We start from the raw sequence: 115,343 nt of genomic DNA on the forward strand, positions 1-115,343 counted from the left end.
ATGACTAGTAAGTACAAATACTACTTTTTTCATATTATTTCTATTTTTAAGTTACCCCAAAATTAGAATATGAAAATTGTAAAAAAATTGATGTATGGTAATAAAGAGGCTTATAATGTATCTTTTCGTATTCTACTTAAACTTTCGGTTGTTATTCCTAAATAAGATGCTAAATGATAGTTTTTAATTTGTTGCTCTATGTTTGGATAGGTTTGTAAAAACAAATGATACCTTTCTTTAGCTGATAATACTAAGTTATTTAAAATTCTCTTCTGAAATCGTACCGTTGAGCGTTCTAACTTTTTTCTAAAAAAATGTTCTATTTTGGGTACTTTTTCATAGATACTATCCAAATCGCTCTTGGCTACTTTTAACACAGTAGCATCTGTAATACACTCAATAGAAAGTACAGATTCTGATTCGGAAAAATAACCTATATAATCACTAATCCACCAATCATTAATAGCAAATTGTATCGTGTGCTCTTTTCCTTTAGCATCCATAAAAAATGTTCGTAAACACCCTTTTACCACATAGTATTGATAGTATACTTTTTCGTTAGTATGTAAAATGGTATCCCCTTTTTTATAGGTTACTTCCGAAAAAATACTCTCAACTACTTTTAATTCTTCATTTTCTAATTGAAGATCTTTAAATACATTACTAACAGATGTACACATTATAAAAACATTATAGTAGTAATCCCTCTAAATAGTGTTGCTCTATTTGATAAGTTTCTTTTAAATCTGAAATTTTAGCTTCAATACGTTTTTTATCTACTTTTTTAGATGATTTAGCACCTATCAACATTACATTTTTACGTGTATGTTCGTTGCTTATAAATTCAAAAACTTTCGTAGTATAATTATTCTTCTCTAAAATTAAAGCGCGTATGGTGTCAGTAACCATTTCAAACTGACGTTCTTTAAAAATTCCATATTTTAATAAGGGACTCTCCTGTTCTTTTCCTTTTACTTGTTTACGAATTTGTTTATGACAACACGGAGCACAAACAATCAATTCTGCTTTTGAAACCAAACCTTTGTATATAGCATCATCTGTAGCTGTATCACAAGCATGTAAAGCTATTAAAATATCTATTTTATTGTTATCGTACTCCTGAATTGGTTGTGCTACAAACAATAAGCCCTTAAAATCACACTTTTTGGCAATATCGTTACAGTAATTCACCAAACTTTCTCGTAGCTCAATACCTGTAACGCTTGCTGTATACCCTTTCTGATTCACCAAATAATCATACAAAGCAAAAGTTAAATAGCCTTTTCCTGAACCCATATCAACAATATTGATATGATTAGGTAACTTAACCGATTGTATCTGCGCTTCGATAATTTCTAAATACTTGTTAATTTGACGGTATTTATCCGCCATTTTAGGAATTACCCTTCCTTCTTTATCTGTTACACCTAAGTGATACAAATACGCACTATTTTCTGCTCTCTTTTCTTTAGGTTTATCGTGTGTTTCAGGTAATTTATTTTTAAAACTTGGTTTTGTGGTTTTAAAGCTCACCTTTTTCTTTTTTGATATAAAGACCAACAAATCGTTCGATAGTGTAAATAAAGTTGCAGCTCTAAATTTTTCAGAAAGTAAATTTGTTAATTCTTCTACACTTTCTTCAAAATCATAGTTTTTAACTTGGTCATTTGTAGTATATCTATATAAAAACTGAAAATGTTTTTCTCCTTTTAATTCAATTTGTCGAACATACACATTTGACAATTCGTCACTTTTACGAATAGGTTTACTTACCGTTAGTTTTACAAAATCATTTTTTTGAATACTATTTTGAAATTCAGTAAACAGTTGATGTAAGGCTTCTTTCATGTTGCAAAAATACTATCTTTATTTTACTCTACTTTGTAAAACTTCTTCAATATCAGTAATTGTAAAACCTTTAGCTTTTAGTAAGATTAAATAGTGATATAATAAATCGGCAGCCTCGTTTTTAAATAATTCATCATTATTGTCTTTCGCTTCAATAACTACTTCTACAGCCTCCTCTCCTACTTTTTGAGCTACTTTATTAATGCCTTTTTTAAAAAGTTTATTTGTGTAAGACGTTTCAACATCATTATCTATTCTGTCAGAAATAGTACTTTCTAGCGAATATAAAAAACCTTTAGAGGTTTCTTCTCCAAAACAAGAAGTTGTTCCTTTATGACAGGTTGGTCCTTCTGGAGTTACTTTAATCAATAAAGTATCATTATCACAATCTATTTGAATATCTTTTACCCATAAAAAATTTCCTGATTCTTCACCTTTTGTCCAAAGTCTATTTTTACTTCGGCTATAAAAAGTAACTTTTCCTTCTTTTTGTGTTTTGGTAAAGGCTTCATTATTCATATGACCTAGCATTAACACCTGCAAAGTAGTATTGTTTTGAATAACAACAGGAACTAACCCATTTCCTTTTGTAAAATCTATATTCATCGTATAGGAATATTTTGTGTTTTTAATTCGTTTTTTAATGTTGGTATAGGGATTTCACTAAAGTGAAAAATGCTAGCAGCTAATCCCGCACTAGCTTCGGTTTTGGTAAATACTTCTGTAAAGTGCTCTGCTTTTCCTGCTCCCCCTGAAGCTATTACAGGAATATTTACCGTTTTACTAACTACATTGGTTACTTCAATGTCAAATCCTTTTTTGGTACCATCACTATTCATGGAGGTTAATAGAATTTCACCAGCTCCTAATTTTTCTACCTCTTTTGCCCAACTCACAGTTTCTAATTCGGTTTCAACAGTACCTCCTTTAGTGAACACTTTCCAATTACCATTTACATTTTTAGTATCAATCGCAACCACAACAAACTGACTTCCGAATCGGTTTTTTAAATCAGTAATTAATTGCGGATTTTTAACTGCAGAAGAGTTGATACTCACTTTATCTGCACCTGCTTGGATTAAAGCCACTGCATCCTCTACAGCACTAATTCCTCCACCAACAGTAAATGGAATATTAATTTCTTGTGCTATCGTTTTTACTAATTCTACTAAAGTTTTTCTATTTTCTAACGTAGCCGTAATGTCCAGAAAAACCAACTCATCAGCTCCTTGTTTCACGTACTGTTTAGCCAATTCAACTGGATCTCCAGCATCTTTAATATCTATAAAATTAACTCCTTTTACAGTTCGTCCGTTTTTTATATCCAAACACGGGATAATTCTTTTCTTTAACATGTTTTAGCTTATAAATTCTTGTAATTCTTTTAAACTTATATTTCCTTCATAAATGGCTTTTCCTACAATGGCTCCTTCACAACCAATTTCTTTTAATCGATGTAAGTCATTGATATTGGCTACTCCTCCACTGGCTATTAAGTTGACTGAGGTTTTACTCATAATTTCAAGATATAAATCTAAAGAAGCGCCTTGTAACATTCCATCTTTAGCTACATCGGTACAAATAGTATTCGCAATACCTATTTCTTGATATTCACTTATAAACTCAACAACATCAACTTCTGAGGTTTCTAACCAACCATTAGTTGCTATTTTCCTGTCTTTACAATCGGCTCCTAAAATTATTTTATCCTTTCCATATTTAGTCAACCATCCAATAAATGTATCCGGATTCTTTACAGCTATACTACCTCCTGTTATTTGATTAGCGCCACTTTCAAATGCAATTCGAGCATCTTCATCTGACTTTAAACCTCCTCCAAAATCAATTTTTAAATTGGTTTTTGTTGCTATTTGTTCTACTATTTTATAGTTTATAATTTTACTCGATTTTGCCCCGTCTAAATCAACAACATGTAAGTATTCTATTCCGTTTGTCTCAAACTCTTTCGCTACTTCTAACGGGTTCTCGTTATATATTTTTTTGGTATTGTAGTCGCCTTTAGTCAAACGAACACATTTACCTTCTATGATATCTATTGCGGGTATAATTCTCATTTTAATTTCTTTTTATAACTCTAAAAAATTCTTCAATAATTGCTCTCCTACATCAGCTGATTTTTCAGGGTGAAACTGCATCGCATAAAAATTATCTTTCTGTATAATGGTACTAAACGGAGTAATATAATCACAGGTTGCTAGTGTGTTTTCACATACTTCTGCATAATACCCATGAACGTAATACACATCATCATTTAGAGTTATATTTTTTAGTAATTCAGCTGACTTTAATTCCGAAAAATTATTCCACCCTATGTGCGAGACTTTTTCTTTTGGAGGAAACTGTTTCGTACGTGCATCAAAAATGCCCAAACATTTGGTATTTCCTTCCTCTGAATATGTACACATTAGTTGTAGTCCTAAACAAATTCCTAATACCGGTTGTTTTAATGAGGCTATTAATTCATCAAGATTTCTTTCTTTCAAGTATTGCATTGCTGAACCAGCTTCTCCAACTCCTGGAAATATTACTTTATCTGCCAATTGTATTTCTGCTGGATTATCTGTGATAATACTTTCGTACCCCAAGCGAGTTAGCGAATTTTGTACAGATCGTATATTTCCTGCATTATATTTTATAATAGCTATCATATTTTTCAATTATCATTTATCAATCATCAGTTACCTATTATTCTCTTTAACCATTGTCTACCGATAATTGATTATTGTTCATTGTTATAAAACTCCTTTTGTTGATGGTAAAATCATCTTTTCTACATCTCTTTTTACAGCAACTTTTATAGCTTTTGCAAAAGCTTTGAAAATGGCTTCTATTTTATGGTGCTCGTTAATACCTTCTGCTTTAATATTCAAATTACATTTAGCACCATCTGTAAACGACTTAAAGAAGTGATAAAACATTTCCGTAGGCATTTTACCTATCATTTCTCGTTTAAAATCTGCTTCCCATACCAACCAGTTTCTACCACCAAAATCGATGGCTACTTGAGCTAAGCAATCGTCCATAGGTAAACAGAACCCGTAACGTTCAATCCCTAATTTGTTACCAAGAACTTTATTAAAAACTTCTCCCAAGGCAATCGCTGTATCTTCAATAGTGTGGTGCTCGTCTACTTCTAAATCACCTTTTACTTGTATATTTAGATCCATTTGACCATGACGTGCTATTTGATCTAACATATGATCGAAAAAAGCAATACCTGTATCAATCGTACTTTTCCCTGTTCCGTCTAAATTTACTTCTATTTTTATTTGAGTTTCATTAGTGTTTCTTTCAATAGAGGCAGAACGTTCTTCTAATTTTAAAAACTCATAAATAGTGTTCCAATCGTTACTCTCTAAAGCTATAAAATCATCTAGTTCCTCTCTTTTTACAGTAATTTCATCAGTTCCTAAATTCGTTTCATCATTTATGTAAATTCCTTGAGCACCTAAATTTTTAGCGAGTTCTACATCGGTTAAACGGTCACCAATCACAAAAGAGTTTTTCAAATCATATTCTTTAGAGAAATATTTTGTTAATAAGCCTGTGTTTGGTTTTCTTGTAGGTTGGTTGTCTTTAGCAAAGGTTCTGTCAATGATTTCTTCTGCGAACTCAATACCTTCTTCTTTTAAGGTATTCATCACAAAGTTGTGTACTGGCCAAAACGTGTTTTCTGGATATACCTCTGTTCCTAATCCATCTTGATTAGTAACTAACACTAATTCAAAGTCAAGTTCTTTGGCTATTTTACTCAATCCTTGAAAAACCTTTGGATAGAATTGTAATTTCTCAAATGAATCTGTTTGTTCATCTGATGGTTCTTTGATTAACGTACCATCTCTATCTATAAATAATATTTTTTTCATCGTCTTTTTAAATTTAAAGTGAATTTTCAACTTTATCAGATGTAACACTCAACTCCATTAATGCTGTCATTAATTTTTTGTTTTCTTTCTCACTTCCTACTGTAATTCGTATGCAATTATTTACCAAGCTATTCCTGTTTCTCGTTATAATTTTTTGAGCTACTAATTGAGTATATAACTCATTCGCATTTGTAACCTCTATTAGTATAAAATTAGCATCTGAAGGATATACTTTTTTAACCAGCTCAATTTCTTGCAGCTGCTTTTCTAATTTTTCCTTTTCATTGAGAATGATATTTTTCTCAATCTCAAACTGTGCTAAGTTATCTAACTTATTAAGTACAGCTTCTTGATTTAAAGCACTGATATTATAAGGTGACTTCACCTTGTTGTATATATCAATGATTTCTTTACTAGCATAGGCTAATCCTACTCTAACACCTGCCAATCCCCATGCTTTACTAAAGGTTTGACTTATAATTAAATTAGGGTAATTTTTTAATTGATTTATAAAAGATTCTTTAGAACTAAAATCAATATAAGCTTCATCAATAATTACAATTCCTTTAATTTTACTAAGAATAAACTCAATTGTTTCATCTTCAAAACAGTTACCTGTTGGGTTATTTGGTGAACAAATGAATATTATTTTTAAATTTTCATCTTCTAAATAACATTCTAAAACATCTGTATTTATCTGAAAATCTTGATTTAAAGCTAATTCAATCAATTCAACATCATTAATAGCTGCGGAAACATTATACATTCCATAAGAGGGTGTAAAAGTTAGTGCTTTATCTTTCCCTGGATTACAAAATATTCTAAATGCTAAATCGATTACTTCATCACTTCCATTTCCTATAAAGATTTGATTTTCGTTTACACCTTTAATTTCAGACAATCGTTTTTTAATAGCTGCTTGTTGTGGGTCTGGATAACGATTCAAGGTACCAAACGGATTCTCATTAGCGTCTAAATACACTTCAGCAACGCCTTTGAATTCATCTCTAGCAGAAGAATAGGCTTTTAGCTGTTGAATATTAGGTCGTACTATTTTTTCTAAATTAAACATTATTAAGCTCTTTTAATCTAACTGTTATTGCATTTTTGTGTGCTTGTAAACCTTCGGCTTCCGCCATCAATTCTATAGCCTCGCCTAGGTTATCTATACCTTCTTTAGTTACTTCTTGAAAGGTTATTTTCTTTACAAAACTGTCTAATGAAACACCACTATAGTTTTTTGCATAACCGTTAGTTGGCAAGGTGTGATTGGTACCACTAGCATAATCACCTGCACTTTCACAACTGTAATTTCCTAAGAATACTGAACCAGCATTTACAATTCCTTCGATATATTCAGAAGCTTTTTCTGATGCTATAATTAAGTGTTCTGGTGCATACTCGTTACTAAAGTCTATACATTCTTCTTTAGAATTAAAAACCACTGTAAAGCTATTTCCTATTGCTTTTTTAGCAATCTCTTTCCTTGGTAAATCTTTTAACTGTTTCTTTAATTCTACTTCCACATTTTTAGCAACTTCTTCGTTAGTAGTTACCAATACTGATTGACTATCTGCTCCGTGTTCTGCTTGTGATAATAAATCGGAAGCTACAAAAACAGGGTTTGATGTTTCATCTGCAATTACCAATACTTCACTAGGGCCTGCTGGCATATCAATAGCTACCCCTTGTTGTTGTACTAACTCTTTTGCCTTGGTTACAAATTGATTTCCTGGTCCTAAAATTTTATATACTTGAGGAATTGTTTCTGTTCCGTATGCCATGGCTCCAATTGCCTGTGCTCCGCCTACTTTAAAAATTTTAGTTACTCCTACCATAGAAGCAGTGTATAGAATAGCTGGGTTAATCTTACCTTCTTTATTCGTTGGAGTACACAATACTATTTCTTTACAACCCGCTATTTTTGCTGGAACTCCTAACATTAAAATAGTAGAAAATAAAGGGGCTGATCCTCCAGGAATATACAAGCCTACTTTTTCTACTGCTACACTTTTTCTCCAACAAGTTACTCCTTTTGTTGTTGTTACTTTTTTAGTTTCTTCTTTTTGAGAAGTGTGAAATTTTTCAATATTAGATTTTGCTAATTGTATAGCTGATTTTAACTCGTCTGAAACTAATTTTTCTGCTTCTTCCAACTCTTTTTCAGATACTTTTAAAGAGTTTAAAGAGACTCCATCAAATAACTGTGTATATTTTTTTAAGGCTTTATCTTTATTAAGCTTTACATCATTTAATATTGTTTGTACTGTTTCCTGTAAACTGTTTTCACTTAAAGTAACTCTTTTACACAGTAACTCCAAAGTTTTTTTTCCTGGATTTTTTATAATTTTCATCTGTTTATTTTTATTGTTTTTAGCTATAATTATTGGCTACTTTTATGTTATTAAACAACCATCTTTTCTATTGGGCATACCAAAATTCCTTCAGCTCCATTGTTCTTTAACTCATCTATAATTTCCCAAAACTGATTTTTATTTAATACTGAGTGTACAGAACTCCACCCTTCTTCTGCCAAAGGAAGTACTGTTGGACTACGCATTCCTGGTAAAATATCAATGATTTTGTCTAGCTTTTCATTTGGAGCATTTAGTAACACATATCTTGATTGTCTTGCTTTTAATACTGATTGAAGTCTAAATTGTAATTTGTTAAGTATTTTTTGTTGTTTCTCTTGAATCTTAGGTGAAACTGCCAATACAGCTTCCGATTTTAACAAAACTTCTACTTCTTTTAAGTTATTTTTAAATAAAGTTGAACCGCTAGATACAATATCACAAATTCCGTCTGCTAATCCAATATTTGGAGCTATTTCAACAGAACCATTAATGATGTGTAATTGTGTTTTTATATTTTTTTCTTCTAAAAACTTTAAAACGGTGTTTGGGTATGACGTTGCTATTTTTTTATTCTGAAAGTAGTTTATTCCTGTATATTCCTCATTTTTAGGAATTGCTAAGGACACTTTACATTTTGAAAAACCTAATTTTTCTATAAACTGAATTCCATTGCCTTTTTCAATCAATAAATTTTCTCCGATAATGGCTATGTCAACTACTCCATCTTTTAAATATTGAGGAATATCTCCGTTTCTTAAATAAAAGATTTCCAAAGGAAAATTGTTTGCAGAAGCTTTTAGTTGGTCTTTTCCATTATCTATAGAAATACCGCAGTCTTTCAGTATTTGTAAGGAATCTTCGTTAAGTCTTCCTGATTTTTGTATGGCTATTTTTAATTTACTCATTTTAATTTTGAATAGGTTTGAGTAAATCTTTTGAGAAGTATTTTCGTGGCGCCTTGTTGAAAATAAAAAACCCGTTTGATTTACTCAAACGGGTTTAAAATATATCTTGATTTTATTCAATACATTTTCAGCTCGCCTGAGTGCAAGTATGAAAATGATGATGATGTAATTGAATAAAATTCATTTCTTTGTTTTTGTTGGTACAAATATCTTTAATAAAAATTGAATTATGCAAATTATTTTTAATAAAAATTAAAAACCACCTGAATTACAGATGGTTTCTATGTTTATACCTAAAGTAGGTTAAATTATTTTACAAAATTAATTTTACGCATACGTAAACTCTCTGGAGTAACTTCTAAATACTCATCTGGTCTAATATACTCCATACATTCTTCTAAAGAAAAATCAATTTTTGGAGCAATTTTAACGCCGTCATCAGAACCTGAAGCACGTACGTTAGTTAACTTCTTTCCTTTAATTAAGTTTACAGCCATATCATCTGCTTTCGCATTTTCACCTACCACTTGACCTTTGTATATCTCTTGGTTTGGATCAATAAAGAAACGTCCTCTATCTTGTAAACGGTCAATTGCATAAGCAGTTGCTTTTCCTGTTTCAGAAGAAACAATAGCTCCTTTTAATTCTTCTGCAAACTCTCCTTTATAAGGTCCATATTCGCTGAATCGGTGGTTTATAATTGCTTGACCAGCTGTTGCTGTTAATATTTTATTACGTAAACCAATTAACCCTCTTGATGGAATGGTAAATTCTAAGTGTTGTAAATCTCCTTTTGGCTCCATTACTAATAAGTCTCCTTTACGTAAAGAAACTAAGTTAATTGCTTTAGAAGCTACATCTTCAGGAACATCAATTGATAATGTTTCGTATGGTTCACACTTAACTCCGTCAATCTCTTTTAAAATTACTTGAGGACGACCTACTTGTAACTCATATCCTTCACGACGCATCGTTTCAATTAATACTGATAAGTGCAATACTCCACGTCCGAAAACGTTAAACTTATCCTCTGTATCAGTTTCATCAACACGTAACGCTAAGTTTTTCTCCATCTCTTTAAATAAGCGATCACGTAAGTGACGAGAAGTTACAAACTTACCTTCTTTACCAAAGAATGGAGAGTTATTAATAGTAAATAACATACTCATAGTAGGTTGATCTACTTCAATTCTTGGTAATGCTTCTGGGTTATCTACATCTGCAATAGTATCACCAATTTCAAAATCATCTAAACCTGTTACTGCACAAATATCTCCACTACGAACTTTATCTGCTTCAGCTTTACCCATTCCTTCAAAAACGTGTAATTCTTTAATGCGGACTTTTTTAGTAGTTCCATCTGCTTTACAAAGCATGTAGTCTTTATTCTTTTCTAAATCTCCACGATATACACGTCCAATAGCAATTCTTCCTTTAAATGAAGAATAATCTAACGATGTAATTTGCATTTGAGGAGATCCTTCACGATATGGTGCTTCTGGAATTGTTTCTAAAACAGCATCTAACAAAGGAACGATATCTTCAGTTGGTTTTTGCCAATCTGTACTCATCCAACCATTTTTAGCTGAACCGTAAATAGTTGTAAAGTCTAATTGATCTTCATTTGCTTCTAAAGCAAACATTAAATCAAATACTTTTTCGTGTACTAACTCTGGTGTACAGTTTTCTTTATCTACTTTGTTTACTACTACAATAGGAGTTAACCCTAATTCAATAGCTTTTCCTAATACGAAACGTGTTTGAGGCATTGGTCCTTCAAAAGCATCAACCAATAATAAAACTCCATCTGCCATTTTTAGTACACGTTCTACTTCTCCACCAAAATCGGCGTGACCAGGAGTATCAATTACATTAATCTTCACCCCTTTGTAGTTTACGGATACATTTTTAGATAAAATGGTAATACCACGTTCACGTTCTAAGTCGTTATTATCTAATAATAAATCAGTACGCTCTTTACGTTCATCTAAAATTTTAGCTTGATCTATAATTTTGTCTACCAAGGTTGTCTTACCGTGGTCAACGTGTGCTATAATAGCAATGTTTCTTATTGATTGCATTCGTGCTTATTTTGAAGCTGCAAAAGTAGTGTTTTATTGTTTACGATTAACGAAATTTTATTTATGAATTCGTAATATTTTATTTAAAGCTTTACAAAAAGTACTTTTTTTATAACATCTTTATACACTTTCTCTTTGCTTATTAAGGGATGCTGTAGTTTTAATTGATTGATTTCCCTTAATAATTTGGAAGAAATAAATACTCAATTTTTAGTTATTTAGAAATACATTACTCTGGTTTTGTATCTTCTAACTCTTCATCATCTGCTCTAAAAGCACTAGGAAGTATGTCGGGTATTAATTTGATTAGTAAAGGCAAAAGTATGGCTCCTCCAGGAAGCATAAACACAGTAAAAGCAGGAATTGCTTTACAAATATCAAGTGTTTGTTCTTTTACTTTTGCCTTTTCTTCGTCTGTTAATGAAGTTGTTAGTGATTTTCTAACAAGAAATAGAAGCTCCCTGCTTTCTTGAAGTTCTTTTGCTAATCTTTTTTTATTTTTATAGATAGCCTCTTTTATTTCATCAACTGTATTCATTACAGCTTACGACGGGCTTTTTCAGTTTTGAGTAAATTCAATTCTCTTGAAGTTTGTCCTGCTACAGAAGTATTTTCTTCTGCTCTACGAATTAAGTAAGGCATTACATCACGAACAGGACCAAAAGGAACATATTTCGCTACATTATATCCTTCTTTAGCTAAATTAAAACTAATGTGATCACTCATACCATATAATTGACCAAACCACATACGTTTATCATCTACAGCAATATTGTGTTCTTTAGCTAAATCCATCAACAAATATGAGCTTTCTTCATTGTGAGTTCCTGCAAAGATCGCCATATTTTTATGATCCATCATATAACGAACTGCTTCGTTATAATTGTCATCAGTAGCTTGTTTATCAACACAGATAGGAGATTCATAACCGTTTTCTTTGGCTCTTTCACGTTCTTTCTCCATATAAGCTCCACGAACCACTTTCATTCCAATATGATATCCTTTTTGGTGAGCTCTTTGATGTAAGTTTCGTAAATACTCCATACGGTCGTGACGATACATTTGTAGCGTATTGAAAACAATAGCCTTTTCTTTATTGTAGATTTCCATTAACTCTTCAATTAAATCATCAGCAGCATCTTGCATCCAACTTTCTTCTGCATCTATCAATAACGGAACATCTTTTGCTTTTGCAGCCTTACATACAGTATGAAAACGTTCTAAAACTCTATCCCACTCTACTTTTTCTTCTGAAGTTAATTCTTTTCCTTCAGTTAACTTTTGATATAAAACGAAACGTCCGAAACCTGTTGGTTTAAAAACAGCATAAGGTATAGATTGTTTTTCTTCAGCAAAATCAATCGTTTTCAACGTCATTTTTAAAGCATCATCAAACTGAGCTTCATCTTCCTTTCCTTCTACTGAATAATCTAAAACACTGTGTACATTACCTTGTTCGTACATTTTTTCGATATTAGGTAAGCAATCATCTTCACTTACTCCTCCACAAAAATGATCAAAAACTGTTGAACGGATTAATCCTTCAACTGGTAAATGAGCTTTCAAAGCAAAATTAGTTACCGCAGTACCAATACGAACCATTGGTTGGCTTTGAATCATTTTAAATAAAAAATAGGCACGCTCTAGCTCTGAATCAGATTTTAATTTAAAAGCAGTTTCGGTGTTGTCAAAAAGTCTCATTGTCGAGGTGTATTAATGTCTTATATTTAAAGACAAATATAAATTAGTAGAGTGATATATTTTAATTTTTTCTGTTTAATTTCGCTGTATATTTTTAATAACAATGACTACAATTAACGCAGCAACATATCCTATTCATTTTGATGAAAAAGCTTATAACGAATTAACTTCTTTAGTTTCTAAAAAAAATTACTCCTCTGTATTTATTTTAGTTGATGATAATACTTTAGAACACTGTTATCCTCGATTTATGCAATTATTTGCTACAGATAAACCTATTGAAGTCATTCAAATTGATGCTGGTGAAGTTCATAAAAACATAGAAACTTGTATGGGTGTATGGAACGTGATGACTGAATTGGGCGCCGATAGAAAAAGTTTACTTATTACTTTAGGAGGCGGTGTTATTACAGATTTAGGTGGTTTTGTTGCTTCAACGTTTAAAAGAGGGATTGATTTTGTGAACATCCCTACCACTTTATTGAGCATGGTAGATGCTTCTGTTGGGGGAAAAACAGGTGTTGACTTAGGTGTATTAAAAAACCAGATTGGTGTATTTGCTAATCCTGAGTTAATTATTATTGACCCTGAATACTTACACACCTTAACTCCCAGAGAAATTCGTTCTGGTACTGCGGAAATTATTAAGTATGGAATGACCCACGACATCAAGTTATTTAATGAAATTAAAGATAATGATAAACTTAATATTGTTGATTTGATTCATCGTTCGATAGAAATTAAGAATGAAGTTGTTTTAGAAGACCCTAAAGAACAAGGTGTTCGTAAGGTTTTAAACTGGGGACATACTATTGGGCATGGTGTAGAGTCTTATTTTTTAGAGAACCCGAAAAAGGAAGCTCTAACACATGGTGAAGCTATTGCCATAGGAATGGTTTGTGAGGCTTATCTGTCTTCTGAAATTTTAGGTTTTTCAAAGGAAAAAGTATCAGAAATAAAAGAAGCCATTATTAAGGTTTACGGAAAAGTAACGATCGATAAAGACGATTTTCAGTCTATTATTGAGTTGATGAAGCATGATAAAAAGAATGTGGCTGGTGAAATAAACTTTGTTTTATTAAATGATTATGAAGATTTTAAAATCAACTGCAAAGCTTCCGAAGAACTGATTAAAGAAAGTTTAGCTTTTTATAACGCATAAAAAAAGAGCAACTTTAAAGTTGCTCTTTTTTTATTTTATTTGGTAACGGTAATTGGAATACTATCTTGAGAACCGTATAACTTGATCTCAGTAATATCGGCTGGCATATTTAATCCGTTTTTAATAATTACGTTTTTTACACTTTTAATAACATCACTTTTTATTTCTAAAGTACCACGTTTGTATTCTTTAGTTTTTGTCCAAAAAATTACCTTTAAATTAACGGTACTAACACCTAAACTATCAACCGTAACAAAACATTGATGTTCATCGGTATTTATTACTCCTTTTGTGCTAATTACTGCATCAATAATTACTTTTTTTGCAGTATCAATATCGTCATCATAATCAATACCAACAACAAAATCTGAACGATAAAATCCGTCTTCAGTATAGTTATAAACTGGTTTTTTTACAATGTCACTATTCGGAATATATACATCTCTTCCATCGAAGGTTTTTAGTTTACTAAATCGAAACTCCATCATCTTTACTTTTCCAAAAATATCTCCGATTTTAACTGTATCATTTACATTGAAAGGTCTGTTAAAAGATAAAATAACACCTGAAATAAAATTTTCTCCAACATCTTTAAAAGCAAAACCTAAAATAACAGCTGATGCACCTGCTGCTGTTAATAAACCGGTTGCTATACTACCTAATCCTGCTATTTTTAACCCCAACATTAAAACCAGAGTAATTAACCCTATTTTAATAGTTTTACTTAAAAAATTTGTCATTAAAGGATCATGAGTTTTTTTAGATATCGTTTTTCTAAAAAGCGATGAAATAAAATTTGCTAACAAAATACCTAAAGCAATTATAATTATTGCGATTATAATACCGGGTATTTGAGACACAAACTCATTCCAATACTCTTCAGTTGCTGTTTTGATTTTATTTATAGTGTTATTAAAGTTCATTTATTGTTTTTAATGTTATTACTTAGTATTGCTAGAAATTAGATTTACATAAATTACATTACCAAGTCTTCTTTTAACTGTTCTACGGTACTTTTGCTCCAAGCGTTCAACATCCAACTTGTTTTTTCTAAAGAAGCAATATATCCTCCCATTAAATCTATCGTTCCCTCATCTTCTGCTTCTTCCGCTTTTTTTATCACATTTGCCATTTGCTTTAATAATGTTTTATGATCATCTAATAAAATATAAATCATATCACTATCTGTTTGAAAAGGACTTTCTTCTGATATATTTGCTATCTTTAAATACTTACTATATCTACTAATTGGATGATACTGTAAAGTTAAAATACGTTCTGCGATCTCATCTATTTTAACTCTAGCATCACTATACATTTCTTCAAATTTTTCATGTAGTTCAAAAAAGTTTTTCCCCACAATATTCCAATGAAAATTTCTTAACTTTTGATAGTATATGTGATATTCAGCCAATAATTGGTTTAATTCTTTTGCTACTGGTAATACTTTTTCTGTTTGTATGTTTAAATAATTCATTATTTTATATGTTTTTTAGGTTAATAATAAGTTTATTACAAAATTAATTTATATATACAGTGTTGTTTTGCTCTATCAATTTTGATGTTTGCTCATTTCAAAAAATTAAAAAGAATTGTATAAAAAAAGAGATGAATTAATTCACCTCTTTTTGTTTATCGATTTCTTAAATATTACATTTTAACTGTTTCGAAAATTGCATATTCAAGCTTGTTAGTTTCTTTATTTCTATACTCAATAATAAAATCACCGTATTTATTAAAGTATCCTACTCCGTTAAACTCATCACCTTGTACTACATAAAAATCGTTATTAATCGATCTATAAGCTCTGGCTGAAGTAACGTCTTCGTTATTAACTTTGCGGGTAATTAATAAATCTTTTTGATCAATTAAAAAACCATATTGTTTACCTTTATATTTAAAGTAATTTACTTTAGTTTTTGAATCGTAAAATGGATCTTTATCGTTATCAACCATAATTGTTTTTTCAACTGCAACAGGTGTTTCGATTACACCTTGATTCAACTGGTGTTTTTGTTTAGAGTCAAACTTTACTTTTTTCTCTTTTGTGGTTACAACTTTTACTTTGGTATCGTAAGTTTCACCTTTTTCGTTAACTTTTTTAGCTTTTTTAACCTCTGTGGTTTTGATTACTTCTGTTTGTGCGTTTACCGTCATAATACCTGCGATAAACAATAAACCTACTATTAAATTTTTCATTTTTACTATGTTTAAATTAAAATTATAAGTAGCTTGTTTTTAAGATGTCTACTTTTTAACATCTGATATATTTTAAATCTCTATTCTTTTTTATGACTTTGAACTTAGGTTATTTGTCTTGTACAAAATTAGCTGAGATATATTAAGTTATTTAGCTCATTTAATTTTTGTTTTTTGTTCATTTCATAATATAGAGGGTATTTTTCGTGTTTTAAATCAATTTTATGCAAACATATATGAGATACATTTAAAATATGTAAATAAAATTCGTGCTTGCATAATTTTGAGTTTGCTTAGCTGTTAAGGTTTGATTATACTCTTTTTTTACCTGTAAGTAATGATATTACAAATAGTATTAAGAAAATAAAGAATGCGATTTTAGCAAATCCTGTAGCTGCTCCTGCAATTCCACCAAAACCTAAGATTCCAGCAATAATTGCGATAATAATAAATGTGATTGTCCAACGTAACATAATTTTAGTTTTTAGGTTAATAATTTGAAGTACATCTTTTGTACACTACAAAATTATAACCGATTAAGAGTCTTCTTTTACTCATTTGATAAGAATGTTAACTCATTTGAAAACAAGGAAATGAGCTAAAGTTTATTTCTTTTGAACAAACTTTACCTGGGTTCTTCATGTAAATTTGTAGTGGATTAATTGAGTAGTTACCAACTACTTGCAATGATTTTTTTATGAATGTAAATAAATAAGTATACGATGAGTTATAAGCTATCTAACATAGCAAGTAAAGAAAGAATTAAAGATTTTACTAAACTTAATTTTAAGTATCCGCATTTACATAAACCGAGGCGTAAGATTAATGGATTGAAAGAGCAGACAGTAAACATAATCACTATGGATAATCCATTAGAAATCACCCAAGGAATATGGGGAATGCTACCTCAGAATTACGCTGATAATTGGAATAAGTTTCAGCAAATAAAGCGTACGTTACACGTTAGAAGGGAAGAGATTAAGAAGAGTATTTTATTTAAAGAAGCATTGCTTTTTAGACGATGTTTGTTAATTGTTACTGGGTTTTACGCCCATAAAGTAATTGATGGCAGTATTGAAAATTATTTAGTAGAAAAAGATAAACGAGAGCCTTTTTATTTAGCTGGGGTTTATAATACCACAGAAGACGGTTTTGTTACTTGCTCAGTAATCAATACAAATACAACAGAAGAATTAAATTCATTTAATAATCTGTATGAAATAATGCCACTTCAAATACCAAGAACCTTTAAAAAGATGTGGTTAGATCGTTCTACCGATATGAGTGATGTAGAGTATTTAATTAACAATCCGTACGACGCTAAATACAATATTCAGAAGATAATAACTTGAAAACAAAGAGAACTAACTATCTTATAAAGCTAGTTCTTACTTATTTTGCAAATTTATCTTCGATGTATTTTTTAGCTGTTTCGTAAATAGCGTCTACCTCTTTAATATTGAATCCGCTAAACTCTCCTAACGGATAACAAATAGTTGCATAGGTGCTAAAAAACTTGTATTCTTCGGATGATAACATCAACAATTTAGAGGTATGTGCCAATACTTTAATTGTTGTGTTTAACTCTTTATTTTCTTTTGCTGAAGGAAAAACTACATAGCTTCCAATAACTGGGTACTCTGAGTTTTCAAAAGGTGTAGTAGGAAAATTATCAATAATACCTCCATCAGAATATAACATGTCATCTATTTTTATAGGGTTGAACAGTCCAGGTACTGCACATGAAGCCAATACAGGTTTTAACAGTTCTCCTTCATAAAAATATTGTGTAGCACATTTATTCAAATTGGTGGTCGATACCGTTAAAGGAATTTCTAATTCTTCAAAAGTTGACTTTATTTTATCTTGAATTAGCCTAGCATAATTATACGAATTGAAGATTCCGGGTTTAGCAATTGTAATCCACGAATATTGAAAAATTTCAGTAGTCCTAAAAAAATTTAATATTTCTTGAGGTTTGATACCCGATGCATACATAGATCCTACTAACGAACCAGAACTGCAGGCAGATATAGCGTTGATTTTAATATGTAATTCTTCTAACTTTTCTAGTAATGCTACGTGAGCTACTCCTTTTTCTGCACCTCCGCTAAGCACTAAATTTATAGGGGTTTTAGGGTCTAAATCTTTTAATTTTTCAATAGAACACCCATACTTTTCTTTTATCATTTTTTGCTTTCTTCTTTGTTAAGCTATTTTAACTGCACTAGTTTCTTGCTTGTTTTTTAAAAATTCACTGGGGCTAATTCCGTATTTACGTTTAAATATTTTAGAAAAATAACTTCTGCTTGAAAATCCTATCGAATATACAATTTGTGAGATGTTATAATCTGTTGAGTTCATTAAATCTCGAGCTTCCTCTAAGCGTACGTGTCTAATATATTCTATCACAGTTCTAGAAAACAACAATTTAAAACCTTCTTGCAATTTAGCCTGCGTTAGTCCAATTTCATTAGCTAATTCTTCTACATTATATTCTTCTGCAACATTATTAAGAATTTTTTGACCTGTTTTTCTAATCAAACTAATTTCTTTTTTTGTTAAGGTAGTTTCTGGTTTTCTTTTTCTTTTAACATCTTTATTGTGTTGCAACATGTGCTCTGATAAAATTTGGTATACAATACCTTCTTTTATCAAAATACGAATCATTCCCTTTTGTTTAATCTTATTATATTGCTTTATAAGATTTGCTAATTTTAAATTATAGGTTCCAAAATAAGCAAAAACATTTTCATGCTGTTGATCGTGAAAAACTTCATAAAGTCTCTTATTCAATAAAGAAGCATTGTTTAAACGCTTCTTTAAAAACTTTACCCTATTTATTTGTATCTGATGGATTTTAAGTTTTATATTTTTTTGTAAATACATATAATTATATCCACCATCTTTACTAGTAATAATAACAGATTGATATTGCTCTAACTTTCTTTTTTTATTTTCTAATTCAAACCTATGAAAACAATATCCTTCAGTAGTATAAGTAAAATGGATAGGATTATATTCTGAGGCAGTCATAATAAGTGTGATGTTATCTAAGAAAGTTATATCGTATTGTAAAATACTACCACCCCATTCAAAATTTAAGAACTTAATCTTACCTTTTGCTAATTTGCTATCAACGTCTAAAACGTATTCTCCCCATCTTTCTGTAATTGTTCCTCCAATTACACCTTGAATTTGCTTAACGGTACCCTGGGTATCTTTAGCAGTAATATTAATTGTAGTCATGCTATAGCTGTATGCTATAAAATTAATGCTTTTTGTTTAATAATTAAATAAAAAAAATAAACATTTTATTGTAAATGAGCAAAGATTAAAAAGATATGAGCAAATGCAAACTCTTATCTTTATATAATTTTGTGGTATAATATTATAACACATAAAAATGAAATTATTAAAGACAGCAATAGCAGGAGCATTATTATTCTTTACAATTGGAGCATCAGCTCAACAGATATCTAAAAATGCATTAGGTATTAGATTAGGTGATAATGACGGATTTGGAGGTGAAATCTCATATCAACATTATTTAAAAGAAAATAATCGATTAGAATTTGATTTAGGATTTAGAAACTCTAACAATGTAGATGCATTTAAATTAGTTGGTTTATACCAATGGGTGAATAAATTAGACGGAAGATTTAATTGGTTCATTGGTGCGGGTGCAGGTGTTGGATCGTATGAAACACCTAATAACGATGGGATTTTTGCTTTAGTTGCTGGTGATGTTGGTATTGAATATAATTTTGATGCCCCTTGGGTAATCTCACTTGATGTTAGACCTGAGTTAGGTTTAACCAATGATTATAGTGATGATTTAGATTTAGATATCGCATTAGGTATTAGATACCAATTTTAATAATAATTAATAAAAACAAAAAAAATGAACAAGACTATAAAATTAATTCTAATAGTAATAGGTGTAGCATTGACACTATATGGAGTATTTAAAATTGTATCTCCAGAGGCATCTGTTGATATAGGAATCGCAGAATTTACAGAACAAAACAACAAAGATGCTTATATAACACTTGGTTTAGGTATAGTTGTTTTACTAGTATCTTTTTTTACATCAAAAAAATAGAATGAATAGCATTGATGCAAAATGAGTAAGCATCAAAAAAGAACATACTCTTAACATTAAAATATCTTAAATTATGTATAGTTACACACAAGAAGTTGCCGAAAAATTAAATAACCTTTTAGAAAAGAATTATGATGCAGTTAAAGGTTATGAAACAGCTGCAAATAATGTTAAAAGTGAATCTTTAACAAACTTTTTTAATCGAAGAGCTAATGAACGTAAAGATTTTGGAAAAGAACTTAAAGCAGAAATAACATCTTTTAACCAAAAACCTGATAAAGGCGGAAGTATTACTAGTAAAGCCCACAGAATGTGGATGGACACCAAAGCTTTCTTTTCTAATGAAGACGAAGAAGCTATGCTAGAAGAAGCTTTAAGAGGAGAAAAAGCAGCTCTAGAAGAGTATAACGAAGTTATTAACTCGGGGTTACATTTACCAGAATCTACTTTAAACTTAATCAAATCTCAACGAGATATGATTTTAAATGATGCCATATTCGTTAAAAAGTTAGAAGAAGTGGAATAATAAATAGTAGATAGTTTTTAAAAAGCAGGTTAAACACCTGCTTTTCTTATGTCTACCGCTTTTTTAGAGCAACTTTTATAAATGTCTTCATACACAGGTAAAATATTTTCTAATGAAAAGGATTTAATATGTTCTTTCGCATTTTCTTTAAATTGATTTAAAACAGCTTCATCTTTTAAAATGCTAATAGCATTATTTGCCATTTCATCAATATCACCCAAATCACTTAAAAAACCTGTTTCTCCTTGAATATTTACTTCTGGTAACCCGCCTGTATTGGTAGAAATTACTGGCGTGCTTGCCGCCATAGCTTCTAAAGCTGCCAATCCGAAACTTTCTGTTTCCGAAGGCAATAAAAACACATCGGTATAACATAAAATTTTAGCTACTTCAGTACTATTTCCCATAAATAGTACTTTATCTTCTATTTTTAGTTTTTTCGCTAAGTTTTCAGCTTTTAAACGTTCTGGTCCGTCACCAACCATTAATAATTTTGAAGGTATTTCTTTTTGAACTTTATTAAAAATTCGAATAACATCATCGGTACGTTTTACAGGACGAAAATTACTAATATGTGTTAAAATTCGTTCATGTGGTTTCGCTAGTGCTTCTCTTTTACACTCTCCTTCATGCGCTTTATCATACTTTTCACCATCAATAAAATTATAGACAACTTTAATATCTTTTTCAATATTAAATAAACGAAGGGTATCTTCTTTTAAACTGTTAGAAACTGCCGTAACTTCATCAGATTTATTGATGCTAAATTCTACCGCTGTCTTATACGTTGGATGACTTCCTACTAAAGTAATATCAGTACCATGCAACGTCGTTACAACCTTTACATTAATACCTTTATCTTCTAACATTTTTTTTGCCATATAAGCCGCATAGGCATGTGGAATAGCATAATGTACATGTAAAACTTCAAGTTCATATTTTACTACTACTTCTACCATTTTACTTGATAAAGCCAATTCGTAAGGTTGGTATTGAAATAGTGGATATTCCTCTAAAACAACTTCATGAAAGTGTAAACGGTGTGAAAAGAAATCTAATCGAACAGGTTGATTGTAAGTTATAAAATGTACTTCGTGACCTTTATCAGCAAGAGCCATTCCTAATTCAGTTGCTACAACTCCACTTCCACCAAAGGTTGGATAACATACAATTCCTATTTTCATGTTTACTGTTTGATTATTTTTAAGTTTAGAATATAGTTAATGACGTAAATTTACGGTATTACTTACGTTTATATGTAAAGAATTTCATAAAATAAAAACGCCATTACATAGTTTGTAATGGCGTTTTTAATCTATAAATTATCTGTAATTTAATAATCTCCTAATGTTTCAGGGTTTTGAGCTAAAGCAGATGCTAATTGTTCATCATTTGGTGCTTTACCATGCCACGCGTGAGTGTGCATCATAAAATCTACACCATTACCCATTTCAGTATATAACAAGACACAAACTGGTTTTCCTTTTCCTGTGCGAGATTTTGCATCAGCCATTCCGTTTAAAATAGCTTCAACATTGTTTCCTTCTTTGATTTCTACAACATCCCATCCAAAAGCTTCAAACTTAGCTTTTAAACTTCCCATAGGTAAAACTTCATCAGTAGAACCATCGATTTGTTTTTCGTTTAAATCAACTGTAGAAATTAAGTTATCAATCTTTTTAGCAGAAGCATACATAGCAGCTTCCCAAATTTGACCTTCTTGTAACTCTCCATCACCATGTAATGAATATACAATTTTACCGTCTCCATTTAACTTTTTTGCTTCAGCAGCACCGATAGCAACACTCATTCCTTGTCCTAACGATCCTGAGGCAATACGAATACCTGGTAAGGCTTCGTGCGTAGTTGGGTGACCTTGTAAACGAGAGTCTAACTTTCTAAAAGTTGCCAACTCAGCTACAGGGAAAAATCCGCTATGAGCTAGTACACTATAATATACAGGTGAAATATGTCCGTTTGACAAGAAAAATAAATCTTCATTTGTACCGTCCATGGTAAAATCGGTAGAATAATCCATAATTTTCTGATACAAACAGGTTAAAAATTCAGCACACCCTAAAGAACCTCCTGGATGACCTGAATTTACAGCATGTACCATTCGTACAATATCTCTACGAACTTGTTGTGTAAAATCTTGTAATTGTTGTGTTGTTGGCATTATTGTTTTGTTTTATGCCCACAAATGTACAAAATCAACTTAGAGATTTGAAAAAAACTTGAAGTTTATAAAGTATTGTTAATTTGGTTTTTATTAACAAAAACACATTTTCAAAATTATACTATTGTTTTAATTAACAACGAAACATTTTACTATGAAAAAATTATTACTCCTTTTACTCTTGCATTTTATAAATGTAAATGCTCAAAACACCACTAAAACAGAAGATTACCAATACGTATCAACTATTACGATAGATGAAAAGAATAAAGAAATTATACCCTTTGTAAATATTTCTAATGTTAAAAGACAGATTTACAGAATTTCTAATGAAAATGGTGAAATAGAATTTCCGTATCTAACCAGTCACTTAAATGATACAATTGTTTTTAGTGGAATTGGTATTGAAACAAAGAAAATTGTTTTAAAGAATATTGCCCCTAAAGTTTTGTTAGAAAACTCTTTTGATATTTTAAATGAAATTATTATAACAACTAAAAGATCGCCCGAATCTATACTGAAAGAAGTAATTTCAAAACTAGAAGAAAACCACCCTACGCATCCACATAATTATAAACGTTACAGCAAAATACTTTCTAATAAAAATGATATTAATATTTTTGAGTTAGAACTTGTAGCCAAAGAGTTTAGTTTTGGGTATAGACAAGAATACATAACTACTTTAGGGTTAGAACGTGTTAATTGGATAACAAAAGACACAACCAATACCTTAAAATATACTTCTCAACTTTTTGCCTATAGAGAAAATCCAATACAATATGCCAACATTTTACATAAAAGAAAGCATAAAAAATTTACTTTAAATTTTGCTACAACCAACAAAAAAGAAGAGGAACAATATTATATTATTTCATTTAAAACCGAAAAAGATGACTGGAATTTCACTAATAAATCTTATCCTACAGCCTATTTTGGATCAATTTATATAAGAAAAAATGATTTTTCGATAGCCAAAATTATTGAAAAATGGGAAGGTATTCTTAAAAATGATGATTTAGATTATTATCTTAATAAGACTAAACATAGGAACATTATTGATATAAAATTAAAAGAACAAAGCATAGCTGTTTTCAATAAAAAAATTGAGAATAAGTACTATGTTAGTAATTTTGATTATAAAAATTATAGTGAAGTCACTTTTAACAGTAAAAAAACAATAAATTCTAGCTTTAATTCTAAAAGTTATTTATTTGATTTTGAATTAAATGATGTGAAAGAAATTTCTTACGAGAATTATGAAAATGAAAAAATAAACACTGTTTTAAATGATACCGAAATAAATACTAATTTTTGGAAAAATTTCACATTATCTGAAATGTAATCTAAGTATTGATATTTACTAAAGATTCTACCTAATTTAGAATTTCATCTCTAAATAATACTTACGTTTTTTGCTTTTTCTTTTTAGCTGCAGGAAACAGTACATTATTCAATATTAAACGATATCCTGGTGAGGTTGGATGTAAATCTAATTCTGTTTTAGGATCTCCTACTCTATGCTGATAATCTTCAGGATCGTGGCCTCCGTAAAAGGTAAACATTCCTTTTCCTTTGGTTCCGTGAATATAGCGTCCTTCTCCATTGGTTTTATTTCCTCCTAAAACAATAACTGTAGATTTTATAGCATTAGGATCAAACGATGTTGTTTGTCCCATAAAACCTTTCACTAACATGGTATGATTTTGGGTTAACATGGTCGGTACTTGATCCCATTTTGCAGAAAACTCTTTTAAAACAAAGTAATCTACTTCTTTTCTTATTCTTCGTTTTCGAGTCATATCTATTGAAGAAAACTCATAAGTAGTAGGATTTCGAATCAATTCAAAATCTTTAAAAGCAAAGGTTTTATTAAAATCTATTTTAGATTGATAACTAGGCTCTGAGGCATCTCCATCAAACATTGCTTCACAAATATCTACTCCATCAGCTGCTAAGGCAATATCAAAACTATCGGTTGCTGAGCACATGGCAAACATGAATCCACCACCAACTACGTAATCACGTATTTTTTTAGCTACAGCACCTTTTTCTTCTGACACTTTATTGTATCCTAGTTTCTTGGCTAAGGCTTCTGCATCTTTCTTTTGTTGGATATACCAAGGTGCGGTTCTAAAAGCACCATAAAATCGTCCATATTGTCCTGTAAAATCCTCATGATGCAAGTGTAGCCATTCATACAATAACAGTTTATCATTTAATACTTCTTCATCGTATACTACATCAAAAGGAATTTCTGCATAGGTCAATACCATGGTTACTGCATCATCCCAAGGCATTTTATCTTTAGGAGAATACACCGCTATTTTCGGAGCTTTTTCTAAAGTAACTGCTTCTTGATTTTTTGAAGGTGAAGAAATTTCTTCTAAAATTAATGCTGATTTAGCATCTGGAATGATTTGGTAGGAAACACCTCGGATTTTACACTCATTTTCAACCGCTTCGTTGTTTTCAATTAAAAAAGCGCCACCATCATAATTTAACAACCATTTTGCTTTTAATCCATTTTGAAGTGCATAATACACAATTCCATACGCCTTTAAATGATTCTTCTGATTTTCATTACTCATTGGTACATAAATAAAGGAAGCCCAAATCGTGTTTGAGAATAGAAAAAAGATAAGTATGTATCTAAATTGCTTCATTTTAAAAACTAAAATACACAATTACTTTTTAGCAATTGTGTATTCTATCATATTTTAAGTTTTATTTAAAATCTAAAACGGAACATCATCGTCACTCGGACCGAATGCGTCTTCTGGTGAAGCGAAGTTACTAGATGCTACTTCATCGTTAAATCCAGAGTTCATACTCGATTGGAATTCACTACTAAACCCTTCTTCTAAATCTGAGAATTTTGCCAAGTGTCCTGTAAACTTCAAACGGATATTATCCAATCCACCGTTACGGTGCTTTGCTACAATAAACTCTCCTTGACCTTCACATGGTGAGTGATCATCATCGTCCCATTCTGTCATTCCATAATATTCAGGACGATAGATAAACGATACAATATCGGCATCCTGCTCAATCGCTCCCGATTCACGAAGATCGGATAGTAACGGACGTTTACTTCCTCCACGGGTTTCAACCGCACGTGATAACTGAGAAAGTGCAATTACAGGTACATTCAATTCTTTACCTAGTGCTTTTAAGTTACGCGAAATCGTCGAAATTTCTTGTTCACGGTTACCTCCTGCTCCTCCAGCTGTCATTAACTGTAAGTAGTCAATAATTAATATTTTAACTCCGTGTTGCGATACCAAACGACGCGCCTTAGCACGTAAATCGAAAATGGACAAGGCTGGTGTATCATCAATAAAAATAGGCGCTTCTGAAAGGTTTTTAACTTTAACATTTAATTGCTCCCATTCGTGTGGTTCTAAATTTCCTTTACGTAATTTTTCAGAAGTTAACCCTGTTTCCGAAGAAATCATACGCGTAATTAACTGTACCGATGACATCTCTAACGAAAATAAAGCTACAGGATGTCCGAAATCTATCGCCATATTTTTCGCCATGGAAATTACAAATGCCGTTTTACCCATACCAGGACGTGCTGCAATAATAATTAAATCGGTAGGCTGCCAACCAGAAGTAAGTGCGTCTAATTTGGTAAAACCAGTTGCCAAACCACTCATTCCTTCTTTGGTAGAAATCTCCTGGATTTTATTAATGGATTGCTGAACTAAAGAGTCAGCTCTTTCTGCTCCTTTTTTTAAGTTTCCTTGTGTAACCTCAAATAATTTTCCTTCGGCATCATCTAATAAATCAAAAACATCCATGGTTTCGTCATAGGCATTTTCAATAATTTCTGAAGAAATACTTATCAATCTTCTTTGAATGTATTTTTCAAGAATAATTCTTGAATGAAACTCTATGTGGGCAGAAGAGGCTACTTTTTGTGTTAATCCAATTAGGTAAAAATCTCCTCCTGCTAAATCTAGTTTTCCATTTTTCTTTAATTGATTAGATACAGAAAGTAAATCAATTGGTTCTGAATTTTGAAATAACGCATAAATTGCATCATAAATTTCTTGATGTCTTTTATCATAGAAAGCCTCAGGATGCAAAATATCAATTACTTCATCAATTCCCTTTTTATCAATCATCATAGCTCCTAAAACAGCTTCTTCTAATTCTAAGGCTTGTGGTGGTAATTTTCCTTTTTCTAAGCTAATTATTTTAGCTTTATCTATTTTTGTTCCTTTAAGAGATTGGGTTCTTTCCATGACAGCAAATGTATATTTTTAAGATGATATTTATAGGTGAGTTCTTTAAATTTCTTTTTGCACAATTTTGCAAACAAAAGTGTTATTAACTTGTTGATAACGTACCAACTTTCTTATTTTTGGGCTTATGAAGCTTCCAAAAAAACATCTTTATATAGCGTTAACACTCCCTATTCAAATTCTTTTAGTACAATTTTTAAGTCAAAAATCGCTGTGGATTGAGCAATATTATAGTAATGGTGTTTACCCATACCTTTCTGTTTTTTTTCGTTTTATTTTGGGATGGATTCCTTTTTCTTTTGGTGATGCATTAGGTTTATTTTTAATTGTTATTTTCAGTAAGTCTTTATACGGTTTGATAAAAAACCGATTTAAAAATTCGCTTTCTAAATTACTAAATTTTATCATTACTTTATCTATAATTTATTTTTGTTTTTATGCTTTTTGGGGTTTGAATTATTTTAGAGAGCCTTTAGCTAAGAACTTAGGCTTACAACAATCTAACTATACTACTGAAGAATTAGTTTCTACAACAAAACATATTATCAAAGAATTAAACGCTGTTCACCTAAAAATTACTTCTAATGATTCTTTAATAGTGGTAATTCCTTATTCTCAAAAAGAAATATATAAGTTGGCTCCTAATGGTTTTAAATCCTTATCTACCATTTATCCACAGTTGAACTATCAAACTTCATCAATAAAAAGTTCTTTGGTAAGTTTATTTCAATCGTACAATGGGACTTCAGGATATATTAACCCCATAACTGGAGAGGCTCAAGTAAATGATATGATTCCTAAAACAGGTTATCCAGCTACCACCTGTCATGAAATAGCACACCAAATTGGTTGGGCTGCAGAAAATGATGCTAACTTTGTAGGTTTTTTAGCTTCTGTAGCAAATGATGACCTCTACTTTAAATACTCTGGTTATCGTATGGCATACAACTATTGTATAGGTCAAGTATATAAAAGAGATAAAGAGTTAGGAAAAAAACTAGCTAAAACGGTAAATAAAGGTGTTTATAAAGATTATAAAGCTAGTTACGTATATTGGCAGCAATTTAAAAACCCGATTGAACCTTACTTAAAAAAAGGATACAATTCATATTTAAAAGCCAACAACCAATCAAAAGGAATACAATCGTATAGCTATGTTGTCGACTTATTGATCGCTTATTTTAAAAAATGAATATTAACATAAATTCATCTTATTTCACTTCTCTAAATACATTTGAAATAGCTATTTTTGAAGCTTTAAAAATACTACGATGAACAAACAACATATAATCGACCGATTTATTAAGTATGTAACTATTGATACTGAAAGTGATCCTAACAATCCTGCTTTTCCTAGTACTGAAAAACAATGGGACTTAGCCAAAGTTCTTGAAAAAGAACTAAAGGAAATAGGAATGGAAGATGTTGAATTAGATGAAAATTGTTATTTAATGGCAACGTTACCTAGTAATTTAGATTACGAAGTGCCAACTATTGGTTTTGTTGCTCATATTGATACAAGTCCAGATTTTACAGGAGCTAATGTTAAGCCTCAAATTCATGAGAATTACGATGGTAAAGATATCTTATTAAACAAGGAAGAGAACATCGTTTTATCTCCTGATTATTTCGAGGATTTATTACAATACAAAGGTCAAACAATCATTACTACTGACGGTACTACTTTGTTAGGTGCTGATGATAAAGCTGGGGTTACTGAAATCGTTTCAGCTATGGAATACTTAATCCAACACCCAGAAATTAAGCACGGTAAAATCCGTATTTGCTTTACTCCTGATGAAGAAGTTGGTAAAGGAGCTCATATGTTTGATGTTGAAAAATTTGGAGCAGAATGGGCTTACACAATGGACGGAAGTCAGATTGGAGAATTAGAGTACGAAAACTTTAATGCTGCTGGAGCAACAGTTACTATTAATGGTAAAATTGTACATCCAGGATACGCGAAAGGAAAAATGATCAATTCTATGTTAATTGCAAGTGAGTTCATTAATGCTTTACCTGAAGATGAAGTACCAGAAAAAACTACGGGTTACGAAGGTTTCTTCCATTTACACCACATGCAAGGTGAAGTTGAAAAAACAACTTTACACTATATTATTAGAGATCACGACATGGATCAATTCAATAACCGTAAACAAGCTATGTTAGATTTAGCTGAAGTGTTGAATGCCAAACGTGGACAAAAGCTAATTTCAGTTGAAATTAAAGATCAATATTTCAATATGAAAGAAAAAGTAACTCCTGTAATGCATATTGTTGATATTGCTGAAGAGGTAATGAAAGACATGGGAATCACTCCGTTAATCAAACCTATTCGTGGTGGTACTGATGGTTCTCAACTATCATACAAAGGATTGCCTTGTCCGAACATTTTTGCTGGTGGTCATAATTTCCACGGACGTTATGAATATGTTCCTGTAGAAAGTATTGTAAAAGCTAGTGAGGTTATTGTTGGTATTGCTCAAAAAGTAGCAGTAAAATTCCAATAATCTATTACTACGTTATAAAATTAAAAACTCTAGCTGCAGCTAGAGTTTTTTTAATGATATCATCTACCCCTTAAAGAAAATATCATAGTTTTTGAAATAAATCCCCTTAACTTTATTTCACCACAAATATGAATCTTTTTAAAAAGCTTAGAAACAGGAAAATTCCCTTTTACCTAACTTAAAAACCCCTTATTTCACAAAAAAACACAAATTTGTATATTTCTTTTATTTAATTTTTTGCCTAGTACCTCCTATCTATTTTTGCGGCAAATAATTATCAAATGAATAGACGAGACCTTTTAAAGTTGACAGATAAGTATCAGTCTCCTTTGTATGTATACGACACTGAAAAAATCATTTCTCAATACAAGAAGATTACCTCTGCATTTTCAAAAGTGAAAAATGTAAAAATTAATTATGCAGTAAAAGCGTTATCTAACATTAATATATTAAAGGTGTTTAATAAACTTAATAGCGGATTAGATACAGTTTCTATTCAAGAAGTTAAATTAGGTTTATTAGCTGGGTTTGAACCTCATGAAATTATCTACACTCCTAACGGTGTTTCTCTTCAAGAAATAGAAGATGTTGCTAAATTAGGCGTGCAAATTAATATTGATAACTTATCTATTTTAGAGTTATTCGGACAAAAACACCCAAAAATTCCTGTTTGTATTCGTATTAATCCGCATGTTATGGCAGGTGGAAATAGTAAAATATCAGTAGGTCATATCGATTCTAAATTTGGAATTTCAATTCACCAAGTACCTCATATAAAAAGAGTAGTTGAAAATACAGGAATGCATATTAATGGAATACATATGCATACGGGTTCTGATATTTTAGATATTGATACTTTTTTACGTGCTTCTGAAATTTTATTTAATGTGGCTAAACAATTCGAAAACATTGACTTTGTAGATTTTGGTAGTGGATTTAAAGTTCCTTATAAAAAAGATGATATCTCTACTAATATAGAAGAGTTAGGAGAAAAACTATCGACTAGATTTAATCAATTTTGTAAAGATTATGGTAAAGATATTACCCTAATGTTTGAACCTGGGAAGTTTTTAGTTAGTGAAGCTGGTTATTTCTTAGCAAAAGTAAATGTGATTAAACAGACAACTTCTACTGTATTTGCTGGTATCGATAGTGGTTTAAATCATTTAATTCGACCAATGTTTTATAATTCATACCATCAAATAGAAAACATTTCTAACCCAAAAGGAAGAGAGCGTTTTTATAGTGTAGTAGGTTATATTTGTGAAACAGATACTTTTGGCTCTAACCGAAGAATTAATGAAATTTCTGAAGGAGATATATTGTGTTTCCATAATGCAGGAGCTTATTGTTTTACTATGGCATCTAACTATAACTCTAGATACAGACCCGCTGAAGTAATGGTTTATAAAGGAAAAGATTACTTAATTAGAAAAAGGGAAACTATAGAAGATATTCTTAGAAACCAAGAAAACATTACATTATAAGAAAAGTTAAAAGCTCTGACTTTTTTGAGTCAGAGCTTTTTTAAAATATAATCAACCCCTCAAAGACTATATTTTAAAACTTTGTAATTAAAGTCCCCTATCTTTATTTACATTACAAATATCATTTAAATATTTTATAATTTTCATAGGAAAATCCCCTTTTTTATAAAGATAACCCCCTAAAATAACAAAACAGCCTTTAATTTTAAAAGCTGTTTCATGGTTAATTTAAAATATTTAAAAAGTTTGTGTTTAGAAAATATATCGTAAACCTAACTGCATTTGCCAACGAGAAAGTAAGCTAGAATCAAAACCAAACGTTTTGTTTGAGTTAGGTGTAAATAAATATATTGAAGCTTGTTAATAATCAGGCATATAACTAGTAGGGGCAACATCTGGAAATCTAATATCTCTAATTTAAGAAATAAAAAAATCCACTCGACTGAGCGGATTTATACTTTATTAATAGGTATTTAACAATTTAGTTACTATTCAGCAACTACTTCAAATACGATGTCAGCTACAACAGTTCTGTGTAAACGTACAGCAGCGTTGTATTTTCCTAATCTTTTTACGTTACCTCCAGTAACTTTGATAAATTTCTTATCTACTTCAGTACCAGCCTTAGCTAAAGCTGCAGCAACATCAATGTTGTTTACTGAACCAAATAATTTATCTCCTGAACCTACTTTAGAAGCTATTTTGATTTCATAACCTTTAATAGTTTCTGCTACTTTGTTAGCATCTTCTATTAATTTAGCTTCTTTAAAAGCACGTTGCTTTAAGTTTTCTGCTAATACTTTTTTAGCTGAAGAAGTAGCTAAAATTGCATATCCTTGAGGTATTAGGTAGTTACGTCCGTAACCATTCTTAACGGTTACAACATCGTCTTTAAAACCTAAGTTTTCTACGTCTTGTTTTAATATCAATTCCATGTTTCTACTTCTTTATTATTTTAACATATCTCCAACGTAAGGCATTAAAGCTAAGTGACGAGCTCTTTTAATAGCTTGTGCCACTTTACGTTGATATTTTAATGATGTTCCTGTTAAACGTCTTGGTAAAATTTTACCCTGTTCGTTTACTAAATACATTAAGAAGTCTGCATCTTTGTAATCGATGTACTTAATACCGTTTTTCTTGAAACGACAGTATTTAGCTTCTTTTTTAGTTTCGATATCAAGCGGAGTTAAGTAACGTACTTCTCCTTGCTTATTTCCTTTTGCTTGTTGTTCTATAGATGCCATTTCTTACTTTTTTGCAGATTTAACACGGTTTCTTCTCTTTTCGGCCCAAGCTGCAGCATGCTTATCTAACTTTACAGTTAAATAACGCATAACGCTATCGTCACGTCTAAACTCTAATTCAAACGGAGCAATTGCATCACCTGCTACTTTGTACTCAAATAAGTGGTAAAATCCACTTTTTTTCTTTTCGATTGGATAAGCTAATTTTTTTAAGCCCCAATCTTCTTTAGAAATCATTTCTGCACCTTTAGAAAGTAAATAGTCCTCAAACTTCTTTACTGCTTCCTTTATCTGAGTTTCAGATAAAACGGGATTCAAAATGAAAACAGTTTCGTAATGATTCATAATTAAATTATTTAAAATTTATTTTTAAGCCTGCAAATATACTGCTTTTTAATCCATAAACAAACTCTACGACTTAAATAATTTAATGATTTTGTGTAAGTTTGTAACTAAACACTCTTTTTTATGCAAATCCCTGAAATTCCTAATTTAGTTCATTATGCTATTCCTTTTTTTATTTTAACTATTATTATTGAAGTAATATTAACCGTTAAAGTAAAATTAGAAGATTATGAGTTTAGAGATGCTGCTACATCCATAACTATGGGGTTAGGGAATGTTTTCATAGGGTTATTTACCAAAGGATTAATATTCGGAGTATTTTTATTTCTATATCAATATCACCTGTTTACCATTCCGTTTACTTGGTGGGCTTGGTTGATTTTGTTATTTGCTGAAGATTTTGCCTATTACTGGAATCATAGGATTGCACATGAAAGCAGATTGTTTTGGGCTAGCCATGTGGTGCATCATTCTTCTACAAAATACAATTTAAGTACTGCTTTACGTCAAACTTGGTCAGGAAGCTTTTATACATTTATATTTTGGGCACCGTTAGCAATTATAGGTTTTCATCCACTAATGATCGTGACCCAAATGAGTATTAGTTTGTTGTATCAATACTGGATTCATACCGAACTTATTGACAAAATGCCTAAGTGGTTTGAGACAGTTTTTAATACACCTAGCCATCATAGAGTTCATCATGCAACCAATCCTCAATATCTAGATAGAAACCATGCTGGTATTTTCATTATTTGGGATAAGCTTTTTGGTACTTTTGAACCTGAAGTTGAGAAACCAGTATATGGTTTGGTTACCAATATAAACACTTATAATCCTATTAAAGTAGCTTTTATTGAATGGTATAATATGTTTACCGATGTTTTTACCAGTAAAACTACGCTAGGTAAAAGGCTTTTATATTTTATAAAACCTCCTGGATGGAAACATGACGGAACAGGAAAACTTTCTACAGATTTACGCAGGGAAAGGGAAAACAAACAAGAAAATAAAACTTAAAAAGAAAAAAACCTCCAGCTTTTTTTAAATGCTGGAGGTTCGAATATCATCTTTAAATGATATTTCAGGGGGACTTATACTGTAAAGTCAGCTCCTCCGAATTATATCGCAAATTTATACCTTATCTATAAATATTCTTACAGGAAAAAACCTAGATGTTACTAATTTTAAGATTATTTTAATATATTGTTAAGTGTTTTAACAGCTTACATCTACTTCAACAACTACTGAATTAGAAAAACCTCTTATTAAATTGTATCCGTTGAAAAATCAATAATTTTAAAAAACAAACAATAACAACACCTAGTTTAGTACATTATTTTTAGTTCTTTCTCTATAATTATTTTCTGCTTCTAGTAGTTATTATCGTTTATAAAAGCAAAAAACTAACTGTAAACATTTACTCTTAAAACTTGCTCAATATAATTCTTTGTACTACTTTTATTTTAGATCATAATAAAACAAACAAGAGCTTTTAGTGTATGAGTTATAATGTAACGATAGAAGAAGAGAACAAAGAGATAGCTAGCAGGTATAAAAAATTATTAAAAGGTACGTATCAAACTTTATCTGAAGATGATAAAAAACTGATTCGTAAAGCTTTTGACATTGCTGTAGAAGCACATTCTAAACAGCGAAGAAAAACAGGAGAGCCCTATATTTATCATCCTATTGCCGTTGCTAAGATTGTTGCTGACGAAATAGGCTTGGGAGCTACTTCTATTGCTGCAGCTTTACTTCACGATGTTGTTGAAGATACACCTTACACTATTGATGATATGGAGCGTTTGTTTGGAGAAAACATTGCCCGCATTGTTAGTGGTTTAACTAAAATATCTAACTTAAAACAAGAACAAGACTACTCTATACAAGCAGAGAATTTTAGAAAAATGTTACTCACATTACATGATGATGTTCGAGTAATACTTATCAAAATAGCTGATAGGTTGCACAATATGCAAACTATGGATTCGATGCCTCCTCACAAACAGGTAAAAATAGCATCTGAAACCTTGTACATTTATGCTCCTCTTGCACATCGTTTAGGTTTATACAACATTAAAACCGAGTTAGAAGATTTAGGACTAAAATATACTGAACCAGATGTGTATCAAGATATTTTAACTAAAATTAAAGAAAGTAAAGAGGATCAACAAAAATATATCGACAGCTTTACGGGGATTTTAAAAGAGGCCTTAGATAATGAAGAGTTTAATTATGATATAAAAGGACGTTTTAAATCTATTTTTTCTATCCGAAGAAAAATGCGAAAACAAAATGTAACTTTTGATGAAGTATATGACAAGTTTGCTATTCGAATTGTTTATGAGCCTTCTTCGGGCGATGAAAAGTTTGATGCTTGGAAAATATACTCAATCGTTACAGACTTTTTTAAACCTAACCCTGCCCGTTTACGCGATTGGATTTCTCAACCAAAATCTACAGGGTATGAAGCACTACATATTACGGTCATTGGTCCTCAAGCAAAATGGGTAGAAGTACAAATTCGCTCAGACAGAATGGATGAAATAGCCGAAAAAGGTTATGCTGCTCATTTTAAATACAAACAAGGGTCTGTTAAAGAAAATGGCCTAGAAGAATGGTTAAATCGTTTAAAAGAAAGTTTAGAAAACCAGAGTTTAGACGCTGTAGATTTTGTTGAAGATTTTAAACTAAACCTTTATGCCAAAGAAATTTATGTCTTTACTCCTAAAGGAGATTTAAAATCACTTCCTAAAGGTGCATCTGCATTAGATTTTGCCTTTTCTGTACATACCGATGTTGGATTAAAATGTCGTGGGGCAAAAGTAAACGGAAAGCTAGTGCCGTTAAGTCACGAATTAAAAAGTGGAGATCAAGTTGAAGTTCTTACTGCGGCTAACAATAAACCTAATGTACGTTGGCTAGATTTTGTACTAACCGCAAGAGCTAGAGCTAAAATTAAATCGGCTTTAAAGGCTGAGGAAAAGAAAATAGCAGAAGAAGGAAAAGCTATTTTACAACGAAAGCTGCGTCATTTAAAAATCAATTCTAGTGAAAAGGTTATTCATGAATTAGCAAGTTATTTTGGACTAAAAACTAGCTTCGACTTATTTTATCGAGTTGGTAATGGTGCTATAGACAACACACAGCTTAAAGAGTTTGTTGCTCAAAGAAGTAATCGTCTTATGGGATTTATCAAAAATACCTTTAGACGTTCTCCATCAAAAGAAATATCAGAAAAAGAAGAAGTTACAAACAAATATGATGCTTTAGTTTTTGGTAAAGAAGAGCAAACGTTAGATTATACTTTAGCTAAATGTTGTTCTCCTATTCCAGGTGATAAAGTTTTCGGGTTTGTTACTATTAATGAGGGAATAAAGGTACATAAAAATGATTGCCCTAATGCTATTTCGTTACAATCAAACTACGCTTATAGAATTATGCCTGCTAAATGGATTGATTCTACCAAGCAAGAGTTTACAGCTATTTTGCACCTTTCTGGTATGGATAATAAAGGAATCGTAAATAACATTACTAGAATAATTTCAAATAGTATGGATGTATTTATTCATAGCATTAATATTTCTGGAGACAATGGTGTGTTTGATGGAAAACTATCGTTAAGTGTAAAAAACAAGACTCAACTAGATAAATTAATTAATAACATGAAACAAGTGGAAGGCGTTCAAAAAGTTGAGCGTGTTAATACTTTGTAAATTTCATTTTTAACATCCTTGTATTTTATCAAGAAATAAACGTAAATTTGTCCTTTCGTAAAATTTAAAAATAAATGAGTAATTCAGCCGAAAATCAAGAAATTGTAAAAAAAGTATTCACTTCTTTTTTAGAAGAGAATAAGCACCGTAAAACACCAGAACGTTACGCTATTTTACAAGAGATTTACGATGCTGATGAGCATTTTGATATCGAATCTTTATACATTAAGATGAAAAACAAAAACTATCGTGTAAGTAGAGCTACGCTTTATAATACGATGGATTTATTGTTAGACTGTGGTTTGGTTCGTAAACATCAGTTTGAAGGTCAATCAATGGCGCGTTACGAAAAAAGTTACTTCGACAAAAATCACGACCATGTAATACTTACTGATAGTGGTGAAGTAAAAGAGTTTTGCGACCCAAGAATTCAGATTATCAAAAAAACAATTGAGGATGTTTTTGATATAGACATTCACAACCATTCACTTTATTTCTACGGAACAAAAAGAAACAACAAATAAAAACACACTTAACAACACACTAAATGGCAGTAGATTTATTACTCGGACTACAATGGGGAGACGAGGGAAAAGGTAAGATTGTAGACGTTTTAACAAAAAACTACGATATAATCGCGCGTTTTCAAGGAGGTCCAAATGCTGGTCACACACTAATTTTTGATGGAAACAAACATGTATTACATACCATTCCTTCAGGTATTTTTCATAAAACAGCTTTAAACGTAGTAGGTAACGGAGTGGTTATTGACCCTGTTATCTTTCAAAAAGAATTAGAAAACTTAGATAAGCATAATATTGATTATACTTCTAAATTATTAATTTCTCGTAAAGCACACTTAATTTTACCAACGCACCGATTATTAGACGCAGCTTCTGAAACTTCAAAAGGAAAAGCAAAAATCGGTTCTACTTTAAAAGGAATTGGACCTACTTATATGGACAAAACTGGTAGAAACGGAATGCGTGTTGGTGATTTAGAGTTAGACAACTGGAAAGAAAAATATAGAGCTTTAACTGAAAAGCATTTAAGTATGTTAGCATACTTTGATGTTCAAATCGATTACGATTTAGACGAGTTAGAAGCTGAGTTTTCTAGAGGAATTGAAAAATTAAAAACATTACAGTTTATTGATTCTGAAGAGTTTTTAAACAACGCTATTAAAGAAGGTAAAACTATTTTAGCTGAAGGAGCTCAAGGATCGTTATTAGACATCGATTTTGGAACGTATCCGTTTGTAACTTCATCTAACACTACTGCAGCTGGTGCTTGTACTGGTTTAGGAGTTGCTCCTAACAGAATTGGTGAAGTTTTCGGTATTTTTAAAGCATACACTACTCGTGTAGGTTCTGGACCTTTCCCTACTGAATTATTTGACGAAGACGGAGCTACTATGGCGAAAGTTGGTCATGAATTTGGAGCTACAACTGGACGTGCTCGTCGTTGTGGATGGTTAGATTTAGTTGCTTTAAAGTATGCTGTTGATGTAAACGGTGTTACGCAATTAATGATGATGAAAGGTGATGTCTTATCTGGTTTTGACACTTTAAAAGTTTGTACTTCTTACAACTATAAAGGAGAAGAAATTTCTCACTTACCTTATAATATTGAGCCAGAAAATGTAAGTGTAAACTATACAGAATTCAAAGGTTGGGAAGATGATTTAACAAAAATGACTTCTGCTGATGATTTGCCTCAAAACTTATTAGACTACATCGCGTTTATTGAAAAAGAAACGGGTGTACCTGTAAAAATAGTTTCAGTAGGACCTGATAGAAAACAAACAATTAATAGATAAAAATTTAAGGAGCTCAATTGAGCTCCTTTTTTATGATAGTAAAAGAATATTTAGAGAACATTAGTACACAGTTTAAATCGTATAAAGAAGTAGCTGATAAAACGATTGCTCAATTAGAAGAAAAAGACTTACACTGGAAATACAATGAAGAAAGTAACAGTATAGCTGCTATTATTGTTCATATATCAGAAAATATGCTGTCACGTTGGACGGACTTTTTTACTTCTGACGGAGAAAAAGAATGGAGAAATAGAGATGCTGAGTTTGAAACTCATGATTTATCAAAAAAAGAATTGATTGCTCAATGGGAAAAGGGTTGGAACTGTCTTTTTACTGCTTTAGACTCTTTAAACGAAGAAAACTTCAATCAACCTATTCTTATCAGAAATAAACAAGTTAAGTTAATTGAAAGTATTACTAGGCAAATAGTTCATTTTCCTTATCATATTGGTCAAATAGCTTATGTAGATAAGATGATTTTAAACGATAAATGGCAAACAGCTTCTATTGCCAAAGGAAAATCTAAAGAGTTTACACAGGCTCAGTTTGAAAAAAACTCAAAATAAAAAAAGGGAAGTTAATTAACTTCCCTTTTTTATTTCTAGCTATTTAAAATTTTCTCTCCAAATTGATGACACAACTCTAAGGTTTCTTTAACATCTTCCATTGTAGTTTTCGGATTAATTAAACACATTCTCAATACTACTTGTTTATTAAGTATTGTAGTAACTAATAGTGCCTCCCTAGAATCCATTACCCTCTGAGATATCTGCTGATTTAATTTATCTAGCTCTTTTTCTGATAAGTCTAACCCGATAGGGTTATATCTGAAGTTGATAACTGCCAACGTAGCTGGAGAAATAATTTCCCAGTTTCTACTTTTACGTAGCATCTTTTCTACATCGTCCGCTAACTGAATGTTATAACTTACTGCCTGTTTAAAAGTATCTAACCCATAAGTTTTAATAGACATATAAAACTTTAATGCTCTTAAACGTCTTGTTAACTGAATTCCGTAGTCATAAAAATTAATTTCAGATTCATTTCCTTCAATATCACGTAAATACTCAGGTTTTTCACTAAATGTATTACTTAACCAAGAAGAGTCTTTTACTAATAAACATCCTATTTCATAAGGTTGATAAAACCATTTATGCGGATCTACCGTTAACGAATCTGCTCGTTCTATACCTCGTAAAGCTTTAGCTCCTTTTTCAGATAAGATTGCTGCTCCACCATAAGCTCCATCAATATGAAACCAAAGATTTTCTTCTTCACAGATATCTGCAATATCATTTAATGGATCTACAGTACCTGTATTCGTTGTTCCTGCTGAAGCTATATAACAAAACGGTTGTAAGCCCTCTAATCTGTCTTTTGCTATCGCATTCTTTAACTTGTTGATACTAATTCTGAATTCGATATCTGTAGGTAAAATTCGAATTTGTTCTTTCTTAAACCCTAAAACGCGAATCGCTTTAATGTTTGAAGAGTGTGCTTGATCTGACAAATAAATAACTGCCTTAGAAAAATCATCTCCACACTTTAAACGTCTTGCTGTAGCCAAAGCGGTTAAGTTTGCCATAGAACCACCACTAGTAAAAATCCCCCCTCCTTTTTCAACAGGAAAATTGTACATTTTTAGTAACCAGTTCATTGTTACAATTTCTAACTCAGCTGCTGCTGGAGAAACCATCCATCCACCAGAAAAAATATTGAATCCAGTGGCTAAACTATCAGCCATCGTACTAATAAAATTACTAGGTCCTGGCACAAATGAAAAAGCTTTAGGATGTGAAACAACGGTACTATTAGGCATTACGTTATCCATCACAAAGTCTAACACTTTTTCAGCAGGCATACCTTCTGCAGGTGCTTCTTGTAAGAAAATGCTATCCATTTCTTTTCTGGTAGCACTTGCAACAGGTTTTTTCTTGTCTAAAGTATCCCAGTGTTCAGCAATTATATCAACTATTTTATATCCGTAAGATTTCATCTCTTCTTTTGATAAATCAAAATGAGCGCTCATATCTTCATATTTTTTAATTTGCTACAAAATTAACCATTTACTAAAAGACAACCTTTTATTTATCTTGATAATTTTATTTCTTTATTAAGATTTTTGGCATGTTCTTTTCATTATTTTTGTGCATTAAATCGTATTATTTTGAAGAAACTATTTCTACTAGCTTTTATATTATTCTCTGTTGTAAGTTTTTCTCAAACAAAAAAAATCAAAATCCTTTCTACTGAACTAAGTACCGCTGATGAAAGCAAGTACCCTGGGGCAACCTTGCTAATTGGTAAGGTAAAAATGTCTCACGAAGGTGCTACGCTAGATTGCCAAAGAGCCTTATTATATAAAGACAAAAACTTATTTAAAGCCATTGGTGAAGTAGTAATTGAACAAGGAGACACAATTATTCAATACAGTGATTTTGCTACTTATAACGGAAATACGAAAAAAGCGAAATCTTGGGGTAATGTAGAAATTAACGATAAAGAAATGACGTTAAAAACTGATACACTTCATTTTGACAGAGTTAACCAAGTACTACATTATCCTAATGGAGGAACAATTAGAGATACCAAAAACACCCTAAAAAGTGTAAAAGGAACCTACCTTTTAAGAGATAAAAAATTCACTGCACAATCAAAAGTAACTGTTGTAAACCCTGAAAATCATTTAGAATCTGACCATTTAGATTATTATACCAATACACAGCTAGCCTATTTATATGGTCCTAGTACTATTACCAATTTAAAAGACAGTACCAAAGTATATTCTGAAAGAGGTTTTTACGACACCAATACCGATATTTCTTACTTCGTAAAAAACGCCAAATTATTTTTAAAAGAACGTACTGTTTCTGCCGACAGTTTGTACTATGATAAACGAAAAGGCTTTGCTTCTGCTACCAACAACATCAAAGTGGTTGATACTGTTCAGAACATGGTTGCAAAAGGAAACTATGCAGAGTTATACGAGCAGAAAGATTCTTTATTCATTATTGATAGAGCCGTTGCTATTTCTGTTTTTGAAAAAGATTCAATGCACGTTGCTGGTGATAAAATTTTACTTACCGGAAAACCTGAAAAACGAATTGTACGTATTTTTAACAACGTAAAAATATTCAAATCTGACTTACAAGGAAAGTGCGATTCTATTCACACCAGCCAAGAAACAGGGCTAACACGAATGTTTAAAAGACCTATTTTATGGTCTAAAAACAGTCAAATTACAGGAGATAGTATTCAATTATTAACCAATAAAGAAACTAATAAGCTAGATTCCTTAAAAGTACTTCAAAATGCTTTTATGATTCAGCAAGATTCAATTCATAAAGAAAATTTCAACCAAATAAAAGGTCGAAATATCTATGGAAAGTTTGAAGATGATGAGCTACGTACGATGATGGTTATTGGTAATGCTGAATCATTATACTTCAATAATAATGATGAAACACAGAAGCTTGAAACCATTACCAAAGAAATAGCGAGTGATATTGAGTTTATTTTAGAAGACGGAGAAATTGCGCAAACTAAGTATTTTAAAAAATCGGAAGGAACAACTTACCCTCCTTCTGAATTCCCTTCAGAAGAACATAAATTTAAAGGGTTTTTATGGCGTGGTGATGAGCAACCCTTAAGTGTTGAAGACATTTTTGTAAAAGACACCACTAACACTGCTCCAACAAGAGAAAAAAAGGAGTTAGACGTTGTAAAAGAAGCAAAAGAAAACTTTTTAAAGGAATCTTCTAAAAAAGAGACCAGAAAACGAAAAAAGCCAAATCTTAAAGAATTAAAATAATTCCTGTGAAAGACGATTTTTTAAAACACCAAGGACAAACTACTCCACATCCATTAGCTATTGAAATTTCACATGCTAACGGTAGTTATATTTATGACAGCAACGGAAAAGCTATGTTAGACTTCGTGGCGGGGGTTTCTGCTAACAGTTTAGGGCATAATCATCCAAAGGTAAACGAGGCTATAAAAAATCAGTTAGCGCAATATACACACGTAATGGTGTATGGAGAATTCATTCAAAAACCACAAGTAGAATTGTGCAAAGCTTTAGCAGCTACCTTACCTCCTAACCTTTCATCTGTTTATTTGGTAAATTCTGGTACAGAAGCTACTGAAGGTGCTTTAAAATTAGCCAAACGTTTTACTGGTAGAAGTGAAATTATTGCCGCTAAAAACGCCTATCACGGAAATACGCAAGGTGCTATGAGTGTTTGCGGAGCAGAGCAACAAAACCGTGCATTTCGTCCGTTAATTCCAGGAACTAAGTTTATTGAATATAACAACGAAGTAGATTTAGAAAAAATCACTAACAATACAGCAGGTGTTATCCTTGAAACCATTCAAGGAGGTGCTGGATTTATCGAGCCACAAAACAACTACTTAACAAAAGTAAAACAACGCTGTGAAGAGGTTGGAGCCTTATTAATTTTAGATGAAATCCAGTCTGGAGTTGGACGTACAGGAACCTTTTGGGGGTTTGAAAATTACAACGTTACTCCAGATATCATCATTACGGGTAAAGGTTTAGGTGGTGGGATGCCAATCGGCGCTTTTATTGCTTCTTTTGAAGTGATGGATTGTTTAAAAGAACACCCAAAATTAGGACATATTACTACGTTTGGCGGACATCCTATAATTGCGAGTGCTGGTTTAGCTACGGTACAAGAAATCACTTCCTCTAACTTAATGGAAGAAGCCTTACGAAAAGAAAAAATTATTCGTAATGCCTTTAAGAATCATCCTGCGGTTAAAGAAATTAGAGGTAAAGGATTAATGCTTGCTTTATTAGTAGATACTCCTGAAGCTGCCTCGCAAGTAATTTTAAACTGTTTAGACAAAGGCTTGATTTTATTCTGGTTACTTTTTGAAGGAAGAGCAATTCGTATTACGCCTCCACTCACTATTTCTGATGAAGAACTAAAAAAAGGGTGTGACCTTATTATAAGTGAGTTGGATAAGTTATAATTTATCAACGATTCACCTCTATAAAATAGACAATTACAGAGTGAAATACTAACTTTGAAAAACTGGACTAGTGCTTTTCATAAGATACTTTGTTAGCTGTAGTTTTTTAAGTCAAATATCCGTACAATGCATTTGTCAACTGGAGCTTTGTTCCATTTTAGGTCAAACACTATTTTATTATAGTTGATATTCTCAAAATAATTCCTAATATCATATAAGTTTTTATTTAACAATTTGTCAAAAAGAGACTCTTCATTACATTGTTCGACCAGCACAAAATATTTTGGGAACTCCTTGTTTTCTATTTTTTTTAGTTTCTCAATATCTTTTATCCAGCTTTGAAATTGTCCTCTTTGATTATTATTCCAAGTATCTTTTCCATTTTTATCTAATCGTCTTACGTCTCCTTTAAGATTAGAGTATCTCGCAGTTTTAATTTCCATCCAAGATTCTTTGTTAGAATCGTTCCAGAAAACTAAATCACATTCGATTTCAGAGTTTTTATCAAAATTCCTCTCGGCAGCAACAATATATCCTTGATTTCTCAAAGAACAGTAAATACTCGACCTAACTTGTTCCTCTTTTAGCAGTCTTTCGTTTGACCTCTCGTTTATTGATTGAAGGTCTTCCTTTAAATTTTTAAAGATTGTTTCAATTTTCATCTTTAATTACAGCTAACGGCTCGTATAACCGTCAGTTACGGGTTTTAAATTACTGTTTTTCGGTTAAGCACAAGTCAGATTTTTAAATTTTGCTATTTATCTTTTTTATTGGAAATCGTCAAATTTAAAAATTTGACGACTTTGCAAATATGGCTTAACTTCTATTAAGCAACTTATTAGTTATGAGCCACATAAGTTGTTATGCGTAGTCTTTTCCGCTTTTAATTCTTTTCCATTCTTTTTTTATTTTCCGAAAAATTTTCTAAACAGTCATCTAACTCATTGCCTTTTGAATGAATACACTCACAAAATTCATTTCCAATATTCTCATATTTAGTATTAGCATATTGTTTTTTACAATCGGATAATGAATTTCTTGGCATAATATCAAATCCTTTTAGAAACATTAAAATTGTAAGTCCAAAGGTTAAAGCAACTCCACCAAAAAACAGAAATGGGAATTTATTGTTCCATTTTTTTGGTCGCTTTACAATACCATAATCTTGTATATTTTTAAATGGTAAAATATATTTTAACTTGTCATAATTCCAAACGAGAATATACAAATTTGCTAAAACCATTAATGGTGCAGAAATAAATGAACCTTCAAATCGTACAGCGAAAGAAAGAATACAAATATTCACTATTATTGGAAAATAGAGTATTGCTCCTAAAGTAACAGTTCGAGGTACTAGCAATAAAACGGCTGAAAAAACTTGAGCATAACCAATGAAGTGATAATAATATCCTGTGCGATGCAGTGCTGTTAGATATTCTCCCATCGGATGAATTTCCGACAATCCGCTAGCAAATCGTTCGTCAATTATTTTTGTTATTCCCGCAACTATAAATCCAAGAGCTAAAGTCAGTCGGCAAAAAATTGAAAAATACCAATACCATCTGTTTGCTTTTATTTTCAGGTAAAATTGGTCGAATTTAGTCAGATTGTTCAATTATTCACGATTTTTATTAGATTACGCACAACGGTTTGGCTATGGTTTCGTTGCGTGAAAATCCGCGAGGATTTTCCGCCGTAAACCGAAGACAGCAAATTTGCGAGGACTTTCCGCAAGGAAAGTCAGGAGCAATGAACTATAGCCGGTGTTGTATGCTGGCTTTTTCTATATTTTCAATTCAAATAGAGTTTTGTTAATTTCAACAGACATTCCAAATGATTTTTTTACCTCATTAAAATACTCATTTATGACGGTAATAAAATAGTCAACTACTTCGTTTGAAAAAGTCAATTCAAAAATATCTGATTTTACATCTTTTAATTTTCCAGAAACAAGGTTTTGCTGTTTTAAGAAAGTAAATATTCCTTCAAATTTATTGGGTTCTAACCTTTCAGATGTCTTTTGGTCATAAGTCCATTCTATTAAACTTAATTTGTTTCCGTGAGTTAGAATGTTTCTATATTTAAATAATTGATTCATTCCATTGAGAGTTTCTTTCTCAATTATATGATTTATTTCGTTGTTTGTTATTTTAGTGAATAATTTTAGTTGCTTGTTCCATTCAGAAGATTCTATTTCTAGAATTAATTCGTCTGTTAATCGTTCTAATAAAAACTCTCCCTTTGAAATATCCCTATTTGGCATTTCATCTTTTTCAAGTTCAGATGAAGTTTCAGATTTTGATATATGATTCTTAATCCAACTAATCATTAGTTCTTTATTGAACGATTCAATCAAGGATGTCAAATTGAGAATAATTGAAGAATTTATTCCAATCAAATTATCATTATTCTTTTCTAAATCTCGTTGTTTAATAATCCACAAAATTGTTTTTGGAATAAATATAAATGGTCGATTATATGTTTCTTTTACAGTTAAATCCATTAATTGGTAATCCGTTTTTCAGCTTGCATACAACTAGTTTATATACAGAATAAACTTACCGTGATACTCCTTTTTTGGCAGGATATGCAAAATTTCTTAGCAATTCTATTCTTTTTATTTTTTTAGCAATATAGTTGTATTTTATGTACAATCAAAAAAGGTTTTTCGTAAAAAAAGAACATATGCACTTGTTTTTTAAAAATAATTTATAATTTTAGCCCAATGTTTAACAACAAAAGAAATATCATCTATATTCCAGCTGTAAATATTACGGCTTCTTTTGTTGGCACTACAACTACAATTATTACTACAACCCTTTAGGGGTTATTTTTCTACATAGCATTTCCGTATATATTTATTTTTTCAAAAGACTTGAAAACAGATAAATAGCTTAAAAAATCTTATTTTTAATTTATTATCCTTTTTAAAATGAACGTTTTAAAATTTGGTGGTTCATCTGTAGCCAATCTTCAAAATATAGAAAAAGTAGTACAAATTGTTGCCAATGCCTCTGTAAACAGTCCACTTATTGTGGTAGTTTCTGCTTTTGGTAAAACAACGAATAAACTTATTGCTTCGGCAGAAAAAGCTGCTCAAAATAATGCTAATTACCTTGAAAGCTACCAAGAAGTTGAGCAATTGCATTTTGAAGTAATTGAAAAATTAGTCACTGATAATCAACAAGAAGAAGTTAAAAAACATGTTAACTCTCTTTTTAAGCAATTAAAAACCTTGTTAGAAGGTTGTTTGTTACTAAACGAAATTACCCCTAAAACACTAGCTACCATTAGTGGTTTTGGTGAGTTATTGTCTTCTTATATCATAGCAAGTATAGCTAGTAAACAACTGGATGTAGTATATAAAGACAGTAGAGAATTAATCATCACTTCCAACGCTTTTGATAAAGCACAAGTTGATTTTCAACTAACCAACGCCAATTGCAAGGAGTATTTTGACAAAAATAAGCACCAAGTAACTTTGTTACCTGGGTTTATAGCTCGTACAAAAGAAGGGAAATCAACTACTTTAGGACGCGGGGGGTCCGATTATTCTGCGGCTATTTATGCCGCTGCTATAAATGCTAATGAATTACAAATATGGACAGATGTTAGTGGAATGTACACTGCAAACCCGCATATGGTAAAGCAGGCATTTCCTATTCCACATATTTCGTATCAAGAAGCCATGGAATTGTCACATTTTGGAGCAAAAGTTATCTACCCTCCTACCATTCAACCGGTGTTGGAAAAGGAAATTCCTATCCGTATAAAAAACACTTTTGAACCTGAAAATGTAGGAACACTCATTTCTAAAATTACCGAAAACGGAAAACCTGTAAAAGGAATTTCTCATATCGAAAATATTACGCTATTAACCTTAGAAGGAAGTGGCATGGTAGGTGTTTCTGGCATTTCTAAACGCTTATTCGAAACATTATCTACACATAATATCAATGTGGTATTAATTACGCAAGCTTCTTCTGAACACTCTATTTGTGTAGGGATTTATGATGAAGACGCCGAAAAAGCAGCCTTAAAAATTAACGAAGCTTTCGCTTTTGAAATAGAGCGTCATAAAATAGACCCGATTAGTATAGAACAAGGGTTGGCAATTATTGCTTTAGTAGGTGACAACATGAGAAATCACCAAGGTTTGAGCGGACAAATGTTCAGTTCTTTAGGCAAAAACAACGTAAATATTCGTGCCATTGCCCAAGGTGCTTCGGAAAAAAATATTTCTGCTGTTATCAATAGTTCAGATGCCAAAAAAGCATTAAATACGCTACACGAACAGTTCTTTGAAGAGAATATAAAGCAATTAAACTTGTTTGTTACGGGTGTAGGAAATGTTGGGGAGCGCTTTTTAGCACAAATCCACCAGCAGAAAAAATACTTAAAAGAACAGTTAAAACTGAATGTACGTGTTGTAGGGATTTCCAATTCTAAACAAATGGTTTTTGATGAAGGTGGTATCAGCTTAAAATCATGGAAAGAGCAATTACAAAACGGAGAAAAAAGTTCTTTAGAGCTTTTTTTCCAAAGAACAAAAGCGTTGAACCTTCGTAATTCAGTTTTTATTGACAATACAGCCAATCAAAAAGTTTCTGAAATATACGAACACTATTTAGCCAACAATATAGGGGTGGTTACTTGCAATAAAATAGCCTGTGCTTCTGAACTCAACAATTATAAAAAGTTAAAACACATTTCACGAAAATACAGTGCACCATTTTTATTTGAAACCAATGTGGGTGCTGGTTTACCTATTATTGATACGCTTAAAAACTTAATTGCTTCTGGTGATCGAGTGCATAAAATACAAGCGGTGTTATCGGGCTCTTTAAACTTTGTTTTCAATAATTTTAATGAAAGTATTTATTTTCAGGATGTCGTACAACAAGCACAAGAACAAGGATACACCGAACCGGATCCTAAAATTGATTTGAGTGGTGTTGATGTAGCCAGAAAAATATTAATTCTTGCGCGTGAAAGTGGTTATGAACTAGAGCTTTCAGGTATTGAAAACAATGCTTTTTTACCTGAAAAGAGTTTAAAAACTACTAATAATGATGATTTTTATGCTTCTTTAACCGAGTTTGAAAGCCATTTTCAACAAGTATATAAAGAAGCTGCCGATAAAAATTGTCGTTTAAAATATGTTGCTGAATTCAATGATGGAAAAGCAAGTGTTGGCTTACAACACATTCCGTTTGATCATCCTTTTTACAATTTAGAAGGTAGCGACAATATCGTATTGTTTTTTACAGATAGATATCCTGTAAATCCCTTACAAATAAAAGGAGCCGGTGCAGGTGCTGAAGTAACTGCTTCTGGAATTTTTGCTGATGTCATACGAATTGGAAATAATATATAAAAATGAACTATTTAAAAATATTTTCACCAGCAACCGTTGCCAATGTTTCCTGCGGATTTGATGCTTTAGGCTTAGCGCTCGAAACGGTTGGTGATACGATGACTTTTACCAAAACAATTACCAAAGGTGTTAAAATCACAAAAATAACTGGAGCTGATTTACCATCTGACCCACAAATAAATGCTGCGGGAGTGGTTGCGCTAGCGATGTTAGAAAAGCATCCAGTTGATTTTGGTATCGACATCACCATTCACAAAGGATATACTCCAGGAAGTGGTTTAGGAAGTAGTGCTGCCAGTGCTGCGGGAGCTTCGTTTGGTGTAAATCAGTTATTAGGAAATAGCTTCTCTCCTCTTGAGCTAACACAATTTTCGATGTTAGGAGAAGAAGCTACTTGCGGAACTCCGATTGCTGATAATGTTTCTGCCGCTATTTATGGTGGTTTTACATTGGTACGTAGTTACAAACCTTTGAGTATTGTAAAAATTCCTGTGCCTGCTGATTTAAGAGTGGTGGCTATCCATCCTCAAGTTGAAGTAAAAACCAAAGACGCTAGAGAGGTATTGCCGAAAGAAGTTCCTTTAAAAGATGCAGTTACACAATGGGCGAATGTTGGCGGATTGATTAGTGGATTGTATACCAACGATTATCAATTAATCGCAGACTCTTTAACAGATATCATTGTTGAACCTGCTCGTAAACATCTGATTCCACATTTTGACGAAGTAAAACAACAAGCAAATAAGGCAGGAGCTTTGGGGGCAGGAATTTCAGGTTCTGGCCCTACAATTTTCACTTTATGTAAAGGAGATGCAACTGCCGAAAACGTTTACAAAACCATTCAAAACACGTATCAAGACAAACAAATTGATTTTAACATGATTCTTTCAAAAATCAATACAGAAGGAATTAAAATTTTAGAAACTAACTAATATAAAATGTTCACTGAGCGTAGTCTAAGTGAAAAACAAATACAAAGTTATGAACTATTATAGTCTCAATCATACATCACCTAACGTTAGCTTTGAAGAAGCTGTTGTAAACGGATTAGCTCCTGATAGAGGATTGTATTTTCCTGAAAACATTACGCCATTACCTAAAGAATTTATTGATAATATTGGTGAGTATTCTAATGAAGAGATTGCTTACGAAGCCATCAAACAATTTGTAGGTGATGAAATTCCGAAAGACATTTTACAAAAAATCATTAAAGAAACCATCAATTTTGAGTTTCCTGTGGTATCTATTGAAGAAAATATCGGTTCACTAGAATTATTTCACGGACCTACCATGGCTTTTAAGGATGTGGGTGCTCGTTTTATGGCACGTTGCTTAGGGTACTTTAATCGCAATAAAGATCAACAAGTAACCGTATTGGTAGCTACTTCAGGCGATACTGGAGGTGCTGTTGCTAATGGATTTTTAGGAGTAAAAGGTGTAGATGTGGTCATCCTCTACCCTAGCGGAAAAGTAAGTGATATTCAAGAGAAGCAATTGACTACTTTAGGACAAAACATTACTGCTTTAGAGGTTGATGGTGTTTTTGATGATTGTCAAGATATGGTTAAAACTGCTTTTTTAGATGCTGAAATCAATCGTACGTTAACCTCAGCAAACTCTATTAATATTGCTCGTTGGTTACCCCAAATGTTTTACTTTTTCTTTGCCTATAAACAAGTTTATAAGCAACATAAAGAAATTGTTTTTTCAGTACCTAGTGGAAATTTCGGGAATATTTGCGCAGGAATTATGGCACAAAAACTAGGGTTACCTATCAAACATTTTGTGGCTGCAACCAATGTGAATGATACGGTTCCTAACTACTTAGTAAGTGGTGAATATCAACCTAAACCATCTAAAGCAACTATATCCAATGCCATGGACATTGGAAATCCAAGTAATTTTATCAGAATTCAAGAATTATTTAATAACGATTTAGCGCTTTTAAAAGCTGCATTTTCTTCTTTTTCTTTTTCTGATGATGAAACTCGTAAGGTTATGAAAAACATCTATAAGAACTCAAGTTATATTGCCGATCCGCATGGAGCTGTTGGATATTTAGGTTTGAAAAAATACGGATTACAAAATGAGTATGGAATTTTCTTAGAAACAGCACATCCCGTAAAATTTTTAGATGTTGTAGAAGAAGTTTTAAATGTAACTGTTGAAATTCCACCTCAAATAGTATCTGTTATAGATAAACAAAAAGAAGCTATACAAATTAGTTCCTATCAAGAATTGAAAGATTTTTTAAATGCTTAAAACCAAAAATGCCTCAAAAGTGAGGCATTTTAATTCTTACAATCTAACTATATTATCTATTAAATTTTCATCATTTCTTGTTCCATAAGGATCTATAGCAATATAATTAGGTTTTTCATTTACTATGAATGAAACTTCTATGAGTTCTCGGTTAATTTGTTTAGAGTCATAAAGTAATATAGTACTATTATCTTTTACAAGCGAAGGATGCGTTGTAAATACTCCAATTTTTATAGGTTCATTAATACCAATTTCTTTAGTGTCTCCGTTTTCTATTGTTTCAAATCGTTTTGCTTTTATTATTGCTATAACTTCATAAGTTCCATCAGATAACTTCTTATACGAACTTTTTTCTACAGCTATATCATAAGTTATTACCCTTTTAAACCAATCATTTACCAATGGGTGATATTCTTCGGGAGTAATCTTATATATTTCTTCAAGTAATTCTATTGTGTGTGCTTTAGGAGTACTATCTAATCGGTGTTTTTCTGTAATACTTTTCAATACCTTATTTACTTGCTCCTCTCCTATTAAATCTCTTAATGCCATTAATACGGTATAAGCTTTACCATAAGAAATATAACCTTCTTCTTGTACTTTATAAATTGGAGGTTCAATGTTTTCACCAAACGCTCTTCCTAAAAAATATCTCCTTCGTGCATCTTCAGCTAACTCATATAAAACACCTTTTCCGTACATCTTTTCTAACACGACAGCTTCTGTATATTTCGCTAATCCTTCTACTAATAAAGAACCACCCGCTACTGGCTTAGCTATTAACGTATGTCCCCACCATTGATGTGCTACTTCATGAATTGTTCTTTTAGCGACTAAATTAAAGGTGTTTTCATCACGAACATCTGACAAGTACAAACGATCTTCTGTCATACTAATAACCCCTGGATGTGCAAATCCACCAAATCCCCAATGTGAAGGAACTTCTGCGATTCGAACATGTTTAAAATTATACGTTCCAAAATTTTCTTGACAATATGCTAAGGTTTCTTTTGTACTTTTCTCTATTTCATCAATATTAAAATCGTGACTAGCGTTGTAATATTGTTCTATAGAGATTCCATTATATATTGCTTTTTTAGTTGTATAATTTGCAGAAAAATAGGCTACCATAGGTAATATTTTTCCTTTTGATTTGTAGTGGTAATAGTTTCTATCGTTTTCTGACCAAGTTTTAATTAAATCTCCTGAGCTTATGGCTATTTGGTCTTTATTTGTTGAAACAACTGTTTCAAAACGTACTTTTTCAATTTTAATATCTTCTAAGGCTATATGCACATCTGAGTTATCATCCTCATCTCTTTCTGGTAATCCTCTTTTTTTACGTTCTGTTTTATCCAAAATTTCAAATCCAGAAGCATATCCTATAATAGGCTCAAAATTTCTAAAAGTTATATAGGTACCATTGTTAACAATACTTTTGTCTTCTTCATATCCTTTTAGTTCTTTTTCTATAACAAAAGTATAAGCTACAGAATCGTTGGGTTGGAGTTTCTCTTTAAATTCAAACACATAAACTCCATGTGTAGTATCTTTTGTTGATAAACGAGCTCTTTCTAAATGAATTTGTTTTATAGGTATTCGTTCAGTTATTAATAATTTGGATACTGCTTCATTACTTTTATTTTTTAACACATAATTTGCCTTGACAGTATACTTTCTTTTCTTCGGAAAAATAGCTACTTCTGTTTTTTGAGAAACTGGATATAGCTTTTCTAACGTTTGATAATGTTTATACTTACGTTCGTAATCTTCACTAAGATTTAAGTTATCATCATTCGTATGATAATCTGAAAGAAAATTGGTATTGTAAAACACTAAGCTTCCTGCTCCAATAACTAACAAAGAAAAGCTTAAAAGTAATATCCTCTCTGTTAAGTTGTAACCTTGCTTTAGTTGCTTTGTTTTATACGAAAAACCTTTTACCATTCCTCTATTCCAAACTTTAAAAGCTATTAAAACAAATAAGACTCCTATCCCTAGCCAATACAACCCTAAATGATTAAACTGTGTAGTATTGTTATTATACAAAGCCATATCTCCCAAGGCTACTCTAGGCATAAAACCAATACTTGTTAAAGGGTGTTCTAAACCTAAAAGGTTAGCTTTCATACTTATTATAACTAACAAACCAAAAGCTCCCATTCCTATATACTTACTTTTAGCTATACTATTTATAAACACGGCTAGCATAGCGTATATGATAAGCTGTAAACCATAATAATAAAATACAGAAGCATACATACCAATGTTTATACTTTCAAAACCTAAACTAACTTGAAAAGTAATACACATAAATATTCCTAAAGCAATTAATAATATGGGTAATACTGATAAACTGATAAACTTAGCCGCAAAAAACACCCAATTTTTAGTTGGAGTTGCCCCAATAATTAAATTAAAATTTACGCTATGTTCTCTCCATACTATTTCTGAACCATAAAAAATTAGTAATAAAATACCGAAAAGGGTTAACGGATTTGTAATAAGTTCTATTAGTTGATTTGTAAATGGATATACACTTACTCCGTATTCATGCCCTTCAACAAAATTTGCATACAACTCAGAAAAAACAATTAGTAACCACATAGCTACAATTACTAAAAAAGGTAAGCTTTTAAATACACTATTTAACTCTAAACGTACTAATGACAAAAGCCCTTTTATTTGTGCTGTAATATTGTATGTTCCTTCTATTGCTTTATAGGGAGTTAGCTGTTTTATATTATTTTTTAATGTTTTTTGTTTCTTTACTTTCTTCGTAATTTTTCTAAAAGAAAACCTTTTATAGGTAAGGAACAATATTCCAAGAGAAAAAGCTATCCAAAGTATTCTATTCCATAAAAACAATCCTGAAAAAGAAAGTAACTGCGTATTTTTCTGATGAGCTGTCCAATACTGAGTTTTCTCAAAAAAAGCTGCTATTCCAAAAGAATCTGCTATTGCGGCTACCGACATCATTTCTGGTGATGCAGGAACAGATTGGGCTAATAAGGGTGAATTTAAAAAAATAGAACTTACAAAATATAACATATAAATGCATACTGCACTTGCGTAAGTTGCAATGCTATTTTTAGTAAATATACTCACAGAGAATATTAAAGAAGTACATATAAAAATATTAGGTAGCACTATATAAAACCAAGGCTGTATATAATTAAGTAAACTAAAGGTTCCTAACCTTTCTGCATCTAAACCAGAAAAGTAGTTGCCTAATATATATCCGACTATAAAAGGAGAAAAAGCCAAAACACTAAATATAAATGCTCCTAAAAAGCGACTCCAAAAATAATGCTGTTTTGTTATTGAAGAGCTATAAATTAAGCCCTCCATATGATGCTGTTTATCTCTTATGGTAGCAGTTACCGTAAAAAACATAATAATAAAAACACTTCCTAAAGTAAAAAGACCTGTATGAAAATAAACTTGATAAACAGCATTAAAGTTTACTCCAGTAGGCGCATAACCTTGACTTCCTGTAAAATAGCCTAATCCTAAAAATAATATTGAAAATATTGGAAAGGCTCGTTGTTTTAATTGATAATACGTTTCAAATTGTAATAATTTCTTAAACATAGACTAGGCTTTTTTATGGTGAAACAACGTAGTGAAATAGTAATCCTCTAAGTTTGGAGTAATTCTTTCAAATCCATTTGATAAAGTAGCTTCAGAGAAAACCCTTATTTGTGTTTCGCCTGATACTAATTTGGTTGAAATTATATCATATGTCTTTCTATAGTGTTCAATATCACTTTTAGCTATAATTTTTGTCCAAATATTGTTTTGAATACTCGCTACCAACTCTTTTGGATTTCCTTGAGATATAATTTGTCCTTCAGATAATATTGCCATTTTAGTGCATAGGTTTCTAACATCTTCTACTATATGAGTAGATAAGATGACTATCACATTCTCTCCTATTTCACTTAAAAGATTTAAAAAGCGATTGCTTTCTTCTGGATCTAAACCTGCCGTAGGCTCATCTACAATAATTATTTGAGGGTTTGCCAACAAAGCTTGCGCAATTCCAAAACGTTGCCGCATTCCTCCTGAAAATGTATGTACCGCTTTTTTTCTGTGTTGATAGAGGTTTACTTGCTGTAATAAAGAAGTTACTTGCTCTTTTCGCGCTGAGTTATTAGTAATACCTTTCAGAATGGCTAAATGATCTAACAATCTTTCGGCTGATATTTTAGGATATACTCCAAACTCCTGAGGTAAATACCCTAAGTGTTTTCGTATTTCTTCTGGCTTATTAATAATATTACAGTCGTTAAACACAAGCTCTCCTGAAGAAGGCTCTTGTAAAGAAGCGATAGTACGCATTAAAGAAGATTTACCTGCTCCATTGGCACCTAACAAGCCAAACATTCCGTTCGAAATTTTTAAGTTAATTCCGTTTAATGCTTTAACTCCGTTAGGATATGTTTTTGTAAGATTTCTAATTGTTAATGTATTCATATGTGGTTAGGTATTTGTTTTCAGCAAATCTCTAGTACCTTACCTACTTGATAAATTAAAAATGATATATCAGCTTATTTTTAACACACATAATATTTATTTAAGTACTAACTAAAACTCAACTAAAAAAGCTACTTGTTCGTATAAAAAACAATAGTGTTTGTCAATATAATTGTGAAAACAGTTTTACATGAGTAATTTTGAAGTATGATTAATTTTTTAAAGAAATACAAAGTTTTTCTTATTGGCTTTTTAATTATAATTCCATTATTTATTATATTGGATTACATAAATGTTCTAAATATCCCCAATGACCAACCAGTTGAGGTTATTGTAATCATTATTTTTTGGGCGTTAGTTGTAGGATTACCCACACATAATTATCAATATTTAAAAAGGAAAAAGAAAGCCGTAATTGGTATTACTGTTCTTTTTATCCTATTTTTTATTACAATAGTTATTGATTCTTTTATGAAGCTTCCAGATAACCCAATCACATTCATTTTATTAATAATATTTTGGTGCGGATTAACTTATTTTTTAGTGCCTAACTTCATTAAAAAATATTGGAAATTCATAGCCCTTTTATACACTCCATTGCTCTTATACTTTTTTTATCTCAGATTGTTTTCTGGTGATTTAGAAGCTTATTTAAAGGTAAAACAAGAAACCCCTTTTTATATATTCTTTTTGCCTATTCCTATTTTCTTTTTTCTTTGGATTTTTGAACAATGGAAATGGGTACAAGAGTTAAAAAAAGAAAAATCTAAAACTGAATTATCATTATTAAAATCCCAAATAAACCCGCATTTTTTCTTCAACACATTAAATAACTTGTACGCACTTACAGTAAAAAACTCTCCTCAAGCACCAGAAGTTATTTTAAAATTATCTGACATGATGCGCTATACCATTTACGATGGAGAAAAAGAAACAGTAAAAATTTCAGAAGAAATAGAATACTTAAATAATTACATCGAACTACATAGAATCCGATATAAAAAGTCTGTAGAAATTACTTTTAATCACGACATCGATACCTCTTTAAACATTCCTCCCTTATTATATATTATTTTACTTGAAAATGCCTTTAAACACGGTATAGAAACACTTGCTGAAAATGCTTTTATTCATATTAATTTATACGAAGATGCTCATTTTATTTACTTTGACATAGAAAACAATTTTGATCCTAGTGAACTCAATAATTCTAAAGGTATTGGATTACAAAACCTAAAACGAAGATTGTCTTTGCTATACAAACAACAACATGAACTAAGTATTAGTTCCACAAATAGTATCTATAAAACACAGTTAAAAACACCAAAGCATGCTTAACTATATAATTATTGATGATGAGCCTTTAGCTCATGAAATTATAACAGAATTTTGTAGCATGCTACCTCATCTTCAATTAGTAAAAAGTTGCTATAATGCTATGGAGGCTATGCAATTTTTAAATGAGCATACTGTTGATTTTATGTTTTTAGATATAAACATGCCCAAGTTAAAAGGCTTGGATTTTTTAAAGACGCTGTCTAATCCACCTAAAACCATTATCACTACTGCCTACAAAGAATATGCTCTTGAGGGTTTTGAACTCAATGTTGTAGACTATCTTTTAAAACCTTTTAGTTTTGATCGTTTGGTAAAAGCTGTTAATAAAGTATCAGACACTTTACCTATCAAAACAATCAACAAAGAAAGTATACAGACAAGTCAAATCAATACTCGTATTTTTATCAAAGGAGATAAAAAACACCATCAAGTTGATTTAAATGATTTGTTATTTATAGAGGCTTACGGAAATTATACTAAACTATTTTTAATAGATGAAATGATTGTAAGCCACGAAAAGATTTCTCATTATGAAACTATCTTAGATGAAAACAATTTCCTAAGAGTACATAAATCATTTATTGTTGCTGTAGATAAAATAAAGTTTATAGAAGGGAATCGTATTATAATTCATGAGCATAAGGTTCCTATTGGTCAAACCTATAAAAGCCTAGTTAGTAAACTTTACAACTAACATCTATTTTATTTTTCTTTTATCTCTTTTATTTTCATAGATTTATGCATCAACAAAACCATTTACATGCATAAACCCTCAAAAATTACTCGTCTTTTTGATTTTCCATATCACCAACTAGAAAATTATCCACAACAAAACTGTCTTGTTTCTAAAGAGAATAATATTTGGAAAAGTATTTTTACTAAAAAATATATTGAAGATGCTAACATCATAAGTAAAGCTTTATTGAATCTTGGAGTGAAACCAGGGGATAAAATTGCTGTAATTACTTCTGCAAATCAACCAAAATGGCATTTGTTAGATATTGGAGTTATGCAAATTGGTGCAGTAAATGTTCCCTTATATCCTACTTTTTCAGAAAAAGATTACGCTTATATCTTAAACCATTCTGATAGTGTGTATTGTTTTGTTTCTGATGATGAACTCTATCAAAAAGTAATCAAAATTCAAGAACAAACACAGCTCAAAAAAGTATTCACTTTTGAAGAATTAGATGTAGATTATGGGTGGAGTTCTTTCTTAAGTCTTGGTAACGAAACAGCTCTTCAAACAAAAGTAAACGAATTAAAAGAGTCTATAAATCCATCTGATTTAGCTACTATTATCTATACTTCAGGCACTACTGGAACTCCAAAAGGGGTTATGCTCTCACATAATAACATTGTTAGCAACGTTTTTGCTGTTGGAAAAAGACTTAATCTACAAGACAATCAAAAAAAAGTGATAAGTTACCTTCCCCCATTTGTCACATTTTTGAGCGTGCAGCCTCTTATTACTGTCAATATATGGGCTTTGAAATTCATTTTGCTGAGAGTATTGATAAAGTTGGAGATAATTTACGGGAAATTCAACCTCATTTTATGGCTGTAGTACCTCGTTTATTAGAAAAAGTTTTCGATAAAATTGTAGATAAAGGCAGTAACTTATCTGGTCTAAAAAAAAGATTGTTCTTTTGGGCATTACAATTAGGTGAACAATATCAACCCTATAAAGCAAACGGTTGGTGGTACGAATTCAAGCTTTCTATAGCACGAAAACTTATTTTTTCTAAATGGAAAGAAGCTTTAGGAGGACAATTAGAATTTATGCTAGCAGGTAGCGCACCTACTCAAGCTAGACTTGTAAGAATCTTTACAGCGGCAGGCATTCCTGTTTTTGAAGGCTACGGACTTACCGAAACCTCTCCTGCAATTTCTGTTACCGATATGCGAAACAACGGGTTTAAAATAGGAACTGTTGGGAAGGTAATTGAAAATGTAACTGTAAAAATAGCTAAGGATGGGGAAATCTTAGTTAAAGGACCTAATGTAATGATCGGCTACTATAAAGATATAGAAAAAACTAACGAATCAATTATAAATGGTTATTTCCATACAGGAGACATTGGAGAACTAGATAATGAAGGATTTTTAAAAATTACAGATCGAAAAAAAGAAATCTTCAAAACTTCAGGTGGTAAATACATCGCTCCTGCTATCTTAGAAAGTCAGTTGAAGAAGTCACGTTTTATAGAGCAAGTTATGGTAATTGGTGAAGGTAAAAAAATGCCAGCCGCATTAATTCAAGTTGCTTCTGAATTTGTTCAAGAATGGTCAAAAAGACACCACCATACAATTACAAATATTACTACAGATGAGAAACTACTCAAACGAATTCAAAAAGAGATTGATATTTGCAATGAAAAATTTGGCAAGTGGGAACAAATAAAACGCTTTGAAATTACTCCTGATGAATGGTCTATTGATGAGGGACATTTGACTCCAACATTAAAAATGAGACGAAAAATTATCTTAGAAAAATATAACGATCTATATCAAAAAATATATAATCCTCAATAAATCAACCAGTAAAGTATAACTTGTGCAATCGGGCTATTTTTCATACTTTGCAGAGCACAAAAATTTGAATATATGTCGATTGAAATCACACGCCTGTTTGATTTTCCTTATTATCAACAAGAAAATTATAATTTAGACAAAGCGTTCACTACAAAATACAATGGTGAATGGAAATCTATCTCTACAAACGAGTACATTAACAAAGCAAACGCTATAAGTAGAGGTTTGTTACGATTAGGTGTACAACCTAATGATAAAATAGCTGTCATTTCTACTAACAACCGTACCGAGTGGAATATCTGTGATATAGGAATTTTACAAACTGGGGCGCAAAATGTGCCAATTTATCCTACAATTTCAAAAGAAGACTATGAATATATTTTAAATCATTCTGAAGCTACTTATTGCTTTGTTTCTGATGAAACTATTTTAGAAAAACTAAACCAAATTAAAGGTAATACTCAACTTAAAGAAATATATACTTTTGACGATATTGCTGGTGAAAAAAGCTGGCAAGAAGTTTTAGATTTAGGAAAGGATGAAAGCAATCAGCATGAAGTTGAAGAGCGTAAAAACGCTATTAAGACAGATGATTTAGCTACCTTAATTTATACTTCTGGTACTACTGGGCGCCCTAAAGGAGTTATGTTAAGTCATAAAAATGTAGTTTCAAATGTACTAAGTAGTGAAAAACGTGTTCCGTTAGAGTATGGTCAAGGAAGAGCTTTAAGCTTCTTACCTGTTTGCCATATTTTTGAGCGTATGATTTTGTATTTATATCAATACTGTGGTATTTCTATCTATTTTGCTGAGGCTATTGATAAGTTAAGTGAAAATGCTCAAGAAATAAAGCCGCATGTCATGACTGCTGTTCCAAGGTTGTATGAAAAAATTTATGATAAAATTTATGCCAAGGGAGCTGACTTAACAGGTATTAAAAAGAAGTTATTCTTTTGGGCTATAGAATTAGGTTTACAATACGAACCTTATGGAGCTAACGGATGGTGGTATGAAAAAAAACTAAATATTGCTAGAAAACTTATTTTCTCTAAATGGCAAGCTGCTTTAGGTGGAGAATTAAAAATAATGGTTTCAGGTTCTGCCGCGTTACAACCACGTTTAACTAGAGTATTTACAGCTGCTGGAATGCCGGTAATGGAAGGTTATGGTCTTACCGAAACTTCACCTGTAATTGCTGTAAACGATATGCGTAATGGAGGTTTTAAATTAGGAACTGTAGGTCGATTAATTGATGGTGTTGAGGTTAAAATAGCCGATAATGGAGAAATTTTAGTAAAAGGACCAAATGTAATGCAAGGATATTATAAAGATCCTGAAAAAACTGCTGAAGCTTTACAAAACGGATACTTCCATACAGGTGATAAAGGTGAATTATGTGAAGATGGTTTCTTAAAAATAACTGGACGTACCAAAGAAATGTTTAAAACCTCAGGTGGTAAATACATTATTCCACCATTACTAGAAGGTCAATTAAAACAATCTCGCTTTATTGAGCAAGTAATGGTTATTGGTGAAGGTGAAAAAATGGCTGCTGCATTTATTCAACCAAATTTTGAATTTGTTCGTGAATGGGCAATTAGGCACAATATAACTGTTGGAGATAATAAAGACTTGGTAAATAACCCTAAAGTAATAGAGCGTATTCAAGAAGAAGTAGATTACGCCAATACTAAGTTTGGTAAATGGGAAACTATTAAAAAGTTTGAGTTAACCGAAGAAGAATGGTCTATTGACGGAGGACAGCTTACTCCTACCATGAAAATGAAACGAAACATTATCAAAGAAATGTATAAAGACTTATACGATAAAATTTATAGAGATTAATCGTTTAAAGTGTTGTGAAAGCAACACTTTTTCTTTTTATTATGACCAAAATTATTTCTTTTTCTTCGGATGTTTCTACTATTGAATTACCTAAAAAATTCGATTATCCTTATAATTATTCACCTCATACTCTAGCAAAAATAGCTGCTAAAGAACTACAAGAATATTTAACAAATCAAACTGATTTTTCGCACAACTTCGGGATTAAAAATCCTGAGGATACTAACTCACTAGGAAAAATGTTTGGAGTCTTAGTTGTGCAAGATCAAAATGGAACCTTAGGTTATTTAGCTGCATTTTCTGGTAAACTAGCTGAAAGCACACAACACAAACATTTTGTGCCCCCTGTATTTGATGTTTTAAATAAAAACGAATTCTATCTTACAACAGAAGAACGACTTAATGAGTTAACCCATAAAATAGCAAGTCTAGAAAGTTCCTCTGGTTTTATTGATGCAAAAAAAGCATATCAAAAAACACAACAACTGCACAAAAAGCTTTTAGCTGATGAGCAATCAAAAATTAAACAACGAAGAAAACTTAGAAAAAAACTAGGGCAACAAAACAATCAGTTAAATATAAATGAAGAGTTTTACTTGCGTGAATATGAAGTGTATTTAAACGATAAAATAGCGGCATCAAAAAAAACGTATCAAGAAAAGCAACATCAAGCTCAGGAGTTAAAACAACAGCGCACAAACCTTTCAGCTTGGGCACAACAAGAAATATTTAAAAAGTATGCGTTTCTTAACTATCAAGGAGAAACTAAAAACTTATTAGATATTTTTACAGACTCCACTCAAAACATTCCTGCTGGTGCTGGTGATTGTTGCGCTCCTAAATTACTTCAATATGCATACAAACATCAATTAAAACCTATTTGTATGGCTGAATTTTGGTGGGGAAAACCTTTAAAAACTTCCATAAGAAAACATCAATATTTTTATCCTGCGTGCACTGGTAAATGCAAACCTATTCTAACGCATATGTTACGAGGAATGACTGTAGAAGAAAATCCGTTAGTTGCTCTATTAAAGGAAGAAAAAGAAATTACAATTATTTATGAAGATTCAGATTTGTTAGTCATCAACAAACCACATGAGTTATTATCAGTAGCTGGAAAAGAAATAAAAGACTCTGTGTTTAGTCGTATTCAAAAATTATATCCAAAAGCAACAGGTCCGTTAGTAGTACATCGGTTAGACATGTCAACTTCTGGAATTCTCTTAGTTGCTAAAAATGAAGAAACTTATAAAGCTTTACAAACACAATTTGTTCATAAAACTATACAAAAACGCTATGTGGCTTTATTAGATGGTGTTTTAAAAGAAGATGAAGGAAAAATAGAGTTGCCCCTTAGAGTAGATTTAAACGATCGCCCTAAACAGCTTGTGTGCTACCAACATGGTAAAAAAGCATTGACTACTTGGGAAAAAGTTGAAGTTTTAGAAAACAAAACAAAAGTATACTTTTATCCTATAACTGGACGCACGCATCAATTACGTGTGCATGCTGCACATAATTTGGGACTAAACACTCCTATTGAAGGTGATGATTTATACGGAAGGAAAGCAGATAGGTTGTACTTACATGCTGAAAAAATCACATTTGTACATCCTACTTCAAAAAAACAAGTGAGCTTTACTTCTCCTGCTCCTTTTTAATCGCAGGGCGATAGCCAAAAAATTCCTTAATCTTATTTTAAAATAGTTTTAAGTATTATTTGTGTAGCTAATATTACACACAATTTTATACTACATATTTTGTCTTTTTAAGTGTACTTAAAATAATAAATGAAGCTAAAAAGAAAATTGCTAAACACAATACACTCCATTGCATAGAGCCTGTAATTGCATTTAATGCTCCATACACAGCAGTTCCTAAAACAATTGCTATTTTTTCAGTAACATCATAAAAACTAAAATAGGTAGCATGATCTTCTGTTTCTGGTAATAACTTAGAATACGTAGAACGAGTTAAGGTTTGGATAGCTCCTTGTACCAACCCTAATAAACCTCCTAATCCATAAAAATAGATAGCTACATACTCTTGAGATTTATCTAACATAAAAGCACAGAAGCAAACTAACATCCATACTACAATAGTTACTTTTAAAGCTGTGATATTTCCCCATTTTTCTGAAAACCTTGAAAATAAAATCGCTCCTATAATTGCTACTATTTGTACTAATAAAATGGTAATTATTAAACTCGTAGATGACAAGCCTAATTCCGAAGAACCAAAAATAGCAGCCATTAAAATAATAGTTTGTACACTAATACTTAACAAAAAGAAAGAAATTAAAAAACGTTTTAACGTTGGATAGTTTAATACTTCTTTTATCACTATTTGTAACTCTTTGTACCCTTTCCATATATAATCTTTTTCAGGCTTTTTATTATACACATTACCAGGTAATCGTTTAAAGGTTATTTGAGCAAAACCTAGCCACCATAAACCTACCATGACAAAAGAAATTCTAGATGCCATTCCTGCACTAATTCCTAGAGTTTCTGGGAACATAATCATAGCCAAATTGATAAGTAATAAAATTACAGAACCAATATACCCATACACAAAACCTTTGGCACTGGCTCTATCTTGTTGTTCTGGATGCGCTACCTCAGGCAAATAAGCATTATAAAACACCAAACTCGCCCAAAAACCTATACTTGCTAAAACAGTAAATAAAATACCTATCCATACAGTATCAATTCCATCAAAAAAGTACAAAATCATTACCGATAATGCTCCTAGAGTACAGAAAAACTTCATAAACTTTTTCTTACTTCCTGTATAATCTGCAATACCCGATAATATTGGAGAAATAAAAGCCACTACTAAAAACGAAAAAGACAATGCATAACTATATAAACTATCTGGATGCTCCCAGTCCATTCCTAAAAAGCTTACAATTTTACCTTCTGTTACTCCGCTATAATACAACGGAAAAACAGCTGTGCTAATTACCAATGAATATACTGAGTTGGCCCAATCGTAAAATGCCCATCCGTTAATTAGCTTCTTATCTCCTATTTTATACATATAAATTCTAATAAAAAAAACCGCTCATATAACATGAACGGTTTGCAATATACTATAATTTATCAATCTTATTTACTCGCAGGCACGTTGTATTTTGCTGCTAATTTTTTAGCCTCTGGTAAAAAATTTCTTAACGTCTGAATACGAGTTTGATTAGATGGGTGTGTACTCATAAACTCTGGAGGAGCTCCTCCGCCTGAGCGTTCACTCATTCGTACCCATACTTCAGCAGCTTCTTCTCCTTCATATCCTGCCATAATCATAAAAACTAACCCTAACTTATCTGCTTCGGTTTCATGTTCTCTACTAAATGGTAACATTACTCCTATTTGAGTTCCTAAACCATACGCCATATTCCACATTTCAGCATTTTTGCTATTTTGAGTACCTAAGGCTAGAGCAACTCCTCCTAATTGTTGTAATTGACCTGTAGACATACGTTCTTGTCCATGTTTTGCAAATGCATGAGCAACCTCGTGCCCCATCACAGCAGCAACCCCATCTTCATTAGCACAAATAGGTAAAATTCCTGTATAAAAAACTACTTTTCCACCAGGTAAACACCAAGCGTTAACTGTTTTATCTTCTACTAAATTAAACTCCCATTCATAAGCATTTGCTTCTGCAGTCATTCCATTAGCACGCATAAAACGATCTACTGCTGCTGAAATATTTTTTCCTACTCGTTTTATTTGATTTGTTTTAGCAGTATTAGTAGATAATTTATTCTCTTCTAAAAACCCTTTGTATTGTGCAAAACTTGCAGGTAAGATTTGAGCATCGTTTACAAAGTTTAATCTTTTTCTTCCCGTAATTGGCACAGTACTACACGCTACTAAAAAAGCAGTTAAAAATGTTAGGGCTATAATTTTTTTCATTGTTTAATAGTTTAAAATTCTATGTTCTTAGTTGTATCTTTTATGACACGAAATTAACTTATTTGTCACAAACTTGATAATATATTATGTCTTTAAAGCTACAAATTCTATATTTATCTTAAAAACTAATTCATGAATTTTACGCATTCAAAAACAGCTTTACCAAGTATTAAAATTCCTAAACCTGTTATCCTTTCAGCTAAGGCTTTGCAGTTTATATCTATTAATAAAGCAGCTAAATTTGGTGCAAGGCTTTTTACATCTCCTGTTAATTTTCCCATTCCTAAGAGAGAAAAAGTAATGTTAGAGAGTGCTCAAAAGAAAACAATAAATGTGCCATCCATCTCAAAAGACATTCAAGTACTATCATATGGTTACTCAACTAAAAAAGTATTATGGGTACATGGTTGGGCAGGAAGGAGCACCCAATTATATATGATTGCTGACAAACTCTTGGAAAAAGGTTACATGGTTATTTCTTTTGACGGACCTGCACATGGTAAATCTACAGGAAAAACTACCGAAATGCCAGAGTTCATAGAAACCATTACTGAACTCAACAAACAATTTGGACCTTTTGATGCTGCTATAGGGCATTCGTTTGGTGGAGTATGTTTGTATAACGCTCTTTCTGAAAATTTTGCGGTAAACAAATTGGTTACTGTTGGGGCAGCTGATAAAATATCAGATGTTATTTTAAACTTTACTAAAAACTTACAAGTAAAACCAGTTATAGCTCATAAAATGAAACGCTTATTTGATAAAAAGTGGCAACGAGATATTGATGTTCACTCCTCTAGCGTAAAAGCTAAAAATGTAAAAATACCTACTTTAGTTGTTCATGATTCATTTGATGGCGATGTTGATGTAAGTTGTGCAATAGCAATACGTCAAAACTTACAGAATGGAAAACTTTTAATTACAGAAGGCTTAGGACACACCAGAATTCTTCGTAACCCAAAAGTTGCTTCCAAAATTGTTGATTTTATAAGTAAAGAACCATGAGAAAATTAGTTATTTTATTTCTTTTAGCAATAACAGTTAGTACTACTGCAAATGCCCAAAACAAGAAAAAGTACACAGTAAACAAAACCAACAGTGAGTGGAAAAAGTTATTAACTCCAAAACAGTACTATGTACTTAGAGAGGCAGGTACAGAACGACCTAACTCAAGCCCTTTAAACTTTAACAAAAAAGAAGGAACCTACGTATGTGCAGCTTGTAAAACTCCGCTATATAAATCTGAAAACAAATACGATTCAGGTAGTGGATGGCCTTCTTTTGATAGAGCTATTAAAGGAAATGTAGAACTAGATATAGATTATAAACTAGGCTATGCTAGAACAGAGTTAAAATGTAATACTTGTGGTGGACATTTAGGGCACTCTTTTAATGATGGGCCTAAAAAAACTACTGGTAAACGTCATTGCATTAATGGGGTTGCTTTAGAGTTTATTCCTAAAAAATAAGATTTAAAAACAAGACCTATTTACGCTTAGAATCAAAAAAACACGTAAACATATTACGGGGCATTTATAGTTTTTTTTTAAAACGTTTTTCTCTTTAATTCTCTACTTATAACTGGAATCAATCATAAATAGTAAGGTTTTTCTAAAAAAATCTATTAACAAAATGCTAAAAACTAACAACTAATAACTAAATTTGTGCCTCTAAAAAATGAAGCCGATACATGTTTAATAATTTAAGCGAAAAGTTAGATAAGGCGTTACATACGCTGAAAGGACACGGAAAAATTACCGAAGTTAACGTTGCAGAAACTTTAAAAGAAGTTCGTAGAGCTTTATTAGATGCCGATGTTAACTTTAAAATAGCTAAGAATTTTACCAAAACAGTAAAAGAAAAAGCCTTAGGTCAAGACGTATTAACAACGTTAAACCCTGGGCAACTAATGGTAAAATTAGTTAAGGATGAATTAACCGAATTAATGGGTGGTGATACCGTTGGTATTAACTTAGGTGGTTCCCCTACTGTAATTTTAATGTCTGGTTTACAAGGTTCGGGTAAAACAACCTTTTCTGGTAAGCTAGCTAACTATCTTAAAACTAAGAAAACTAAACAAGTTTTATTAGTAGGATGTGACGTATATCGCCCTGCCGCAATTAACCAGTTACGTGTTGTTGGAGAGCAGATAGGTGTTGAAGTATACGCTGAGGAGGGAAATCAAAATCCTGTAGAAATTTCTCAAAATGCTATTAAGCATGCAAAAGCAAACGGTAAAAACGTGGTAATTATCGATACCGCGGGTCGTTTAGCTGTTGATGAGGAAATGATGACAGAAATTTCTAACATCCACAAAGCTGTAAGTCCACAAGAAACTTTATTTGTGGTAGACTCTATGACAGGGCAAGATGCTGTAAATACTGCCAAAGCCTTTAACGATGTATTAAATTTTGACGGAGTTGTTTTAACTAAGTTAGATGGTGATACTCGTGGTGGAGCTGCTTTATCTATTAAATCGGTAGTAGACAAGCCTATTAAATTTATAGGTACGGGTGAAAAAATGGATGCAATTGATGTATTCCACCCTAGTCGTATGGCTGATCGTATTTTAGGGATGGGAGACGTTGTTTCGTTAGTAGAGCGTGCCCAAGAACAATACGATGAAGAAGAAGCTAGAAAATTACAAAAGAAGATTGCTAAAAATCAGTTTGGTTTTGATGATTTCTTAAATCAAATCAATCAGATCAAAAAGATGGGTAGCATGAAAGATTTAGTAGGTATGATTCCTGGTGCTGGTAAAGCATTAAAAGATGTTGATATTGACGACGATGCTTTTAAAGGAATTGAAGCTATTATACACTCTATGACTCCTGAAGAAAGAAGTACTCCTTCTGTTATTAATGCGAGTCGTAAAAAACGAATTGCCAAAGGATCCGGAACTTCGGTACAAGAAGTTAACCAGTTAATGAAGCAATTCAATCAAATGAGCAAAATGATGAAGATGATGCAAGGTGGTGGCGGAAGAAAAATGATGCAAATGATGAAAGGCATGAGATAATATTAAATAAAAGAGAAGTTTTGTCGACTTCTCTTTTTTCTTTTTTGATTAACAACAACACACTAAATAACACACAACAACACACACAAATGATTTTACTAGACGGTAAAAAGACATCAGCAGACATTAAAGAAGAAATTGCTTTAGAGGTAGCAACATTAAAAGCTAATGATAAAAAAACACCACATTTAGCAGCGATTATCGTAGGTAATGACGGAGCTAGTTTAACCTATGTTAATGCAAAAGTAAAAGCTTGCGAACGTGTAGGTTTTGAATCTACTTTACTTCGTCTTCCTGAAGAAACTACTGAAGAAGAATTATTAAACGAAATAGCTATTTTAAATATTGATAATGATATTGATGGTTTTATCGTACAGCTTCCTCTACCCGATCATATTGATGAGCAAAAAGTTTTAATGGCTGTAAACCCTGATAAAGATGTAGATGGTTTCCACCCAATGAATGTTGGTAAAATGACCTTAAATCTTCCAACTTTTATTTCAGCGACTCCTTTTGGTATTTTAGAGTTATTAGATCGTTACAACATTGAAACTTCTGGTAAAGATGTGGTAGTAATTGGTCGTAGCCATATTGTAGGAAGCCCAATGAGTATTTTATTATCTCAAAAAAGAAAAGTAGGAAACGCTACCGTTACCTTAACACATAGTAGAACCAAAAACTTAAAAGAAATTACTCAAAAAGCAGATATTATTGTAGCTGCTATTGGTATTCCAGAGTTTTTAAAAGGTGATATGGTAAAAGACGATGTAGTAATTATTGATGTAGGAATTACTCGTGTTGCTGATCCTTCTAAGAAAAGAGGATTTAGATTAGTAGGTGATGTTGCTTTTAATGAAGTAGCAGAGAAAGCATCTCACATTACACCTGTACCTGGTGGTGTAGGCCCTATGACGATTGCTATGCTATTAAAAAACACTTTATTAGCTTGCGAACGTAGACAAGAAAACAGTTAGTAAATAATTTTTATAACAAAAAAACTCCAAACAATAGTTTGGAGTTTTCCTTTGTAAGCTAATTACTGTAAAAAATACTGGCTAACCTCTGTATTTGTTTCTAGCTCTTCAGCTATCTTTCCTTGTTTAAATAAACGTGCCGTATAATTTCCTCGTAATACAATTGAGTCTCCGTTAACTTCTAGCCAACTACCTTCGCGCAACCCTAGCACAGGTGTTTCATTAAATATATGATACTCTTTAATGCGTGTTTCTCTTGTTTCACCCATGTGCGTAGAATCTGGATTAGGGTCTAAATAGTGTGCATTGATATTAAACGGAATAAACCCTAAAGTTTTAAAACTTGGTGGATACACAATAGGCATATCATTGGTATTCATCATCGTTACTCCACAAATATTACTACCAGCACTCGTACCTAAATACGGAGTTCCGTTTTCAACTGCTTTGGTTAAAGCTGGAATAATATCATTTTTATACAGTTGGTTTACCAGTTCAAACGTATTACCTCCACCTGTAAAAATTGCCTTCGCTTGTTGTATTGCTTCTTTCGGATTATCAAACTCATGAATCCCCTTTACCTCTTTGTTAATTGTAGCAAAAGCTTTACGAGCTATATCAGTATATTCATCGTAGGTTTTACCACTTGCACGCGCATACGGTATAAATACTATAGTAGAGGCTTCTTTAAAAAAATTAGTTAAGGTTGGTAAAATATATTCTAGGTATCCACTACCATGAACAGTAGATGTACTTGCTACGATAAGTTTTTTCATTTGATATTTTTAATTGCTTTTCAACGGTCAAATGTAACCTTAAATGTTTAAAATAATAATTTTAAACATATTGGTTTCATCTGATTTAAACGCTATTATTCTTAGTATCAGCTCTAAATTTCCAAAAAAGTAATTAGTGCTATTATTTTTCAAATTAACAAAAATTTACCATGTCATTAAAACATTTTTAAGACAAGTAGGTGCTTTATTTGTGATATGAGAAACTTTTTACTTATTCTTTTTACGCTATTTTCTTGTGTCACTTTTGCACAGACTCCTCCTAAAATTATTAAGGGAACTGTTTTTATAGACAGTATCCCTACTCAAGATTTGCACATCATCAACAAAAAACTTTCTCTGGGAGCTATTTCAAACGAAAACGGACAATTTGAAATTTTAGCAGAAGAAAACAACATCTTATTAATTTCTCATCTAAATTTAGAGTACAAAGAAATTACTGTTAATGAAGAAAATATAAGAGCTAAAAACATTGTTATTTATGTTGATAGTAAAACTCATATGTTAGATGAAGTTGTTTTAGAAAGAAAAAGAGGAATTTTTGAAACAGATGATGATATTCTTACCAATGCCCCAATAGTTAATGCTAAAACATTAAAGCTACCCTACGCCAACGTAATCCCCAAAGGTGACAAAACTGTAAAAATTGAATCGGGAATAACTATAGGAATCTCAGGACTTGTAAACGCACTTAACGGAAATAATAAAAAGAAAAAACTACTAAAAAAACTAAAAATAGAAGATCAAAACATAGCTAACATTCGAAAACATTATACAGATGGCTTTTTTATAAGGCAACTAAAAATTAAAGAAGAACATATTAATTCATTTTTAGAAAGTTGTATTTCAAAAGGTATTATCAATCTGTATCGAAAGGATAAAGTTCTTGAATTAACTTCCGTTTTAATTGAAAACAGTAAACACTCTCCTTATCTATTAGAAAATGAAAATATAAGACTCTCTCAAAAATAATTGCATGATAAAACAACTACCCATCACTTTACTTTTATTACTTACTCTACAAATAACCGCACAAGAAAAACGAAAATTCATATATGCATCGGTTCACGATGAAGTAGCATCTGTTCCCAAAGCACATATTATCAATTTAAACACCAAACAAGGTACTTTTACGAATGATAATGGTGAATTTAGAATTTTAGCCAAACCAAACGATTCCTTACAAATATCATTTGTAGGTTATGAAACCAAAATTTTTAAAGTAGAATCAAAGCATTTAGGCATACAACAAAACAAAATTGAACTTAAAAAAGTAGCAATAGAACTCGATGAAGTTGAAATAAAAGAGCATAACTTACTTGGATATATTTCTTCAGACACTAAACATATTAAAACTGAAAAAGAGATTAATGCAGAAAGTTTAAACCTTCCTTACGCTGGCTCAAGAATTCTAACTCCTGCTGAAAGGCGTTTATACACAGGAATGGGTGGACGCCCTTTAAAACTTGAAGGTTTCGGTTTTATTCTGTCAACAGATTATATTATTAACTCCATATCAGGTAGACTAAAAAAACTAAAAAAAGAAAAAGCTATAGAGGATTCTGAAAAGAGAACACAACATATAGGTAACAATTATCGAGTTTATATACTACATGAATTAAAAATTATACCAGAAGACCTTACAAGGTTTGTCTACTTTATTGAAAATACCAATGATTTTTCTCCTTCATTATTAGCTGATAAAATAACTATGATTTCATTCTTAAAATTAAAATCAGATGAATTTAAAAAATTAAACCCGCAAAATTATAAACCAAACCAACAGTAGTCCAGAATTTAAATCGATGATTTTAAAATATTTTGTACCTTTATAAGTAAGCACTAACCTACAACACTTACCATTATGAAGCGAATTTTTTTAACCTTACTTCTTTTATCACAAGTTGCATTCTCACAAGAAGAGCGAAAAACACTTTTCGGAATTATTTATGATGAAAATGGTGTTTTAGAAAATGCTCATATTGTTAATTTCTCTACAAACCAAGCCACGTTTTCTAACGAAAATGGTGAGTATCGAATTTTTGCAAAACCTAACGACTCAATAAGATATACCTCTATCGGATATAAAACTATTTTTGAAACTCTTACCAAAGAAGATTTTAATACCTACCGAAAAAGAACCACTTTAGAAAAACAAGATTACGAATTAGATGAAATTTTATTACGAAACAACGAACTTTCAGGAGAGCTTACTAAGGATTTACGTAAAGTAAAACGTGATAAAAATCTAGAAATCGCTAGTAATGCTACTGATTTTTCTAAAGTAAATTATAACAACTATACTTCCGATGATCATATTAGCTTGCATGTAAAGCCCAATGTACTTAGGGTTGATCCTACTAAAAATTTTGAAGGATTTGGCACAACCAATACATTCCCTGTAAAAGACTCAGAAAAAATACAAAAGCTTCGTAAAGAATTAGCTTTTAAAGAAAGTTTACCAGCAAAACTATTAAGTGAATTAGGAGATGACTTCTTTTTTATTGAGCTTGAAATTCCTGTTGATAAATACTATCATTTTTTAGAGTATTGCAATCCGTTAGGTATAGAAAAACTCTACCAAAACCGTGAAGTGTTAAAAGTGATTAAAATTTTTAGAAAAGAGCATACAGAATACCTTAAAATTATAGGAAAACACTAATTTGGCGCAATAATTGTCTTAAAACACCTCATGAAAAAAGTTTTCATCATTCTTTTAGTAGTTCCGTTACTTTCATTTACCCTGCATAAATACTATGTTGCATTAACTGAAATTGAATACAGGGAAGATACACAAAGTGTACAAATGATTATGAATGTTTTTATGGATGATATTGAGCTTGCCATAAACAAAGACTACAATACTAATTTACAAATAGCTTCAAAAAATCAACTCTCTAATATTGATGATTACTTTTACAAGTATTTACAACAACACTTTAAAGTAATTATTAACGATCAAGAAACCTCCTATAAATTCATCGGAAAAGAATATGACGGAGATATTATTTATTTTTATTTAGAAATAGAAAATGTTGAAACACCTACTTCTATCGAAATTCAAAATGATGTTTTAGTTGATCATTTTCCAGATCAACAAAATTTGATAAAAGCTACCGTCAATAAAAAACGAAAAAGTTTATTCTTGTCTAGTAGTAATGATAAAGGTTTGTTAAAGTTTTAACATTTACATTTTTTTAATAATAAGTTTTCATTAACTTTCCGCTTATTTATTCAAAAAAATCAACAAGCACACAATGAGAAGATATTCTACGCTACTATTTTCAGCACTCTTTGTATCGGCTTCTTTATTTGCCCAAGAGGCACCTAAAAAAGAGCATCAACAAGGTCATACTGATCAAAACAAATTCCGACAGTTAAAAGATGTACTAGCAACTCCTAACGATCAACGTACTGCTTCTGGTGCTCCTGGTCATGCGTACACGCAACAAAAAGTTGACTATGTAATGAATCTTCATTTAGATGAAGCTGCTAACAAGCTTTATGGTGAAGAAGATATTACATACCACAATAACTCTAGAGATCATTTAGAATACTTATGGTTACAGTTAGATCAAAATGTGCGAGCTCCAGATTCTAAATCGCCACTAGCCGAATCTAAAAAAGCGAGTGCCTTTCAAACACCTACTAAATTTGTAGCTGAAAACATGGATAAACCAAAGGATTTTGGTTTTAAAATAGAAGCTGTAAAATATGCTGATGGTAGAGATTTACCTCACACTATTAATCGTACAATGATGCGCATTAATTTACCAAAGCCTTTGGCTCCAGGTGAAATTTTCAAATTTAAAATCAAGTGGAATTACCTGATTAACAATTCTGTAGAAGATGGTGGCCGCTCTGGTTTTGAATTATTCCCTGATGGAAATAAAAACTATACTATTGCCCAATTTTTCCCTAGATTATGTGTGTATGACAATGTAGAAGGATGGCAAAACATGCAATTTTGGGGACGTAGTGAGTGGGCTCTTGAATTTGGTGATTATGATGTAAAAATCACGGTTCCTGAAGATCATATTTTAGATGCTACAGGTGTTTTACAAAATGAAAAAGATGTGCTAACAAAAGAACAACGTAACCGTTGGGCTAAAGCTAGAAAATCTTTTAAAAATCCTGTGTTTATAGTTTCTCAAAAAGAAGCTGAAGAAAACGAAAAAAGAGGCACTAAAAAGACTAAAACTTGGCACTTTAAAGCAAACCAAGTTCGTGATTTTGCTTTTGCTTCCTCTAGAAAATATATTTGGGATGCTATGGCTGTTAATATTAATGGTAAAACTGTAATGGCTGTTTCTTTATACCCAAAAGAAGGAAATCCGTTATGGGAAGAGCACTCAACTCGTGTGGTTGCAAACACCTTAGAAGAGTATTCTAAAATGACTTTTGATTATCCGTATCCTAAGGCAATTTCTGTACATGCAAAACGCCAAGGAATGGAATACCCTATGATTTCATTTAATTACGGACGTCCAAACCCAGATGGAACGTATTCTGATAGAGTTAAAAACGGAATGATTGGTGTAATTACACACGAAATTGGTCACAACTTCTTCCCTATGATTGTTAACTCTGATGAGCGTCAATGGACATGGATGGATGAAGGATTAAACTCTTTTGTAGAAATTTTAGCTGAATTAGATTACGATCCAAACTTTAATACAGGTAACTTACCAAAAGACATTGTTCGTTATATGAGCTTAGACCAAAGTAAATTAAGCCCAATCATGTCTCAAGGTGATTACGTTCATAACTTCGGACCAAATGCATATACAAAGCCAGCTGCTGGTTTATATATGTTACGCCAAACAATTATGGGACCAGAATTATTCGATTACGCTTTTAGAACTTATTCAAAAAGATGGATGTTCAAGCACCCTACTCCTGCTGATTTCTTTAGAACAATGGAAGACGCTTCAGGTATGGACTTAGATTGGTTCTGGAGAGGTTGGTTCTACACAACTGATTATACTGATATTGGTATTAAAGAAGTGAAGCCTTTATACCTAACTAACAAACCTAACGAAGAAACAAAGAAGTTACAAGCACAATACCCTTCTTACTTTAAGCAATTAGGAAAATTAGTCTACTTAACTACTGATAAAAAAGATGCTGATAAGTCTGAAGTAGAAGCGTATATCAACAGTTTACCGAAAGACAAAAAAGCTAGCTTAAAAGAATTACCTCAGTACATTTATGAAGTTGAGTTTGAAAAACCTGGAGGGTTAGTAATGCCTATTATTGTTGAAATGACTTATGCTGACGGAACAAAAGAGCGTCAAACTTTTCCTGCTCAAATATGGAAGAAAAATGAACATCAAGTTTTTAGAGTATTTACTTCGTCTAAAGAAATTAAAAGCTTTGTTGTAGACCCTGACTTAGAAACTGCTGATATTGATACTTCAAACAACAGCTGGCCTAAACAAACAACAAACAAATTTGATGCTTTTAAAAACAAAGCGAAAAATTAATAAGGTTTAAAAAACCTAGTCATAAAAAAAAGCAGCCATATAGGCTGCTTTTTTTAACTTATCATCTTAATCATTATTTACTAAATAACTTATTTACTTCTTCATAAGTAAGTAATTTAGAAACTGTCATAATATCTGGATCTCTACTTACGTACTGCTGAATTTGTAACATAACAACACCATCGACCTTTGTATATTTCAACCAAATTACATCCCCGTTTGCTTTAATTTTATAAGGATCTCTAGGGTTTTCTTCAAAACCTTTTACAATTATTTGGTGTAATTTTTCTACATCATTATCTAAGTTTTTAAAAGAAAAATGAACGTATTCGTGAATAGGATCGTTAATATTCTTATAATAAAAGTTATAAGCTTCATCTCCTATTTTTTCTAAGTAAACATATTCTATCTTTCCTACTATTTCAGTTTTAGTAGTTTCAATAAATTCAATCTGCGAATACGACATAATTGAACATAATAATGCAGTTAAAAAAAGAAGTTTTTTCATAAATTTAAGGGTTTAAAGTTTGATTTAATTTTAATTTTTTAAATATAACTAAAACAACAACGACTTATACTTACAAAAAGTATGAATTATTTATGGTTTCTTTTATAAAGCCCTTTACTAGGGCTTCTAATCAAAATATATTTTTCTTTCTATACTTCATAGTTAGTTAACTTTTAATTAATTAGAAATTATATTTTTATATTTTGCGTAAACGTTAATTTTTTATCCCTCGAAAAAATCATGTTAAAAAAAACTTTGTCTATTCTAATCATTATTGTTGCTTTCTCGAAAGTGTTTTCTTAAAATAATCTGTATAACCCAAAAGACCTAAATAAGTTTAAACAAAAATTTTATCTAAATAAAGAAATAGGAATAGACAGCGCTTTATTTTATATGGATAAGCTACAACAAAGCACGAATGTAACCTACAAAACATTTGGGTATGCTGCCTCTGAATATTTGAAAATTAGAGAAAAAAATTATTAAATATTTCTTTTTATCAAGATAGTATAAATAAATATCTTCCTAAGATAGTTAAGACCAACAAAAACTTTCCCTTATTATTCGACATACATATATTATTAGGTAATTCTAATAATAGCTATTACACTGGTAAGGTTTTTTTATGGTAAGGGGACTATTTATACCTTAAAAGAAGAGTACTCTAAAGCCAGTTCTTTTCTAGAAAAAAGTTTAGAGTTATTTGAAAAAAGCAACTCACAATCATACTTGTACAAGGTTATTATAATAATGCCTATAATTATTACATGTCTAATAATCTAAACAAAGCAAAAGAGAACTTTTTAAAGGTTTTAAAAATAAAAAAAGACACAATTCTAGATTACAATTATTTACACACATTACTACCTTTCTAAAATTCATTCCAGGCAAAACAAAATAGACTCTGCTAAATATCATTTAAACACTTTTATAATTGGTTATGAAAAACTTACTTCAAGAAAAAAACAGCAAACTAATGGAGCTTACAAGGTTGACCTTGATAAAAAAACAAAAGAGTTAAAAGGAATTAAAAGAATACATTGCTAACAAAAGTTTTTATTACAGAACTATTTTTATAATACTAGTTCTTACTCTACTAATTATTAGTTTCTTAGTCGTTAAGAATTCAAAAGAAAAAAAGAAAGCTAATGAAAAACTAGATGAATTATTAGCAAAAATCTCAAAAAAAGAAGATTTAAATGAAAAATCTTTTTCATTACCCAATACAGTAAAAATAAAAGAATAGCAACACCAACAAATTATTAGTGTCTTGCAAAAAATAGAAGAAAAAAAATACTTTTTAAAAGAAAAGTTTAATTTATATAACGCAGCTAAAAAAATAGGGACTAATACCACCCATCTGTATCAGGTCCACCAAATACTTCTGTGTTCGGTTTTGCAATTGGATCTCCTGCAAATATTTTAAATCTTTCTTCTGATGTTAACTCATACTTCATTAACGACTCAATAGATAAACATTTCATAAGTTTTAATTTTTCTGTTTAGGTAAAGTTATTTTTTTATCTATTGCTTTTCTATTATTAACCCCTACACACTAAAAACTAAAACCTAAAAAACAAACACTTAACCAATATTTAATAGTGCTATTTTTTTAAAATAGTACCTGCTTTTTTCTTAGATAGTCACTTAATACACTTCTTTTCCTATTTCAATCTCACAATATTTGTAGTACATAATTCTTATAAATGTGGAACCTGAAAAGCATATAAATAGAGCAAGGAAAATTAAAATTAATTAACCATGTTATAATCAATTTCAAACTTAGGAAATGTTTTGAATAAATAAGAACAAAGAGAAATTAACGGATGATTATTACAGTGTCCAGAAGGTACTGTATATTTTTGTCTTGGTGCGCATCCACAATTCTCTTGTTGGTGTATGAAACTTGAAGAAGATCTTGTAGATAAATTCGCACTACCTTAAACACTATATTTTATTTAGTATATAGAACTTAAACCGTCCACTATATTGAGTTATAATGGACGGTTTTTTTACTATCTAAAAACTATAATAGCTTCTTAGCCTTCTTAACTTTTTGCTTGGTAAGAGCTATATCAATTACCTCACTCATGTCGGTTACATAATGGAATGTTAATCCTTTTAAGTAACTTTCTTTTATTTCTTCTATATCCTTTTTATTATCAGCACACAAAATAATTTCTTTGATGTTAGCTCGTTTTGCAGCCAATATTTTTTCTTTAATACCTCCAACTGGAAGTACTTTTCCACGTAACGTAATTTCACCTGTCATAGCTAATTTATTTTTCACTTTACGTTGCGTAAATAAAGAAACTAAAGAAGTTAGCATAGTAATACCAGCACTCGGTCCATCTTTTGGAGTTGCTCCTTCTGGTACGTGAATGTGTACATCATACTTATCTAATACTTCAGGATTAATTCCAAACTCTTCAGCATTCGATTTAATATACTTCATTGCAATTGTTGAAGACTCTTTCATTACAGTACCTAAGTTACCTGTTATTGAAAGATTTCCTTTTCCTTTAGAAATAATAGATTCTATAAATAAAATATCTCCTCCAACACTTGTCCAAGCTAACCCAGTAACAACACCTGCAACATCGTTATTCTCGTACTTATCACGTTCTAAACGTGCAGGTCCTAAAATAGTTTCTATATCTTCATTTGTCAAAACAACATTGTACTCCTCTTCCATCGCAATAGACTTAGCGGCAAAGCGAACTACTTTTGCTACTTGTTTTTCTAAACCACGGACTCCAGACTCTCTAGTATATCCTTCAACTATTTTCTCTATCTGCTTTTTACCTACTGTTAAATGTTCTTTTGATAATCCGTGCTCTTTTAATTGCTTTGGGAACAAGTATTTTTTAGCTATTTCTACCTTCTCTTCAATAGTATACCCTGTTACGTTAATAATTTCCATACGATCACGTAATGCCCATGGAATTTGATTAATGTTATTAGCTGTTGCTATAAATAATACTTTAGAAAGATCATATCCTACTTCTAAATAATTATCATAAAAAGCTGTGTTTTGTTCTGGGTCTAATACTTCTAACATTGCTGAAGAAGGATCTCCTTGATGACTTTGACTTAACTTATCTATTTCATCTAACACAAATACAGGATTTGAAGTTCCTGCCTTTTTAATATTTTGGATTAAACGACCAGGCATTGCTCCAATATAGGTTTTACGGTGTCCTCTAATTTCAGCTTCATCACGTAAACCTCCTAAAGACATACGTACGTACTTGCGTCCTAATGCTTCAGCTACCGATTTACCTAACGATGTTTTACCTACTCCTGGAGGTCCGTACAAACAAATAATTGGCGATTTCATATCACCACGTAATTTTAAAACCGCTAAATGCTCTAAAATACGCTCTTTAACTTTTTCTAACCCGAAATGATCTCTGTCTAAGATTTTTTGAGCTCTTTTTAAATCAAATTTATCTTTTGAATACTCTCCCCAAGGTAACTCTAACATTAACTCTAAGTAGTTACGCTGTACACCATATTCTGCCATTTGAGGGTTCATACGTCTTAAACGCCCTAACTCTTTCTCAAAAGTTTCTCCAACCTCTTTATTCCATTTTTTAGACTTAGCCTTAGTACGCATTTCATCTAGCTCTTGCTCGTGAGAAACACCACCTAATTCATCTTGAATGGTTTTTAATTGTTGATTTAAATAGTATTCACGTTGTTGCTTATCTAAATCAGAACGTGTTTTAGATTGAATATCATTACGTAATTGTAACTTTTGAAGCTCTTTGTCTAAGTTTTTTAACGTTAGCAGTGCACGTTCTTTCAAATTGTCTTTCTCTAACAATACTTGTTTTTGCGATACACTTAACTCCATGTTTGACGAAATAAAATTCACCAAAAATGAATTGGATTGAATATTTTTTATCGCAAACGATGCTTCCGAAGGTAACATTGGATTTTCTTTTATTACCTCTAACGCTAAATCTTTAATCGACTCGATAATTGCATCAAACTCTTTTTGATCGTCAATTTCTCGCTCATCAACGGCTTCTTTTACCTTAGCTTTTAAATAAGGTTCTTCTTGCGTAACTTTCTCAATTTCAAAACGTTTTTTACCTTGAATAATAACCGTTGTATTACCATCAGGCATTTTTAATACACGTAAAATTTGTGCCACTACACCTGTTTGATAAATATCATCTATTCCTGGATCTTCAACTTCACTATCTTTTTGGGCTACTACCCCTACAACCTTATTTCCTTTGTTAGCATCTTTAATTAACTGAATAGACTTATCTCTACCTGCTGTAATTGGAATTACAACTCCAGGAAATAAAACAGTGTTACGCAACGGAAGAATTGGCAACTCCTCAGGAATACTCTCTCTATTTATTAACTCTTCATCTTCTGGTGTTAGTAATGGAATTAACTCAGAATCCTCATTAAAAACATCTTGAAGCGACAAATTGTCTAAATGTAATATTTTTGATTTACTCATATCTTATTTATTCTGTCATAGTGGCACTTTTCTCCTTTTTATTGAAAGAAAACCACTTTTTTAAAATCATAATTTACTGATAAACAAAAGAATACACATACCCTAATATCTATCGTGGTTACTATAATTCAATTCTTATGCCAACAAAAACTATAAATAACTTAATTTGTAACTTATTTAATTATAAATCGTCTTATTAATATTATATTTCAATAAAAACTAACCAAAAATGAAATTTAAATTTTTAATTCTTTCTCTTGTCTTATTACTAACAAGCTGTGCCTCAAAAACAAACTCTCCTGAGTTCATTGAAAAAGCAGCTGGACGCTATTATTTTAATGCTGATGAAATTATAGAAGTTACGTTTAATGAAGACAATAAGTTGCTTATAAAATGGCGTAATCAAGATTTAGAACCTTTAAAAGTAAACGATTCTTCTTTTTATGTTAGAGAGTTAAATGAAAAACTAATTTTTAATACTTCTAAGAATATGATAGGGTTAGCTGAAAAGCGTGAGCATGAAGGAGAAAAGTATGTCTTTAAAAAACTAAAAAAAGGAGAAAAAACTCCCAGCGAACATTTAGCAGAAGGTAACTTTGAAGCCGCTTTAAAAGGTTACAAAACTATAAAAGAAAAGGATAGCTTAAACCCAGTTATTAGAGAACGTAATTTAAATAGATTAGGATATCAATATCTTAGAAAAGATGAGTTTGAAAATGCCATTAATGTTTTTAAAATTAACATTGAATTGTATCCTAATAGCTCAAATACTTATGATAGTACCGCTGATGCTTATACCAGAATGAAAGATACAGCGAACGCTATTGAATACTATAAAAAAGCTTTAACCATTAACCCTGAAAATAGAAGTTCTAAACGTGCTTTAGAAAAACTTACTTTAAAGAAAGAGGAATAAATAATCTTGAAAGTTTTTTAAAGTAAAATTAACATCGCTATACCTATAAAAACTACAATTTGCGCCCATTTTAAATATATCCCCACCTTTTTGTGCTGTTTAATGTAATTAGAAATTTTTCCTGCCAAAATAGCAATGGAAGAAAATATTAAAAAAGATGTTAAAATGAATAATCCTCCTAATACATAAAATTGGAGTACGTTTGACAAGCTGTCAGAAAACAAAAACTGCGGGAAGAATGCCAAAAAGAAGATTGTAACCTTAGGATTCAACACATTCATCCAAAAACCTGTTTTGAATAACTGCATTGTTGATTTTTTCTGAACATTCGTTGTAGAAAAGGCAATTTCAGCATCACTTTTATACACCTGATAGGCTAAATACATTAAATATCCTGCTCCAAATAGCTTGATGAGAAAAAACAAATTCGGGTTCTGTTTGATGATTTCCGATACTCCAAAAGCCACCAAAGTTGTATGAATGATGCACCCTATCATTAAACCCACAACCGTAGCCAATCCGTATTTTTTACCATTGACAATACTTTGTGTTAAGACAAAAACATTATCAGGTCCTGGTGAAATCGCCAAAGTGGCCGTGGCTAATACAAAAGATATGAGGGTTTCTAGCATTTTTTACTTAATTAGATTGAGTAAGATAATATAAAAAGTAAAGTGTAATATAGAGCGGGGAAAAAACCTATGATTACCCAAACTATGTTTTTTTTAAAATCTTTTTTTCTCTGAAACCATACTATTAATGGAAACAAAGCGGATAGAATAAGTCCTATATAAACTAATCCTTTCGAAAATTGTTTTCCATTTTCATATAAATACTTATTATCAGAAAAGCGATAGATTTCAAACTCTCCTTTTAATATTAAATATTGAGCAAGAAATAAAAAAATAAGAAACAATACTATTTTGTAGGGTAATAAAAATCTCTTCATTCACCAAAGTTGTAACAACAATAATACTATTTCTTCTCAGCTAAAATAGCTTTATTGATTCTTTTAACCAAACTTGGTCCTTCGTATATGAATCCTGTATAAATCTGAACTAAATCTGCACCTGCTTTTAGCTTTTCTAAAGCATCTTTTTCAGAATGGATACCTCCTACTCCTATAATTGGAAACGCTTTATTAGAGTTATCCGTTAAGTATTGAATTACTTTGGTACTTCTATCTTTAACTGGTTGTCCGCTTACACCTCCATTACCTATTTCTTGTAAACGTTCTTTAGAAGCTTTTAAATTATCTCTATTTACTGAGGTATTCGATGCTATAACTCCATCAATTTTTGTTTCAGCAACTAACTCAATAATTTCATCTAATTGTTGGTTGTTTAAGTCTGGAGCTATTTTTAATAAGATTGGTTTTTGTTGTGCTTCTGCATTATTCAATTTTTGAACTTCAGTAATCAATTCTTTTAAATAATCAGCATCTTCTAATTTTGCATGACTAGATACATTTGGGCAGCTTACATTCAATACAAAATAATCTACATACGGATGCAACCCTTTAAAACACGTTATGTAGTCTTCTGTGTAATTTTCAGGAACTGTATTAGTGTTTTTTCCAATATTTCCCCCTATGATTATTTTGCCTTTATTCTTCTTTAATTGTTCAACCGCTGCTTCTAAACCTTCATTATTAAACCCCATTCGGTTGATAATTCCTTTATCATCTTTTAAACGAAATAAACGTTTTTTAGGGTTTCCTACTTGACCTTTTGGTGTAACAGTACCAATTTCAACAAAACCAAAACCAAAATTAGCCAACTCATTATACAGTACTGCGTTTTTATCAAATCCTGCTGCTAACCCTACAGGATTTTTAAACGTTAATCCGAATAAATTACGTTCTAACTTTTTATCGTTTACTTGATACATTCCTCTAAAAATAGAAGACATTCCTGGTATTTTAGATAGAAACTTTACGAGTGAAAATGTAAAGTGGTGAATCTTTTCAGGATCAAAAAGGAAAAAAATTGGGCGAATCAGTAATTTATACATTAGTTTATTTTAAGTATTGTTCTTTATTAAATATAAAAAAAGCTCCAAAAATGGAGCTTCTGAATTATCGTAATACAGCATCTAAATTCTTTTCGAATGTTTGCTGTAGTTTCTGCATTATTTTATCTATTTGTTTATCTGCCAACGTTTTGTTTTCATCTTGTAAAACAAAACTTACTGCATATGACTTTTTACCTTCTGGTAATTTGTCTCCTTCATACACATCAAATAAATCTACTTCTTTTAAAAGCTTTCTTTCTGACTGAAATGCTAAGTTATAAATTTCTTTGAATTCAACTTTATTATCCAATAACAATGCTAAATCACGCTTTACAGCCGGAAACTTAGGTAAATCGGCTACTTTTATTTTTTTCTTACCTACTAAATCTAAAATATTCTGCCAGTTAAAGTCTACAAATAAAACCTCTTGTTTTATTGAAAACTCTTTTAAAATTGCTCTTTTGACAACTCCTAACTCTACTAACTTAGTTTTTCCTAAACTTAACGTAATTCCTTCAGAAAACACGTCTGATTTTGTTGGAGTGGTTTTTAATTTATCAATTCCTAAACGACTTAATAAAGCTGTTACAATCCCTTTAACATAAAAGAAATCTGATGCTTGTGAAGCAACTTTCCAGCTATCTTGTGTTCTATTACCAGTAACAAATAATGTTAAATGCTTGTTTTCTTGGTATCCGCTTTCATATTTATGATACGTCTTACCAAACTCGTAAAACTTTAATGAATTGTTCTTTCTGTTAATATTGTACGCTACAGATTCTAAACCACTAAATAGTAAGGATTGACGCATTACTTTTAAGTCGTTACTTAACGGATTCAACATTTCAACGTTAAAATCGGCATTTAAGTTCTCAGACAATTCAATATAATCTGCCTTTGTTAACGAATTTGCCATGGTTTCATTAAACCCTAACGATGTTAACTGGTCAGCAACAATATTCTCTATTTTAACTTCTTTATCACTATCAAAAGAAATAGACGTATTTAATTTATGAGAAAATTCTATGTTATTATATCCATAAACACGTAAGATTTCCTCTATAATATCTGCTTCACGTTGTACATCTACACGATACGATGGTACTACCAATCCTAAACCAGCTTCAGTAACACTATTAATTTTAATATCTAATGAAGCTAAAATCTTTTTAATCGTTTCCTTAGGTATTTCTTGACCTATTAATTTATACGCATTTTCAAACGATAAAAACACTTCAAAATCTTCCACCTTTACAGGATAAAAATCTAAAATATCAGAAGACATTTTTCCTCCTGCATATTCTTCAATTAATAAAGCAGCACGTTTTAAAGCATATTTTGTTGTGTTGATGTCAATACCTCTTTCAAAACGGAAAGAAGCGTCTGTATTTAACCCGTGACGTTTTGCAGTTTTACGAACAGACACAGGGTTAAAATAAGCACTTTCTAAGAAAATAGAAGTTGTATGCTCTGTAACTCCTGATTGTGCTCCTCCAAATACACCTCCAATACATAATGGATTATCATCTGCATCACAAATCATAATATCCTCAGATGACAACTCTCTTTCTACATCATCTAACGTAGTAAACTTAGTACCTTCTTCTAAAGTTTTCACTACTACTTTGCCTCCTCTAATTTTAGAAGCATTGAAAGCGTGTAGTGGTTGTCCTAACTCATGCAATACATAATTAGTAATATCTACAATATTATTTTTTGGAGTTAACCCAATTGCTTTTAATCTGTTTTGAATCCATTCTGGTGATTCTTTTACTTCAACATCAGTAATGGTTATACCACAATAGCGAGGTACTAAATCTTTATCTTCAATTTCAATATCAATTTTATGAGTACGCTCATCAACATGAAAATCTGATACTGATGGAGAAATTAATTCAATATTAGTTCCTTGTTGAATTAATCCTGCTCTTAAATCGCGTGCAACACCGTAATGACTCATGGCATCTGCTCGGTTTGGTGTTAACCCAATTTCAAAAACATAGTCTGTTTCAATATTAAAGACCTCCGAACAAGGAGTACCCGGAGCTAAATTCTCGTCTAACACCATAATACCATCATGACTTTGCCCTAAACCTAATTCGTCTTCGGCACAAATCATTCCGTGACTCTCTTCTCCTCTTATCTTTCCTTTTTTAATTTTAAAGCCTTCTCCTTTTTCATCATACAACATGGTACCAACAGTAGCCACAGGAACTTTTTGTCCTGCCGCGACATTTGGTGCTCCACATACAATTTGTACAGGGGTACCATTTCCTAAATCAACAGTAGTAACCTTTAACTTATCTGCATTAGCGTGCTTTTCACAAGTTAAAACTTCTCCTACAACTACCCCTTTTAGGCTTCCTTTAATACTTTCTACAGTTTCTATTCCTTCAACTTCAAGACCTAAATCAGTTAATAACTCACCTGTTTTCTCTGCCTCCCAGTCTGTCTGTAAAAATTGTTGTAACCAATTGTATGATATCTTCATAATCAATCTCTAATTTTAGCGTGCAAATTTACGTAAAATAAAGGAAAAAAAGAACATCTTGTTTTTGATAGCCATTACGGTGTTGATTGTTAATATTTTGGTAACATAAAAAATCTAAATCTATATAAAAAACTAAACTTCAATAGTAGTTTTTGACTCTTTTGAAGAAAACACATAAGTATATAACCACATGAGAGTAAATGTTGGTACAACATCTAACCCAGGCATCGCCTCTTCAATAAAAGCAATAGCTCCTGCTACTTTCCCTTTATTTCCTTTATACATTTTTGTCATTATATACGCTGATGCTGGTGCCCAAACAATATCAGACAACTCTCCAAGCCCAGGTATTAAATAAGATACATACCCAATAGCGTCAAACAATAAACTTAATGCTAGTTTTTGGTACTTTTTTTCTTTATTCATTTAGTATTAAATTAATTCTACACTCAACAAATCAAAATTCAAGCCAAAATTTATAACTTTTATCTTGTAAATTGATAAGTTTGTTCTAAAATACTAAAATCTAATGACTTTTTCTGATTTTATCAATCAAGTAGAAAGATTGCAGCAAAAGCAACTAGGTGGTTTAACTTCTCAATTTAAGTTAGCTCCAAAATTAAGAACACGGTTTTCAGAAGAATTAATACTAAGCAGAAATCCAAGAAAAGCAGCTGTTTTAGCGTTATTTTACCCTGACAATGATAACCAAACACGCTTTTTACTTACCGAAAGAGCGAGTTATAATGGAGCGCATTCATCTCAAATTAGCTTTCCTGGTGGGAAATTTGACAAAGAAGATAGTAGCCTACAAACAACTGCTTTACGAGAAACTTTTGAAGAAGTAGGTGTACACCATAAATCTATTGAAATAATACGACAAACTTCAGACGCATATATTCCTCCTAGTAACTTTTTAGTAGCTCCATTTATAGGTGTTTCAGAAAAAACACCTCATTTCACTCCAAACGAAGAAGTTGCAGAAATTATTGAAGTTTTGTTAGCTGATTTATTAGACGATTCAAACTTGACTTCAGTAGAAATGGAAACCTCATACATGAAAAATATTGAGGTACCATGCTTTAAATTAAACGATTACATTGTATGGGGTGCAACTGCAATGATGCTATCAGAAATTAAAGATTTATTAAAATAAAGGCTATTCTATAATTCTTTTGTACTTTAGCTTATTCGACTAATAAAAACCAATAATAATGCCTTTATTTAAAAGGAACCCTTTTGGACATATACTGTTCATTAAACGCTTTTTAATACAAACTTTAGGATTGATTTCCCATGGTCGCTATCGTAAATTTAACGACCTACAAATAGAAGGTATGGATGTTTTAAGAAATCTTCCCGACCAAAAAGTACTATTTATCTCCAATCACCAAACCTATTTTGCCGATGTAGCAGCCATGTTTCATGTATTTAACGCTGCTTTAAAAGGTAGAGACGATAATATTAGAAATGTAGGCTATTTATGGAAACCCAAATTAAACATCTATTATGTTGCTGCAGGTGAAACCATGCGTTCTGGTTTACTTCCTAAAATTTTTGCTTATGTAGGTTCTGTTTCTGTTGAAAGAACTTGGAGAAGCGCAGGAAAAGATGTAAACAGACAGGTAAAAATGTCTGACATTTCTAATATAGGTAAAGCTTTAGACGATGGTTGGGTAATTACCTTTCCGCAAGGTACAACTACCCCTTTCAAACCTATTCGTCGTGGTACAGCTCATATTATCAAAACTTTTAAACCTATTGTAGTTCCTATAGTAATTGACGGATTTAGACGTTCTTTTGACAAAAAAGGGTTGATGATAAAAAAACGTAACGTGCTACAATCTATGGTTATTAAAGAACCTTTAGAAATTGATTACGAAAATGAAGATGTGGCTAGCATTGTTGAAAAAATTGAATATGCTATAGAGCAACACCCATCTTTTTTAAAGGTATTAACACCTAAACAACTTCAAGAACAAGAAGAGTTCATTGAAAAAAGACGTTTTTGGGGAGCTGACAAACCTAAAGAAAAAGAAAAGAAAGATTAATAACATTAAAAATTAACGTTTAAGTTATGGCTGATAAATCTATTTTAAATAAAAAGTCGATAGACTTCTTAGAAAAATATTTAAATAACGCTGCTCCTACTGGATATGAGTGGGAAGGGCAAAAAATATGGATGGACTACCTAAAACCATATGTTGACGAGTTTATTACCGACACTTATGGTTCTGCTGTGGGAGTTATAAACCCTGATGCTAAATATAAAGTAGTTATCGAAGGGCATGCTGATGAAATTTCTTGGTATGTAAACTATATTTCTGATGACGGATTAATTTATGTAATCCGTAACGGAGGTAGCGACCACCAAATTGCTCCTAGTAAAATTGTAAATATTCACACTAAAAACGGAATTGTAAAAGGTGTTTTTGGATGGCCAGCAATTCATACACGTAATAAAGCGAAAGAAGAAGCTCCAAAACCAGACAATATCTTTATTGATTGCGGATGTGCAACCAAAGAAGAGGTTGAAAAATTAGGAGTACATGTAGGTTGTGTAATTACCTACCCTGATGAATTCCATATTTTAAACGGAGATAAATTCGTTTGTCGTGCTTTAGACAACCGTATGGGAGGTTTTATGATTGCTGAAGTAGCACGCTTGCTACACGAAAATAAGAAAAAACTACCTTTCGGGTTATACATTACTAACTCTGTTCAAGAAGAAATTGGTTTACGCGGAGCGGAAATGATTACGCAAACCATTAAACCTAATGTGGCTATTGTTACTGACGTTACTCACGATACCACAACTCCAATGATTGACAAGAAAAAAGAAGGTCATTTAGAGTTAGGTAAAGGGCCTGTAGTAGCTTATGCTCCTGCGGTTCAACAAAAACTACGTGATTTAATTATTGATGCTGCAGAAGCAAACAAAATTCCTTTCCAACGCTCTGCCCTATCAAGAGCTACAGGAACTGACACTGATGCATTTGCATACAGCAATGGTGGAGTTGCTTCTGCTTTAATCTCTTTACCATTACGTTACATGCACACTACCGTTGAAATGGTACACCGTGAAGATGTTGAAAATGTAATTAAAATGATTTACGAAAGTTTATTAAAAATTGAAGACGGAGAAGATTTCTCTTACTTTAAATAATATAAATAATCAAACGTCATTACTTATTTGTAATGACGTTTTTTTTACCAGCTTTTTATGGATGAACTTATAGATATTGTCGATGAAAATGGAAACTATACAGGAAAAACTTGTTTAAAATCTGAGGCTCATAAACATGGCTACTTTCACCCTACTATCCATGTTTGGTTGTATACTTCAAACAAGAAAATCTTACTCCAAAAAAGAGCTTTATCTAAAAAAGTATTTCCTGGTTTATGGGATATTTCAGTTGCAGGTCACATAGCTGCCGATGAAAACATTAAAATTGCTGCTGTTAGAGAAGTTAAAGAAGAAATAGGTTTTGATGTTCTTCCTGAAAACTTACATAAAATAGGTACTCGAAAACACATGGTAAATCACTCGAATGGAATTATTGATAATGAGTTTCATCATGTATTTATTGCCGAATTAACAATTCCTGTGGAAGATTTGACACTTCAAGAAGAAGAGGTTGCTGAGTTAAAACTATTCGATTTAGAAACCATTCTCCATACTAAAAACCACGAAAACTTTTTACTTCCTCAATATCAAGATTACTATTCTTTTGTGCATAAACAAATTATAACTGCTTTAAGCTAGATTGTATTTAGGCTTCAATAATTTAGTTTCGATTTTAAAATCAAATAGTTATCTTTAGATTGAAAACTATCAAACTATGTTATCAAAAGAAGAAAAATCTACCTTAAGGAGTAGGTTGTTTCGTCATTTAGACGGAATTGTTACTTGTCCAGCAGCTTACACTTTACATGAAAAAGGAATTACTAACTATCTTTTAGAAAAAAAATCTGTCAGTTTAGCTGAAATTACTTCCGAGTTTCATGCTAACGACGGCTATTTAAACGTGGCTTTAAGAACCTTGTGTTCTCAAGGTTGGTTAACACAACATGTTGATAATACAAAAAACACCGTTCAGTTTGAAATCAACAAAGCTTCTGCTATCGCTTTTTCATATTTTCACTTGTATAAAGAAGCGTTTTCTTTATTGAAGTTTTCTGAATATTATAGCGCACGAAAATTTGAAATTGAACCTTTTGATAAGTTGGAAAGCTTGTATCAAAATTTCACCAATAATTTCGGAATAGAGCCTCCTTCAACTTCTGAAGAAAAAGAAATTTTAAATCAAATTCTTACACATATTGAAGGGATTATTATTGGCCCTACTACAGTTATATTGGGCATGAGTGGTATGTTTCATAAATATTTTATGCAAACTAAATTTAGCGCAGATGAATTCCATAAAGATGCTGAAAACTTTAGTCGACTACTTGATTTATTAACCAATTTAGGTTGGTTTTCCAAGACTAAAGACTCTTATGAATTTACTGATGAAGGCTTATTTTTTGCTCGAAGGGCAAGTGCTTACGGAGTTACGGTTTCTTACATTCCAACCCTTAGAAAACTAGACAAACTCATTTTTGGAAATCCTGATATTTTTAGAACTTCGGAAATAGGAAACGACGAAATTCATGTTGACAGAGAAATGAATGTTTGGGGAAGCGGTGGTGCACATTCAACCTATTTTAAAGTGATTGATGAAATTATCATCAACCTATTCAACAAACCTATTAACGAACAACCTAAAGGTATTTTAGATGTTGGCTGTGGTAATGGTGCGTTTTTAAAACATTTATTTAATGTGATTGAAAACCAAACCAAAAGAGGTACGATGTTGGAAGATTATCCATTGTTACTTATTGGTGTTGATTACAACGAAGCTGCGCAAAAAATTACTCGAAAAAACTTAGTAAAAGCTGATATTTGGGCAAAAGTAATTTGGGGAGATATTGGAAATCCGAAAGCACTATCAGAAGACTTACAAGACAAATATGGAATCAATCTCTCAGATTTATTGAACGTTCGTACATTTTTAGATCATAACAGAATTTGGCAAGAGCCTGCTCCTACCAACAACTTGACTATAACCAATTCAACAGGAGCTTACGCTTATAGAGGAAAACGTTTGAATAATAATTTGGTAGTAGAATCTTTAAAACAGCATTTTAACAAGTGGAAACCCTACATTAGTAAATTTGGTTTACTATTAATTGAATTACACACCTCAAAACCAGAATTAGTTGCTAAAAACTTAGGAAAAACAGCGGCAACTGCCTACGATGCTACGCATGGTTACTCTGACCAATACATTATTGAATTGGATGAATATATGAATGCTATGAAATCTGTGGGGTTAACTCCCGATAAAAATACTTTTAAAAAGTTTCCAAACTCGGAATTGGCAAAGGTTTCTATTAATCTTTTTAAGTAGACTTAATCTTTTACCTTATATAATTTAGGCTCGGTGATATTAACTTTTGAAAAGGTTTCTTTATTTATTTCAAAATGCATTTTTGACATTTCGTTCAAATAAACTTCCAAAGGTTCCATACCTATTTCCTCTCTACGCTTGTTTACGTTTATACTATCTATCAAAGGTTTTGGATAAGCTTGGCAAACTTTCCAATTATACGTCACTTGAGTTCCATAAACTTGCTTTTTACCTGTGTTTAGTTGCACCCTATCTAGTAAATAGGCATAATTTTCAGGGTTAGCGTTCTTACTCTCTACCTCGTTTTTCATCTTCTTTAAAACCGCTTCTTGAAATTCAGGTTTAAAATCTAAATGCTGTACAATAAGCCAAAAATTTCTAGACCCTTCTTTTCCTGCAACATCAAAACCAACAAAACCATATTTGTTAAAAATTTCTGTAGCTTTCTTATGAGTTACAGCAAAAACACTGTCTTTAAATGATTGCCATTCTTCTTCGGTTAATTCTTTATATTTTCCTGAGGGAACACCTGCAGCAACTTGATCTATTTCTACCATACTAGCAAGTTCATTAACCAATTCTTGATTGTATTCTTTTTTAACAGGATTTTCTTTTTCAGTTTTACAACTAATCAATAGCAATAATACAAAAGCTGTAAGAATTTTAATTTTCATCAACCCTATTTTCTTTTACAGATAATAAATTAGCAAACAACTTATAGGCTCCAGAAACTCCTGCTGGAAGTTCTCTAAAAAAACTTAAGCCTGTATAGATATAGTTTCCTTTACCATATTTAGCAACTAACAAACTTCCTTTTTTAGCAGATTCACCTTTATCATACATAGATAATATCGGAGTGTATTCTTTACTCCATTTATTCGGGAAATATAAGCCTCGTTCTTGTACCCAACCATCAAAATCAGCTTCTGTAATTTTATTCGGATAATTTAAAATCGAATGTTCTTTAGCTAACAAGGTTACTTTAGAATGTTCGTCTGTTACTCTATCACGTGATAATTGTAATTCATACGGCGCTTGTACATCTACTCCTCTATTCGTGTTGTATTGCACTATTAAATTTCCACCATTTTTCACATATTCTAGCAAATATTTCTGCTTAAACTGCAATTCTTCATTGGTGTTATAAGCGCGAATACCTACAACTACAGCATCAAATTGATCTATATTTCCGTTGATTTCGTTTACATTCAATTCTGTTACCTCATAACCAATTTGTTGTAAACTTTCAGGAATGGCATCACCTGAACCTTGAATACAACCTATTCGTTTTCCGTTTTTTTCGATATTCAAACGAACTACTTTCGCTTGTGATGGCAACAATACCGATTGTTTTGGAATATGGTTATAATTGATTTCTACCAACTCTTTATCATAAGTTTTGCCATCAACCTTGGCGACAACTTTAAGCACTCCTTCTGACTCATTTTGAGTTGGAGTTACCATAAAATCGACAAATTGAACATCTCCTTTTTGGGCAATTGAAAAATCTATTGCTGTTGGAGATACTTTCCATCCTTTTGGAGCTTGCAAACTTACTTTTCCGCTAATATTTGCATCTCCTGCTCTTACTTCAACAGATATCTTTTGAGCTTCAGAAGTAGAAAAAATCAGTACTTTATCGTTTAATTTTGTAGTTACTTTCGGTAATACCTCAAAAGGCTCATAGGTTTCTCCAACATCTCTTTTAGCATATCTATACACTACCGGAATGGTAAAAGCAACTGGTTGATTTTCAATGATAACATTATATTTAATTTGAATAGGTCTTGGAGATTCTGGATTTCCAATCAATTTCTGATTGTTCACCTTATACATTCCTAAATCCCAAGGAGTGTTTAACCAATACGGTGAAGAGTAAGAAACATCTTTACCAATATTGATTTTATTTTTAAAATTTTGTTTGCTATTAGGAGCTAAATCCAATTCTTTTTTAATGTTTTTTCCTTCAGGAAGGATCGTAATTGACGATAACTCCATAGAAATAGAGCTTCTATTTAGCACTTCAAAATCTACATCAATCGTACTGCTTGGAGTTGCACTAGAACTTACAGCCGATGCTTCTAAATACAAACCTGCACAAGCCTTGATAATTTCATTTAACTCTTTGGTTTTAATAGTTCTCCAATGTGCATCTTTCAATTGTCGAACCATTTTGTAGGCTTGCAACAACTCTGGTAAGTGTTTTGACGGATTGACAAAATCGAAATCATCTTCAATTTTATATAAAATATCTCCAATCTCTCCACCTCCTTCTATACGGTTCCAAGTTGTATTGATTCCTGAAAAAATATCTTTTTTATCTTTAGGAAATTCTCCTTTTAAAAACTCTACATATTCTGTTTGACTTCCTCTAGTAGTTAATCTACCAAACCCTTGGCATAAATGTTGACTGCTTGCTATTGCTGCTACTTCATTATTAGACAATCCTTTTAAAGGGTAGTACGTTCCTATATCAAAGCTTAACATATTACTTTTGTCTGCTTTTGCAAAGGCTTCTTCACTTCCATAAAACCACCACGAAGTATTAAAAAACAATCTATTAGGTTGCCATGTGCTCGTAGATTGTAACTGCTCTGGATATTTTGTTTTATCAGCGGCCAAATCAAATGCTTCAACACTTAACATTGCTGATGAAGTATGGTGACCATGCGTAGAACCTGGTGTTCTATGATTAAAACGATTAATGATAACATCTGGTTTAAATGTACGAATTGCCCAAACTACATCGGCTAATACTTTATCTTTATTCCAAATTTCTAAGGTTTCATCAGGATGCTTTGAATACCCAAAATCGTTTGCTCTTGAAAAAAGTTGTTCTCCTCCATCTACTCCTCTTGCAGCTAACAATTCTTGAGTACGGATAACTCCTAATAATTCACGCATTTCTGGACCAATTAAATTTTGACCTCCATCACCACGAGTTAACGATAAATACGCAGTTCTTGCTTTTTCGTGATTAGATAAGTAAGAAATTAATCGGGTATTTTCATCATCAGGATGTGCTGCTATATACAAAGCCGAACCTAAAAAGTTTAGTTTTTTTATTTTTTCATAAATCTGATTAGAAGTTAACTTTTGTGGTTTTTGTGCATTTATTGTTAGTGAAATCAATAAAAAAGATAGTAATAAAAGTACTTTTTTGTGCATTTTTAATAGTTTGAATACTACACAAATGTAACTTTTTTAACTAAAAAAAGAATTCTATTAACAAAATGCTAACGTTTTTATTAAAATCTATATTTATAAGTTTAGTCTAAAAAATATTCATCTTTAAACCCTATCAAGTACAATTTTTCTTGAGCACGCGTAACTGCTGTATATAACCAACGTAAGTATTCTACTGAAGCTCCATCTGGTAAGTAAGGTTGCTCTATAAAAACAGTTTTCCACTGTCCACCTTGTGACTTATGGCATGTCATAGCGTAAGAAAACTTCACTTGAAGTGCGTTGAAATACTTATTCTTCTTTACTCCCATAAATTGCTTATACTTCGATTTTTCTTGAGCAAAATCTTCTTTTACGGCTTCGTATAAGCGATTCGATTCTTCATACGTTAATGATGGACTCTCGCTAGTGAGCGTATCCAATAACAACACTGTTTCAAAAGGTTTCATATCAGGATAATCAATCATACGTACTTCGACTTCAGCAAATTTGAATCCGTATAAATCTTTAATTGCATTAATACGCATTACTTCACAAATATCACCATTAGCAATAAACCCTGCGGAAGATGAGTCCTTTAACCAGTAGTAGTTGTTTTTTACCACCATTACATAATCACCTGTAGAAATTTCGTTTTCTTGTCCGCGAATTTTCGTTCGTATCTGTTGGTTGTATTGATTCGCTCGTTTGTTAGATCTTACAATAATAGCAGTATCTTCTACCCCTATATCCCCGTCATAAGCAGAAGTAATCGCATCTTGGATATCATACCCATCTTGTAAGCGAATGATATCTGGATAGTTTACATCAAACTGAAAATGTGTGGAATCGTTCTGAATTAACAAGCGTAAATCGGTTGCGTTGGCTAAAATTCCTGATCCTTCTTCTTGTCGAACTACTTCATCTAACTCTATTTCGGTAACTTCTTTGTTAAACTCAAACGAAAGTTTGTCAGCTTCTAAAGCTGGACTCATTGTTAGCTTTACTGGTGGCAACTGCGCTGTATCACCTATAAAAATAATTTTACAGTTCTTTCCAGAGTACACATAAGATATTAAATCGTCTAACAACGAGCCGTTTTCAAACAATTTTGCATTTTGTTTTTCATCAGAAATCATCGAAGCTTCATCAACAATAAAAAGAGTATCAGTATGTTTATTCGGCTGCATTACAAAACTAACTCCCCCACTACTCTGTTTTTTAGGAAAGTATATTTTTTTATGAATTGTAAATGCTTGTCGGTTAGAATATCCTGAAATTACTTTCGCCGCACGACCTGTAGGCGCTAATAAAACTGCTTTCTGACCTATCTTCCATAAATTATGAACAACAGTACTTATAATGGTGGTTTTTCCCGTTCCTGCATATCCTTTTAATAAAAACAAAGCACGATTGTCATCTGAAAAAATAAAATCTGTTAAGACATCTAATAACTCGTTTTGCTTTTCTGTAGGAGCGTATGGGAACTTTTGTAGTATTTCTTTATAAAATTTCGAAGCAGTTTGTATCATATTTCAAATAATATTCAAAGATAAATGTATTTACATAATAATTATTTTCATCATTGAAAAAAAATTGTAGATTTGCGAATATCATACATTAAAAATTAAAAAAATGAATTTATTATTAATGATTTTAGTAGCTGTAGTGGTTGCTTTTCTTTTAGCTGTACTTGTAGTTAAATTTGTACCTCTAAAAATGAGATGGTTAGTTTCAATATTTCTTTTAGGTGCAACTGTCTTTTTAGTATATAAAATTTATGGCGGAATTATGGAGCCGATTAATTTTAACAAAGACAAGAAAGTGCGTTATGCTAAAGTTATTAAGAACTTAAAATTAATTCGTGATGCCGAAGTAAAATATAAAGAGGTTTACGGAACATATACTAACAACAAAGATACTTTACTTAGCTTTATTGAAAGTGGTAAGTTAGCATTAACAGAAACTAAAAACATTGAGGTAGAAGAAGATAGAGGTGGAGGAATTATAATTAAAGTTTCTAAAAAGCAAGTTGATACTATTGGATACGAGCCTGTTTTAAAATATTTTGAAGGAACGGAATATACTAAAATGTTTGAAGTACCAGGTACTACAGAACAATTTGAATTAGCTACTGGTAGAGTTGAAAAAGTAGCAGGTTTAGAAGTTCCTGTATTTGAAGCTAAAGTTTCAAAAAAGCCTATTTTAAAAGGAATGAACCCTTCGTTAATTAAAGCTGAATTAGAAGCAATTGAATCTGATCAAATTAAAGGTGAGTTTGTTTCTGTAGGTTCTTTAAGTGAAGTAACTACTGGTGGTAATTGGCCTCCTTTTTATGATAAAGGTGAAGCAGTTGCAAAAAAAGACTAAAAAAACAAGCGCTATAGCGCTATATAAAGATCTATCCATCCAATTTAGTTTGGATGGATTTTCTTTTTGTATCTCTAACTCAGAGAACAAAGCACCATTACTTTTTACTAAGTATACTTTTGCAGCTTCAATAACTTCTCCTGAGTTACTGCTAGAAGAAATTATACGTGTTTTTAATACCGATAAAGATTTACAACAAGATTTCTCTTCTGTTTTTGCCATACATCAAAACAACCTAGCTACTTTAGTTCCTAATAAACTTTTTGATCGAAACAATTTAGCTCCGTATTTAAAATACACCGTAAAAACCTTAAAAACAGATTTTATTACCTACGATTTGCATGATACTATAGCTGCTAACACAGTTTATATCCCTTATGTAAACATTAATAATTACCTGTTTCAAAACTTTGGAGAGTTTGAATACAAACACCATTCAACCGTGTTAATAGACAAGCTACTCTCCTATTCTCAAGAAAACTCTGATCAACAGTTTTTTGTACATGTTTCTTCTAATGACATAGATATTGTTATTTGCAAAGAAGGAAAACTTATATTTTACAACTCGTTTTCATACAGTACCAAAGAGGATTTTATATACTATATTCTTTTTACTGCGGAACAATTACAAATGGATCCAAATAATTTTCAATTAACTTTTATTGGTGACATTGAAAAAGAATCAGAACTATACACCATAACCTATACTTACGTTCGAAATATTCATTTTATGAATCCTGTTGATAATTTCTTTGCTGATAGCGATGATTTTTCGAACCACTCAAACTTTATACTTATTGCCTAATGCGAATTATTTCTGGAAAATATAAGAGTAAAAGGATTTCTGCTCCTAAAAACTTACCTGTACGACCAACAACAGACATGGCTAAAGAGTCGTTATTTAATATCTTAAATAATTTGTATTATTTTGATAATATTTCAGTATTAGATTTATTCGCTGGTACAGGAAATATTAGCTACGAATTTGCCTCACGAGGTACTGAAACCATTTATGCTGTTGATGCTCATTATGCTTGTATAAAATTCATTAATCAAACTTCAAAGGAGTTGGATATGGATATTACTAGCTATAAAAGTGACGTATATAAGTTTTTAGAAAAAACTCCACTAAAAACAGATGTTGTTTTTGCGGACCCTCCTTATGATTTTGAAGAAGCGCAATTTTTAAAAATAGCAGATATTATTTTTGAACGTGATTTGTTAAATGAAGATGGTGTTTTAATTATTGAACATTCAAAACATACCGACTTAACTAAGCATCCTAATTATAGTTACGACAAACGTTATGGTGGTAACGTATTTAGTTTTTTTGAAGCTATTAGCGATGACGAAGAAGAATAAAAGCTTTTAATAAATAAAAAAGGGAACCAATTTGGTTCCCTTTTTTATTATTCTATTAAGAATACATTTGTTCTCTTAATTCTTTTACCTTCGGATCATCTAAATAATCATCAAAAGTTGAGTACTTATCTATAACTCCTTTTGGTGTAATTTCTATAATTCTGTTAGCTACTGTTTGTGCAAACTCGTGGTCATGTGTAGTAAACAGCACTGTTCCTTTAAAATTTATTAACGAATTGTTCAACGCTTGAATAGACTCTAAATCTAGGTGATTGGTTGGTTCATCAAGCATTAAAATATTAGCTCTGGTCATCATCATACGAGACAACATACAACGTACCTTCTCTCCTCCTGATAGCACATTACTTTTTTTCAAAGCCTCTTCTCCAGAGAAAATCATTTTTCCTAAGAAACCTCTTAAGAACACTTCTTCTCTTTCTTCTTCAGTTTGTGCATATTGACGTAACCAGTCTACCAAGTTTAATTCTCCATTTTGAAAATAAGCAGAGTTATCTGCTGGTAAATACGATTGAGTAGTTGTTACACCCCAACTATATTTTCCCGAATCAGCTTCTTCATTTCCTGAAATTACTTGATAAAAAGCAGTAGTCGCTTTAGAATTTTTAGAAATAACAGCTACTTTATCACCTCTATTTAAGTTAATATCTACATTTGAAAATAACAACTCTCCTTCTGCATCCTTTTTTGATAAACCTTCAATATTTAAAATCTGATCTCCTGCTTCTCTATCTCTTTCAAAAATAATTGCTGGATAACGACGTGAAGAAGGCTTAATTTCATCAACATTTAGTTTCTCTATCATTTTCTTACGAGAAGTTGCTTGTTTAGATTTTGCAACGTTGGCAGAGAAACGACGGATAAATTCTTCCAGTTCTTTCTTCTTATCTTCTGCCTTTTTATTTTGTTGCGCTCTTTGTTTAGCCGCTAATTGAGACGATTCATACCAAAAAGTATAGTTTCCAGAGAAATGGTTAATTTTACCGAAGTCTATATCAGAAATATGAGTACAAACAGCATCTAAAAAGTGACGGTCGTGAGACACCACTATTACAGTATTATCATAATTCGCTAAGAAGTTTTCTAACCAAGCAATCGTTTCGAAATCTAAGTCGTTCGTAGGCTCATCCATAATTAACACATCAGGATTACCAAATAGCGCTTGCGCTAATAATACACGTACTTTTTTCTTTGAGTCTAATTCCGATAATAAGGTATAATGATCTTCTTCTTTGATACCTAAATTAGATAATAAACTCGCAGCAGAAGCATCGGCATTCCAACCATCCATTTCTTCAAAACGAACTTGTAACTCTCCTATTTTTTCTGCATTTTCATCGGTGTAATCAGCATACAACGCATCTATTTCCGACTTAATTTTATGCAGTTCTTTATTCCCCATTAACACAGCTTCCAAAGCATTATACTCATCAAAAGCATAATGATCCTGTGTTAATACAGACATTCTTTTTCCTGGTTCTAAATGAACTTGACCAGAAGTAGGTTCTTGTTTTCCTGATAAAATCTTTAAAAAAGTAGATTTTCCTGCTCCATTTGCTCCGATAATTCCGTAGCAATTTCCTTGTGTAAACTTTGTGTTTACTTCATCAAACAAAACACGTTTCCCAAACTGAACTGATAAATTAGAAACTGATAACATGTATAGTATTTTAAATTCCGTGCAAAAGTATAAAAACTAAAGAGTATAAAAGAATTTGCATGAAAGTTTTTAACATATTACTTTTGAGACTTTTTAATTCATTTTAACAGCGAATTAACAGCCTTATTAAGAAGAGTTCTCTATTTTTGAGCATTGATATTTAGGGTAATTTCAAGCATGATTAAGTATTTAATACCTCTCATATTAGTTATATTTATTGGATGTGAAAAATCTGATAATCAAAAAACCACCTATTTTGGAGGGAAGATTATCAATCCTAAATCTGACTTCGTTATTTTATCAGACAACTACGAATTTAAAGACACAATTCCTTTAAATAAGAATAATACTTTCTTAGGGTCCTATACTGACATTAAGGAAGGATTATATATTTTTTACCATGGTAATGAGCATCAATATGTTTTCATACAACCAACTGATAGTACTTTAATAAGGTTAAATACTTGGGATTTTGATGAATCTTTAGTTTTTAGCGGTAGCAATGCAGAAAGAAACAATTTATTAATAGATGCTTTCTTACAATATGAGCAAGAAGAAAAATCAATTGCTAGATACTTTCATTTACCTCAAAAAGAATTCATTAATAAAATGGATTCTTTAAAACAAATTAAGGACGCTGTACTAACAAAGTATGAGGAAAATGATGTTAACCCCTCTAAAAAATTTTCTAAACTTTTAAACATCTCTTTAAACTATCCTATTTATACAAACTTAGAAAAGTATGCAATTAAAAATGCTACTAAGAAAGAGCCTGAATCATTAGTTAAATCTTACTTCAACTACCGTAATAAGACAAATGTATGCAATGATTCTTTAATGTTTTTTGGTCCATATTACAGGTTTGTAATTGAAAAAATTTACAATGATGTTTACCAAAAAAATAGTATTGATGAACTAGATAATTTCACAGTAGAACTACTTAACTCTATTGATAAAAACATTGATTCAGAAGAAATTAAAAATAGACTACTATATAATACCGTAGTAGGTCACTTTTTCAAAGAGCCTAATTACGAAAAGATAGATGAAACTTTCTTTACCTTTTTTAAACTTAATACAAATAACGAGCAAAAGAAAACAATACAACGTTTAATTAACGATTTAAAACTCTTAAATAAAGGAGAAAAGCTCCCTTCTTTTAATTTAATTTCAGCTGATGGTGGACTTGTTGACATTAAAAATATTACTAAAGGGAAAAATACAGTTGTTTTGTTTAAAAACTATAAATATGCTTCTGACGACTGGGTATCTTCTAGGTTTAATTACTTAATTAAAAACAATCCTGATGTTAATTTTGTTTTAGTAAACTTATGTGACACCTCTAAAAGATATACTAAAAACATAAATATTAAATACCAATACACACTACCAGAAGAGAGTCAAACTTGTGAATATTCTTCTAGTAAATTTTCTCGTTTGGTTTTGGTTGATAAAAATGGAGTTATTCAAAATGGATACACTAGTTTATCATCTCCTAGTATCAACCAAGAAATCAATAACTTACAAAATTTAAAATAGTTAACCTCTATTCATTTTATTTAGTGTACTTTTGCACCGTCCAAAAAAATCGTAATAAACGATTTAATTAATATTAATTATAGAATTCGCGGAGGGGCATCTGTGGGTTCTCTAAAAACACAGTATGTCAACATTTTTAGATTTAGGTTTGCAAGAGCCTATCAATAAGGCATTAACCGATCTAGGTTATGAAAAGCCAACAGTAATTCAAGAAAAAGCAATTCCACAAATAATTTCTTCAACAGAAGATTTAAAAGCATTTGCACAAACAGGTACAGGTAAAACTGCTGCCTTTAGTTTGCCTATTATTGAACTTGCTGATCAAACAAGCACACACACACAAGCAATCATCTTATCTCCTACTCGTGAACTAGCAGTACAAATAGGAAAAAACATTGAAGACTTTTCAAAGTATTTACCTAACTTGAAAGTAGCTACTGTTTATGGTGGAGCTAATATTGAAGAGCAAATAAGAAAACTTAAAAAAGGGGTTCAAATAGTTGTAGGTACTCCTGGTAGAACTGTAGACTTAATTAAAAGAAGAGCTTTAAAGCTTGGTAATGTACAATGGTTAGTACTTGACGAAGCTGATGAAATGCTTAACATGGGCTTTAAAGATGAACTAGACCAAGTTTTAGAAGCTACACCAAACACCAAACAAACATTATTGTTTTCTGCAACTTTTCCTAGAGAAGTAGAAGATATTGCAAAAAACTACATGACAAACCCTGTAGAAGTTACATCAGGACAAAAAAACCAAGGTTCTGATAATGTTAGTCATGAGTATTATTTAGTAAACGAAAAAACTCGTTACCCTGCTTTAAAAAGAGTAGCTGATTTAAACCCTGATATTTACGGAATCGTTTTCTGTAGAACACGTAGAGAAACACAAGAAGTAGCTAATAACCTTATTAGAGATGGTTATAATGCTGATTCTTTACATGGTGATTTATCACAGGCTCAGCGTGATTCTGTAATGGAAAAGTTTCGTAAGAAGAATATTCAAATATTAGTGGCTACTGACGTTGCTGCTCGTGGACTGGATGTTAACAACCTAACACACGTTATCAATCATAAATTACCAGATCAAATTGAAAACTATAATCACCGTAGTGGAAGAACTGGTAGAGCCGGTAATAAAGGAATCTCTATTGCTTTAGTTAGTAAAAAAGAACAAGGTAGGTTACGTCCTATTGAACGTATTATAAAAAAACAATTTGTTCACACCCCTATTCCTTCAGGTAAGGAGATATGTCAAAATCAATTATTTCATTTAATTGATAAAGTTCATAATACTGAGGTAAACACAGAACAAATTGAAGGTTTTTTACCAAGTATTTACGAAAAATTAGAAGATTTAAGTCGTGAAGAGTTAATTCAAAAGTTTGTTTCTTTAGAGTTTAACACCTTCTTATCTTACTACGAAAATGCTCCTGATTTAAACAACTTATCTTCAAGAGAAAATTCAAGAGGACGCTCTTCTAGTGAAAACATGACCCGTTTCTTCATCAATTTAGGAAGAAAAGATCGTTTAAATCCTGCCAAGTTAATCGGTTTAATAAATGATCAGAATATTGGTGATAAGATTGAAATTGGTGCTATTGACATTTTAGACACTTTCTCTTTCTTTGAAATAGACAAGAACTACGAAAAAGAAACTTTAGATGCTTTTGCTGCTAATGATCCAGATTTTAACGGTCGTTCTGTAAATGTAGAAATTACTAAAACAGATCGTGGTAACGGCGGTGGCGGTAGAAAACCTCGTAGAAGCGGCGGAGGTAATTTTAGTGGAAAAAGACGTAGAAGTAGTGATAGAAATGATAAGCCATCTGACTCTAAAAAAGGGTTTGGTAGAAGACGTAGTAACGAATCTTCTCCTAGAAGAGGAGATAACAAAACTGCTGCTTCGGGTTTTGGAAGAAAACGTAGAAGAGGTTAAAACTCATCATAAATAAAAAGTAGCTCAATGAGCTGCTTTTTATTTTATAAAATTGGAATTACTGATTTCCTAAAATAATTGGCATTCCACTTTTTCCAGAACCAATAATAACTACTTTACTGTTTTGAGAGTTAGCTAATCTATTCGTAGCTTCTATTCCTTTGTCTTGTAAAATTTTATCAGTTAATGAAGCACTTAAAATTTTGTTCGCATCAGCTTTACCTTTTGCTTCAATAATTTGTTTTTCTGCTTCTTTTTGAGCTGTAACTAATCTAAACTCATATTCTAATGACTCTTGCTCTTGTTTTAATTTACGCTCAATAGCTTCTTTAATGGTTGAAGGCAATGTTACATCTCTAACAAGAATTTCATTTAACTGAACATATTGAGACTCTAAAATCTTTTTTGTTTCAATAAAAATTTCATCTTGAATAGCATCTCTTTTGCTTGAATATAATTGTTCTGGTGTATAACGCCCTACCACACTACGTGCAGCTGAACGAATTGCAGGCTGAATTACACGTTGTAAATAGTTTTCTCCTAATACTTGATGTAACTTCCCTAAATCGTTGTAAACTGGTTGATACCATGCCGAAGCATCTATCTGAATTTCTAATCCATTTGAAGATAATACTTTCATCTTTTCAAAAAGTTCTTGCTGTCTTACTTCATAAACATGTACTTTATTCCATGGTGCAACTACATGAAAACCTTCTCCTAAAGGTGGTTCATCCGTAACAACCCCTCCTCCAAAAGTTTTATACAATACTCCTGCTTCTCCTGAATTGATGGTTACTGTAGATTTTGCTATAAAAATTATTAAAACGATTACTACAGGTATTAACATACCAAACTTAGGAAACTTTAATTCTACTTGATTTCTTGTCATTTTTCTGTGTTTTATACTCTAGTCAAATGTACAACTAAATTAAATAACCGCAGTTTTCATATTCACATTCATGGGCTGAAATCTCTAGCTCTAAAGTGATATGTTCTAAATGAAAATCATTATGTAATAACTTTTTTACCTTTTGTTTAATTTGTTTAGTTTCCTCCCAAGAAAAACTACGCTCCTTTAAAATTAAATGTGCCGTAAAAATATTGTATTCTCCATCCATTGTCCATAAGTGACAATCATGTACGCCTTCAACTTCTTCTAAAGACAATAAGTTCTTTTTAATATCATCAACAGAAATTCCTACAGGAGCTCCTTGTAAAATAATACGTAAGCTTTCTTTGATATTTTTATACACATTAAACAATACAAAACCTGCAATAGCTATTGATAATATAGGGTCTAACACTGGTACGTCCCAAAATTGCATTACAATACTCGCTAACAGTACTACTGCCCAACCTAGTACATCTTCTAATAAATGTAATGAAACAACTCGCTCGTTAATTGATGTTCCTTTTTTCAATTTAAAAACAGCTGCTCCGTTTACAATAATTCCTAAAACAGCTAACCACATCATTCCTTTGGCATCAGCATTTTCTGGAGTAATAACTCTTGGAATTGCTTCTCTTATAATAAATACAGAACCTATTACCAATACGATTGAGTTTATGATAGCCCCCAACAAGGAAAATCGTTTATATCCGTACGAGTATTTTTTTGTCGGTTTTTTAGTCGATTTCTTTTGAAAATACCACGACAGTCCTAAACTGAAACTATCACCTAAGTCATGTAACGCATCAGACATAATAGCCAAGCTATTGGTGTAAAAACCTCCAATAAATTCGATAATTGTAAATGCTAAATTTAAGAAAAAGGCAACGGCTATATTCTCTGTTGAATTTCCGTGTGAATGATGGTGATGATTGTGTCCCATGTTTTTATTAATTGACTTTAAATGTATAAAAAAGATGCAAAAAAAGGAGTTAAAAAACTCCTCTTTCTCTTATAACTTCACCAATATACCTGCGTTGAAAATAAATCCGTCTGTTGGTGCCCAAATATCCGTAAAGGACGGATCGTGATGCATACCTTCTATCATATTTTGGTAGTTTTGCTGTTTGGTGTCTGTAAAGTTTTCAAAATTAGCATACAAACTAATTTTCCCAAAAGTTCTCATCACCATAAAGCCCATCGTCCAATAATCTGGAGTTTTAGTCAAATTATTTCTCAATTGAGAGCTCTTGTAATATGCCTCATATCCTACTCGCCATTTATCATGTACTTCATACATTAATACGCCACCAAAGCTATGTTTTGGTGTCAGCGCTTTTTGATTGTTGTTGATTTCAACATTGTTATAGGCATAGTTTGTAAACAGTACAAAGTCTTTATACTTTAACTTTAAATTAGTTTCTGCTCCATAACTATTTAATCGACTTGAAGCATTCACAAATTCATAATTGGCTCCATTTTCTTGTAATAAAAGTGTATTTTTTAACTGCGTATAAAACACTAATTGATTAAAAGACAATGATACATTATCATTAAAAATTTTTGTTTTATAATTTACATCTGCATTAAATCCGATAGACGTTTCAGCTTCAAAATCGGTCAGGGTAATGGGCATTACATTTTGATACGAACGTAATTCTGCTTCTTCAGTAAAAATTGTAGGTATTTTATATCCTAAACCTCCTCCTATTCTACTTGAAACCTTGTCATTATACTTAATGAATAAAGAAGCTCTAGGCAACACAAACGTTCCGTAGTGATCATTATAATCTGTTCGTAAACCACTTTCTAAAGTCAAACTGCTTGAAAGTCTCCAGTTATTTTGGGCAAATCCTCCAAAAGTAAACTGCTCGTAACTTCTATCTAAATTAGTGGTTGGATTTTCTGTAAAATTTTCAGTGATAATATTTCCTCCAAAAACCCAATCAGAGCTAGTTTTATACAAATTATACGTTGCTTCAGTAAATGTAGCCCATTGTTTTCCGTCAAACTCATAATCAGGTAGGGTTAAATTTCTTTTGAAATAACTCACACTATTTTTAAAATCAAAACTTTTAGTTTCTGAAATAGTATTGGAATACGATAATTGAGTAGCATAACGTTCTGATTTATTTTCTTCAAAAAAACTGTGATCAGGTGTCATATTTCCTGCAATTACATCCGTATCACCTCCTATACGGTCTTCTATAGTTGTCCCAAAGTTCAAACGCCATTCTTCCTTTTCATTCGGGTAGTAGAATAATGATGGGTTAATACTAAAACTTCTAACTTTTGGAATATCAGAAAAATGATCGTCATTTACATCGGTAGCTTCCTGTCTGTTTACAGATCCGTATAAACTAACTCCAAATTTATTGAAACGTTCGCTATAAAAAGCGTTTAAAGTACTTCCGTTACGTGAAGTTTGATCGAACATTAGACTAATTTCTCTTTCTTCTTTTGGCTTTTTTGACACCAAATTTACCAAACCTGCAATAGCTCCTCCTCCATATAAAGTAGAAGAACTTCCTTTGATAATTTCTACTTGCTGTAAATCTAACGGAGGAATCTGCATAATACTCAACCCACTAGAAAAACCTCCAAATAACGGAAATCCGTCTTTTAATAATTGCGTAAAACGTCCATCTAACCCTTGGATACGAATACTTTGATTGGCTGAATTTGCAGAAGTTTGTTGCATCTGTATTCCTGTACTTTCTCGTAATACCATAGCAATGTTTGCCGAATTCATTACTGCTTTTTCTCCTAACTCTTCTGCTCCGACAACTTCTATCCTTGTAGGAATCTCAGCAATCGTCCTTTTACTTCTTGTCGATTGAATTACAACCGCTTCTAAAGTTTCTTCATCTTCATGAAGTTCTATTACAAATTGTTTTTTTGCTGTTGGAAAGGTGATGGCTTTTTCCATCGTTTCAAACCCTATAAACGATACTACAAAAGTTTGTTTTCCGTTAGGAATATTGTTAATAATTGCAATTCCATCTAAGTTAGTTTCTGCTCCAATAGTCGTGTTTTTCACATACACGGAAGCACCTACTATAGGCTCCTTTTCATCAGAAATTACTTTAAACTCAACTAAATTTTGTGCAGTTATTTTAATTGCAGATAGCATAAGGACTACCGCTACTACTATATTTTTTAACATGTGTTATTTTTAAATTAATTATATAAAAGAAGACATCTCTTTTTCTAAAAAAGATGCATAAAAGCTTTCTGTTTTTTGAAAGCGAATACTTAATAATTAATTTAAGCTTTAGGCGGTTGGAAAATTCCTTTTAAAAAAGAAAAGTTATAAGGAACTTGGTAAAAACCAATTGTTTCTCTTATTTCAAAAAAAGGAATAATTTCGAAGTAATATTCTACAGGTACGAACTCTGCTGTAAGATTCACCACCGTGCAGTGATGGTGATGTTCTTTGTTTTTCTCCTCTTCTGTATCATTTTCATGATGCTCATCTTGATGCTCTTCGTTTAACTCATCATGATGCACCTCTGATTCAGCTACAAAAACCACAGCATCAGTATGTGCCTGTAAAGGAGGCACAATTAACAGTAAAGTTAATAATATGATGATGCTTTTTTTCACTAATCTAATTTAGAGTTACAAAATTACAAAATTATAAAATTTTATGAACCTTCTTTATCCAATCTGTCTTTAACGTATTCAATTTTTGTTTTACCATGCGCAAAAGGGTTTCCTTCTTCATCCAAACTTACCATAACAATTTTATCAATTGCGATAATTGTTTTTCGAGTTATTTTGTTGCGAACCTCACAGCTTAAGGTAATAGATGTTGTTCCAAACTTTACTACATCAATTCCTATTTCAACAATATCTCCTTGTTTTGCTGAACTAACAAAATTTATTTCAGACATAAACTTGGTTACTGTTTTAGGAATTTCTAACTGAATAATAGCATATAACGCTACTTCTTCATCAATCCATTGTAATAATCGTCCTCCGAAAAGTGTTCCGTTAGGATTTAAATCTTCTGGTTTTACCCATTTACGTGTGTGAAATCTCATCGTATTTATTGTTCTATATTTTTAGCTTCAAAAGCTATTAAATCATTATTTACAAAAGTAAAGGTTATTTGTATAGGATTACAACATACCTCACAATCTTCTACATAGGTTTCAGATGTACTAGCATCCAACAACATGGAAATTTCTTCCCAACAATGCGGACATTGAAAAAAGTGCTCATGCATCATATTTTACCATAATATTTTCTAACAAACCACTCTATTGATAGTAAAACTATAATCAATAATAACAACCATTTCCAATCAACTAAACTTTGTTTTTTGGTAATAGACTTTTGAGTGGTATAAAAAGAAGCATCTTCTTGTACCTTTTTTAATAATTCGTCAACTTTATCTGCATAAACTATAGCTCCGTCTGTTTTTAACGCCAGCTGTTCTAATTTTTTAAAATTAGCATTGGTAAACTGCTCTTCTATCTGATAATCTTCAATCTTAAACCTCCCTGAGCTACTTATATTTTGATTCTTTACAGTTACAGTATATGAATATTCTCCTGAGGCTAATCCTTCAACAGCAACTTGATACGAGTTATTAAATAACGAAAACGGAATGCTCTTTTTAGCTTTTGTTTCTAAGTTAGTTACTGTTAACTCCAAAGATGCTCTGCTATCAAACTGATAGTTTTTATCAACATAAAATGCACTTATAGTTATAGGTTCATTAGCTGCATACAAACGTTGCGCTTTTACATCTAAACGCTTCCTTTTTTTAGTGGATGCTAAATATTGAACCAAGTTTCCTACAAACGTATCAAAACTTTCAAAGTTTTTCTCTTTTAAATAACTGGCTGCCCTCCATTTCCAAATACCTTCTCCAAATAGTACCGCATATTTTTTATCATTTTCTTCAAAAGTTGATAGTAACGGTTGAGTGGTTTCTACGCCTGCATACTTTTGATACAACAAACTTTGAGATTCTTTTTTAAGCTGTACTTCTCCAAACTTGTCTTTTAGTGGTGGAAATTGACCAAAACCGATATCTTCTTGATAAAAAGTTAAAAAATCTGGATTGTAAATAGCGGTATATTCTTCTTTTTGATTGATGGCTCTTTTTTGAACCCCCAAACCTTGACTATTCAAAAAGCTCCAATCTGTTTTAGTTCCTGAAACCAGTAAGAAATTAGAGGGTGTTTTTTCTAAAGTTGCTTTAAAATAACTATTAGGCTGATACAAAACAAAAAACTGATAAGCGTCTAAGTTTATATTATTATCCTGTATCAAAGCTATATCTACTTTGCGTTGTTTATTGCTCTCAATCGCTTTTTTAAGTGCCCCTAAATCTGGATGTAGGAAAGAACTTAATAACAATACTTTGGTTTGCTCATCTAAGACTTCAACTGAAAAGCTTTTATAGTTGTTCTTCGTGTTTTTTTCATTCGCTATACTACTTATTGACGCTGTGTAATAGTGTACTCCTTTGGTATTAGACACTAAGTTGGCTGTAACAGTTTGCACAGGATTTTCTGGTGAAAAGCGTACTCTTTTTGAAAAAACTCTGCTTCCGTTTTTTACGATTGAAAAAGTAGTATTCACTGTTTCTTTTCCTTCATAATACAACAATGCTTCTACAGGAAACTTGTTCTTTACATAGCTATACTTATTCACATTTAACTGCGAAATTTGAATGTCTTGATACTTAATAGTATCACCAATAACTATAGGAAATACTTTATACTTTGTTGATGAAAACTCATAATCGTTTCCTTGTGTTTGATTTCCATCGGTTATTAAAATGGTAGCTGCATTTTTATCTTTATTCAACTCATTAACAGCATCAATTGCTTTTGAAATATCTGTTTGAGTTTCAGCAAACGATAAACTATCCAACACCTTAATATCATTCCCGAACGAAAAATACTGTACGTCAAACTTATCTTGAAGTTCTTCGTTACTTTCTACTTTTGATACTAATTCTTGAACCTTTTTTTCTTCTTTAAAAAACTGAGTAGATAGTGAATTATCTACCAATACAGACAACACAGGTTTTATGTTATCCGTTTCAATGGTTGCTATCTTCGGATTGATCAATAGCAATCCTATTAAAAAAATACTTAGTGCTTTTAAGCTAAAAAGTAAGATATGTACTTTCGGAGTTCTTTTTACCTTATAGAAATATTGAAAAAAAGCAATGACTACGCTTATGAATACGGCTAATACAATGTAAATTATAGTTATTGACTCCACTCAGCTTATTTTAGTATGTGAAGATAAAAATATCTAACAAATAAAATTGCCTTTTCTTCTTTTTCATTTATGACCTTGGCCATAAAAAACTAGCAATCAATTACATAACCTTACTAAAAACTAGTATATGGTAACCACTGAAAACTTAACCACAGAAAAACACTTCAAAAAACAAATAGCATGGGAATTACGGCTTACATCAATAAAAAAATAGCTGAAGGCGAACGAAACAGCATTGGTGTATCTATTATATTAATTACTGTAGGCTCAATGATTGCATCCATAACAGCTGCTTTGGCTATAGATGGAGAGGTTATTTATTTGCCCTAATCTTTACCTGTGAAACCGCTATGGGCGCTAATGCTGCTGCCATAAGTCAACGTTCTTTTAAAATAATTGCATGGGCATTTATTATTAATATACTTGGTAATATTCCGTTGATTTTTTACCTACTTACTACGTAGTTGTAGGCTTCGGCTTTGCCTCAAACATTCTAAAAAAGAGCATAGAAGCTATGTTTCGTGCTCTTTCTTTAGCTTCATGTGCTTTTGTTCCGTCAAAAAGTTCATCAACCGTTTCAAACCACAATTGCAACCAGCGTCCAAAGTGTTCCTGATAAATAGAATATTCAAAATCCCTATCTACATCTTTGTGTGCTTTCATCGGGTTTCCTTTAAACTTTCTAACAAAAAACAAATTCGTTTCCCAAAAATCGGTGAGTTTTTGTAAATGAGGTTCCCAAGTTTCTTCTGGAATTGTTTTCAAAAAGATAGGCCCTATAAAATCATCCTTTCTAATTTTATCATTATAAAAGGTTGATACCAACTTATACACATCTTCCCTATTTTCTATGTCTCTTTTATCCATTTACAAATCGTTGTTGAAATACGTTACAAAAGTATATCTTTATGCAATTGCAATTTATGACTTAAATCATAATGATTCCAGAAGAACTCTTATTAAAATATACCGCTGAAACGAAACGTTTTCAGAAAGACGAAATTATTTTCTCTGAAAAACAAACCGCACATTACTACTACCAAATAGTAAGCGGAGTGGTTAAAATGAATAATTTTAATGATGATGGTAAAGAGTTTATTCAAGGGGTGTTTTATAAAAACCAGAGTTTTGGTGAACCACCTTTATTTATCGATGTAAAATATCCTGCCAATGCTGTGGCAATTTCTGATAGTACGGTTCTAGTCTTATCTAAAAGCAACCTGTTTAAATTATTGCAAGATAATCCTGAAACTCACTTAAAAATCACCCAAAGTTTAGCCAAACGTTTGTACTACAAAGCTATTATTGCTTCCGAAATATCGAGTCAAGAACCCGCGCATAGAGTACTTCGATTTATAGATTATTTAAAAGACGATGTATACAAAGTTAAAGGAAAACACACATTCAAAGTAGCCTATACACGACAACAAATAGCTGATATTTTAGGTTTACGCGTAGAAACGGTTATTCGAGTAATAAAATCCTTAGAAAAAAAGGGAGACGTAAAAATTAGCAAACGAAAGGTATATCGTTAAAACTTTCCTAAAAAGACCATTCCTCAATAAAGTCTGTCATAAATCATAAAATTAATTAGACTTATGGAATTCCCCAAGATTTTGTACACCCCTTGTAGTAAGTTCGCTATGATTGTATAATTAATTAACAAATAACAACAACTCGTTAATAACTTTATTTTAGGTAACCTATTGGTTTTACTATATTTGATAGCGTATAAAAATTGCTAAACTTTACGATATCCCATACTATTCTCCGGATAAAACAACTAAAGTTTAACATATAACGAGTTGTGCACAAGCTAAAAAAACAACCAACTAAGAAATGAATCTACAATTTTTAAAGCTACTTTACCACACAAATGAAGTTCCAATTGGTATGACAGGACTCTGTTGTGGATTTGAAGCTGGTGAATGGAGACATAAGCAATTTTCTGAATTTTTATTTGACCGCCACTTATTAGACTTTGCTCTAAAATTTTCTGAATATGAAAATTTAAACTATTTAGATGCTACAAATAAGCTCAAAAAAGCTGCCAAATTAATCTATCAAAAATATCATTCTAGACGAGGTGAATTTGGAGAATTAATATTACATAGCATTATTAAAGAATGTTATAATACAACACCTGCGATAAGCAAAATACACTTTAAAGATGGACCCAATGAAACTGTAAAAGGTTTTGATGCAGTTCACGTTTTAGAGGTTGATAATCAATTAGAACTTTGGCTTGGAGAAGTTAAATTTTATAGCAATATTTCCAATGCAATTCGAGATGTTGTTCCAGAGATTAAAGACCATTTAGAAAACAACTATCTACGAAATGAATTTATCGCGATAACAAATAAAATAGATGAAAAATTTCCTTTAAAGGATAAATTAAAAAAGCTAATTGACCCTTATACCTCGCTAGATGAAATATTTTCTTCAATAAGTGTTCCTGTTCTTTTAACTTATAATTCAAATACAACAAAGGATATCACAAAATTTACAGACGAGTATATTGACAAAATTAAACCTGAACTTGAAAAAATATTTGAATCATTTAAAGATAAAATTGGAGATATAGATTTGAAAATTCATCTATTTCTGCTTCCAATGAAAGAAAAAATAGAATTAACTGCATCACTTGACGAAAGACTTAACGTATGGCAGAACTTATAGAAATATCTCAACTAATTAAACTTATTGAAACAGAAGAGAGTTTTGGAAATCGTGAATTTGATATAGCAAAATCTATTTCTTACTATTACAATAAGCGCAATATTCAAGCAAACGATTTAATACTTTTTGCCTTAAATTTCAAATATAAATTCAAATTTACAAGTGGAATTATAAATGATTTAGCTCGTGAACTAGGTTTGTTCCCATACTTAAACCCAGAAGAACTTTCTTTAGAAGATTTAATAGCTTACGAATTTCATAGACCAGAGGGAAAAAAAATAGAAAATATAGTTTTTCACAAAATACAAGCACAAATTTATTATTCTTTATTAAATGGAGAAAATGTAATTCTAAGTGCTCCAACAAGTTTTGGCAAAAGCTTAGTTATAGATGCAGTAATAGCTATAGAAAAATATCAAAATATCGTAATAGTTGTCCCAACTATTGCGCTAATCGATGAAACTCGTAAAAGGCTATCTAAATTTAAAGAATCTTATAAAGTAATAACCCATAGTAGTCAGACTATATCGGAAAAGAACATTTTTGTATTAACACAAGAAAGAGTTCTAGAGATTGTTCCTGATGATATTGATATTGATTTTTTCGTTATTGATGAATTTTACAAAATAAATTTTACATCTTCAGACTTAAATAGGACTATTGCTTTAAATCAAGCTTTTTACAAACTTTTAAAAAAAGGAGCTCAGTTCTATTTATTAGGCCCAAATATTGAAAATATTAATAATAGCTATTTCCCAAATGAGGTAACTTATAAATACATTAGAACAGATTATAAGACTGTCATTAACCGTAGAATAAAAGTTGATTATAATGGAAATCCTATTGATAAATTAATTGAATTATGTTCAGAATTAGATGGTCAGACTTTAATTTATTGTAAATCACCACGAAGTATAAATCAGCTTGCTAAGGCTCTATTTTTAAGTGGTATTTTTAAGAAGAATAAAAGTGTAGAGAATTTATCAAATTGGATACGTTCCGAATTTCACTCAGAATGGTATTTAGCTGATTATTTAGAATTTGGAATTGGTTTGCATCACGGAAGATTACCTCGTTCTCTTTCTCAAATCATATTAGACAAATTTAATAATGATGAGCTGAACGTTCTCTTATGTACAAGTACAATAATAGAAGGTGTTAATACTAAAGCTAAAAATGTAATTATTTACGATAATAAGGTGGCTCAAAATAAGTTTGATTTTTTTACTTATAATAATATTTGTGGTCGTTCAGGAAGAATGTTTGAACATTTTATAGGTGATGTTTATTTATTTCACGATGCACCTATCGAAGAATTACCTCTAGTTGATTTCCCTTTATTTACTCAAGGCGAAAACACACCAGATAGATTATTACTTCAATTAAACGAAGAAGACTTAAATAAAAATTCTAAGAGTATTGTGAATGAGATAAAATCGAATTCAGAATTATCCTTTGAGACATTAAAAAGTAACTCTAATATAGAGCCTTCGTTTCAAAATAATTTAGCTAAAGTTATTTTAGATTATGAACAAAATATAAGATGGCATTATCCAGATTATAAACAACTTGAAGCAGTATGCTTTCTTATTTGGGAACATTTTATTGCACCTTCAAATTCTAGAGCTTTTATTAAATCTTATAAGCAATTAACCTTCAAGATTTATCAAGTTATGCGTTATAAAGATATAAAGACTTTACTAGCGCTAGAAGTTGCCGATAAAACAAACAAAGACGAGATTAATAAAGCTATCGAAGCTGAAATTAATTTTATTAAGTATTGGCCTCAATACCATTTCCCAATATATTTAAAAAACTTACAATCTATTGCTAACGAGGTTTTTGAAAACAACAATAAAGAGCCAATTGATTATTCATATTTTGCAAGTCAACTAGAAAGTCTTTTTACAAATAACAACTATAATATTCTAGAAGAGTATGGACTTCCTATTCAAGTTTCAAAAAAAATTCAAGGTGCTCTAGAAAATACTGAAAATTTAGATGATTTATTGGAAATTATATCCAAGTTAAATATTGAGAATTTAGCACTAACTGAATTTGAAAAGGAAATATTATTGAATATGAAAGAATATATTTAAAAAAGCCAGTGCACAACAAAGAACTGAGGTAAAAACAAGTTTTATAGTTCATATCATACGGTAAACCACTTACTCTTACCCTTAGCTACAATTCGTTTAAAAAGTTCTCTACACGCTTTATTGTATTTGCATATCTGTGAGGAAAGACCTACGAAG

General features: G+C 31.4%; 102 protein-coding genes and 1 pseudogene (1 of these 103 running past the window's edge). 48 read left to right on the top strand and 55 right to left on the bottom strand.

What is annotated here, in order from left to right; genetic code table 11:
* From Q0663_RS10065 to Q0663_RS10130, 14 genes are all read right to left on the bottom strand, one after another.
* Positions 1-33, bottom strand: the beginning of a protein-coding gene (locus Q0663_RS10065) for a type 1 glutamine amidotransferase domain-containing protein (RefSeq protein ID WP_299010367.1). The gene continues 642 nt to the left of window position 1, outside the view; the window shows 33 of its 675 coding nt (coding positions 1-33); its start codon is at positions 31-33; its stop codon lies beyond the left edge, outside the window.
* Between the two features lie 77 nt (positions 34-110).
* On the bottom strand, positions 111-680 hold the full coding sequence (locus Q0663_RS10070; RefSeq protein ID WP_299010370.1) for a Crp/Fnr family transcriptional regulator: 570 nt from the start codon (positions 678-680) through the stop codon (positions 111-113).
* A 10-nt stretch (positions 681-690) separates the two neighbouring features.
* Positions 691-1,848 carry an SAM-dependent methyltransferase gene (locus Q0663_RS10075; RefSeq protein WP_299010373.1) on the bottom strand — a complete coding sequence of 386 codons (1,158 nt, stop codon included), beginning with the start codon at positions 1,846-1,848 and terminating at the stop codon, positions 691-693.
* Positions 1,849-1,866: 18 nt separating this feature from the next.
* On the bottom strand, positions 1,867-2,454 hold the full coding sequence (hisIE, locus tag Q0663_RS10080; protein WP_299010376.1) for a bifunctional phosphoribosyl-AMP cyclohydrolase/phosphoribosyl-ATP diphosphatase HisIE: 588 nt from the start codon (positions 2,452-2,454) through the stop codon (positions 1,867-1,869).
* Positions 2,451-3,203: an imidazole glycerol phosphate synthase subunit HisF gene (hisF, locus tag Q0663_RS10085; protein WP_299010379.1), complete on the bottom strand. Its 753-nt coding sequence runs from the start codon at positions 3,201-3,203 to the stop codon at positions 2,451-2,453. Before hisF ends, hisIE begins: the two co-directional genes overlap by 4 nt.
* 3 nt (positions 3,204-3,206) lie before the next feature.
* Complete coding sequence (gene hisA / locus Q0663_RS10090) at positions 3,207-3,923, bottom strand: 1-(5-phosphoribosyl)-5-[(5-phosphoribosylamino)methylideneamino]imidazole-4-carboxamide isomerase (RefSeq protein WP_299010382.1); 717 nt, start codon at positions 3,921-3,923, stop codon at positions 3,207-3,209.
* Positions 3,924-3,935: 12 nt separating this feature from the next.
* On the bottom strand, positions 3,936-4,517 hold the full coding sequence (gene hisH, locus Q0663_RS10095) for an imidazole glycerol phosphate synthase subunit HisH (protein ID WP_299010385.1): 582 nt from the start codon (positions 4,515-4,517) through the stop codon (positions 3,936-3,938).
* Between the two features lie 84 nt (positions 4,518-4,601).
* A complete protein-coding gene (gene hisB / locus Q0663_RS10100) occupies positions 4,602-5,735 on the bottom strand; it encodes a bifunctional histidinol-phosphatase/imidazoleglycerol-phosphate dehydratase HisB (RefSeq protein ID WP_299010388.1) in 1,134 nt (377 codons plus the stop codon).
* A 13-nt stretch (positions 5,736-5,748) separates the two neighbouring features.
* Positions 5,749-6,807, bottom strand: coding sequence for a histidinol-phosphate transaminase (gene hisC / locus Q0663_RS10105; RefSeq protein ID WP_299010391.1), 1,059 nt, complete (start codon positions 6,805-6,807; stop codon positions 5,749-5,751).
* On the bottom strand, positions 6,800-8,089 hold the full coding sequence (gene hisD, locus Q0663_RS10110; protein ID WP_299010394.1) for a histidinol dehydrogenase: 1,290 nt from the start codon (positions 8,087-8,089) through the stop codon (positions 6,800-6,802). The genes hisC and hisD overlap by 8 nt, the downstream gene beginning before the upstream one ends.
* A 50-nt stretch (positions 8,090-8,139) precedes the next feature.
* The gene (gene hisG / locus Q0663_RS10115; RefSeq protein WP_299010396.1) at positions 8,140-8,997 is read right to left on the bottom strand and encodes an ATP phosphoribosyltransferase; all 858 of its coding nucleotides are present in this window, start codon (positions 8,995-8,997) and stop codon (positions 8,140-8,142) included.
* A gap of 308 nt (positions 8,998-9,305) precedes the next feature.
* Positions 9,306-11,078 carry a translational GTPase TypA gene (gene typA, locus Q0663_RS10120; RefSeq protein WP_299010399.1) on the bottom strand — a complete coding sequence of 591 codons (1,773 nt, stop codon included), beginning with the start codon at positions 11,076-11,078 and terminating at the stop codon, positions 9,306-9,308.
* 229 nt (positions 11,079-11,307) lie between these two features.
* Positions 11,308-11,616, bottom strand: a complete 309-nt coding sequence (locus tag Q0663_RS10125; protein ID WP_299010404.1) for an LETM1 domain-containing protein — start codon at positions 11,614-11,616, stop codon at positions 11,308-11,310.
* Complete coding sequence (locus Q0663_RS10130) at positions 11,616-12,779, bottom strand: proline dehydrogenase family protein (RefSeq protein ID WP_299010407.1); 1,164 nt, start codon at positions 12,777-12,779, stop codon at positions 11,616-11,618. Before Q0663_RS10130 ends, Q0663_RS10125 begins: the two co-directional genes overlap by 1 nt.
* Positions 12,780-12,882: 103 nt before the next feature.
* Here Q0663_RS10130 and aroB point away from each other — a divergent pair, with 103 nt between their 5' ends.
* The gene (aroB, locus tag Q0663_RS10135) at positions 12,883-13,941 is read left to right on the top strand and encodes a 3-dehydroquinate synthase (RefSeq protein WP_299010412.1); all 1,059 of its coding nucleotides are present in this window, start codon (positions 12,883-12,885) and stop codon (positions 13,939-13,941) included.
* Positions 13,942-13,976: 35 nt separating this feature from the next.
* Here aroB and Q0663_RS10140 read toward each other — a convergent pair whose 3' ends face one another.
* The 4 genes from Q0663_RS10140 to Q0663_RS10155 all read right to left on the bottom strand — a co-directional run bounded on the left by Q0663_RS10140 (position 13,977) and on the right by Q0663_RS10155 (position 16,613).
* On the bottom strand, positions 13,977-14,864 hold the full coding sequence (locus Q0663_RS10140) for a mechanosensitive ion channel family protein (RefSeq protein WP_299001655.1): 888 nt from the start codon (positions 14,862-14,864) through the stop codon (positions 13,977-13,979).
* Positions 14,865-14,917: 53 nt separating this feature from the next.
* Positions 14,918-15,418: a DNA starvation/stationary phase protection protein gene (locus Q0663_RS10145; protein WP_299010416.1), complete on the bottom strand. Its 501-nt coding sequence runs from the start codon at positions 15,416-15,418 to the stop codon at positions 14,918-14,920.
* Between the two features lie 173 nt (positions 15,419-15,591).
* Entirely contained in the window at positions 15,592-16,140 is a 549-nt protein-coding gene (locus Q0663_RS10150; protein WP_299010419.1) for a hypothetical protein, read from the bottom strand.
* A 311-nt stretch (positions 16,141-16,451) separates the two neighbouring features.
* Positions 16,452-16,613: a DUF1328 domain-containing protein gene (locus Q0663_RS10155; protein WP_299010422.1), complete on the bottom strand. Its 162-nt coding sequence runs from the start codon at positions 16,611-16,613 to the stop codon at positions 16,452-16,454.
* Between the two features lie 249 nt (positions 16,614-16,862).
* Between Q0663_RS10155 and Q0663_RS10160 the strand changes: the two genes are divergently transcribed.
* Entirely contained in the window at positions 16,863-17,492 is a 630-nt protein-coding gene (locus Q0663_RS10160) for an SOS response-associated peptidase family protein (protein WP_299010425.1), read from the top strand.
* Positions 17,493-17,532: 40 nt separating this feature from the next.
* Here Q0663_RS10160 and Q0663_RS10165 read toward each other — a convergent pair whose 3' ends face one another.
* A complete protein-coding gene (locus tag Q0663_RS10165; protein WP_299010427.1) occupies positions 17,533-18,330 on the bottom strand; it encodes a patatin-like phospholipase family protein in 798 nt (265 codons plus the stop codon).
* A gap of 18 nt (positions 18,331-18,348) precedes the next feature.
* Positions 18,349-19,389 (bottom strand): AraC family transcriptional regulator, encoded by a 1,041-nt coding sequence (locus Q0663_RS10170; RefSeq protein ID WP_299010430.1) that lies wholly within the window; start codon positions 19,387-19,389, stop codon positions 18,349-18,351.
* Between the two features lie 157 nt (positions 19,390-19,546).
* Between Q0663_RS10170 and Q0663_RS10175 the strand changes: the two genes are divergently transcribed.
* From Q0663_RS10175 to Q0663_RS10185, 3 genes are all read left to right on the top strand, one after another.
* The gene (locus Q0663_RS10175; protein ID WP_299010432.1) at positions 19,547-20,020 is read left to right on the top strand and encodes a hypothetical protein; all 474 of its coding nucleotides are present in this window, start codon (positions 19,547-19,549) and stop codon (positions 20,018-20,020) included.
* Positions 20,021-20,044: 24 nt separating this feature from the next.
* Positions 20,045-20,245: a hypothetical protein gene (locus Q0663_RS10180; protein ID WP_299010435.1), complete on the top strand. Its 201-nt coding sequence runs from the start codon at positions 20,045-20,047 to the stop codon at positions 20,243-20,245.
* A 73-nt stretch (positions 20,246-20,318) separates the two neighbouring features.
* The gene (locus Q0663_RS10185) at positions 20,319-20,771 is read left to right on the top strand and encodes a PA2169 family four-helix-bundle protein (protein WP_299010438.1); all 453 of its coding nucleotides are present in this window, start codon (positions 20,319-20,321) and stop codon (positions 20,769-20,771) included.
* Between the two features lie 29 nt (positions 20,772-20,800).
* On the opposite strand, the gene bshA is transcribed toward Q0663_RS10185, so the two are convergent.
* Positions 20,801-21,955 (bottom strand): N-acetyl-alpha-D-glucosaminyl L-malate synthase BshA, encoded by a 1,155-nt coding sequence (gene bshA, locus Q0663_RS10190; RefSeq protein ID WP_299010441.1) that lies wholly within the window; start codon positions 21,953-21,955, stop codon positions 20,801-20,803.
* Between the two features lie 149 nt (positions 21,956-22,104).
* Positions 22,105-22,950: a transketolase gene (locus tag Q0663_RS10195; protein WP_299010444.1), complete on the bottom strand. Its 846-nt coding sequence runs from the start codon at positions 22,948-22,950 to the stop codon at positions 22,105-22,107.
* Between the two features lie 154 nt (positions 22,951-23,104).
* On the opposite strand from Q0663_RS10195, the gene Q0663_RS10200 reads away from it, so the two are divergent.
* Positions 23,105-24,292 (top strand): hypothetical protein, encoded by a 1,188-nt coding sequence (locus tag Q0663_RS10200; RefSeq protein WP_299010446.1) that lies wholly within the window; start codon positions 23,105-23,107, stop codon positions 24,290-24,292.
* A gap of 61 nt (positions 24,293-24,353) precedes the next feature.
* Here Q0663_RS10200 and Q0663_RS10205 read toward each other — a convergent pair whose 3' ends face one another.
* Positions 24,354-25,613 (bottom strand): asparagine synthetase B, encoded by a 1,260-nt coding sequence (locus Q0663_RS10205; RefSeq protein WP_299010448.1) that lies wholly within the window; start codon positions 25,611-25,613, stop codon positions 24,354-24,356.
* Between the two features lie 72 nt (positions 25,614-25,685).
* The gene (gene dnaB / locus Q0663_RS10210; protein ID WP_299010452.1) at positions 25,686-27,200 is read right to left on the bottom strand and encodes a replicative DNA helicase; all 1,515 of its coding nucleotides are present in this window, start codon (positions 27,198-27,200) and stop codon (positions 25,686-25,688) included.
* 127 nt (positions 27,201-27,327) lie between these two features.
* Here dnaB and Q0663_RS10215 point away from each other — a divergent pair, with 127 nt between their 5' ends.
* From Q0663_RS10215 to lysA, 3 genes are all read left to right on the top strand, one after another.
* Positions 27,328-28,392 (top strand): DUF3810 domain-containing protein, encoded by a 1,065-nt coding sequence (locus Q0663_RS10215; protein WP_299010455.1) that lies wholly within the window; start codon positions 27,328-27,330, stop codon positions 28,390-28,392.
* A gap of 79 nt (positions 28,393-28,471) precedes the next feature.
* On the top strand, positions 28,472-29,710 hold the full coding sequence (gene pepT / locus Q0663_RS10220; protein ID WP_299010458.1) for a peptidase T: 1,239 nt from the start codon (positions 28,472-28,474) through the stop codon (positions 29,708-29,710).
* 281 nt (positions 29,711-29,991) lie between these two features.
* Entirely contained in the window at positions 29,992-31,197 is a 1,206-nt protein-coding gene (gene lysA / locus Q0663_RS10225; protein WP_299010462.1) for a diaminopimelate decarboxylase, read from the top strand.
* A gap of 488 nt (positions 31,198-31,685) precedes the next feature.
* On the opposite strand, the gene rplI is transcribed toward lysA, so the two are convergent.
* The 3 genes from rplI to rpsF are packed head-to-tail and all read right to left on the bottom strand — an operon-like array spanning position 31,686 to position 32,789.
* Positions 31,686-32,132 (bottom strand): 50S ribosomal protein L9, encoded by a 447-nt coding sequence (gene rplI / locus Q0663_RS10230; protein WP_047788887.1) that lies wholly within the window; start codon positions 32,130-32,132, stop codon positions 31,686-31,688.
* Between the two features lie 15 nt (positions 32,133-32,147).
* A complete protein-coding gene (rpsR, locus tag Q0663_RS10235) occupies positions 32,148-32,444 on the bottom strand; it encodes a 30S ribosomal protein S18 (protein ID WP_028892048.1) in 297 nt (98 codons plus the stop codon).
* A gap of 3 nt (positions 32,445-32,447) precedes the next feature.
* Entirely contained in the window at positions 32,448-32,789 is a 342-nt protein-coding gene (gene rpsF / locus Q0663_RS10240) for a 30S ribosomal protein S6 (RefSeq protein WP_099214475.1), read from the bottom strand.
* A gap of 123 nt (positions 32,790-32,912) precedes the next feature.
* Here rpsF and Q0663_RS10245 point away from each other — a divergent pair, with 123 nt between their 5' ends.
* The 5 genes from Q0663_RS10245 to Q0663_RS10265 all read left to right on the top strand — a co-directional run bounded on the left by Q0663_RS10245 (position 32,913) and on the right by Q0663_RS10265 (position 38,893).
* Positions 32,913-33,809, top strand: a complete 897-nt coding sequence (locus Q0663_RS10245; RefSeq protein WP_299010471.1) for a sterol desaturase family protein — start codon at positions 32,913-32,915, stop codon at positions 33,807-33,809.
* Between the two features lie 482 nt (positions 33,810-34,291).
* A complete protein-coding gene (locus Q0663_RS10250) occupies positions 34,292-36,508 on the top strand; it encodes a bifunctional (p)ppGpp synthetase/guanosine-3',5'-bis(diphosphate) 3'-pyrophosphohydrolase (protein WP_299010474.1) in 2,217 nt (738 codons plus the stop codon).
* 74 nt (positions 36,509-36,582) lie between these two features.
* Complete coding sequence (locus tag Q0663_RS10255; RefSeq protein WP_125067666.1) at positions 36,583-37,032, top strand: Fur family transcriptional regulator; 450 nt, start codon at positions 36,583-36,585, stop codon at positions 37,030-37,032.
* A gap of 23 nt (positions 37,033-37,055) precedes the next feature.
* Positions 37,056-38,327 carry an adenylosuccinate synthase gene (locus tag Q0663_RS10260; protein WP_299010486.1) on the top strand — a complete coding sequence of 424 codons (1,272 nt, stop codon included), beginning with the start codon at positions 37,056-37,058 and terminating at the stop codon, positions 38,325-38,327.
* Positions 38,328-38,359: 32 nt separating this feature from the next.
* On the top strand, positions 38,360-38,893 hold the full coding sequence (locus Q0663_RS10265; protein ID WP_299010489.1) for a DUF1572 family protein: 534 nt from the start codon (positions 38,360-38,362) through the stop codon (positions 38,891-38,893).
* Between the two features lie 35 nt (positions 38,894-38,928).
* Here Q0663_RS10265 and Q0663_RS10270 read toward each other — a convergent pair whose 3' ends face one another.
* Positions 38,929-40,356 carry an aspartate aminotransferase family protein gene (locus Q0663_RS10270; RefSeq protein WP_299010491.1) on the bottom strand — a complete coding sequence of 476 codons (1,428 nt, stop codon included), beginning with the start codon at positions 40,354-40,356 and terminating at the stop codon, positions 38,929-38,931.
* A gap of 138 nt (positions 40,357-40,494) precedes the next feature.
* Between Q0663_RS10270 and Q0663_RS10275 the strand changes: the two genes are divergently transcribed.
* Positions 40,495-42,138, top strand: a complete 1,644-nt coding sequence (locus Q0663_RS10275; RefSeq protein ID WP_299010493.1) for an OstA-like protein — start codon at positions 40,495-40,497, stop codon at positions 42,136-42,138.
* A gap of 5 nt (positions 42,139-42,143) precedes the next feature.
* Complete coding sequence (locus Q0663_RS10280; RefSeq protein ID WP_299010496.1) at positions 42,144-43,322, top strand: aspartate aminotransferase family protein; 1,179 nt, start codon at positions 42,144-42,146, stop codon at positions 43,320-43,322.
* Positions 43,323-43,414: 92 nt separating this feature from the next.
* Here Q0663_RS10280 and Q0663_RS10285 read toward each other — a convergent pair whose 3' ends face one another.
* The 3 genes from Q0663_RS10285 to Q0663_RS10295 form a co-directional block, all read right to left on the bottom strand.
* On the bottom strand, positions 43,415-43,984 hold the full coding sequence (locus Q0663_RS10285) for a hypothetical protein (protein ID WP_299010499.1): 570 nt from the start codon (positions 43,982-43,984) through the stop codon (positions 43,415-43,417).
* 221 nt (positions 43,985-44,205) lie between these two features.
* Positions 44,206-44,937, bottom strand: a complete 732-nt coding sequence (locus Q0663_RS10290) for a DoxX family protein (protein WP_299010502.1) — start codon at positions 44,935-44,937, stop codon at positions 44,206-44,208.
* A gap of 168 nt (positions 44,938-45,105) precedes the next feature.
* Positions 45,106-45,651, bottom strand: coding sequence for a hypothetical protein (locus Q0663_RS10295; protein ID WP_366140442.1), 546 nt, complete (start codon positions 45,649-45,651; stop codon positions 45,106-45,108).
* 603 nt (positions 45,652-46,254) lie between these two features.
* Between Q0663_RS10295 and thrA the strand changes: the two genes are divergently transcribed.
* Genes thrA through thrC form a run of 3 tightly spaced genes read left to right on the top strand, consistent with a single transcriptional unit; the run spans position 46,255 to position 50,961 of the window.
* Positions 46,255-48,699: a bifunctional aspartate kinase/homoserine dehydrogenase I gene (thrA, locus tag Q0663_RS10300; protein WP_299010507.1), complete on the top strand. Its 2,445-nt coding sequence runs from the start codon at positions 46,255-46,257 to the stop codon at positions 48,697-48,699.
* A 2-nt stretch (positions 48,700-48,701) separates the two neighbouring features.
* Positions 48,702-49,631 (top strand): homoserine kinase, encoded by a 930-nt coding sequence (locus Q0663_RS10305; protein ID WP_299010510.1) that lies wholly within the window; start codon positions 48,702-48,704, stop codon positions 49,629-49,631.
* 49 nt (positions 49,632-49,680) lie between these two features.
* Positions 49,681-50,961 carry a threonine synthase gene (gene thrC, locus Q0663_RS10310; protein ID WP_299010513.1) on the top strand — a complete coding sequence of 427 codons (1,281 nt, stop codon included), beginning with the start codon at positions 49,681-49,683 and terminating at the stop codon, positions 50,959-50,961.
* Positions 50,962-50,997: 36 nt separating this feature from the next.
* On the opposite strand, the gene Q0663_RS10315 is transcribed toward thrC, so the two are convergent.
* On the bottom strand, positions 50,998-54,555 hold the full coding sequence (locus Q0663_RS10315; protein WP_299010516.1) for a M1 family aminopeptidase: 3,558 nt from the start codon (positions 54,553-54,555) through the stop codon (positions 50,998-51,000).
* Positions 54,556-54,558: 3 nt separating this feature from the next.
* Positions 54,559-55,440 (bottom strand): ABC transporter ATP-binding protein, encoded by an 882-nt coding sequence (locus tag Q0663_RS10320; RefSeq protein ID WP_299010519.1) that lies wholly within the window; start codon positions 55,438-55,440, stop codon positions 54,559-54,561.
* A gap of 207 nt (positions 55,441-55,647) precedes the next feature.
* Here Q0663_RS10320 and Q0663_RS10325 point away from each other — a divergent pair, with 207 nt between their 5' ends.
* The 5 genes and pseudogenes from Q0663_RS10325 (at position 55,648) to Q0663_RS10345 (ending at position 62,822) form a co-directional block, all read left to right on the top strand.
* A complete protein-coding gene (locus Q0663_RS10325; protein ID WP_299010522.1) occupies positions 55,648-56,778 on the top strand; it encodes a sensor histidine kinase in 1,131 nt (376 codons plus the stop codon).
* Positions 56,771-57,472, top strand: coding sequence for a LytTR family DNA-binding domain-containing protein (locus tag Q0663_RS10330; RefSeq protein ID WP_299010525.1), 702 nt, complete (start codon positions 56,771-56,773; stop codon positions 57,470-57,472). Before Q0663_RS10325 ends, Q0663_RS10330 begins: the two co-directional genes overlap by 8 nt.
* 66 nt (positions 57,473-57,538) lie before the next feature.
* Positions 57,539-59,313 (top strand): annotated as a pseudogene (locus tag Q0663_RS10335) (long-chain fatty acid--CoA ligase).
* Positions 59,314-59,385: 72 nt separating this feature from the next.
* Positions 59,386-61,158 (top strand): long-chain fatty acid--CoA ligase, encoded by a 1,773-nt coding sequence (locus Q0663_RS10340; RefSeq protein WP_299010528.1) that lies wholly within the window; start codon positions 59,386-59,388, stop codon positions 61,156-61,158.
* A 41-nt stretch (positions 61,159-61,199) separates the two neighbouring features.
* Positions 61,200-62,822, top strand: a complete 1,623-nt coding sequence (locus Q0663_RS10345) for an RluA family pseudouridine synthase (protein ID WP_299010531.1) — start codon at positions 61,200-61,202, stop codon at positions 62,820-62,822.
* Between the two features lie 85 nt (positions 62,823-62,907).
* Here Q0663_RS10345 and Q0663_RS10350 read toward each other — a convergent pair whose 3' ends face one another.
* Together Q0663_RS10350 and Q0663_RS10355 are read right to left on the bottom strand one after the other, a co-directional pair.
* A complete protein-coding gene (locus tag Q0663_RS10350; RefSeq protein WP_299010534.1) occupies positions 62,908-64,203 on the bottom strand; it encodes an MFS transporter in 1,296 nt (431 codons plus the stop codon).
* 68 nt (positions 64,204-64,271) lie between these two features.
* Entirely contained in the window at positions 64,272-65,081 is an 810-nt protein-coding gene (locus tag Q0663_RS10355; RefSeq protein WP_299010537.1) for a M48 family metallopeptidase, read from the bottom strand.
* A 132-nt stretch (positions 65,082-65,213) separates the two neighbouring features.
* Between Q0663_RS10355 and Q0663_RS10360 the strand changes: the two genes are divergently transcribed.
* The 4 genes from Q0663_RS10360 to folD all read left to right on the top strand — a co-directional run bounded on the left by Q0663_RS10360 (position 65,214) and on the right by folD (position 69,074).
* Positions 65,214-66,086: an alpha/beta hydrolase gene (locus Q0663_RS10360; protein WP_299010540.1), complete on the top strand. Its 873-nt coding sequence runs from the start codon at positions 65,214-65,216 to the stop codon at positions 66,084-66,086.
* A complete protein-coding gene (gene msrB, locus Q0663_RS10365; RefSeq protein WP_299010543.1) occupies positions 66,083-66,550 on the top strand; it encodes a peptide-methionine (R)-S-oxide reductase MsrB in 468 nt (155 codons plus the stop codon). Before Q0663_RS10360 ends, msrB begins: the two co-directional genes overlap by 4 nt.
* A 221-nt stretch (positions 66,551-66,771) precedes the next feature.
* Positions 66,772-68,100, top strand: coding sequence for a signal recognition particle protein (gene ffh, locus Q0663_RS10370; protein WP_125067692.1), 1,329 nt, complete (start codon positions 66,772-66,774; stop codon positions 68,098-68,100).
* 89 nt (positions 68,101-68,189) lie between these two features.
* Positions 68,190-69,074, top strand: a complete 885-nt coding sequence (gene folD / locus Q0663_RS10375) for a bifunctional methylenetetrahydrofolate dehydrogenase/methenyltetrahydrofolate cyclohydrolase FolD (protein ID WP_299010548.1) — start codon at positions 68,190-68,192, stop codon at positions 69,072-69,074.
* A 62-nt stretch (positions 69,075-69,136) separates the two neighbouring features.
* Here folD and pepE read toward each other — a convergent pair whose 3' ends face one another.
* Positions 69,137-69,850 (bottom strand): dipeptidase PepE, encoded by a 714-nt coding sequence (gene pepE, locus Q0663_RS10380; protein WP_299010551.1) that lies wholly within the window; start codon positions 69,848-69,850, stop codon positions 69,137-69,139.
* 216 nt (positions 69,851-70,066) lie between these two features.
* Here pepE and Q0663_RS10385 point away from each other — a divergent pair, with 216 nt between their 5' ends.
* The 5 genes from Q0663_RS10385 to Q0663_RS10405 all read left to right on the top strand — a co-directional run bounded on the left by Q0663_RS10385 (position 70,067) and on the right by Q0663_RS10405 (position 75,354).
* On the top strand, positions 70,067-70,840 hold the full coding sequence (locus Q0663_RS10385; protein WP_299010554.1) for a carboxypeptidase-like regulatory domain-containing protein: 774 nt from the start codon (positions 70,067-70,069) through the stop codon (positions 70,838-70,840).
* A 4-nt stretch (positions 70,841-70,844) separates the two neighbouring features.
* Entirely contained in the window at positions 70,845-71,657 is an 813-nt protein-coding gene (locus tag Q0663_RS10390; RefSeq protein ID WP_299010557.1) for a carboxypeptidase-like regulatory domain-containing protein, read from the top strand.
* A 75-nt stretch (positions 71,658-71,732) separates the two neighbouring features.
* Complete coding sequence (locus tag Q0663_RS10395) at positions 71,733-72,530, top strand: carboxypeptidase-like regulatory domain-containing protein (RefSeq protein WP_299010560.1); 798 nt, start codon at positions 71,733-71,735, stop codon at positions 72,528-72,530.
* A gap of 30 nt (positions 72,531-72,560) precedes the next feature.
* On the top strand, positions 72,561-73,052 hold the full coding sequence (locus tag Q0663_RS10400) for a DUF6702 family protein (protein ID WP_299010563.1): 492 nt from the start codon (positions 72,561-72,563) through the stop codon (positions 73,050-73,052).
* 73 nt (positions 73,053-73,125) lie between these two features.
* Positions 73,126-75,354, top strand: coding sequence for a M1 family metallopeptidase (locus tag Q0663_RS10405; RefSeq protein WP_299010565.1), 2,229 nt, complete (start codon positions 73,126-73,128; stop codon positions 75,352-75,354).
* 73 nt (positions 75,355-75,427) lie between these two features.
* Here Q0663_RS10405 and Q0663_RS10410 read toward each other — a convergent pair whose 3' ends face one another.
* The 3 genes from Q0663_RS10410 to lon all read right to left on the bottom strand — a co-directional run bounded on the left by Q0663_RS10410 (position 75,428) and on the right by lon (position 80,345).
* Positions 75,428-75,862 carry a hypothetical protein gene (locus tag Q0663_RS10410; RefSeq protein ID WP_299010567.1) on the bottom strand — a complete coding sequence of 145 codons (435 nt, stop codon included), beginning with the start codon at positions 75,860-75,862 and terminating at the stop codon, positions 75,428-75,430.
* Positions 75,863-77,208: 1,346 nt separating this feature from the next.
* Positions 77,209-77,346: a hypothetical protein gene (locus tag Q0663_RS10415; RefSeq protein WP_299010569.1), complete on the bottom strand. Its 138-nt coding sequence runs from the start codon at positions 77,344-77,346 to the stop codon at positions 77,209-77,211.
* Positions 77,347-77,888: 542 nt separating this feature from the next.
* Positions 77,889-80,345 carry an endopeptidase La gene (gene lon / locus Q0663_RS10420; RefSeq protein ID WP_299010572.1) on the bottom strand — a complete coding sequence of 819 codons (2,457 nt, stop codon included), beginning with the start codon at positions 80,343-80,345 and terminating at the stop codon, positions 77,889-77,891.
* A gap of 229 nt (positions 80,346-80,574) precedes the next feature.
* On the opposite strand from lon, the gene Q0663_RS10425 reads away from it, so the two are divergent.
* Complete coding sequence (locus Q0663_RS10425) at positions 80,575-81,261, top strand: tetratricopeptide repeat protein (RefSeq protein WP_299010575.1); 687 nt, start codon at positions 80,575-80,577, stop codon at positions 81,259-81,261.
* Positions 81,262-81,278: 17 nt separating this feature from the next.
* Here the strand turns inward: Q0663_RS10425 and Q0663_RS10430 are convergent, their stop codons facing one another.
* From Q0663_RS10430 to Q0663_RS10445, 4 genes are all read right to left on the bottom strand, one after another.
* Positions 81,279-81,893 (bottom strand): LysE family translocator, encoded by a 615-nt coding sequence (locus Q0663_RS10430; RefSeq protein ID WP_299010578.1) that lies wholly within the window; start codon positions 81,891-81,893, stop codon positions 81,279-81,281.
* A 343-nt stretch (positions 81,894-82,236) separates the two neighbouring features.
* A complete protein-coding gene (locus Q0663_RS10435; protein WP_299010581.1) occupies positions 82,237-83,274 on the bottom strand; it encodes a quinone-dependent dihydroorotate dehydrogenase in 1,038 nt (345 codons plus the stop codon).
* A gap of 64 nt (positions 83,275-83,338) precedes the next feature.
* Positions 83,339-85,765 carry a phenylalanine--tRNA ligase subunit beta gene (gene pheT, locus Q0663_RS10440; RefSeq protein WP_299010584.1) on the bottom strand — a complete coding sequence of 809 codons (2,427 nt, stop codon included), beginning with the start codon at positions 85,763-85,765 and terminating at the stop codon, positions 83,339-83,341.
* 132 nt (positions 85,766-85,897) lie between these two features.
* On the bottom strand, positions 85,898-86,191 hold the full coding sequence (locus Q0663_RS10445) for a hypothetical protein (protein WP_047789548.1): 294 nt from the start codon (positions 86,189-86,191) through the stop codon (positions 85,898-85,900).
* A 103-nt stretch (positions 86,192-86,294) separates the two neighbouring features.
* Here Q0663_RS10445 and Q0663_RS10450 point away from each other — a divergent pair, with 103 nt between their 5' ends.
* From Q0663_RS10450 to Q0663_RS10470, 5 genes are all read left to right on the top strand, one after another.
* Entirely contained in the window at positions 86,295-86,921 is a 627-nt protein-coding gene (locus tag Q0663_RS10450; RefSeq protein ID WP_299010591.1) for a CoA pyrophosphatase, read from the top strand.
* A gap of 58 nt (positions 86,922-86,979) precedes the next feature.
* Positions 86,980-87,816, top strand: a complete 837-nt coding sequence (locus Q0663_RS10455) for a 1-acyl-sn-glycerol-3-phosphate acyltransferase (RefSeq protein WP_299010595.1) — start codon at positions 86,980-86,982, stop codon at positions 87,814-87,816.
* Positions 87,817-87,842: 26 nt separating this feature from the next.
* Positions 87,843-88,931 carry a M42 family metallopeptidase gene (locus tag Q0663_RS10460; RefSeq protein ID WP_299010597.1) on the top strand — a complete coding sequence of 363 codons (1,089 nt, stop codon included), beginning with the start codon at positions 87,843-87,845 and terminating at the stop codon, positions 88,929-88,931.
* 57 nt (positions 88,932-88,988) lie between these two features.
* Positions 88,989-89,531 (top strand): NUDIX domain-containing protein, encoded by a 543-nt coding sequence (locus Q0663_RS10465; protein ID WP_299010599.1) that lies wholly within the window; start codon positions 88,989-88,991, stop codon positions 89,529-89,531.
* A 76-nt stretch (positions 89,532-89,607) separates the two neighbouring features.
* Positions 89,608-91,218, top strand: coding sequence for a class I SAM-dependent methyltransferase (locus Q0663_RS10470; protein ID WP_299010602.1), 1,611 nt, complete (start codon positions 89,608-89,610; stop codon positions 91,216-91,218).
* 2 nt (positions 91,219-91,220) lie between these two features.
* Here Q0663_RS10470 and Q0663_RS10475 read toward each other — a convergent pair whose 3' ends face one another.
* The 3 genes from Q0663_RS10475 to Q0663_RS10485 all read right to left on the bottom strand — a co-directional run bounded on the left by Q0663_RS10475 (position 91,221) and on the right by Q0663_RS10485 (position 95,915).
* Positions 91,221-91,892, bottom strand: coding sequence for a DUF6624 domain-containing protein (locus Q0663_RS10475; RefSeq protein WP_299010605.1), 672 nt, complete (start codon positions 91,890-91,892; stop codon positions 91,221-91,223).
* Complete coding sequence (locus Q0663_RS10480; protein WP_299010608.1) at positions 91,882-94,386, bottom strand: PIG-L family deacetylase; 2,505 nt, start codon at positions 94,384-94,386, stop codon at positions 91,882-91,884. The genes Q0663_RS10475 and Q0663_RS10480 overlap by 11 nt, the downstream gene beginning before the upstream one ends.
* A 101-nt stretch (positions 94,387-94,487) precedes the next feature.
* On the bottom strand, positions 94,488-95,915 hold the full coding sequence (locus tag Q0663_RS10485) for an AAA family ATPase (RefSeq protein WP_299010611.1): 1,428 nt from the start codon (positions 95,913-95,915) through the stop codon (positions 94,488-94,490).
* 103 nt (positions 95,916-96,018) lie between these two features.
* Between Q0663_RS10485 and Q0663_RS10490 the strand changes: the two genes are divergently transcribed.
* Genes Q0663_RS10490 through Q0663_RS10500 form a run of 3 tightly spaced genes read left to right on the top strand, consistent with a single transcriptional unit; the run spans position 96,019 to position 98,115 of the window.
* Positions 96,019-96,753, top strand: a complete 735-nt coding sequence (locus Q0663_RS10490; RefSeq protein WP_299010614.1) for a hypothetical protein — start codon at positions 96,019-96,021, stop codon at positions 96,751-96,753.
* The gene (locus tag Q0663_RS10495; RefSeq protein ID WP_299010617.1) at positions 96,737-97,558 is read left to right on the top strand and encodes a DUF3822 family protein; all 822 of its coding nucleotides are present in this window, start codon (positions 96,737-96,739) and stop codon (positions 97,556-97,558) included. The genes Q0663_RS10490 and Q0663_RS10495 overlap by 17 nt, the downstream gene beginning before the upstream one ends.
* Positions 97,558-98,115 (top strand): RsmD family RNA methyltransferase, encoded by a 558-nt coding sequence (locus Q0663_RS10500; RefSeq protein ID WP_299010619.1) that lies wholly within the window; start codon positions 97,558-97,560, stop codon positions 98,113-98,115. The genes Q0663_RS10495 and Q0663_RS10500 overlap by 1 nt, the downstream gene beginning before the upstream one ends.
* Before the next feature lie 55 nt (positions 98,116-98,170).
* Here the strand turns inward: Q0663_RS10500 and Q0663_RS10505 are convergent, their stop codons facing one another.
* On the bottom strand, positions 98,171-99,793 hold the full coding sequence (locus tag Q0663_RS10505) for an ABC-F family ATP-binding cassette domain-containing protein (RefSeq protein ID WP_299010622.1): 1,623 nt from the start codon (positions 99,791-99,793) through the stop codon (positions 98,171-98,173).
* A gap of 177 nt (positions 99,794-99,970) precedes the next feature.
* Between Q0663_RS10505 and Q0663_RS10510 the strand changes: the two genes are divergently transcribed.
* A complete protein-coding gene (locus Q0663_RS10510) occupies positions 99,971-101,332 on the top strand; it encodes a hypothetical protein (protein ID WP_299010625.1) in 1,362 nt (453 codons plus the stop codon).
* 124 nt (positions 101,333-101,456) lie between these two features.
* The gene (locus Q0663_RS10515; protein WP_299010627.1) at positions 101,457-103,271 is read left to right on the top strand and encodes a DEAD/DEAH box helicase; all 1,815 of its coding nucleotides are present in this window, start codon (positions 101,457-101,459) and stop codon (positions 103,269-103,271) included.
* Positions 103,272-103,329: 58 nt separating this feature from the next.
* Here Q0663_RS10515 and Q0663_RS10520 read toward each other — a convergent pair whose 3' ends face one another.
* The 7 genes from Q0663_RS10520 to Q0663_RS10550 form a co-directional block, all read right to left on the bottom strand.
* On the bottom strand, positions 103,330-104,160 hold the full coding sequence (locus Q0663_RS10520; RefSeq protein WP_299010630.1) for a prohibitin family protein: 831 nt from the start codon (positions 104,158-104,160) through the stop codon (positions 103,330-103,332).
* Positions 104,161-104,194: 34 nt separating this feature from the next.
* Positions 104,195-105,103 (bottom strand): cation diffusion facilitator family transporter, encoded by a 909-nt coding sequence (locus Q0663_RS10525; protein WP_299010633.1) that lies wholly within the window; start codon positions 105,101-105,103, stop codon positions 104,195-104,197.
* A gap of 69 nt (positions 105,104-105,172) precedes the next feature.
* Positions 105,173-107,326 (bottom strand): TonB-dependent receptor, encoded by a 2,154-nt coding sequence (locus Q0663_RS10530; protein WP_299010636.1) that lies wholly within the window; start codon positions 107,324-107,326, stop codon positions 105,173-105,175.
* A 101-nt stretch (positions 107,327-107,427) separates the two neighbouring features.
* Positions 107,428-107,766, bottom strand: a complete 339-nt coding sequence (locus tag Q0663_RS10535; RefSeq protein ID WP_299010639.1) for a hypothetical protein — start codon at positions 107,764-107,766, stop codon at positions 107,428-107,430.
* Positions 107,767-107,807: 41 nt separating this feature from the next.
* Positions 107,808-108,206 (bottom strand): hotdog domain-containing protein, encoded by a 399-nt coding sequence (locus tag Q0663_RS10540; protein WP_299010642.1) that lies wholly within the window; start codon positions 108,204-108,206, stop codon positions 107,808-107,810.
* A 5-nt stretch (positions 108,207-108,211) separates the two neighbouring features.
* A complete protein-coding gene (locus Q0663_RS10545; protein WP_299010741.1) occupies positions 108,212-108,391 on the bottom strand; it encodes a CPXCG motif-containing cysteine-rich protein in 180 nt (59 codons plus the stop codon).
* Positions 108,391-110,409 carry a VWA domain-containing protein gene (locus Q0663_RS10550; RefSeq protein WP_299010645.1) on the bottom strand — a complete coding sequence of 673 codons (2,019 nt, stop codon included), beginning with the start codon at positions 110,407-110,409 and terminating at the stop codon, positions 108,391-108,393. The genes Q0663_RS10545 and Q0663_RS10550 overlap by 1 nt, the downstream gene beginning before the upstream one ends.
* A 180-nt stretch (positions 110,410-110,589) precedes the next feature.
* Here Q0663_RS10550 and Q0663_RS10555 point away from each other — a divergent pair, with 180 nt between their 5' ends.
* Positions 110,590-110,739 carry a hypothetical protein gene (locus Q0663_RS10555; protein WP_299010648.1) on the top strand — a complete coding sequence of 50 codons (150 nt, stop codon included), beginning with the start codon at positions 110,590-110,592 and terminating at the stop codon, positions 110,737-110,739.
* A gap of 126 nt (positions 110,740-110,865) precedes the next feature.
* Here the strand turns inward: Q0663_RS10555 and Q0663_RS10560 are convergent, their stop codons facing one another.
* Entirely contained in the window at positions 110,866-111,276 is a 411-nt protein-coding gene (locus tag Q0663_RS10560; RefSeq protein ID WP_159616760.1) for a group III truncated hemoglobin, read from the bottom strand.
* Positions 111,277-111,347: 71 nt separating this feature from the next.
* Here Q0663_RS10560 and Q0663_RS10565 point away from each other — a divergent pair, with 71 nt between their 5' ends.
* From Q0663_RS10565 to Q0663_RS10575, 3 genes are all read left to right on the top strand, one after another.
* On the top strand, positions 111,348-111,944 hold the full coding sequence (locus Q0663_RS10565; RefSeq protein WP_299010659.1) for a Crp/Fnr family transcriptional regulator: 597 nt from the start codon (positions 111,348-111,350) through the stop codon (positions 111,942-111,944).
* 304 nt (positions 111,945-112,248) lie between these two features.
* Entirely contained in the window at positions 112,249-113,088 is an 840-nt protein-coding gene (locus Q0663_RS10570; protein ID WP_299010661.1) for a DUF1837 domain-containing protein, read from the top strand.
* Complete coding sequence (locus Q0663_RS10575; RefSeq protein WP_299010664.1) at positions 113,073-115,187, top strand: DEAD/DEAH box helicase; 2,115 nt, start codon at positions 113,073-113,075, stop codon at positions 115,185-115,187. Before Q0663_RS10570 ends, Q0663_RS10575 begins: the two co-directional genes overlap by 16 nt.
* Positions 115,188-115,343 lie beyond the last annotated feature (156 nt).

The sequence above is a fragment of the uncultured Tenacibaculum sp. genome (assembly GCF_947504135.1).
Taxonomy (GTDB): Bacteria; Bacteroidota; Bacteroidia; order Flavobacteriales; family Flavobacteriaceae; genus Polaribacter.

Bases quoted from the DNA above. Each gene is read 5' to 3' on its own strand.
- Q0663_RS10155 (WP_299010422.1), bottom strand. From the start codon at position 16,613: ATGTTACGTTGGACAATCACATTTATTATTATCGCAATTATTGCTGGA.
- thrA (WP_299010507.1), top strand. From the start codon at position 46,255: ATGAACGTTTTAAAATTTGGTGGTTCATCTGTAGCCAATCTTCAAAAT.
- Q0663_RS10405 (WP_299010565.1), top strand. From the start codon at position 73,126: ATGAGAAGATATTCTACGCTACTATTTTCAGCACTCTTTGTATCGGCT.
- Q0663_RS10250 (WP_299010474.1), top strand. From the start codon at position 34,292: ATGAGTTATAATGTAACGATAGAAGAAGAGAACAAAGAGATAGCTAGC.
- Q0663_RS10315 (WP_299010516.1), bottom strand. From the start codon at position 54,555: ATGTTTAAGAAATTATTACAATTTGAAACGTATTATCAATTAAAACAA.
- thrC (WP_299010513.1), top strand. From the start codon at position 49,681: ATGAACTATTATAGTCTCAATCATACATCACCTAACGTTAGCTTTGAA.
- Q0663_RS10070 (WP_299010370.1), bottom strand. From the start codon at position 680: ATGTGTACATCTGTTAGTAATGTATTTAAAGATCTTCAATTAGAAAAT.
- hisD (WP_299010394.1), bottom strand. From the start codon at position 8,089: ATGAAAATTATAAAAAATCCAGGAAAAAAAACTTTGGAGTTACTGTGT.
- Q0663_RS10270 (WP_299010491.1), bottom strand. From the start codon at position 40,356: ATGAGCGCTCATTTTGATTTATCAAAAGAAGAGATGAAATCTTACGGA.
- Q0663_RS10285 (WP_299010499.1), bottom strand. From the start codon at position 43,984: ATGAAAATTGAAACAATCTTTAAAAATTTAAAGGAAGACCTTCAATCA.
- hisB (WP_299010388.1), bottom strand. From the start codon at position 5,735: ATGAAAAAAATATTATTTATAGATAGAGATGGTACGTTAATCAAAGAA.
- Q0663_RS10460 (WP_299010597.1), top strand. From the start codon at position 87,843: ATGGCTGATAAATCTATTTTAAATAAAAAGTCGATAGACTTCTTAGAA.
- Q0663_RS10450 (WP_299010591.1), top strand. From the start codon at position 86,295: ATGACTTTTTCTGATTTTATCAATCAAGTAGAAAGATTGCAGCAAAAG.
- Q0663_RS10525 (WP_299010633.1), bottom strand. From the start codon at position 105,103: ATGGGACACAATCATCACCATCATTCACACGGAAATTCAACAGAGAAT.
- Q0663_RS10175 (WP_299010432.1), top strand. From the start codon at position 19,547: ATGAAATTATTAAAGACAGCAATAGCAGGAGCATTATTATTCTTTACA.
- Q0663_RS10480 (WP_299010608.1), bottom strand. From the start codon at position 94,386: ATGCACAAAAAAGTACTTTTATTACTATCTTTTTTATTGATTTCACTA.
- hisH (WP_299010385.1), bottom strand. From the start codon at position 4,517: ATGATAGCTATTATAAAATATAATGCAGGAAATATACGATCTGTACAA.
- Q0663_RS10180 (WP_299010435.1), top strand. From the start codon at position 20,045: ATGAACAAGACTATAAAATTAATTCTAATAGTAATAGGTGTAGCATTG.
- rpsR (WP_028892048.1), bottom strand. From the start codon at position 32,444: ATGGCATCTATAGAACAACAAGCAAAAGGAAATAAGCAAGGAGAAGTA.
- Q0663_RS10075 (WP_299010373.1), bottom strand. From the start codon at position 1,848: ATGAAAGAAGCCTTACATCAACTGTTTACTGAATTTCAAAATAGTATT.
- bshA (WP_299010441.1), bottom strand. From the start codon at position 21,955: ATGAAAATAGGAATTGTATGTTATCCAACCTTTGGTGGAAGTGGAGTT.
- Q0663_RS10515 (WP_299010627.1), top strand. From the start codon at position 101,457: ATGTCAACATTTTTAGATTTAGGTTTGCAAGAGCCTATCAATAAGGCA.
- Q0663_RS10435 (WP_299010581.1), bottom strand. From the start codon at position 83,274: ATGTATAAATTACTGATTCGCCCAATTTTTTTCCTTTTTGATCCTGAA.
- Q0663_RS10330 (WP_299010525.1), top strand. From the start codon at position 56,771: ATGCTTAACTATATAATTATTGATGATGAGCCTTTAGCTCATGAAATT.
- Q0663_RS10400 (WP_299010563.1), top strand. From the start codon at position 72,561: ATGAAAAAAGTTTTCATCATTCTTTTAGTAGTTCCGTTACTTTCATTT.
- Q0663_RS10295 (WP_366140442.1), bottom strand. From the start codon at position 45,651: ATGATTAGTTGGATTAAGAATCATATATCAAAATCTGAAACTTCATCT.
- Q0663_RS10255 (WP_125067666.1), top strand. From the start codon at position 36,583: ATGAGTAATTCAGCCGAAAATCAAGAAATTGTAAAAAAAGTATTCACT.
- typA (WP_299010399.1), bottom strand. From the start codon at position 11,078: ATGCAATCAATAAGAAACATTGCTATTATAGCACACGTTGACCACGGT.
- Q0663_RS10265 (WP_299010489.1), top strand. From the start codon at position 38,360: ATGATAGTAAAAGAATATTTAGAGAACATTAGTACACAGTTTAAATCG.
- hisA (WP_299010382.1), bottom strand. From the start codon at position 3,923: ATGAGAATTATACCCGCAATAGATATCATAGAAGGTAAATGTGTTCGT.
- pheT (WP_299010584.1), bottom strand. From the start codon at position 85,765: ATGAAGATATCATACAATTGGTTACAACAATTTTTACAGACAGACTGG.
- Q0663_RS10415 (WP_299010569.1), bottom strand. From the start codon at position 77,346: ATGAAATGTTTATCTATTGAGTCGTTAATGAAGTATGAGTTAACATCA.
- Q0663_RS10545 (WP_299010741.1), bottom strand. From the start codon at position 108,391: ATGCATGAGCACTTTTTTCAATGTCCGCATTGTTGGGAAGAAATTTCC.
- Q0663_RS10340 (WP_299010528.1), top strand. From the start codon at position 59,386: ATGTCGATTGAAATCACACGCCTGTTTGATTTTCCTTATTATCAACAA.
- Q0663_RS10320 (WP_299010519.1), bottom strand. From the start codon at position 55,440: ATGAATACATTAACAATTAGAAATCTTACAAAAACATATCCTAACGGA.
- Q0663_RS10560 (WP_159616760.1), bottom strand. From the start codon at position 111,276: ATGGATAAAAGAGACATAGAAAATAGGGAAGATGTGTATAAGTTGGTA.
- Q0663_RS10565 (WP_299010659.1), top strand. From the start codon at position 111,348: ATGATTCCAGAAGAACTCTTATTAAAATATACCGCTGAAACGAAACGT.
- Q0663_RS10360 (WP_299010540.1), top strand. From the start codon at position 65,214: ATGAATTTTACGCATTCAAAAACAGCTTTACCAAGTATTAAAATTCCT.
- Q0663_RS10130 (WP_299010407.1), bottom strand. From the start codon at position 12,779: ATGAGACTTTTTGACAACACCGAAACTGCTTTTAAATTAAAATCTGAT.
- Q0663_RS10345 (WP_299010531.1), top strand. From the start codon at position 61,200: ATGACCAAAATTATTTCTTTTTCTTCGGATGTTTCTACTATTGAATTA.
- Q0663_RS10490 (WP_299010614.1), top strand. From the start codon at position 96,019: ATGAATTTATTATTAATGATTTTAGTAGCTGTAGTGGTTGCTTTTCTT.
- Q0663_RS10530 (WP_299010636.1), bottom strand. From the start codon at position 107,326: ATGTTAAAAAATATAGTAGTAGCGGTAGTCCTTATGCTATCTGCAATT.
- hisC (WP_299010391.1), bottom strand. From the start codon at position 6,807: ATGTTTAATTTAGAAAAAATAGTACGACCTAATATTCAACAGCTAAAA.
- Q0663_RS10145 (WP_299010416.1), bottom strand. From the start codon at position 15,418: ATGAATTATTTAAACATACAAACAGAAAAAGTATTACCAGTAGCAAAA.
- Q0663_RS10430 (WP_299010578.1), bottom strand. From the start codon at position 81,893: ATGCTAGAAACCCTCATATCTTTTGTATTAGCCACGGCCACTTTGGCG.
- hisIE (WP_299010376.1), bottom strand. From the start codon at position 2,454: ATGAATATAGATTTTACAAAAGGAAATGGGTTAGTTCCTGTTGTTATT.
- Q0663_RS10185 (WP_299010438.1), top strand. From the start codon at position 20,319: ATGTATAGTTACACACAAGAAGTTGCCGAAAAATTAAATAACCTTTTA.
- Q0663_RS10305 (WP_299010510.1), top strand. From the start codon at position 48,702: ATGAACTATTTAAAAATATTTTCACCAGCAACCGTTGCCAATGTTTCC.
- Q0663_RS10385 (WP_299010554.1), top strand. From the start codon at position 70,067: ATGAGAAACTTTTTACTTATTCTTTTTACGCTATTTTCTTGTGTCACT.
- rpsF (WP_099214475.1), bottom strand. From the start codon at position 32,789: ATGAATCATTACGAAACTGTTTTCATTTTGAATCCCGTTTTATCTGAA.
- Q0663_RS10390 (WP_299010557.1), top strand. From the start codon at position 70,845: ATGATAAAACAACTACCCATCACTTTACTTTTATTACTTACTCTACAA.
- Q0663_RS10465 (WP_299010599.1), top strand. From the start codon at position 88,989: ATGGATGAACTTATAGATATTGTCGATGAAAATGGAAACTATACAGGA.
- hisG (WP_299010396.1), bottom strand. From the start codon at position 8,997: ATGAGTAAATTAAAAATAGCCATACAAAAATCAGGAAGACTTAACGAA.
- Q0663_RS10350 (WP_299010534.1), bottom strand. From the start codon at position 64,203: ATGTATAAAATAGGAGATAAGAAGCTAATTAACGGATGGGCATTTTAC.
- Q0663_RS10260 (WP_299010486.1), top strand. From the start codon at position 37,056: ATGGCAGTAGATTTATTACTCGGACTACAATGGGGAGACGAGGGAAAA.
- Q0663_RS10200 (WP_299010446.1), top strand. From the start codon at position 23,105: ATGAAAAAATTATTACTCCTTTTACTCTTGCATTTTATAAATGTAAAT.
- Q0663_RS10355 (WP_299010537.1), bottom strand. From the start codon at position 65,081: ATGAAAAAAATTATAGCCCTAACATTTTTAACTGCTTTTTTAGTAGCG.
- Q0663_RS10205 (WP_299010448.1), bottom strand. From the start codon at position 25,613: ATGAAGCAATTTAGATACATACTTATCTTTTTTCTATTCTCAAACACG.
- Q0663_RS10485 (WP_299010611.1), bottom strand. From the start codon at position 95,915: ATGATACAAACTGCTTCGAAATTTTATAAAGAAATACTACAAAAGTTC.
- pepE (WP_299010551.1), bottom strand. From the start codon at position 69,850: ATGAAAAAACTTATCGTAGCAAGTACATCTACTGTTCATGGTAGTGGA.
- msrB (WP_299010543.1), top strand. From the start codon at position 66,083: ATGAGAAAATTAGTTATTTTATTTCTTTTAGCAATAACAGTTAGTACT.
- Q0663_RS10165 (WP_299010427.1), bottom strand. From the start codon at position 18,330: ATGATAAAAGAAAAGTATGGGTGTTCTATTGAAAAATTAAAAGATTTA.
- Q0663_RS10475 (WP_299010605.1), bottom strand. From the start codon at position 91,892: ATGAAAATTAAAATTCTTACAGCTTTTGTATTATTGCTATTGATTAGT.
- aroB (WP_299010412.1), top strand. From the start codon at position 12,883: ATGACTACAATTAACGCAGCAACATATCCTATTCATTTTGATGAAAAA.
- Q0663_RS10125 (WP_299010404.1), bottom strand. From the start codon at position 11,616: ATGAATACAGTTGATGAAATAAAAGAGGCTATCTATAAAAATAAAAAA.
- lon (WP_299010572.1), bottom strand. From the start codon at position 80,345: ATGAGTAAATCAAAAATATTACATTTAGACAATTTGTCGCTTCAAGAT.
- Q0663_RS10395 (WP_299010560.1), top strand. From the start codon at position 71,733: ATGAAGCGAATTTTTTTAACCTTACTTCTTTTATCACAAGTTGCATTC.
- Q0663_RS10510 (WP_299010625.1), top strand. From the start codon at position 99,971: ATGATTAAGTATTTAATACCTCTCATATTAGTTATATTTATTGGATGT.
- Q0663_RS10570 (WP_299010661.1), top strand. From the start codon at position 112,249: ATGAATCTACAATTTTTAAAGCTACTTTACCACACAAATGAAGTTCCA.
- Q0663_RS10195 (WP_299010444.1), bottom strand. From the start codon at position 22,950: ATGCCAACAACACAACAATTACAAGATTTTACACAACAAGTTCGTAGA.
- Q0663_RS10445 (WP_047789548.1), bottom strand. From the start codon at position 86,191: ATGAATAAAGAAAAAAAGTACCAAAAACTAGCATTAAGTTTATTGTTT.
- Q0663_RS10520 (WP_299010630.1), bottom strand. From the start codon at position 104,160: ATGACAAGAAATCAAGTAGAATTAAAGTTTCCTAAGTTTGGTATGTTA.
- Q0663_RS10410 (WP_299010567.1), bottom strand. From the start codon at position 75,862: ATGAAAAAACTTCTTTTTTTAACTGCATTATTATGTTCAATTATGTCG.
- folD (WP_299010548.1), top strand. From the start codon at position 68,190: ATGATTTTACTAGACGGTAAAAAGACATCAGCAGACATTAAAGAAGAA.
- rplI (WP_047788887.1), bottom strand. From the start codon at position 32,132: ATGGAATTGATATTAAAACAAGACGTAGAAAACTTAGGTTTTAAAGAC.
- Q0663_RS10540 (WP_299010642.1), bottom strand. From the start codon at position 108,206: ATGAGATTTCACACACGTAAATGGGTAAAACCAGAAGATTTAAATCCT.
- Q0663_RS10245 (WP_299010471.1), top strand. From the start codon at position 32,913: ATGCAAATCCCTGAAATTCCTAATTTAGTTCATTATGCTATTCCTTTT.
- Q0663_RS10505 (WP_299010622.1), bottom strand. From the start codon at position 99,793: ATGTTATCAGTTTCTAATTTATCAGTTCAGTTTGGGAAACGTGTTTTG.
- Q0663_RS10160 (WP_299010425.1), top strand. From the start codon at position 16,863: ATGAGTTATAAGCTATCTAACATAGCAAGTAAAGAAAGAATTAAAGAT.
- hisF (WP_299010379.1), bottom strand. From the start codon at position 3,203: ATGTTAAAGAAAAGAATTATCCCGTGTTTGGATATAAAAAACGGACGA.
- Q0663_RS10150 (WP_299010419.1), bottom strand. From the start codon at position 16,140: ATGAAAAATTTAATAGTAGGTTTATTGTTTATCGCAGGTATTATGACG.
- ffh (WP_125067692.1), top strand. From the start codon at position 66,772: ATGTTTAATAATTTAAGCGAAAAGTTAGATAAGGCGTTACATACGCTG.
- Q0663_RS10455 (WP_299010595.1), top strand. From the start codon at position 86,980: ATGCCTTTATTTAAAAGGAACCCTTTTGGACATATACTGTTCATTAAA.
- Q0663_RS10140 (WP_299001655.1), bottom strand. From the start codon at position 14,864: ATGAACTTTAATAACACTATAAATAAAATCAAAACAGCAACTGAAGAG.
- dnaB (WP_299010452.1), bottom strand. From the start codon at position 27,200: ATGGAAAGAACCCAATCTCTTAAAGGAACAAAAATAGATAAAGCTAAA.
- Q0663_RS10215 (WP_299010455.1), top strand. From the start codon at position 27,328: ATGAAGCTTCCAAAAAAACATCTTTATATAGCGTTAACACTCCCTATT.
- Q0663_RS10325 (WP_299010522.1), top strand. From the start codon at position 55,648: ATGATTAATTTTTTAAAGAAATACAAAGTTTTTCTTATTGGCTTTTTA.
- Q0663_RS10575 (WP_299010664.1), top strand. From the start codon at position 113,073: ATGGCAGAACTTATAGAAATATCTCAACTAATTAAACTTATTGAAACA.
- Q0663_RS10170 (WP_299010430.1), bottom strand. From the start codon at position 19,389: ATGACTACAATTAATATTACTGCTAAAGATACCCAGGGTACCGTTAAG.
- Q0663_RS10425 (WP_299010575.1), top strand. From the start codon at position 80,575: ATGAAATTTAAATTTTTAATTCTTTCTCTTGTCTTATTACTAACAAGC.
- lysA (WP_299010462.1), top strand. From the start codon at position 29,992: ATGAATAGACGAGACCTTTTAAAGTTGACAGATAAGTATCAGTCTCCT.
- Q0663_RS10555 (WP_299010648.1), top strand. From the start codon at position 110,590: ATGGGAATTACGGCTTACATCAATAAAAAAATAGCTGAAGGCGAACGA.
- Q0663_RS10470 (WP_299010602.1), top strand. From the start codon at position 89,608: ATGTTATCAAAAGAAGAAAAATCTACCTTAAGGAGTAGGTTGTTTCGT.
- pepT (WP_299010458.1), top strand. From the start codon at position 28,472: ATGAACAAACAACATATAATCGACCGATTTATTAAGTATGTAACTATT.
- Q0663_RS10500 (WP_299010619.1), top strand. From the start codon at position 97,558: ATGCGAATTATTTCTGGAAAATATAAGAGTAAAAGGATTTCTGCTCCT.